The following is a 112758-nucleotide window of genomic DNA, read 5'->3' as shown; positions in this document are numbered from 1 at the left end:
CTGAACACTCTGCGCGCCATCCCCGCCGGCTGGACCGATCCGGCGCCGCTGGAGATGACCGGCGGTCTCTATCAGGGCGACCGGCTGGGCCGGCAGAGCGAGACGGTCTATGGCCGGGCGCTGCGCACGATCCTGCTGCCGCGCGTGTTCCTGCGGGTGGAGGAGCAGCTGCGCCGCGAGCGCGGCCGGCCCGAATACCTGTTCCAGGCGCTCAAGGTCTATCTGATGCTGGCCGGCAAGGGGCCGCTGGACAAGGCGCTGGTGTCGGAATGGATGGCGCTCGACTGGATGGCCTCGCTGCCCGGCCCCGCCTATGACGGGGTGCGGCGCGACCTGCGCGTCCATATCGACGCCATGTTGGAGGCCCCGCTTTCCGCCATGGAGCCGGACGAGGCGCTGGTGGAGGAGGCGCGGCAGAGCCTGACGCGCTATCCTCTGGCCGAACGCGGCTTCGCCATCCTGCGCGACCGGCCGGAGATCCAGGCGCTGGCCGACTGGCGGCTGGTCGATCATGCCGGGCCGCTGGCCGGCCGCGTGCTGATCCGCCCGTCGGGCAAGCCCCTGTCGGAGGGTGTGCCCGGCCTCTACAGCTATGACGGCTTCCACAAGGCGGTGCTGCCGGCGCTGCCCAAGGTCGCCAAGGCGCTGGTGGACGAGAACTGGGTGCTGGGCCAGCCGAGCAGCGGCCCGCAGGCGGTCGCCAGCGCGCAACGGCTCGAACAGGGCATCCTCGCCGTCTATCTCGACCGCTACGCCCGCCAGTGGGACGAGTTGCTGGGCGACGTGGTGGTCGTGCCGCTGCGCAGCCTGAATCAGGCCGCCGACGTGCTGAACACGCTGTCCGGCCCGCAATCGCCGCTGAAGCTGTGGCTGACCGCCATGGTGCGCGAGACCACGCTGGCACCCGGCCCGAATGACAAGCCCGCCGACGGCAAGGGTCCGGTTGCCGGCGGCCCGCTGGCCGGGGTGGCGCAGCAGGCCCAGGTTGCGGAGAAGGCGGCCGAATCCACCGGCACAAACGCGGCCTATCTGGCGCGGCTGGCCGGCGTCTCGCTGCAGCCGGCAGGCCCGCCGCCGGGCCAGCCGATCAACGACCATTTCAAGCCGCTGCGCGACCTCGTGCAGGGGGAAGGCGGCGCACCGCCCAAGCTGGACGACTCGTTGAAGCTGTTGGGCGAGCTGTACCAGCAGATCGCCCGCGCGGCGAACGCCCCCGACCAGAACGGCGCCCTGCTCGCCGGGCTGGCCGGTGGCGCCGACAAGGGGGCGGTGGCGGCGCAGCTGCGCACCCTCGCCCGCGACCTGCCCGACCCGGTCGGCGGCATGGTCGCCACCGTGGCGCAAAGTGCGGCGACCGTCAGCGCCGGGGGTGCCCGGACACAGATCAACAAGGCGTGGCAATCCACCGTCCTGCCCTTCTGCCGGGCGGCGCTGGACAACCGCTTCCCGATGGTGCCCAACAGCCCGGTGGACGTGACCGCGGCCGATTTCGCCAAGCTGTTCGCGCCCGGCGGCATGATCGACCAGTTCTTCAACACCAACCTGCGCCCCTTCGTCGACATGACGGTCAGCCCCTGGGCCTGGCAGAAGGTGGATCAGGTCGATCTCGGCATTCCGCCGGCGGTGCTGGACCAGTTCGAACGGGCGGCGCGCATCCGCGACAGCCTGTTCCCGGCCGGCGCCGCCACCGCCAAGGTGGTGTTCGAGATCACGCCGGTCGAACTGGACGCCAAGGCGACACAGGTGGCGCTGGATATCGACGGCCAGACGCTGATCTACCAGCACGGCCCGCCCCGCCCGCAGGTGATGAAGTGGCCGGGCGCGGAGGGCACCAGCAGCGTGCGCCTGGGCTTCGGCCCACCGCTGGCGGGTGAGCCGGCCGGCATCTCGCGCCAGGGGCCGTGGGCCCTGTTCCATTTCCTCGCCGACGGCAAGCTGGAATCCACGCCGCAGCCCGACCGCTTCACCTTCGCGGTGACGGTGGGCACCCGCAAGGCGGTCTTCGCCCTGCGGGCCGACAGCGTGAACAACCCCTTCGGCAAGAACCTGCTGGAGAGTTTCCGATGCCCGACGGCTCTGTAGGCGGCGTGCTTCCCGGTCCCATCGGCCCCTACCGGGTCGAGGGCGTGCTGGGCCAGGGCGCCATGAGCGTGGTCTACCGCGCGACCGATGGGCGGACCGGGCAGCCGGTGGCGCTGAAGCTTCTGCGCGGCGAATTGCTGGCGGCGGCGGAGCGCAACGCCGTGCTCGCCCGCTTCGGGCGCGAGGCGGAAATCGGGCTGAAGCTCGACCACCGCAACATCGTGCGGGTGCATGACTACGGCATGCTGGACGCCGCCCATGGCGGCGCGCCCTACCTCGCCATGGAACTGATCCAGGGCAAGGAGCTGAAGCACTACCTGGAGGCCGACACCCCGCTTTCGGTGCAGCAGGGCGGCGCCCTGATGGCGGCGGTGCTCGACGCGCTGGCCTTCGCCCATGCCCGCAACATCATCCACCGCGACATCAAGCCGGCCAACATCGTGGTGGAAGCCGACCTGACGCCGAAACTGGCCGATTTCGGCATCGCGCAAATCTCCTCCTCCGACCTGACCCAGGCCGGCGACCTGCTGGGCACCCCCGCCTACATGGCGCCGGAGGTGCTGCGCGGGGAGAAGGCCGACGCGCGCAGCGACCTGTTCTCCGCCGGGGTGGTGCTCTATTACCTGCTGGCGCAACGGCGGCCCTTCTCCGGCTCCGTCGCCACGGTGATGCAGCAGATCCTGTTCGTGGAACCGCCGCCGCCATCCCACGGCAACCCGGAACTGCCGCCGCCCTTCGACAGTGTGATCCTGCGGGCCCTGGCGAAGGCCCCGGCCGACCGCTATGCCGGCGCCGCGGAGTTCGCCGAGGCGTTGCGCCACGCGCTGGCCGTCGCCGGCACCATGGGTGCCTCGGCCCCCACCGCCGAAGTGACCCTGCTCAACGCCGAGCTTCCGGCGACCGCCGCCCCGGCACGCGACCGCGACGCCCTTGCCGCGGCGCTGGAAACGGCCTTGCGCGCCATTCCGGGCCAACCGATCGACGCCCGCAAGCTGACCGAGCTGCTCGACCTGCTGGCGGAGTGGCAGGCGGGATCCGGCGGCGACGCCCAGCGCTGGCAGTCGGTGCTGCTCGGCGCCGGGATCGAGCCGCTGACCGAGCTGATCGTGGCGGCCACCCCGGCGCCGCGCGCCGCGCCGGCAAGCCAGCGGCGCGACTGGATGCCGCTGGTCCGGCTGTTCGCCGCGATGAACCGCGCGCTGGCCGGAACGCCGGCCGCCGACCGGGCGAAGATGTCGGCGGCGCGCATCGCCTTCGACCTGTCCGGCCGTTTCTTCCTCTATTCCGGCGAGTTGAACCGCGTGCTGATGGACGGCGACAACCCGGACATCCAGATGCTGTCGCTCGACTTCCTGCGGCTGGAAATCCTTCAGCACGCCCTGGAGGAGCTGGGGGCCGAGGCCGAACTGGCGCAGAGCCGCAGCGCCATGCTGATGTTCGCCGTTCAGGTCATCCGCAAGGTGACGCAGATCCTGCGCGCCTGCACCGACGGCAATGACGGGCTGGCCCGTTTCGGCGTCGCCATCATCCTCGCCAACATCGAGGAACTGATCGTGATGGCCCAGCGCCTGTTCGAGACCGGCGGTCAGGCCACCGGCGGGCTGCCCCAGGACGCGGTGGCGGAGTTCATCGCCGCCGCCGGCCGATTCGCCACCCTGTCGGTGGAGGAACTGCGCGGCGAGGTCGCGACCGGAGCCGGCACGCCCGAGAGCTTCGGCGCCCGCCTGCGCGGCGTCGGACAGCTCTACCTGTTCGCCACCCGCCTGACGGCACCGGACTGCGCGCCGCTGATGCACAGCCTGTCGACCATGCTCTACGGCCTCGTCGCCGGGCTGACCGCCGATCTCGGCAATGCGCCGGTCGGTGACACCGGCGCCCGCACCCGGCTGGTGGCGCTGGCAGAGATGGCGAGCGGGCTGGGCTGGAGCGAGGTCGAGCGGATCGCCGTAACCGCGCTGCGCCGCTGGGCGGTCGCCGGCGCGGCGGTCTGACACGCTTCTTGTGATGCGGTGAACAGGCAACCGGACAAACGGGCCAAGGAATAGGGGGGGATCGGCGCATGGATGAGGGGACTGACGGTGCCGTGGCGAACCGCCTGGACATGCTCCTGCGCAACGACCTGTCCGAATTGGAACGGCTGGCCGAAGCGGTGGACGAATTCATCGAGCGCAACCAGCTGCCGCCCGACCTCGCCTTCAAGTTCAATCTCTGCTTCGACGAGTTGATCACCAACACCGTTTCCTACGGCTACGACGATGCCGGCCCGCACGAGATCCGGGTGCGGATGGAGGCGGATGCCGCGGAACTGCGGGCGGAGGTGGAGGACGACGCCGCCGCCTTCGATCCCTTCGCCGACGCCCCGCCACCCGACCTGACCAGCGAGGTCGATGACCGCCGCGTCGGCGGCCTTGGCGTGTTTCTGGTCAAGAAGACGATGGACCGCGCCAGCTACAGGCGCGAAGGCGGCCGCAATCTGGTCCTGCTCGCCAAGAGCTTCGGCTGACCGCAACCTTCGGCGGCGAATGGCGCGGCGGGACTCACTTACAAAAAGCGCCGCCCCAAAGTCCCCAAACGTCGAAAGGTCAAATCGATTGTCCCGCAAACTTTAGGTGCTTTTGCCGATTGTCCACCGCCTGTCCATTATGACAGTCCGGCAAAGCAGAGCGTTCCGCTTTGCAACAAACCGACACATGACAAGCTTGGCCATTTGCAGCATTATTATCGCTGACCATCGGTCCGAAACGGACAGCCGCTGTCCGGCAAGGGCCGGGACATGGAAGGCGGACGCTAACGTGTGGAGTCGACGCATCATGACCGGGACGCAGTGCCAAGAGGCACGCCTGCGCCTTGGCTGGTCGACACGGATGCTGGCGGACAAGGCCGGTGTGCCGTGGTACGCCGTGATGAATCTCGATTACGGGACGGGCGAGGTCGATCCGGCCATCGTCGATGCCCTCGCCCGTGCCTTCAAACAGGCCGGTGTCGACCTGCGCTGAGCGGTTCGCAAGCCCTTCCGCCTTTTACTTGTTCTTCCCAGCCTTGCCCTTCTCCGCCGGACGGTCGATGTGCTTGGCCGATTCGGTATCGGGGGTGATCGGCTTGCCGGTATCGGAGACCGCCTTCGCCGCTTCGAGCGGATCGGCGATGTCGCGGTCGGGCTCGTTGGACAGGACGTTGCCTTCCTTCGCTGTCTGGTCTGCCATGGGACGGCTCCTTCCATAGGGTTTCCGTACCACAACAGGCGGATGTGGGATTTCGTCCCCAATGGGGCCGGATACACTCTGTTACCGAATCGCCGGCGGGCGGACACAACCCCGCAACGAAGGCGCGCCATCCTGACCGCTATGGATGCCCCGGCACGACCGGCCGGCACCGGAAGCAAAAGGATGGACAGCATGAAGAAGAGCTTGCTCGCCATGGCCGCCGCGGTCCTCGCCCTCACAACCGCGACCGGCACTCCCGCCTTTGCCCAGGGATGGCAGCCCGGTCAGGACAACCGTCACGCCGCCCAACGTCAAGGCCCCGAACGGGGGCCGCACCAGGGCTGGGACCAGCGGGACCGGGGCCGCCGGATGGAACCGCCCGCCCATGTGGCGCCCCACCGTTTCGGCCCGCCGGACGGCCGCGGCTGGCGGGCCGGACAGCGGTTGCCGCCGGAATGGCGTGCGCCGCGCCACGTCATCGCCAAGCCCGCCGCCCACCATCTGCACCGTCCGCCGCCCGGCCACCGCTGGGTCCGCGTCGGCCCCGACGCCGTGCTGGTCGCCTCCACCAGCGGCATCATCGTGAGGATCATGCCCGGCCTCTTCCGCTGACCGGCGGCCCTATTCCCCGATCCCCTTCTGCGCCATCACCAGAAAGACCTTTTCCTCCAACTGGTCCGGGGTGAATGGCTTGGCGATGTAGCCGCTGACATGATGGGCCAGCGCCTTCTTTACCGCCTCCAGCGTGGCGAGCGCCGTGACCATCAGGAAGGGCAGGTCGCTGCGCGTCTCGCGCACATGCTTCAGCAGGTCCAGTCCGCTCAGCCGCGGCATCATCCAGTCGCAGACGATCAGGTCGTAGGCGGCTCCGTCCGCCTGGAAGCGGTCCAGCGCGTCCTGGCCGTCGACCGCGGTGTCGACCCGCCCGATGCCCAGTTCGCGAAGGACGGAGGTGACGAAGGCGCGCGGCCCGTCCTCGTCATCCACCACCAGCACCCGCTGGGTGGAGAGATCGAGGAAGGGCACGCCGACCATCGCCAGCGACTGGCGCAGCCAGCCGGCCCGCGCCGCCCGCTCCTTCGGCCCCGGCGCGTTCAGCAGCACATGGCGGACGAAGCGAGGCCGGTGGCAGTGGCGGTAGAGGACGCGGGCCACCGCCAACCGGCTCTTGCCGTTACAGAAGGCCCCCTCCCCCGCCAGACGGACGATGTCCAGCACGGTGTCGGCCGGCGGGTCGTCCTTAGCCTGGATCAGCGGCGCCAGCACGCGCTGGGTGCGCAGGAAGGCGTTCTGGATGTCGTCGATCTGGCCGGCCAGAAACTCGCGCTCCTCCTCCGGGAAGGCGCTGGACTGCACCATGCGCTGGACCTCCGCCACCCCCTTCAGCTTTTCATTGCGGTCCTTCCAGCAGTCCAGCAGCCGGCCGGCGAAGTCGCGGCTGTCGAAGAAGCTCTTCAGGTAATCGGTGACCGCCTTGGCCGCGGTGGGCGACAGCGGCATCTTCTGCAGAACGAACAGGATGCGCAGCTTCTGCATGAAGTTGCGGCCGCGCGTGATCTCCGGGACCGTGTCCTCGTTGACCAGCAGGGCGGTGCGCCGCTGCAACGCCGCCTCGGTCCGGGCGCCGCCGGCGTAGTTGCCCTCGCGGTCGCGCAGCCGGGCGGACAGGTCGCTCAGCGCCAGGATCTCGCGCTGCACCGCCTCGATGCCGAACATGTCGCCGGCACTGGCGATGGTGAAGCAGGCCGGCTTGGCCATCTCGCGGCGGAAGGCGGCGGTCAGCGATTCGCGCAGAACCGGCATCTGCACCCGCCGCATCAGCGCGTCCAGCCCGCGGAAGACCGGCGGCGCGTCCTCCGGCATCGGCCGGTCGGCGGCGATCAGGGTCACGATCAGGTCGATCAGCGTGACGAAGGGCGCATCGCGCGCGCAGGACGCGGTGCCGGAATCGCTCAGGACGATCTCGCCCAGCAACCGCTCCAGCGGAACCAGCGCGTCGGGATGCCCGGTGGTCGCGGCCAGTTCCAGCAGGGATTCCGCCTTCTCGGCAAAGCTGCGTCCGGCGGCGATGTGCTGGGTGATGGCGGCGTCGAGCAGGAATCGGCCGAGAAAGCCGCCATTGGACAGAAGCTCCGCCGCCGTGCCGGGATAGGCGTCCGGCAGGAAGTCGGGCGGCGGGTTCTCCTTCAGCCTTTCCCGCGTCAACCGGGCGATCTCGTTGACCAGCGGGGTCAACGCGCCCTTCTGACCGCCGGGCCGCTCCATCGCCCGCTCCGCCTGGGTCAGGATGGCGACGAAGGTGGCGGTGTTGGACAGCGATGTCTGGTGGCGCGGATGGTGCAGCAGTTCCGTCGCCGTCAGCGCATTCTCGTCGAGGAAGCGGCGGCAGAAGCGGCCGACGCTGTCGCGCCCGGCGGGCGCGTAGAAATCCGCCGGCTCCCGGCAGACGGCGGGAGCGGTACCCTCCGCATCCTCCGGCGCGGCGGATGGGATCGGTTCGGTGCGGTCGTCGTGGCGGGGCGGCTCCATCATCACCGACCTCACAAGGCCAGAAGGTCGCGCAGGGCCTGGAGCAGCCGCTCCGGCGCCACCGGCTTCATCACGATCTGCCGCCCCTCCTGCGCCGTCAGCCCCGCCGCCGTCTCCCGCGAGGCATAGCCGGTCAGGAACAGGATGGGCAGAAGCTGGTTGCGCGCCTCCAGGGCGCGGGCAAGCTCCAGCCCGTTCATCCGCGGCATCGAAACGTCGCTGACCACCGCGTCGAACAGGCCCCCGGCCTCCTCATAGCGCTCCAGCGCCTCCCGCCCGTCCGACGCCTCGACCACCGTGCAGCCGGCCTCCTCCAGCACGAGGCGGAGATAGCGGCGCACCGAGTCCTCGTCGTCAACCAGCAGGATGACGGCCCCTTCCCCTTCCGCCACATTCAGCGGATCCAATCCGGCGGGCGCGGCCGGCGGATCGACCGCGGGCAGGAACAGGGCGAAGGTGGCGCCGTGTCCCTCCTCCCCTTCGAGTTCGACGGCGCCGCCGGCCTGCTGCGCCGTGCCATAGACCATCCACAGCCCGAGCCCGGTGCCCTTCCCCGGCTCCTTGGTGGTGAAGAAGGGCTCCCAGATGCGGTCGCGGATCGCCGCCGGAACGCCGCCGCCCTGGTCGGACACGCGGATCGCCACATAGCGGCCGCGCTTCAGCCCGCGATGCCGGGCGAAGAAGGCGTCGTCGGGCGTCTCCACCGTCAGGGCGATGGTCAGGGTGCCGCCGTCCGGCATGGCGTCCCGCCCGTTCAGCGCAAGGTTCAGAAGCGCCTGGTTCAGCGTGACCGGATTGACCAGCGCATGAGCGTCCTGGTGGGTGTCTTGCGCGATGTCCCGCTGCGCCTCCTTGGCGCCGTCGCGGATCTCCACGTCGATGCCGGCGCTCAGCAACGGTTTCAGGAAGACGCGCAGGTCGCGCACCAGCGGGGCGATGGCCACCACCTCGCGCTCGTCCGTCACCCGGCGGTGGGAGAAGTCCAGCAGCTGGCCGGTCAGTGCCGCCGCCCGTTCGGACGCCTTGGCGATCTCCTGCACGCAGGTCAGCACGCGGTCGGGATCGGCTGGGTTGCGCTCCGCCAGCCGGGCGAAGCCGCCGATGGCGGTCAGCATGTTGTTGAATTCGTGGGCGATACCGCCGGCCATGCGGCCGACCGCCTCCATCTTCTGGGCGCGCTGAAGCTCGCCTTCCACCCGGCGGCGGTCGGTGATGTCGTTCAGCACCAGCAGGACCGCCGGTTCGCCGCCATGGATCGCGGCACTCGCCGCGACCTCCAGCCGGCGGCGCTCGCCGTCCGGGCGCAGGGCGTCGCATTCCAGCCGCCGCTCTTCCCCCTCAGCCGCAGCGGCGAAGGTCGCCTCCAGCGCGTTGCCATTCTCCAGGAATCCTGCCAGGGACAGGCCTTCCAGCGCATCGGCGGCGAGGCCCAGGATCGCGGCGGCGGCGCCGTTGGCGAAGCGGATGGCGCTGCGGTCCCAGATGACGATGCCGTAGGGCGCCAGTTCCACCAGCTGGCGGTAGCGCAGCTCGCTTTCCCGGAGCGCGGTGACGGTCTGCTTCAGCCGGGCGGTCTGGCCGGCCAACTCCTCCTCCCGCGTCTTCAGTTCGGTGATGTCCATCAGGATCTTCACGACGCCGCCGGTGCCGGTCGCATGCTCGCTGATGCGGTACCAGCGGCCATCGGACAGCCGGCCGTCCACCGGGGCGGAATGCTGGAGGTGACGGGTCAGCCGCTGTTCCACCCAGCTGCCGATGTCGCCCTCGCCCTCATAACCGCCGCGCTCCGCCGCCGCCCGCAGGATCTCGGCAAAGCTGCGGCCGGGGGTCAGCAGGTCGGCGATGGTGGGATAGGCGCGGCGGTACTGCTCGTTGCAGATCAGCAGCCGACCGTCGGCGCTGAACAGCACGAAGCCCTCCGACACGCTGTCGATGGCGTCATGCACCACCGCCTGCATGAAATGCGCCTCCACCAGCGCCAGCGTTTCGGCGGTGGCGTCGACTCCGCAGCCGCGATAGCCGCAAAAGCGCCCGTCGGCGTCGCGCACCGGCACGGCGCTGAGCCTAAGCACGAGGTCGCGGCCGTCCACCCCCTCGAAGCTCACCTCCAGGTCGCGGAAGGGCCGCCCGGCCTCGATGTCGGCGCGGTATTCCGCCCAGGTCGCCTCGTCATCGACCAGGGCCGCCAGATCGAGCAGCGATTCGCCGAACACGCTGCCGGGATCGCAGCGCAGCAGCGTCCCCAGCCGGTCGGACAGGGTGAGATAGCGGTGGTCGGCCCCGGTCTCCCAGAACCAGCCGGGGGAAGCGGCGGTGAAATCCCGCGCGCGGGCCTGCGTTTCGGCCAATTCGCCGCGCGCCTGTCGCAGGGCCGCTTCCGACCGTGCCAGCGCAGCCGCGTTGCCGCCGGCCCGCCGGGCGCTCCACAGCGCCAGTCCGCCGGCAAGGGTGAGGGCGCCGGCCACCGGCCACCCGGCCTGCCCGGTCGCGGCCAGACCTGCCAGGGTGCCGAAGCCGGCCAGCCCGGCGAGAAGCCCGGGAAGTGACGCGGGAAGACGGAAGCCGCCGGCGACCGGTTCGACGGTACCCGCAGTGCGGAGCGGATGGTCGGTGTCTGCAACGTCCACGGTGCCTCCGCCGGTCCGAAGGGTGGTTGTCCGATACCAGTGCATCGAACTACACCGTCTTAGTAGGTGAGGCGTTAACAGCAGGTTTCGAAGCCAAGCTTTCCCTGGGGTGCGACATCGGGAATCACTTTGGGCCAGCTGCGGACTACCGCTCCGCATCGCATGACGATGGCAAATTCAACTCGCCGGCCCACGCTTTTTCAGGCGGATATTTTTCCCGCCCGAAAGGAACCTGTCGAATTTCGTTCGCCCGACGAGAGATCCAGACGGCGCCGGCGCACGTATCAACCCGTTGTCATCATGAGGAAAGGAACCGGGCATGCCCACGGCAGACGTCGTCAGATGGTGCGATCTCCCGTCCCACTCCGCCGGCGGCGTGAAGCGGCACGAATTTCTCGGCGCGGGGGCATCGCTGAAGCATGTCGCCGTCAGCGCGGGAACCTCCGCCCCGCGCCACAGCCACGCCCATGAACAGTTCGTCATCGTTGTGGAGGGGCGCGTCCTGCTGACTTGCGAGGCCGGGCCGGTGGACCTGCGTCCGGGCATGGTCATCCGTTTCGATCCCGACGCCTGGCACAGCGCGGACTTCGTCGAGGATACCGTGCTGATCGAGGTGAATCTGCAGCCCGCGGGCTGAGTACGGCGGTATCCCCGCAACCTCAGACCCGCGATCTCAAACCCGCGATCTCAAACCCGCCGCCTCAACGCTGCCGTCTCAGCGCTGCCGCCTCAGACGTCGATCTCGATGCCGTCGTCGTCATCCTCCGGCTTACGGCCGAGCAGCAGATCGGCGGCGTCCAGGGTCAGCGCCTCCACCTCCTCCTGGCGGTCCTCGTCCGGCAGGCGCAGCGCATGCATCAGCTGGGTCGCCAGATGGATCAGCATGGCGCGGACGCAATCGTCCTCGGGATACTCCAGCGCCACCGTGTCCTTCAGGAAGGCGCCCAGCTGTTCCGGCGTGTTCCAGGGATGGGTGACGACGGTTTCGAAGCCGCTGGTGCCGAGGAAGACGGCGTTCAGCGCGGTCGCCTGCCGGTTGATGCCGTCCACCGCCTCGTCCAGGTCGAGCTTGCCCTGCAGCACCTGATTGAAGGCGTCGAGGCTGAGGTCGACGAACTGGCGGACCAGCAGCTGCACCACCGTCTCGTCGGCCAGATCGTTGCGGGCCTGCGGCTGGGTCAGGATCGGCAGCGGTTGCAGCAGCGCCGCGATGATCGGCTTTGCGGATTGGGATTCCATCGCGGGCACTCCTGTCGGATTCGGCCCCGGCGCTCGCGGGGCAAAAGGTCTACGGCCCCCGATACTGCCAGAGCCAGATGCAAAACGCAAAAAAGGCCGCCTCCTCGCGGAAGCGGCCCTTTTCTCAGCCGGCCGGGCTCGAGGCCCGGCCCGGCAGGATCAGCCCACCAGCTCGATGCCGGCGAAGAAGAAGGCGATCTCCTGGGCGGCCGTCTCCGGGGCGTCCGAACCGTGGACCGAGTTGGCCTCGATCGATTCGGCGAACTCCTTGCGGATGGTGCCCTCGGCGGCGTTGGCCGGGTTGGTGGCGCCCATGATCTCGCGGTTGCGGGCGATGGCGTTCTCGCCTTCCAGGACCTGCAGGACCACCGGGCCGGAGATCATGAAGGACACCAGGTCGTTGAAGAACGGGCGCTCGCGGTGCACGCCGTAGAACTGCTCGGCCTGGGCCTTCGACAGCTGGACGCGCTTCTGGGCGACGATGCGCAGGCCACCGTCCTCGAACTTGGCGTTGATCTTGCCGGTCAGGTTGCGGCGGGTGGCATCGGGCTTGATGATCGAGAGGGTCCGTTCGACGGCCATGGTGGTGACTCCTGCAGGTGGGGCTTTTCGCCAATTAAAAAGCATGCAGGCGCCACCGGTTGAACCGGGGCGCCGGATGGGCCGCTTTATAGAGGCGCTTTGGCGGCGCGGCAAGGCGTTCGTTGAGGAACGGGGCGGAACCAACGCGCGGATGACGGTTGATCATGGGCGCGGTTGATCGTGTGGACGGTTTGCCGCAGCCCATCCGCCAACGGACTTGCGTGGAACGCTTCCAAGTCTATGGTGGAACCGCCTTCGCTGCCCCGTGCAACGACATCAACGGCCGAGACGCCCGACCATGACCGAGACCGCCGCCCGCTCCGCAACGCCTGCAGCAGCGTCCCCCGACGATGCCCCGCCGGTCTTCACCCATCAGGAGATCCTGCGCGTGTTCAGCGGTGTGGCGCTGGCGATGCTCATGGCGGCGATGGACCAGACCATCGTCGCCACGGCGCTGCCGACGATGGCGAGCCAGTTCGGCGGGCTGGAGATGCTGCCCTGGGTGGTCACCGCCTATCTGCTGACCTCCACCACCACGACGCCGATCTACGGCAAGCTGTCGGACCTCTACGGCCGCAAGCGCGTGCTGCAGACGGCGATCCTGCTGTTCCTGGTCGGCTCCGTCCTGTGCGCGGTGGCGCAGAGCATGACCCAGCTGATCCTGTTCCGCGGCCTCCAGGGGTTGGGCGGCGGCGGGCTGATGTCGCTGGCCTTCACCATCATCGGCGACGTGGTGGCCCCGCGCGAGCGCGGTCGCTACCAGGGCATGATCGGCGGCGTCTTCGCCCTGGCCAGCGTCGCCGGGCCGCTGCTGGGCGGCATCTTCACCGAGACGATCGGCTGGCACTGGATCTTCCTGATCAACCTGCCGCTGGGGGTGGCGGCCTTCGCCATGACCCGCAGCACCCTGTCGCGCCTGCCCGCCGGCCGGGCCAAGCCGCGCATCGACGTGGCCGGCGCCGCGCTGCTGACCGGGGCCGTGACCTGCCTGCTGGTCTATGCCACCCGTGGCGAGGCGATGGGCTGGGGCAGTCCGGCGGGCCTCGCGCTGCTGGCGGCGGGCCTCGCAATGCTGGCGGTCTTCCTGTGGCACGAGCGCCGGATCGAGGAGCCGATCCTGCCGCTGCACCTGTTCCGCCGCCCGGTGGTCGCGGTGGCAACGCCGGTGGTCGCGGTTTCGGCGATGGTGCTGTTCGCCGGCATCGTCTATCTGCCGCTGCAACTGCAGCTGGTGCAGGGCGCCAGCGCCACCATGTCCGGCCTGCTGCTTCTGCCGCTGGTGCTGGGCATGACCTTCGGGTCGGTCGGCGGCGGCCGGCTGATCGCGCGGACCGGGCGCTACAAGGCCATTCCGCTGGTCGGGCTGGCGCTGTCGGGGGCGATGTACGCGCTGCTCGGCATCCTGCCGGAGCTGGCGGCCAGCGGGCTGTGGTCGACCCTGATCCTGGTGCCCCTCGGCATGGGGCTGGGGCTGGTGATGCCGGTGATGACGGTCGCCGTGCAGAACGCGGTGGAGCAGCGCGATCTGGGTGCGGCCACCGCTTCGGTCGGCTTCTTCCGCTCGCTCGGCGGTTCGATCGGCGTCGCGGTGTTCGGCGCCGTGTTCAACGCCGTGGTGTCGGAGCGGCTGGAAGGGAACGGCCTGTCCGGCCGCGCGGTGCTGGACCATGGCGCCGCGGCGCTGGCCGAGTTGCCCCCGGCCGTCCGCGGCGGAGTGATGGCGACGCTGGAACACGGCTTCGCCACCCTGTTCCTGCTGGCTGCCGCCCTGGCGGTCCTTTCCTTCGCCATGACCCTGTTCCTGAAGGAGCTGCCGCTGCGCTCCTCGCGCACGGACCGGCCGGCCGCCACCCCGGCGGCGAAGGGGTGAGGCGTCAGGATCCGTTGCTGGGGAAATGCCTGGGCTCGCCCAGCTTGTCCTCGATATAGAGCAGGTTGACCAGCACCAGCACGACCACGGCGATCGGCGTCGCCAGGAACATGCCGAGGATGCCGAAGAGGACGCCGCCAGCGGCGATGGCGCCGATGGTGACCACCGGCGGCAGATCGACCACCCGCTTCTGCAACAGAGGGGTGACGAGGTTTCCCTCCACCTGCTGGATGACCAGATAGAGCCCGGCGACCCACAGCGCATCCTGCGGCGACTGGGCGAATGCGATCAACAGCGCCGGAATCGCCGCCAGGAAGGGGCCGATCAGCGGGATGAACTCCAGAAGCCCGGCCACCATTCCCAGGCCCAAGGCCGACGGAATCCCCAGCAGCCAGAGCCCGGCCGCGGTCAGCGTACCCACCGCGGCCATCGCCACCATCTGGCCGATCAGCCATTTCCACAGGCTGTCGCCGACCACATTCATCACCTCCCAGGCCCGCTCCTGCCCCTGCGGCGGCACCAGCAGCACCACGCCGCGGCGATAGATGCCGGGCGAGGCCGCCAGATAAAGCGCGGCGAACATCACCACCACGGTGTCGCCGAGGACATAGACGAGACCGCTGGCGAAGCTGCTCAACTGGTTCATCCAAGGCCAGTCCTTGCTCTCGTCCATGATGCGCTGGCGCCACTCCTCCGGCAGATTGCCGACGGCCTTGGTCACCTGCTCCTGCAACTGGCCGAGTTGCGCCGCCATCGAGGTTCCCATCAGCCAGACGCCGCCGCCGACCAGCAGAATCAGCGCCACCAGCACGATGGCCAGCGCCCAGCCATGGGCCAGACCGGTCGCCTGCCGCACATAGCCCGCCAGCCGCTGCAGCAGGATGGCGAACAGCACCCCGGTGAAAATCAGCAGCAGCGTGTCCGACACCTTCCATAGGAACAACCCCAGCGCGGCGACGCCGGCGACGATCAGCACCTTCCAGGTGAAGACCGCCAGTTCGCCGCGCGCGGCCCGCGCCGGCGGATCCTGCTGCGTCGTTCCGCTGCCGGGCTGGCCGGGCGGAACGGCGCCCGACGGAGCGGTCTGGTGGCCGGTTGGGCGGCTGGGTATCGCCATCTCTCGGAACTCCCGCGCTTGCGGCCGCCTGATGGACCGCTCTGGGGAAGAACGTCCGAGCCGACCCGACGTTGCGGAAAGTCAGCAGGCTAGGCCGTCGGCGGTAGTCCGAAGATGAGTGTGGAAGCCGGTCGGCGTCGCCCCATATCAGGTGGGACGCCAAGGAGTCATTCTCGCTGATGTCACTTCGAAAGCCCGCCGCATGGCGGGCTTTTTTTTAGGCCGGCGCAGCCTCTAACGCCGCGCTTCAGGCGGGAAGATCAGGCTGACCCGCAGACCCGGCGCATTGTCGTCCAACTCCAGACGCGCGCCGTGCAGCGTCGCCACCGCATCGACGAGGCTCAGCCCCAGCCCGTTGCCGGGCGAGGCGCGGGCGGTGTCCAGCCGGACGAAGCGCTGCAGCACCTTGTCGCGCATCTCCGCCGGGATGCCCGGACCGCTGTCGGCCACCGAAATGCAGGCGGACCGGCCCGGCCCCGGCCCTTCCAGCACCAGCGAGATGGCGCCGCCTTCCGGGGTGTATTTGATGGCGTTGTCCAGCAGGTTGGACACCGCCTGCGCCAGAAGCTGGCCGTTGCCGTGGACCGTCGGCTTGCCCCGGACATCCACGCTCAGCCGCTGGCCGCGCTCCTCCGCCACCGGCTCGTACAGGTCGGCGGCGAGTTCGACCACCTCGGCCAGATCGACCGGCTGGAAGTCCTGCCGCTTGGCGCCCGATTCGGCCTCCGCGATCGACAGCAGGGCGCTGAAGGTGGCGAGCAGCCGATCGGCCTCGGTGATCGTGTCCTGAAGGACGGCGCGGTAGACCTCGGGATCCTCGGTCTCGTGCAGCAGGGCCAGCTCGATGCGGGAGCGCAGGCGCGTCAGCGGCGTGCGCAGGTCGTGGGCGACGCTTTCCGTGACCTGCTGCATCCCGGTCATCAGCCGCTCGATGCGGTCCAGCATGGCGTTGAGGTTGCCGGCCAGCCGGTCCATCTCGTCGCCGCCGCCGAAGCGCGGCACCCGGTCGCTCAGGTCGCCACTCATGATCTGGCGGGTGGTGCGGTTGATCGCCTCGATCCGGCGCATGGCGCCGCGGCTCATCAGCAGCCCGCCTCCCAGCCCCAGCAGGGCGGTGCAGCCCAGAATCCAGCCGAGCGAGCGGAACATGCGGGTGCGCAGCTGGTCGATCTCGCTCATGTCGCGGCCGACCAGCAGGCGGAACTGTCCCGGCAGGGTGAAGGTCACGGCCTGCGCGGTCGAAGGCCGGTTGTTGACGCCGCCATAATCGGCGACCTTGAAATGGGTCCAGCCGCTGGCGTTCGGCACCGCCGCCGGCCAGCCCGACAGGTTGCCGGCCAGGATCGCCCCGGCGGCGGTGGTCAACAGATAGATGGAGTTGTTGTTGGGAACCGCACTGCGCGTCCTCACCGCCTCCACCAGACCGGGCAGCCCGTGGTTGCGGTAGAGATCCTCCAGCCCGGCGACCTCCAGCGCGATGGTCTCGCCGATCTCCTGCTCCAGGAAGCCGGCGGTTGTGCGGTAGACCACGCCCAGGATCAGCCCGACCGACAGGACGAACATCGCCAGATAGAGCAGCGCCAGCCGGAACGCGGTGGTCCGCACCAGCCGCAGGCCCGCGCCGAGGAAGCCGTGCAGGCCGCCGGCGCCGTCCTGCCTCATGCGTCACGCATGGTCGTCAAGCCCCTTCACTCTTCCGGCGCGCGCAGGCTGTAGCCGGCGCCGCGCACGGTGTGGATCAGGGCGGTCGGGAAATCCTTGTCGATCTTCTGGCGCAGGCGGGCGATGTGAACGTCGATGACGTTGGTCTGGGGGTCGAAATGATAGTCCCAGACATTCTCCAGCATCATGGTGCGGGTCACCACGCTGCCGGCGTTGCGCATCAGGTACTCCAGCAGCGAGAACTCGCGCGGCAGCAGGTCGATGGTCTTGCCGGCGCGCTTCACGCTGCGCGACAGCAGGTCCAGCTCCAGGTCGCCCACCACCAGCCGGGTCTGCGGCTGGGCCGCGCCGCGCCGGCGCACCAGCACCTCGATGCGGGCGAGAAGCTCGGAAAAGGCGAAGGGCTTGGTCAGATAATCGTCGCCGCCGGCCTTCAACCCCTTCACCCGGTCGTCGACGCTGCCCAGCGCCGACAGGAACAGCACAGGCGTGTCGTTGCCGGCCGCCCGCAGCACCTGGACCAGCGACAGCCCGTCGCGGCCGGGCAGCATGCGGTCGACGATCATCACGTCGTAATGCTCGGCCCCGGCGAGATACATGCCCTCCTTCCCGTCGTTGGCGACGTCCACCACATGGCCGGCCTCCTTCAGCCCCTTGGCGAGGTAACTGGCGGCCTGGCGATCATCTTCAATGACGAGAATCTTCATGAGCACGAGTGTATCCTCCCAAAACAGCCCGGCCAAGCGCGAGCATGTCGCCCCTGCCAATCGCAGAAGCCCCTCTCCCGAATGGGGAGAGGGGCTTCGAACGACGCCGGGCCGGACCGTCGTCAGTCAGGCGGCGATGCGCCTCACGCCTTCAGCTTCAGCGCGACGAAGGACTCGTTGCCCTGACGGTTGATCAGCATCAGCACGGCCTTGCGCCCGGCCTTCTCGGCCTCGGTCACCTGGCGGCGGACGTCGGCTGGGCTCTTGACCTCGGCGTCGCCGACCCGCGCGATCACGTCGCCGGGGCGGATCGCCGCGTCGACGTTGCCGGCCAGCCCGGTCACCAGCACGCCCTGGACGTCGTCGCCGATGCCGAGGCGCTTGCGCGCCGCCTGGTCCAGCGGGGCCAGCTTCAGCCCCTTGACCGGAGCGGCCTCGGCCTGGGCGCCGGCACCGTCGCCGGTTTCGGCCGAAGCGACCTGCGTCTGGTCGCTCATAAGGTCGATGCTCACCTTCACAGCGGTTTCCTTGCCGCCGCGCATGACCTTCAACTCGACCGTTTCGCCGGGCTTGGTGTTGCCCACGCTGCGGGTCAGGTCGCGCAGGGTGTTGATCGGCTTGCCGTCATAGCTCAGCACCACGTCGCCCTGGCGCAGGCCGGCACGCTGGGCCGGGCTGTCGGCGGTCACCTCGGCCACCAGGGCGCCCTTGGCGGCGGACAGGCCGACGCTGTCGGCGATGTCGGGCGTCACCTCCTGGATCCGCACGCCGAGCCAGCCGCGATCGACCTTGCCGGATTCCTTCAACTGGGCCACCACGTCCTTGGCGAGGTTGGACGGGATGGCGAAGCCGATGCCGACCGAGCCGCCGTTGGGGGAGTAGATGGCGGTGTTGATGCCGATCACCCGGCCGGCGAGGTCGAAGGTCGGGCCGCCCGAATTGCCGCGGTTGATGGCGGCGTCGAGCTGGAAGTAGTCGTCATAGGGACCGCTGTGGATGTCGCGCCCGCGGGCCGACACGATGCCCTTGGTGACGGTCCCGCCCAGGCCGAACGGGTTGCCGACCGCCATCACCCAGTCGCCGACGCGGGTGGTGTCGCTGTCTGCCCACTCGACGAAGGGAAGCGGCGACTTCGGCTCCACCTTCAGCAGGGCGATGTCGGTCTTGGCGTCGCGGCCGATCACCTTGGCCGGCATGGCGGTGCCGTCCTGCAGGGTGATGGTGATCTCGCTGGCGCCGTCGATGACGTGGTTGTTGGTCACGACGAAGCCGGCCGGGTCGATGATGAAGCCGGAGCCGAGGGCGCCGCCCTTGCCCCGCGGCCCGGGGGCCTGCTCATTCTGATCGGGGCCGCCGTCACGGCCCATGGGGCCCTGGAACTGGCGGAAGAACTCCTCGAAGGGCGAGCCGGGCGGGAAGCCGGGGATGCCGGGGCCGCGCTGCGCCCGCGGTGCGGCCTTCGCCTCCTGCGTCGCGGCGATGTTGACGACTGCGGGGCTGACCTTGGCGGCGAGATCGGCGAAGGTGGAGGGCGACTCCTGCACCATCGCCACGGCGGGCGGCGTGGCCGTCAGCTGCGCTTGCGATGCCGCCCATCCGGCCAGCGCCGGCCCCGTCAGCACCGTGGAGCCCAGCAGCAGGGCTGCGACGGTGCGGCGCAGGCGGTTCTGGCGATTCGGTGTGGGGGAGGAATTGGGGGTCATTATGGCGGCTCTCCAGTGATTCGGTTCCGGCCTTCCGGTGTTGCCCGAAATCTAGGAAGGCGTTCTTGACCGCCGCCTTGCGACTGGATGAAAGAAATTTCAGGCGGATCGCCTGCCTATTCCCCCAGCAGGTGCAGGGCGATCTCGCGCCGGTGGGGGCGCGCGCGGTGCTCGAACAGGTAGATGCCCTGCCAGGTGCCCAGCACCGGCTCCCCCTCCATCACCGGGATCGACAGACTGACGCCGGTCAGCACCGAGCGGATATGCGCGGGCATGTCGTCCGGCCCTTCCGTGGTGTGGTCGTAGAGAGACGGGTCCTCCGCCACCAGCCGGCGGAAGAAGTGCAGCAGGTCGGCCTGCACATCGGGATCGGCGTTCTCCTGGATGGTGAGCGAGGCCGAGGTGTGCCGGCAGTAGACCGTCAGCAGCCCCGTGGCCATTCCCTGCTCCGACACCCAGCGCCGCACCGGCGCCGTCACCTCGACCATTCCGGCGCCGCGGGTGGGGATCGTCAGGATCGTGGCGGCTTGTCGCATGGGATCGTTCCTTGTCTTGAAATTCACCGGCTTGGCTCCGGCTCCCCGCATTACCAGATCTGTCTGCCCGGCCATCGCGTCGGGATCGCGTAGCAACGGATCTGCCAAAGAGGAAGACGGCGCATGGACATCACCGGCACCCACAGCGTCCCCGGTGCGCGCGACCGCGTGTTCGCGGCGCTCTGCGACCCGGCGGTGCTGATGCGCTGCATCCCCGTACTGGAAGAGATGGAGCGCCTGTCCCCCACCGACTACGCCGCGCGGGTGCGGACCACCGTCGGGCCGTTGAAGGCGCGCTTTTCCGGTCGGCTGACCCTCGCGCCGGAGGACGGCATCCACCGCTACCGGCTGATCGCCCAGGGCAACGGCGGGCTGGCCGGTGCCGTGAAGGGCGAGGCGCTGGTGGTGCTGGATGAGGATGGCGGCGGACGCACCCTGCTGACCTACAGCCTGACGGTCGCGCTGGGCGGCGCCGTCGGCCGGCTGGCGGTGAAGCTGGTGCAGGCCAAGACCGACCGGGTGCTTGCCGCCTTCTTCGAACGCTTCGCCGAGGAGATCGACGCCCGTCCGGGCTGACGCGGCAGGTTCATGCGGCGCAATGCCACAGGCAGGCGATCGGGAGAGCATCTTTCGCACATGCAGCATCCTGGGTCAGGATAGCAGGCGTCGCGGGTGCTTCCAGCCGGTGGAGATGGACATGTCCAAACTCTCAGCCCATTCGCCTGCCTGCGCTCCTGATTGCACGGACCCGGACGATCCCGCCGCCGACCGCATGATCTTCGGCCGCATCCTGGCATTTGCCGCCGCGGATGAGGCGCGGACGATGCCCCGGGCGCTCGCCCTGACCAAGGCCGAGCTTGCGGAGATGGCGGCCCGCCACGCCCCGCATTTCGCCGCTGCCGTCGCGGCCCTCCCCGATGAGGCGGAAGCCGGCGAGGACGCCATCGAGGAGGCCGACCTGCGCGCGTTCCTGGTCGATCATGGCGCGGGCAGGGGTACGGGCGCGGGCGGAACGGACGAGGTGCGCTGGCTGGCCGCCATCCTGGCCCGCCGGTCGCTGGAGCCGAACCATCTGTGGCAGGATATGGGGTTCCACGACCGGGGCGAACTCAACACGATGTTCCGCCGCCATTTCCCGACGCTGGTGGCGTTGAATGCCGGCGACATGAAGTGGAAGAAGTTCTTCTACCGGCAACTTTGCGAGCGCGAGGGGCTGATGCTGTGCAAATCGCCCAATTGCGAGGTGTGCGACGACGTGGAGGTCTGCTTCGGCGAGGAGACCGGCGATCCGCTGGCAACGCTGTCGCGCCTTGCCCGCAATGGCTGACGGAAGCGGCTGACGGGAAGGGCTAGCCGGAATGACTGGCGGGCATCAGCGCGGTTGGGCGCCCAGATCCTCGAAGGCCATTCCCTTGTCGGTGTGGCGGAAGCGCCCCTTGCCGTTGACGGTCAGCGGCTGCCGCCCCGGCTGCGGCACGAAGGTGGCGGCGTAATAGCAGTCATACTGCCCGCTGCCGTCCTGCCCATTCTTCAGCTTCGTCTCGACGCAGCCCTGCTTGCGGAAGTCGTCGAAGGCGCGGAAGGTGGAATTGCCCTGCCGTTCCAGCGCGCGGCGGGTGTGCGTCTCCACCAGCTTGCGCATGTCGCCCTCCGACGGCTCGCCGGAGCAGGCCGTCAGGATCAGCGCAAGGACCGGAATGCCCGTGCGGAGCCTCACCGTGCCCCCAGCAGTCTGTCCACCCGCTCCTTCAGCGCGGCAAAGGACGGTGGCTTGACCACGAAGCCGTTGACGCCCAGCGCCATCGCCTGCTTCACGATTTCGGATTCGGTGTGGTTGGTCAGGAACACCACCGGGGCGCGCGGGTTTGCGGCCTCGCTGCTGGCGCGCAGTTGGGCCAGGAACTGCAGGCCGGAAACCGGCTTCATGTCGATGTCGCAGACGATCAGGTCGGGATTGACGCGGATGTTCTCGTACATCGCCGACTCGCCATTGTCGGCCTCGGCGACATCGCGGAAGCCGATCTGACCCAGGATCTGGACGATGGTGCGGCGGACGAAGGGCTGGTCCTCCACGACCAGGATACGGTGCCGGGAGTAGTCGATCGCCTGTCTATCCATTCCCGATCCTCCAGCCAGTTCGGCGCCTTCCACTGATACCGTCCGAACCGGCGGCGGGCAACCGAAGGCCGGTTACCGTGAGGTGGAATATGATTTTAGAGCTGTAAGGTTTCCTGCAATTTGTGTCGGACCCGCACATGCCGTCAGCTCGCGATGGAGGCGGGAACGGATGCGCCGGAAAAGGCCGGGCCGGGAGAGGGCCGGATCGGGTTGCTTCGACCATGGTTGCGGCCGGGCCTCGCTTTCATTCACCTGGAAGACGTCGTGGACGACCGTTCTTTCCCTTGAAAAGAAGCCAATCACACTTCTTCAACCCGGAAGCAATCTCTTGAGAAATTGCCACAGGGCCTCGGTCCTCAACCAAGGGGAAAAAGAAGACGCTCGACCATCACCGATGCTGATTGCTGTCATTGCCTTTGACATTTCAGGCAGCCACATCGATGGGCGTACGGTCCTTGGTGGCGACTTCCACGGCCCGGCTGAAGTCCCGCGTCATGCCCTCCGCATCGAAGGCCAGATGGATGCGGTTGTGCTCCACCGCCTTGACCACGACCGCCGCCTCCGCCCTGTAGCGGTCGAGGCGCAGGTGGCCGGTGGAGCCGGCGAGCGAACGGCCGTCGGTCGCGGTCACCGGATCGATCATGGCGCCGCCGATGGACAGGTTGCGGACGGTCACCGCCAGACGGTCGCCGCCGATCAGAAGCATCCCGGTTTCCTCCACCTGATAGCGCGGCTTGCGCCGGCGGTCGGCATCGCCGGTGGAGGTGCGGACGATGCGCACCAGGACTTGGCGCAACGCCTCGATCGAGCGGGCGACGTCGCCGGACCCTTTCTTGACGTGGGTGGCCTGCTCGCCGGTGCGGTCGGCCTCCTCGGACACGGCGGCGATGCGGAACGACACCTCCTGCGCGGCGGTCGAGGTTTCCACCACGTTGCGGCTGATCTCCTGGGTGGCAGCCGTCTGCTGCTCCATCGCGGCGGCGATGGAGCTGGAGATGTGGTCGATCTCGGCGATGGTGTGGCCAATCTCCTCCACCGCCTTCACCGCCTCGTCGGTCACGGCCTGGATGGCGGTGATCTGGCGGGTGATCTCCTCGGTCGAGGTCGCCGTCTGGTTGGCGAGGTTCTTCACCTCCTGCGCCACGACGGCGAAGCCCTTGCCGGCCTCCCCCGCCCGCGCCGCTTCGATGGTGGCGTTCAACGCCAGCAGGTTGGTCTGGCCGGCGATCGACTGGATCAGGTTCACCACCTCGCCGACCTTCGTCACCGTCTCCGACAGGGAGCGGATGGTGGCCTGGGTGTTGTGGCCGCTCTCGACCGCGCGGCGGGTCACCGCGCTGGAATGGGCGACCTGGGACGAGATCTCGCGGATCGACGCGGCCAGCTGCTCGCTGGCGGCCGCCACCGTCTGGGCGTTGGCCAGCGCCTGACCGGCGGCCGAGGCCACCGTCTGCGCGTTGATGCTGACCCGCTCGGCCGAGCCGGACATGCCTTCGGCATCGTCGGCCATCGCGCCGGTGCGCTGGGCCACCTCCTCCACCGCGCGGCCGGCCTCGCGCTCCACGGTGGAGGCCATGGCCTCCAGCGCGCAGCGCCGCTCCTCGTCGGCGTGTCGGGCGCGCTCGACGCGCTCCTGCACGGCATAGCAGAGCCGGGCCTTCAGCCCGCGCAGCTGGCCGGCCACGGGGTGGAACTCGGACGCCGCCGGCAGGTCGATGATGTGGGTCTGGTCGTTGCGGGCGATGGCGTCGAAATCACCGGAGAAGCCGGCCAGCGGCCGGCGCACCGTGCGCAGAAGCAGAAACCCGCACAGCACCGCCGCCGCCAGCACGCCCAGACCGGCGGCCACGGCGAACACCAGATGCCACCGGAAATCCACCAGCGCGCCTTCGTATTCCGCGCTGGCGACGGTCAACTGCAGCTGCAGCAGGGCCTTGTTGGTCTGGAAGGCGGCGGCGAACAGCGGCTCGACCCGGTCGCGGACCAGCACCTCCAGCCGCAGCGAATCGCCCTGCCGCGCCAGTTCCATCGCCGGCTTCAGGCCTTCGTTCAGGAAGGCGGCGCGCTCCTTGGCGAAACGCTCCGTCAGCGCCTTCTCCTCCGGCGTCAGATAGGTGGTGATGTAACCGCTCCACAGCCGGTCGATGGCGGCGTCATTGCCGGTGATCCGCGTCTCGCGCCCCGCCATCACCTTGGCGTCGGTGCCGTCGCGGGTGTCGATGATCAGGCGCTGCAGCGTCTGCACATTGTCGCGCATGAGGTCCAGAATCTCGCCGATCTGCACCGCCGGCACCGTCCGGTCCTCGTACACCCTCTTCAGGGAGGCGTTGCTGTCGGACATGCCGCGCAACGTGACGCCGCCGACCACAAGCATCGCCAGGATCATGAAGGCGAAGATCAGGGTCAGCCGGCCGGTCACGCTGGCCGTCCAGCGCCGGAACGCCGCACCGGCGCCACGGCCCACCGCCTGCCCGTCGCGCACCGTCAGATGGCGCGACCGGCCCTCGCGGATGTCGGCATAGAGCCGCTCCGTCGCCGCCACCTGCTCGCGCGAGGGCTTGGTGCGGATGGAGATGAAGCCCGTCACCTTGCCGTCCTCGATCACCGGCGTGACGTTGGCACGCACCCAGTAGAAGTCGCCGGACTTGGTGCGGTTCTTCACCAGCCCTTCCCAAGGCCGCCCGTCCTTGATCGTCGCCCAAAGGTCGGCGAAGGCTTCCTTCGGCATGTGGGGGTGGCGGATCAGGTTGTGCGGCGCGCCGATCAGCTCGGCCTCCGTATAGCCGCTGATATCGACGAAAGCCTTGTTGACGAAGGTGATGCGCCCGCCGGTGTCGGTACGCGACACCAGGAGGACGCCGTCCTCCATCACGATTTCGCGGTCGGTGATCGGTTCGTTCACGCGCATGGACGGAGCCTCGTCAAACAAGGGGCATTAGACAGGGGGCACGAACAGGCCGGCACGACACAGCCGGCCCGGACGAATGCTGGTTACGGATTGCTGGCAGCCTGTTCATCTACTCTGAGTGGATGCCGGCCCGCACTGACCCAGATCAAAAGAGCAAACAGTGTGCCACGCACAACGGCTGGGCCTGAAATCGGCCTTCAGGGGAAACCCCTATAAACTTCAAGGGTCGTGCGGAAATTGGTCATGCACCGGCAATCGTCGGTAAATGCAACCGGCCTCGCAGTTTGCGAACAGGAACGCGAAAAAGCGGCCGAATTCCTAGAATGCAAAGTATAAACTCCACATCAAGGGTGGCAGCTCTTTTCCAAAAGAAAGATCTTGTAAAGAAAAAGCCCCTCTCTCGACTTGAGGGAGGGGCTTCAGGACCGCGGCGGATTGCCGCGGCAGCTATCGCTGTAAAGTCGGCTTCAGCAGCCGGTCAGGACTTCGCCATCAGCTGTTCCAGCCAATGGATGTCGTAATTGCCGTCGATGAAGGCCTGCTGGGCAATGATGCGGTCATGCAGCGGCAGCGTGGTCTGGATGCCGCCGATCACATATTCCTCGATCGAACGGCGCAGCCGCATCAGGCACTCGTTGCGTGTGGTGCCGTGGACGACCAGCTTGGCGATCAGGCTGTCGTAATGCGGCGGAACGCGGTAACCGTCATACAGCGCCGAATCGACGCGCACGCCCAGGCCGCCCGGCGCGTGGTAGCCGTCGATCTTGCCCGGCGACGGCATGAAGGTTTCCGGGTTCTCGGCGTTCACGCGGCATTCGATGGCATGGCCTTCGAAGCGGATGTCCGACTGGGCGTAGCCCAGCGGCGCACCGGCGGCGACGCGGATCTGCTCGCGGACCAGATCGATGCCGGTGATCATCTCGGTGATGGTGTGTTCCACCTGCAGGCGGGTGTTCATCTCGATGAAATAGAACTGCCCGTCCTCGAACAGGAACTCCATCGTGCCGACGCCGCGATAGCCGATGGCCGCCGCGGTCTTGGCCGCCAGGGCGCCGATATACTCGCGCTGTTCGGCGTTCAGGGCCGGGCTCGGCGCTTCCTCGATCACCTTCTGGTGCCGGCGCTGGACGGAGCAGTCGCGCTCGCCGAAATGCACGCAGGTGCCGTGGGTGTCGCCCAGGAGCTGGATCTCGATGTGCCGGGGCCGGCCGAGATACTTCTCCAGATAGACCTCGTCGTTGCCGAAGGCGGCGCGCGCCTCGCCACGGGCCAGCTGATAGGCTTCCTTCAACTGGTCGGGGTTGCGGGCGACCTTCATCCCCTTGCCGCCGCCGCCGGCCGCCGCCTTGATCAGCACCGGATAGCCGGTCTCGTGGGCGACCCTCTCGGCCTCCTCCAGCGTCGTCACCGGCCCGTCGGATCCGGGAACCACCGGCAGCCCCTGCTCCATCACCGTCTTCTTGGCGGTGACCTTGTCGCCCATGATCCGGATATGCTCCGGCGTCGGGCCGATGAAGGTGAAGCCGTGCTCCTCCACCATCTCCGCGAACTGGGCGTTTTCGGACAGGAAGCCGATGCCGGGATGGATGGCGTCGACATTGGTGATCGACGCCGCCGACAGGATGGCCGGGATGTTGAGGTAGCTCTCGCGCGCAGACGCCGGACCGATGCACACGCTCTCGTCGGCGAGGCGGACGTGCATGGCGTCGGCGTCGGCGGTGGAATGCACCGCCACGGTCTGGATCCCCATCTCGCGGCAGGCGCGGTGGATGCGCAGGGCGATCTCACCACGGTTCGCGATCAGGACCTTTTCGAACATCGCCAAGGGAATGCCCCGCTTACTCGATGATGAGGAGAACTTCGCCGAATTCGACCGGCTGGGCGTCGGACACCAGCACCTCGGCGACCGTGCCGCCGCGCGGGGCCTTGATCGGGTTCATGACCTTCATCGCCTCGATGATCATGATGGTCTGGCCGGCCTTGACCACGTCGCCCGCGCGGACGAAGGGGGTGCCGCCCGGCTCGGCCGCCAGATAGGCGGTGCCGACCATCGGCGAGGTCACCGCGCCCGGATGGCTCACCGGCTTGGCCGAGACCGAAGCGGCCACGGCGGCGGCCGGGGCGGCCGCCAGGACCGGGGCGGCCTGGACGGCGACCGTCTGGGAGGCGGTCGGGCGGGTGACGCGGATGCGCTTTTCGCCCTCGGCGAACTCGATCTCGCTCAAGCCCGTCTCACGCAGGAGGTCCGCCAGCTTGCGGACCAGATCGCCGTCGATGTCGAAGCTCGCCATGATGTCAGTCGTTCCCGTTTCCTTAATCGCGGTCGATGATGTTCGCGATGGCGTCCAGCGCCAGAAGATACCCGTGCGGCCCGAACCCGCAGATCATCCCACTCGCCACCGGCGAGATGTAGGAGTGATGGCGGACCGGCTCGCGCTTGAAGATGTTCGAAAGATGGACCTCGATCACCGGCAGTTCCGACAGGATCAGACTGTCCATGATCGCGACCGAGGTGTGGGTGTAGGCGCCGGCGTTGATGATGATGCCGTCACACTCCGTGCGGGCCTGCTGAATCCACGAGACCAGTTCGCCTTCGTGGTTGGATTGGCGGAAATCCACTGTCAGACCCAGCTGGTCGGCACGCTCGTGGCAGGCGGCCTCCAGATCGTCCAGGGTCATGGACCCGTAGATTTGCGGTTCCCGCACGCCCAGCATGTTGAGGTTCGGCCCGTTGAGGACCAGAATCGACGCGTCGATGGCCACGACCCGCGCCCCTTTTCCCATGTTCGAAACCGCGCGTTTATAGCACGATGCACCGTCCTGTCCATGGCAACGCGGGGTTTGGGCGCGGAAAAGCGTGGGATGGCCCCCCGGCGTCGCGCCCATCCCGTCCGTACCGGCTATCCCCCCGGTCACTCCGCGGCGGTGGCGGGGGTGGAGGCGGCCTCCCGCGCCCGGCGGCCGGCCGGGTCGGTGTAGAGGTCGTTGATGCGCTGGACATGCACCGCCGTCGCTTCGCGGATGGCGAAGATCGCCTTGCGCGCCCTGCCGCCCCAGCCCGCCGGCTGCTTGGCGAAGATCGAGCGGAAGAAGCGAGTGTTGGCGAGGAAGGCCTGCCGCAGGTTCAGATCGACGTCGCCGAAGCGGTCGCTCAGGCCGGCGGCGATGCGGCGGGCGAAGAACTGCCGGATCTTGAAATGGCCGGCCAGGAACAGCCCGCCCAGAATCACCGCCGCACCGACGACGCGCAGCGGCACGCCGCCGTCGGGATTGTCGAACAGCCAGCCAAGGAAGCCGGCGATCCCGCCGCCGATCGTCTGCAGGAAGGTCCCCAGCAGCACCAGAAGGAGCACGCCCCACACCGCGTCGCCGATCAGCACCCGCCGGCGCCATGCCGCCATCGCCTCGCGGAGCTTGGGGATGACCTCGCCTTCCAGTTCCTTGGTCAGGCTGTCGATGGAGCCGATGATGCGGTAGGCCCGCGCGACCTCCACCTCGTTGATGCGGGTGTGGAGTTCGGCAAGGTCGTGGTCGCGCCGCGCCTCGTAGCGGGCACGGCGTCCGTCATCCTCGATGGCGACGGCGGAACGCTGGTCGTAGATGGCATAGAAGCGGCCGGACACCAGCCCGGCCTGGGCGATCGCCCGCTGCCAGGCGCCGAACACCGCCTCCAGATTGTCTTCCTTGGCCGTGGTATCGACCTGGTTCAGGATGTAGCAGACCTTGCGGGCGTCGGCACGGTTCACCGTCTTGGCGACCAGATGGCGCAGCGTGTCCTGCATGGCGCCCGGTTCCGGATGGCGGGCGTCGAAGAAGACCAGCACGAGGTCCGACAGCTCGACGATGTGGTCCACCAGCCGCAGAACGGAGCGGCGCTGGTCGTCGGCGTCGAAGCCCGGCGAATCGATGAAGATCTTGCCCTTGGTCCGCGGCCCGGCCAGCGTCTTCAGCTGCAGGTAATTGTCGATCCGCTTGCCTTCGCCGGCCGCCACCTTCTCGATCTCGTCGGCGATGCGGTAGAAGGGAAAACGCGGGTCGGCGTTCAGCGCGGTGCCCGGCAGCGCTTCTTTCCGCGTCTCCGGCCCGTGGCAGATGACGGTGAACTTGTCGTCGACCGCCTGGTTGCCGGTGTTCTGCAGGGGCTCGCCGAGATAGCCGTTGAGGAAGGTCGACTTGCCGGCCGAGAAGGTGCCGAGCACCGCGACCATCGGCCACCAGGGAATGCGGGTGGTCAGCGATTCATGACGGTCGATCAGACCCAGCCCGGCCAGGATCCGGTCGAAGGCGCGGAAGGTCGGGAGGACCGGCAGCAGGTTGGGATTTTCCTCGCGCAGATGGGCATCCAGGGCCGCAAGGCGCTGCTGAAGGGCTTGCCGGGGGGTCATGGTCGGTCTGATTCCACAATGGCGCAGGACACGGGGGGCACGGGACCGGGGCCGGGTGCGGCGGAGCGCCGGCCCGGTTTAGTCCGGCCCTGTCTAGCACGGGCGGGCCCGTGCCCGGACATGAAATCTCCCGCCTACTCCATGCGGGCCCATTCCATGCGGGGACCATCCGTGGGACCGCATGGAAAGAGCGGCGCCGGTGGAACAGGAAGCGCAAGCGGAGCGTTGTCCCGGAATGGACAGCGACGGCGGCACCGACGATCCCCCTCCCGCCCCTCCCCTCCCCGCGCCGGAGGAGGAGCATCGGCTGACGGCGGAGGAGTTGGCCTTCCTGCTGCGCGATCCGGCGGCGAGAGAGCGCGAGGCCGAGCGCGCCGCACGCTCCAACCGCAACCGCACCGAACGCCGCGGCGCCGACCCCGCCTATGCCGAGCGGCTGCGCGCCGGCGACCGCGAGCGCCAGCGCCGGCGTCGCCTGCGCGAATCCATCGGCCGGCCGGAGCCGCCGCTCTCCCCGGCGGTTCCCCTGCCCGACCTGAGCGAGGACGAGGCCGTCCGGCTCCTGACCTGTCATCTGGAGCGGAGCACCGACGCGCAGGCCATACAACTGCGCCGCCGGCCGGAACGCATCCGGCTCTATGCCGAGGCCTTCGCCGTCTATCGCACCCTCTCGGCCGGCGGCGAGCGCCCGACACGCGGCGCGCTCGCCGCCCTGCTGAAGTCGCGCTTCGGCCGCAGCGTCACGCCCTCCCAGGTCCAGAAGCTGCGCGACCATGTGGAGGCGTTCGCCGCCCCCGGCGGGCCATGGGCTCCCGGCGTCACCGCCACGCCGGCGCCTGTCCGAACGAAGGACGCCGCCAAGGCCGATACGGATAGTCACGCATCACGGCGGGAAAGCCGGTGAACCCGGCCCCGGCCCCCGCTCCACGGGGTCGGTTGGCATGGTTAATTATCTATTAATGCTTCCCTGCCCAACGATTACGGCCCTTGCCGAACAGAAGCCGGTGCGTGACACTCTATATCGGCCTATCCCAAGTTAAGAATTGCTTTGCTTGCGCATGATTATTTGCCGCAACCAGAAGGTTTGCCATCACCATTTGTAGCAGATCTAATACCATCCGGTTTCGAACGGTTGATGACTGAAACCCGTAAGCTATCGATCTAACCATTGGGTGAGTCGGAAGACATGGAGATTTCCGCGAAGGGATGGGTGTAGAGTGTGTACAAAATGCCTGTGGAATTGACTCTGGCAACTTCGGTAATAATTCAATTCTGTAACAAAGCAACCCCCGCGAATGTTTCTCATTCACCAACACCTATCGGAATATGACCCGCGTATACCAATATTTAAAAGTTTTCTCTTGAAATCGGCAAAAGGACATGCAATCAATCTTTGCATTCTCGTAAAGAGTGACGATGGTAGACTGGCTATCGGAGACCGATGGACATGAGTGAACCGACGGCGCGCAAAAGAGGACGACGCGGATCGCCGGAGTCCTGGTCTGTGGATGCCCATGTAGGACAGCGCGTGCGAATGCGCCGGACCTTGCTGGGGATGAGCCAGGAAAAACTGGGCGAGGCCATCGGCCTGACCTTTCAGCAGGTCCAGAAATACGAACGCGGTTCCAACCGCATTTCAGCCGGAACCCTTTATCGCCTGGGCCAGGTTCTGGACGTTCCGGTCAGCTTCTTCTTCGACACCTACAACGATCCCGACGGATCACGGCGCCGCCGCGGCTTCGAGGAATCCAACGACAACGACACGCAGATCAGCCGGCGCGAGGCGCGGTTGCTGCGCCTTTGGCGCGCCGCTCCGTCACATGTTTCGGACGAAATGTTGTCGCTGCTCTCCGCCCTCTCCCCTGAAATCAGGGAACCAGCGGAGGGGCCGGGCGAGGACGACGAGGATGATGGCCAACCGCCGTCCTTCGAGGGCGCTCCGGCCGACGACAACGGCCAGGGCGGTGGCTGGAAGGGCGTGTCGGCAAGCGCGATGATCGAGGCGAACGGCACCCGCGCGACCAGCCGGGCGATCCGCAGCGACATGCCGCGGGTCAAGGCCGCCGGATCGGACGATGCATCGGGCAAGGACAAGGGGAAGCGTCGCCGCCACGGTGCCGTGTGGGATCCGACCGACATCCTGCGCGCGTCCAAGCCATCGCCCCGCGATTGACGGAAGAAGACAGTCGCCGGTTTCGCCTATGCGGCGGAACTTCGCGAATGTCCCATACGAAAAGCCCCGCATCACCTGATGCGGGGCATTTTTCAATACGAACGCTCGAAATCGGCCGGGCGCGAACGCCGGCACGCGGCCTTGTAACAGCGGCTTTTGATCCTGACCCATTCAGGAACAAAAGCTTCGGCGGCATGGGCCGCCGCCATGCCGGTCGGCACGGATAACAACGGCCATCATCAATGACCGCTGTTATTACCAGCTGCGCACGGGGCCGACGTCGAGATGAACGAAGCCGCTGCGCGGGTAGAAGCCGACGCCGCCGCCCTGCATCGCCTTCGCCGTCTCGGAAATGGCGCGCAGTTGCGTATCGGGAAGGCGGATGTCGATGGCCATGCCGCGGGTATGGTAGCTTTCCTTCGCCACCCCGCGCGACCGGCGGCGCGCCATCGCATTGGTACGGCGGGAACGGTAGCCGCAGATGACCTCGAAGGGATCGTCGGACCCGACGCTCTGGTGCACGCGGGCGAGCAGGTCGAACAGGCGCGGGTCGTAGCGGCAGACCTGCTTGGCGCGGTGGTCGCGCAGAAGCACGTCGAGCTTGCGCAGGGCATCGGCCTTGTAGTTGCCGTCGGCCCAATAGACACCGTCGAAGCGCTCGTTGGTGTTGATGTTGTGAAGGCTGAGGCGCCGGACACCGCCGGCCAGAGGCGCCGCCTCGGCCGAACCCGACCCCAGCAGGACCGGAGCCGCGGTCACGCCGGTTACCACGCCACCCGTCACGACCCTGGCCGCGACGCTCGTCACCATCCCCGATGCGGCCGGAACGGCCGCGGACACCGCCGCGGCGGCAAAACCCAGGAACCCGCGCCGCCCCATGGCCGGAGCGGCACGCTCGTCATCCCCCAAGAGCATCCCCGAACCTCGTCGTTTTGCGTTTGGCCGTTCTACGATGTGGCCGTTTGGCGTCTGGCGGGTCGCTTTGCGCCCACGTTAGGTGTAAACCTTGTAACCAACGCTGATCCGGAGCGCTCCGTTTCGCGGGAAACGTCTCCGAACGGATATTCGTATAGGGAAGGTCATCGGCCTAGGCAATCAAAAAATTTTGCACTGTGACCTTATTGCATAGGCATGGTCATAGGACGACGGCGGGAAAGCCACACTGGGCGAATGTTCGCGGAGTTTTCGCGCCGCACGCCTCGCCTTCCATTATTGCGTTGCCTAGATTGTTCATAAGGGCCGCGACGCATCCCTTCCGATGCGCAACAGCCCCGCCGCGACAGAGGGTTTCGACATGACCGTATCCGCCGACTTCCGCAAGCCCCGCAAACTGGCCGTCCTGGCCATGGCGGCCGCATCGGCGCTGGCGCTGTTCGGTCCGGCCTCGGCTGACGCCCTGCCCTACCGCGACATGCTGACCCAATGGGCCGACCGGCTCGACGGTGCCGCGATGGAGCTGGAAAGCGTTCCCGCCCAGGTTTCCACCCGAATCGGCGAAGGCGGGACGCTCAAGCTGGGAAGCCGGGGGGAGCGGGTCGCCCGCCTGTCCCAGCGGCTGCTGGAACTCGGCTTGCTGCCGGCCGACAAGCTGTCCGACACCTTCACGACGGACGTCGACCATGCGGTGAGGGCCTTCCAGCTCTCGCAGCGCCTGAAGCCGGACGGGCTGGTCGGGGCCGGCACCCGTGCCGCGCTGGACCGCACGCCGGCCGAGGCGGCAAGCCTGATGCGGCAGAGCGCGGTGGCCATGCGCAGTTTCCGCGACACCGCTCCAGACGATGTGCTTGTGGTGAACCTGACCGACCAGACCACCACGCTGGTCCGCGGCGGGGAGGAGGAGTTGACGATGCGCGCGATCGTCGGCCGGCCGTCGCGCGAGACGCCGCTGCTGACCGACCGAATCACCCACATCATCGTCAACCCGACCTGGACCGTGCCGCCTACCATCCTCAAGGAGGACAAACTGCCGATGCTGCGGGCCAAGGGGGTTCCCGGCATCCAGAACGCCACCGTCTATCTCGACGGGCAGGAGGTGATGCCGGAGACGGTCGACTGGTACGGCGTCACTCCCGGACGGGTCCGCATCGTCCAGAAGCCGGGCGACCACAATGCGCTGGGCCGCTTCCGCTTCAACCTGACCAATCCCTACGACATCTATCTGCACGGCACCAACGAGCCGCGCCTGTTCTCGCGGGAACTCCGCTCGATCAGTTCCGGCTGCGTCCGTCTGGAGGATCCGCGCCGTCTGGCGGAATTGCTGCTGCAGGGCACCACGGTGACGCCCGCGCGGATCGACCGCATGCTGGAACGGATGCAACCGCAATGGGTTAAGTTGGCGACGCCGATGCCGGTGCAATTCGTCTATTGGATCGCGACCGTCGAAGCCGACGGCGCCGTCCGCCTGCACCCGGACATCTACGACCGGCTGGACGATGCGCCGGCCACCGCATCCTTCCCCGCGCCCGCGCCGGATTCGCAAGCGCCTGCCCTTGCACCCGCGGCCACTCCGACGCCGGCATCCCAGCCGGGCGACACCGGCCGCGCCACCGCTCCGATGGAAAAGTCGGGCACTGCCGAAGGCGGGCCGGCCGCAACGGAGAAAGCCCCGGCCTGACGGCCGGGGCATCCAATCGAACGGTCAGGGCTGCTCGAACAGTAACGGTCACACCCGGCGGCGGGTCTTCTTGCTGCGGTTGGGCGGCACCGCGGTAGAGGCCGCTTCCTCCGGCGTGGGCCAGGCTTCACGGTCGCCGCGCATGGGCATGCCGAACTCGTCGCCCTGATCGGCCAGCCCCGGCGGTTCGCCCTGATTGGCCACGGCCAGCACCGGCTCCACCGGCTCCGTCCGCATCGCGGTCGCTTCCGGGCCGCCGGCCGGGTTGGGCTTCAGCGTGTCCAGGTAATTGTCCTCGATCGCGATCTCTTCTTTGGCCAATTCCCAATTGGCTTCGGCGCGCCCCTCAGGCCGGCCTTCGCGTTCCCAAATCTCATGCGCGCGCCGACGGATGCGGCTTTCCAAATCCTCGGCCATACGGGTCGTCTCCTTCACGGCTGGGGTTTCCCCTATTGAACCCCGCCACGGCCCCGCCGGTTCCGGTCCGGTCTTTGCCCAACGGTTGTGCAGCAAAGCCGCCCACGTGGCATTCCACCGTTTCCGATTGGCAACGCCTGCCCGAAATCCGCCGGAATTGCCCCAATTCCGCCGCTTGACGTTTGAATTAATACCTTTGGAATGATATTGCACCGCGATCAACCGGCGGTCCCGCAAATTGTGGCTGGGCCAAGTGACGGGACCGATATGTTGCGCATCTTCCGGCCGAGCACCGCCTCCACCGCCTCCAGCGTTATGATGTCCGGCGCCGTCCGCGGCCTTGACGCCGCTTCGGCCACCGGGCTCCGCACCGGCCGGTCCGGCAGCGGTCTGATGCGTGCCGCTCTGCTGGCCTGCGCTCTCTCCCTGCCTGCCCTACCCGCCGCCGCCGCACCCGATTCCGGTCCTGCGCGCCCGCCCGCCGCCAAAACGGCGCCAGAGAAATCCAACGCCACGCCCGTGAAGGCGGAAGACAAGCCGGCCAACGGGCCGGTTCTGCAACTGGGCATCTATTCCCGCGACGGCGACGCTTGGTGGAGTTGGAAGAGCCTGCAGCGGCGCCGGCCCGAACTGGCCGCGGGCCTGACCGCGTCCGTCACGCTGCTGGACGGCAAGAGCGAGGCCGGGGGCGTGGCGCTCTACGCCCAGGTTGCCAAAGGGACCGATCCGAAGGCGCTGTGCCGCCGCATCGTCGGCGCCGGCTTCGGCTGCCTCGTCGTCGACCGTCCGCCGGCCCCGGAAACCTCGGCCCCGGCAACGACCGCTCAAACAGCGCCCGCTCTGGCAACACCCACCCAGTCAACGCCCGCTCCGGCAGAGCCCGCTCCGGCCGTGACCGTGGCCGTCGCGCCGCCCGCCCCGGCAACCGCCGAGGCGACGCCGCGGCCTTCGGCCAAGCCGGAAGCGCCGTCCGGGACGACGACCTCGGTTCTGGCGCCGATCGGTTCCGCCGCCGCCGCGCCGCTGGCGCCGCTGGGACCGCCACCCCCGGCCGTCGCCGCCGCCATCCCGCCGGCCGAAGGGCTGATCATCTACAACGAGGAAGACGCCCGCACGATGGCGGACATCGAGCAGCACAGCCGCCGCAAGGGCCGGCTGCGCTCGGTGATGCCGGATTCGCGCTATGACGTGATGCCGGCGACGCTGAAGAGGGAAAACTGGAACCTCTGCGCCCTGACCTTCGATGATGGGCCGCACCGCACGGTGACCCGGCAGGTTCTGGACATCCTGAATCGGGAGGGCGTGCGCGCCACCTATTTCCCGGTCGGCCGCATCGCCGAGCGGCAGGGCGACCTGATCCGGGATTTCGTCGCCGGTGGGCACGAGATCGGCAACCACAGCCTGACCCATTCCGACCTGCGCAAGATGGACGCGGCCGCCGCGCGTTATGAAATCGCGGAGGCCAATCGCATCCTGCGGGAGTTCGGTGCCAATCCGGTGCTGTTCCGCCCGCCCTATGGCCGCTATTCGGAAGAACTTCTGACCGTCGTGCGCGAAGAGCGCATGGGATCGGTCCTGTGGTCGGTCGATACGCGCGACTGGCAGGTGCGCAACGCCGACAAGATCGTCAGCCAGATCAAGCTGGGCGGCATGCCGGGCAACGTCTTCCTGATGCACTCGACCTATCCCAGCACCGCACAGGCACTGCCGCAGGTGATCGCGGATCTGCGGGCCAAGGGCTGCGAGTTCGTCACCCTGTCGGAGTGGCTGGATCGCGCCCGCAATCTGGCCCTGCCGAAGATCGTCAACGCCGGCATGCCGGCGCCGGCCGGCAGCGCTCCGTCCGACCGCCAGTAAGGGACGGGAACTCTCTGGGCGCCGCTACCGGGCTCCTTTGACATCCTGCTGCTTGCGGTTCTGGGCATATTGCCGGATAGCCCCCTCCACCTCCGGCGGCAGGATCGTCCAGGTGGCGCCGAAGGTCGGTCCCTTCACCTCCACCACCGCGACGGTCGCGGCGAAGGTGAATTTGCCGGCCGGATCGTCGACGCGCACCGACACCCGGGCATTCTGTCCGACGATCAGCGATCCGTCGAAGCCGCGGGCGACGAAGCCCTTGGGCGTCAGTGACACGATGGGGAAGCTCTTGCCGTCGCACTCCACGACGCTGACCGGCATGCGTCCGGCCGGCTTGGCCGGCTTCTGATCCTTCACCGTCACCTTCAGGAAGTCGAAAAGCCCCATCCCGCGCCCCCAGAAATCCGCTTCGTACGGCAGGCAGGGAACAGGCGAGCGCCGCCCATTTGCCAGCACCTGCCGTCCCCCTGGCGTCCATGCCTGCGATTAGACGCGGGCACGATGCCAAGGGCAATCGTTTCCTGCCTTCGGGGTAGCCCGTTCAGGCAAAACCCTGAGCGGGTGCTTGAGTGGGTGCCTGAGTGCGTGGAGGATCAGCGGCGCAGCGCGGCCTGCATATCGGCCCAGGCGCGATGTGCCCGCCTGACCGACAACAGGGCGAAGGGAAGCAGGGTGACGAGGACCATCGCCATTCCGGCCATGACCGACAGCGCCCCCAACGCGTCGGAGGTGGGAAGCCTCGCCGCCAGTCCGGCCAGCAGATGCAGGATCAGCGCACCCAGCACCGACGTGGCCAGCAACGGACCGATCAGGGCGGTCAGCAGGGCAATGGCGCCCGCCTGCCGGGGTCGCCCGGCCTCCCTGCCGCCACTCTTCGGCCAACCGGACCGGGGCATCCCAGAGCGGATCGTCGAGTACGGTATGCCGGCGACGCCTCGCACAACGCTCCGCATGGGCACCTCCGTTCTGGCTGTTGTTCCGCATGTCCGTTAGGGCGGATCCGATCGACCCGATCCGATCAACCATCCAACCGGATTGGTTGGGGCACCGAAGGAATCCGTTCGGGAACTATAGGATGCTTTTTCCGGATTGGCTAAAATCCAAACCGATTACCTCCTTGTGCATGCCCCGTGCCGTTTGTCTGCCTAAAGTACAGGCATCGAAGGTACAGGTTCGGCATGCGGGCACGTCATAAGCTTTGGCCGCGGGCAGAACCCGCGGTCTCCACAGAGCTTGTGGATAACTGTGTGGGCAAGCCGTGGGCAGCACCGATTCGCACTAGGCGTTTCAACGCTCCCAATGTGTTTGCCCAAAATTTAGGCATTCTTGTTAAGTAATTGAATTTTAACAAGAAACGTCCATTCAGCGCCCTAGGGGCTTGGCCGGCGTGTCAACCGAAATCTGTCACATTCCGCCATGCCCTTGGATTTCACACCCGGTTGTGCCCTGTTGACAACTGCCTCCAAGGACATTGCACCATCGTTACGGGTGGAGCCGCCTCGGACCGCCGCTCTATGACCTTGGTGAGAGGCGGCTCCGCAACCCTTGTCCCGCTTAGCCGTCGGTCTTCACCCAGCACCGCAGCACCTCCGCCACGCTCCAGGCCTGGGATATGCAGCCCCGCGGCGTGAAGGGCGGTTCCGCATCGAAGATTTCGCTGACGGTCCCGATGCCGGCCTCGTCCAGATGCGGCAGGAAGCCCTCCAGCAGCCGGCGCGCCCCCTCATGGTCCTGCGGGTGCAGCTTCAGCCACGCATCGACATAGGGGCCGATCAGCCAGCCCCAGACGGTACCCTGGTGATAGGCGGCGTCGCGCGCCCGCAGGTCGCCGAAATACTTCGCCTTGTAGTCGCGGGAGCCGGGCGCCAGCGACCGCAGCCCGACCGGGGTCAGCAGATGCTTGCGCACCGTCTCCACCACCGGCTTCCACCGCTCCCGCTCCAGCACCGGGTGGTCGAGCGAGACGGCGAAGATCTGATTGGGACGGCAGGCGATGTCGTCGCCATGTTCGCCATCCACCACATCGAACAGGTGCCCTGCCGACTGACACCAGAACCGCGCGTTGAAGGAGGCGCGCGCCTGGTCGGCCAACTCCTCCAGCGGCAGGGCGGCGGCTTCGCCGTCCTCCTCGCGCAGCCAGTCCGTCATCAGGCGCAGGGCGTTGTACCACAGCGCGTTGATCTCCACCGCCTTTCCCCGTCGCGGCGTGACGACCCAATCGTCCACCTTGGCGTCCATCCAGGTCAGCTGGTAGCCCTCCTGCCCCTGGCGCAGCAGCCCATCCTTGGGATCGACGCCGATGCCGAAGCGGGTGCCGTGACGGTGGAAGTCGATCACCTCGTGCAGTTTGGGCAGCAGCAGGCGCAGCGTGTCGCGGTCGCCGGTGACGGCCAGATAGCGGTGCAGCGCGTGGAAGAACCACAGTGTGGCGTCGGCGGTGTGGTACAGCCCGCGGTCCTTGCCGTCGGGGAACATGTTGGGGATCAGGCCGTCGCGGATGTAATGGCCGAAGGTGTGCAGGATCCAGCCCGCCTCCATGTGGCGGCCGGTGGCCAGCGTCAGCCCCTCCAGCGCGATCATCGTATCGCGGCCCCAGTCAGTGAACCAGTGGTAGCCGGCGATCACCGTCCGCACCTCGTCCCCCTCGGCCCGTGCCCGCATCTGGTCGGCGACACGGCCGGCCGGCACGAACAGGAAGCTGTCGGCGGACAGCACGAGTTCCGCCATCGCGCCGTGCCGCAGGCTGGGATGGGCGTTCTGGATGATGCGGCGGCGGCGTCCGGTCTCGAACCGCAGCACGTCGGTCGGCGGCAGCGCCTCCAGCCGCCACCACTCCTCGGTCGCGGCGGCGAAGGTGATGCTCTGTCCCGCCCCGGCCACGCCGCTGAAATAGCCGGGCGTCCACAGCGAGCCGTGGGCCTGATAGCCGCGCTCGTCCTCGACACGGTAGTAGATTTCGCTGCGGACGCCGCCGTCGAGCGTCATCGGAAAGTCGCCGCCCTCGATCGCCATGCGCAGAATCGGCAGATCGGGACCGGCTGACACCTCGTAGCGCTGGCCTGCCGCGGTGATGCGGTAGGCCCTCGCCAGCGGTCGGTCCACCGCCGATTCCAGCGTTCGGAAGGCCAGCACGGGCCGCAGCCGCAGCCGTATGGGCTCCTTGGTTTCCAGAACGCGGTAGGTGACATGGACGATGTTCTGGCCATGCGGCAGGACGATCTGCTTCTCGATGACCGCACCGCCGGCCCGGAACCGCCAGACCGGAAGCCCCGCCTCCATGCGGAATTCCTGCAGGGCGGCGGTCTGCGCATCCTCCCTAGGGTGGCCGCTCGCCTCGGGGCTGCTCAGCCAGTATTCATGCCCGTCGGCGCCGACGACGACGTCGCTCAGATGGCTCAGCATCAGCACCCGGCCCAACGGAGCCGGCAGCGCCGCGATCAGAAGCCCGTGGTAGCGCCGGGTCACCGCCCCCGACACGGCGCCCGAGGCGTAGCCGCCGAGGCCGTTCGCCACGAGCCATTCCCGGGTTCCGGTACTGTCGGGATCGGTGGCCAGCAGGTCGTGCGACAGGGTACGAACGAAATCAGACATGGTGAGCCTGCGATCCGCTTTCGGTTTCCGACCCCTTGGAAACCACGATGACGGGGGTTGTGTTGCCCCCGGCGTCATCGCTTTTCGTAGGAAAATCGCGCGCCGGGCGCAAAACCAGGGCGGCATGCCCCGGCAGCCGCCATGCGCCGCCCGGCTGTTCCACCGGAGCGGTGCCGCAGCCGCCATAGAGCGGATCCTCGCTCGACCACAGAAGCGTCCAGGCGCCGTCCCGCGGCGGGGCGAGCAGCGGTTCCGCCAGAACCCTCAGGGTCAGGTCGCGCCCCAGATTGACCAGCAGCAGCCGGTCGTCGCCCTCCCTCTCCTCACCGAAGATGCGAAGGACGAAGGCTTCATCCCCCAGAACTGCCCCATCCAACCCGCCGACGCGCTGGGCGGCGAAGACCCGGTCCTCCCGGCGCAGGCGCAGAAGGTCGCGGTGCATCGCCCAGACATGGGCGTTCGCCTCCCGCTCCCCATGGTCCAGCTTGGAGCGGGTGAAGCTTTCCTCCGCATGCGGCTTGGGCAGGCGGGCGCGCAGCGGCGGGGAGGCGATGCTGGGAAACTGGGCCAGGAACTCCGCCCGTCCGTTCTCCACCAGACCGGCCAGCTCCGGCTTGTGGTCGGCGAAATAGAGGAAGGGGGCGCTGGCGGCGAATTCCTGCCCCTGGAACAGCATCGGCGTGCCGGGGCCGAGCAGGGTGAGCGCGGTCATCGCGCGCAGCCGGCCCGGCGAGGTCAGCGCATGCACGCGCAATCCACGGGCGGAGTTGGCGATCTGGTCGTGGTTCTGCAGGAAGGTGACGAAGGCCGGCCGCGGCAGGCCGAAGGCCGGCATGCCGCGCCGCTTGCCCTGCCAGCGATACCACTGCCCCTGATAGAGGAAGCCGTGCTTCATCGCCGACACGAATTCCTGCGGCGTGCCGCGGTAGTCGGTGTAGTAGGCCTCTGTCCGGCCAGCCAGCGCCACCATGGCGGAGTGGTGGAAGTCGTCGTTCCAGATGGCGCAGAGTCCGCAGCCGCCCTCCTCGGCCGGCTTCACCATGCTGGCGTGCTGCGGCTCGTTCTCCCCCACCAGGATGGCGGCGCGGTCGCCGGCGGCCTTGCGCACCGCGCGGGAGAGCTCGGTCAGGATATGCGGCTCGCCTCTGTCGAAGATCGACTGGGTGGCGTCCAGCCGCAGCCCGTCCAAATGATACTCTTCGATCCAGAAGGCGGCGTTGGTCAGGAAGAACTCCCGCACCGGAGCGGAATTGGCTCCGTCGAAGTTGATCGCCTCACCCCACTCGTTCTTGTAGCGGTCGGTGAAATAGTCGTCGGCGAAACACTTCAGGTAATTGCCGTCGGGTCCGAGATGGTTGTAGACGACATCGAGAATGACGGCGAGGCCGAGCCGGTGCGCCCCGTCGACGAAGCGGCGCATGGCGTCGGGATCGCCATAGAGCCGGGTCGGGGCGAACAGGTTCACCCCGTCATAGCCCCAGCCGAAGCGGCCGGGAAAATCCGACACCGGCATCAGTTCCAGCACCGTGACGCCCAGTTCGGCCAGCGCCGGCAGTTCCCGAAGCGCCGCGTCCCAGCCGCCTTCCGGCGTGAAGGTGCCGATGTGCATCTCGTAGATCACCTGGCCCTTGATCGACCGGCCGCGCCAATCCAGGTCGGTCCAGCCGAACCGGTGCGGATCGACCAGTTGCGAGGGACCATGCGGCCCGTCGGGCTGGAAGCGCGACATCGGGTCGGGATAGAGCGTCTCGCCGCCATCGAGCCGGAACCGATAGAGCCCGCCGGCCTCCAGCCCGGTCACGGAGCCGGAGAAGTAGCCGTTCCCCTCGCCCTCCAGCACCGTCGCGGTCCCGTCCGGCTCCAGCACCAGTTCGACCCGCTCCGCCTTGGGGGCCCAGACGCGGGCGTGGACGCCGCCGGGCAACAGTTCCACCCCGATGGGCCAGCGGCGTTTGACGGTGGCCTGCGCCTGCTCGACAGGCGGAACTGCGGCGGACATCTTCACGGCGACTGGCCCCCGGTGAGTGATGCGGACTTGCCTCGTGGGTATAGTCAACAGGAGCGGAGCCGCGTGGTCACGCGGAGCACGGGAAACTGTCCTAAAGGCCAGGGGGGTTCAGGGGGAGAACCGGCAGCCCCTCCTCCACCCGGTGCGGGAGGAAAGGTGGAGGAGCCTCGCAAGGGGGGCTCCCCCTCAAACCTCAGACCCGCTCGCCGAAGCTCTGCGCGGCGGCGTCGATCACCAGCGGGTGGGCGCGGAGCGCGGTCAGCGCCGCCTCCGCCTTTCCGTCGGCGACCTCCAGCGTCACCAGCACGTCCGAGCGGTTGCCGCGTTCGGCGTCGCGCTCCTCGCGTCCTGTCTGCACCACGTCGCCGAAGCGGTCGCGCAGGCTGCCGACGATCTCGGCCTCCACACCCCGGCCGCGTTCGGCGGGATAGGCGTAGACCAGTTCCATCTCGCTCTCCCTTCTCTGCTAACCTTGCGGGGCGAAGACGACGCGCATGCAGTCGTCGGTCTTATCCTTGAACATGCGGTAGCCCTGCGGCCCCTCGTCCAGCGGCATCCGGTGCGTCAGAAGGTAGGACGGGTCCAGTTCGCCCTTGCGGATGTGCTCGAACAGCCGCTCGGCATAGCGCTGGCCGTTCTGCTGTCCCATGCGGAAGGTCAGGCCCTTGTTCATCGCCGCCCCCATCGGGAACTTGTCGATCAGCCCGCCATAGACGCCGACGATCGACAGGGTGCCGCCCTTGCGGCAACTCTCGATCATCTGGCGCAGAACCGCCGGCCGGTCGGTCTGCAGCCCAACCGCCTGCTTGGCGCGGTCGTAGAGATCCTCCACCGGGTTGGACGCGCTGTCGGCCTCCATGCCGACGGCGTCGATGCACACGTCGGGACCGCGCCCGCCGGTCATCGCCTGAAGCGCGTCGAAGACGTCGACACGGCTGTAGTCCAGCGTCTCCGCCCCCGCCTTCATCTGCGCGGCGCGAAGCCGGTCGGGGAAGCGGTCGATGCCGATCACCCGCTCCGCCCCCAGCAGGGCGGCACTGCGGATCGCCATCTGGCCGACGCCGCCGCAGCCCCACACCGCCACCACGTCGCCCGGCTTGATGCCGGCCATGTCGGCGGCCATGTAGCCGGTCGGCACGGCGTCGGACACGAACAGCGCCTTCTCGTCGCTCACCCCTTCCGGCACGCGGACGGCGTTGAAGTCGGCATAGGGCACCCGGATGTATTCGGCATGGCTGCCGGCATAGCCGCCGAAGGCGTGGCTGTAACCGAAGATGCCGGCGCCGCAATGGCCGTAGGCGGTGCGGGCATAGTCCGGGTTGGGGTTGGAGTTGTCGCACAGCGAGCTTTCGCCATGCTGGCAATAGCCGCAATGGCCGCAGCCGATCACCGAGATGGTGATGACCCGGTCGCCCCGGTTCAGATAGCGGACCTCCGGCCCCATCTCGACGATCTCGCCCAGGAACTCGTGGCCGATGATGTCGCCGGGCCGCATGGTCGGGACATAACCGTCGATCAGATGCAGGTCGGACCCGCAGACCGACGACAGCGCCACCTTGACGATCACGTCATGCGGATTGATCAGCACCGGATCGGGCACGCGCTCCACCCGCAGGTCGTTGGTTCCGTTCCAGCAGAGCGCCTTCATTCCAGCGCCTCCCGGAACGAACCGTTGCCGGCTTCATTCCCGCTGCTTTCATTCCCGCTGCCGTTCCCACGAGGCTGGCGGTCGATGGTGGACAGCTCTCCCGTCTCCACCCGCTGCTTCAGCCGGCGCAGCGCCTCCTCCGCCTGCGCTTCCGGGGTCACGCCCAGGCGCGCCGCGACCTCGGTGGCCGGGACGCGATAGACCAGCGTCAGCCGCACTTCCGTCCCACGGTTGCCCGGCGCCGGGGCCAGCATCAGCGAGGCGCGGTGCGGCAGCGCCGTCTCGCCCACCGTATGCCAGGTCAGCAGCCGGTCCTCGTCAACGCGGTCGAGCACGCAGCGCCAGCTCAGCACTTCCCCGCCCGGCGTCCTGCCGTGCTTGGCGGCGCTCTTGGCAAGCCATCGGCTTTCGGTGGCCGACAGCACGTCGACCCGCTCCAGCTGCGGCATCAGCTTCGGCAGGTTGGCGAAGTTGCGCCAGAATCTGAACACGGTCCCCGGTTCCGATGCGATGGTCACGACCGCCTGGGTGCGTTCCGGCGTCAGAGAACGTCGGCGCGACGCCGGGACATGGCTGCGCCAGCCGCCGGCATCGGGCATCGGGCGCAAGGCGCGGTCACCGAAAGGCCGCAGGCCCAGGGCACCGGCGGCGAACAGTCCGGCGCCGCCCAGCGCCAGCATCGCCCCGCCCCAGCCCGAGCGCTGAAGCCCCAGCACGCCCAGCGCGGTGCCGCCCACCATGGCGAGCCAGCGGCCGCCGGTCGCGGCATCGCCCGCCCCGATCAGGCTCATGCCCGACCGTAGGGAGTCCGACTGTGGCCAACCGCCCCGTCCGGTCAAACTGTTCGACGCCATCGCCGCTCCTTTCCCGTCTGTACAATGCCTGTGGACAGAGAACAGCCGGGTTGCGGCTTCGTTGCCTTACGCATGTGTTGCCTTACGCCTGCCCCGATGCGCGGCAACCCTGCGGCGTTCCGCCTGTTACCATCGGCAGCAAAGATCGGAAGGGAGGATGGCTGTGCCACTTCTGGACGCCACCGTGGGCACCGCCGACGCCGAAGGGTTCCGGCCGGCATCGTTGGAAACCGACCGCGGCCCGGTGCAGGCCCGCTATTACCCGGTTGCGGGCGGGGCGTTGGCGGTGCTGTGGGTCGGCGGGGTGGGCGGCGGTTTCGACACGCCGGCGCGCGGGCTCTACCCACGGCTGGCCGCCGACCTGAACGCGGACGGCATCGCATCGCTGCGGCTGCGTTTCCGCGATCCGCGCGACCTGGAGGAGGCGGTGTACGACGTGCTGTGCGGGCTGAGCTTCCTCGGCCTCCAGGGCATCCACCATGTGGCGCTGGTCGGCCATTCCTTCGGCGGCGCCGTGGTCATCCAGGCCGCGGCCTCCAACCGGGGGGCCGTCTGCTCCGTGGTGACTCTGGCGACCCAGGGTTACGGCACCGCCCCGGTGACCGACCTCGCCTGCCCCATCCTGCTGGTGCACGGCGAAGCGGACGAGATCCTATCGCCCAGCTGCTCCCTGCACGTCTACCGCAAGGCGCGGGAACCGAAGAAGCTGGTCCTGGTTCCCGGCACCGGCCACGCGATGGACGAAGCCTCGGAGGCGGTCTGCCGCGAGGTGCGCGACTGGCTGAAGGCGCATTTGCTGGAGCGGTAGGAGGAGACCCCTCTCAGCTTTCCTTCGGCTTGTGCGTGTCGCTGATCGGCTGCACGCCCGCCGGCTGGTCCTGCTGCTGCTGGGGCTGCTGCTGTTGCTGCTCGTCGGGCGGCGGCTCGCGGCGCGGCGGGCCGGCCTTGACGTCCTGGTAGACGGCCTTGGCGATCTCCAGCAGCTCCTCCTTCGACAGGCGGCCGGCCAGCGCGTAGGCCAGCTGCCCTTCCACCCAGTAGAAGGTGGCGACGTCGCCGTTCTGGGTGAAGCTGAAGCTGGACTGGTTGCCGCTCTGGGGCGCGCCGACGAACAGGGTGATCCGCTTGTTGGCGTCGTTGGCGTACATGTACTGCGCGCCGGCGCCCATGTCGGTCGGCAGCGACCGGCCGCCGATCAGCCGGTAGCCGATGCGGCCCAGATCGGGACCGAACACGTCGCGGCCGACCCGCTTGGACAGCCAGCCGTTCAGTTCGTCCTGATTGTCGGCCCCCAACTCCACCTGGAAGCGTTCGTCCGAGGTGTAGAAGCGGTGCGCCTGGGTGGCTTCCTGGGCGAAGGTGGCCAGCGTCTGGCGCTGCTGGGCGACGGGGGCGGCGGCCTGCTGTTCGGCGCCGCGGCCCATCCAGCCGCCGGCCGCACCGGCGACCACCAGCATCACCGCGGCGGCGAAGCGGACCAGCGGGCGGGCATGCCAGGCCGGGCGGTTGTCGTTGAGGGCGATCCGGCCCTTCAGCTTGTCAGACAGTTCCTGAACGGCATCGCTCGGCGGCTCGCGCAGGACGGTGTCGAACATGTCGTGCAGAAGCATCGCATGGGCGCGGTAATCCTCGGCCCGGCGCGCCGCTTCGGGATCCTCGGCCAGCCATCGCTCCACCGCCAGACGGCGGCTGCCGTCCAGTTGTCCATCCACATAGGCGTGGAGTTCGTCCTCGGTGACCCGTCCCATTCCCTGATACGCGCTCATCACTTCACCCGCCGGAGGGTGACGCCACCCTCGTTCGCCAGTTTCGCCCGCACCGCCTCGCGCGCCCGTGACAGGCGCGACATGACGGTCCCGATCGGCACACCGAGCATGTCGGCGACCTCGTCGTATTTCAGGCCCTCCAGCGCCACCAGAAGCAGCACCTTCCGCTGTTCCTCCGGCAACTCGTCGACCGCGCGCATCATCTCGCGCAGTTCGACACGCTCTTCCTGACGGGCCGGGGTGACCAGCTTCGATTCGACGTCGTCGACGTCGACCTCCTGCGGCCGGGCGGCCTTGGAACGGACCTGATTGACGTGGACGTTGTGCAGGATGGTGAAAAGCCATGCCCGCAGGTTCGTCCCCGCCTGGAAGCTGTCGGCGCGCGCCACCGCGCGCGTCAGCGCCTCCTGCACCAGATCCTCCGCATCCGCACCGTTGCGCATCAGCGCACGGGCGTAACGCCGCAAGGACGCGATGTGGACCTCCAGATCGACCCCGAATTTGCTCAACCGCGCACCCGATCCTTACCGATCACGCCACGGCTCACGCCATGGCCTCACCTTCCGGCCAAGGCCGGACGGGACGACACGGCGTCGCATATCCAGGGCCGGGCCGGCCCGTTCGGCCTTTCAGCCAAAGCGGAGACCCGATGCATATGGGTGCGAACGCGCGCCGCGCATCCTTTATTCCAGACTTTCTCGGGCTTGCAGCAAAATTTATGGGGAACCGCCAGGCTTGTGCCGAAAAGGCTTCAGGCACTGCGCGTCGATGATCCCATGCGACATCGATGGCGCCGTCAACTGAACGGCTGCGCCCATCTTCAATGATGGCGGGGAGCTTTGACCGGAATGGAGGAGGTGGTGGGCCCGGCCGGATTCGAACCGACGACAACACCGTTATGAGCGGCGCGTTCTAACCGCTGAACTACAGGCCCTACCGCGGGGCGCACTTTGCGACAAAGCTTTGGGGAATTGCAACCCCTCGTTCATCGTTCCGGCGCATCGGCCCCAAAACGAAAACGGGGACCGAAAGGCCCCCGCTTCGTCTCATACGATACCGCCCCGGATCAGGTGTCCAGGAAGCTGCGCAGCTTGCGCGACCGCGACGGGTGCTTCAGCTTGCGCAGCGCCTTCGCCTCGATCTGGCGGATGCGCTCGCGGGTCACGTTGAACTGCTGTCCGACCTCTTCCAGCGTGTGGTCGGTGTTCATGCCGATGCCGAAACGCATGCGCAGCACACGCTCCTCGCGCGGGGTCAGCGAGGCAAGGACGCGGGTCGTCGTCTCGCGCAGGTTCGCCTGGATGGCGGCGTCCAGCGGCAGGACCGCGTTCTTGTCCTCGATGAAGTCGCCGAGATGCGAATCTTCCTCGTCGCCGATCGGCGTTTCGAGGGAGATCGGCTCCTTGGCGATCTTCAGGACCTTGCGCACCTTCTCCAGCGGCATCATCAGACGCTCGGCCAGCTCTTCCGGGGTCGGCTCGCGGCCGATCTCGTGCAGCATCTGGCGGCTGGTGCGGACCAGCTTGTTGATCGTCTCGATCATGTGGACCGGGATGCGGATGGTCCGCGCCTGGTCCGCGATGGATCGGGTGATGGCCTGACGGATCCACCAGGTGGCGTAGGTCGAGAACTTGTAGCCGCGCCGGTACTCGAACTTGTCCACCGCCTTCATCAGGCCGATGTTGCCCTCCTGGATCAGGTCCAGGAACTGCAGACCGCGGTTCGTGTACTTCTTGGCGATGGAGATCACGAGACGCAGGTTCGCCTCGACCATCTCCTTCTTGGCCCGGCTCGCCTCCTTCTCGCCCTTCTGGACGGTGGAGACGATGCGGCGGAACTCGTTGATCGGCAGGCGGGCCTCTTCGGCCACCTGGGCGATCGCATCGCGCGTCTTGCGGATGTCGCCGTCGTACTTCTCGGCGAACTTGCCCCAGGTCTTGGGGTTCAGGCCGCGGATGCGCTCCTGCCAGTTCGGGTCCAGCTCGTGGCCGAAATACTGGTTCAGGAAGTCCTCGCGCTTCACGCGGCAGTCGGTCGCCATGCGCAGCAGGCGGCCTTCGAAACCGGTCAGCTTGCGGTTCAGGCCATAGAGCTGCTCGACCAGCTGCTCGATGCGCTGGTTGTTCAGGCGGACGGTGTTCATCAGCTCGACCATTTCGGTCTTGAGCTTCTCGTACTTCTTGTCCGTCTGCTTGCCCATGTCCTCGCCGCGCTGCATCGCGGCCATGCGGGCCTCGTGCAGCTTGTGCAGCTTGTCGTAGGTCGCCTTGATGTTCTCGAAGGTCTCGATGACCTGCGGCTTCAGCGCGGCTTCCATGGCGGACAGCGACAGGCTGTTGTCGCCCTCTTCGCCTTCATCGCCCTCTTCGCCCTCGCCTTCGGCGCGCGGCGGACGCGGCTCGTCGCCGTCCTCGCCGGCCGGTGCATCGCCGGCGGGTGCGGCCGCGGCCCCGGTGCCGGCGCCTTCCACCACCTCGGCCAGGCCTTCGGGTATCTCCTCGCCGTCCGGTCCGCCGCCATAGGTGGCGTCCAGGTCGATGATGTCGCGCAGCAGCATCTTCCCTTCCATCAGGGAATCATGCCACTCCAGAATGGCGCGGATGGTCAGCGGGGATTCGCAGATCGCGCCGATCATCATCTCGCGGCCGGCTTCGATCCGCTTGGCGATGGCGATTTCGCCTTCGCGCGACAGCAGCTCCACCGATCCCATCTCGCGCAGGTACATGCGCACGGGGTCGTCGGTACGGCCGATGTCGTCGTCGTCGAGATTGCCCGACGAACGGCCTTCGCCCTCGCCTGCCCCCTCGCCGCTGTTCTCCGAATCCTGCTCTTCCGATTCGACGATGTTGATGCCCATTTCGGACAGCATCGCCATCGTGTCTTCGATCTGCTCGGACGAGGACGAATCCTGCGGCAGCGCTGCGTTCAGCTCGTCATAGGTGACATACCCGCGCTCTTTGCCACGGGCGATCATCTTCTTGACGGCCAATCCCATGCCGTCCATCAGAGGACCGTCTGCGGATTCCTCCCGCGTTTCGGAAACTTCCACGCTGTTCGCAGCTTTCGTGGCCATGCGATCGGTGCCCCCGCATTACCCCATTGAAAAAGACGAAAGGAGCGCCCGGTCCCGGTTGCCCGGCCCGTCCGCCCCACCCCCAACCATGTATCTACCCAGAACCCGCCATCACAGAAGCTGTCATGCGGCCCCGTCCTGTCAATTCCGTGCCCGTCAACCGACGTCCCGCGGGCAGACGGCCTAAGCCATCAACCGTCAGACATCGTCAAAGTCACCATCATCCGTCATACCCAGCCCGGACTTTATGACCTCCTGCTGAAGAGCCACGACCCTCGCGAAGTTCGCCTCGCTGTTGTCACGGGTCAAAGCCGCCTTCGCTTCCCTAAGATCGTCGAGCACCCGCTCGTGATGCAGATGCCGCCACGCAGGCCACCATCCCTTCCGGGCGTCCTCCGTAGAGGCCTCCGGACGGGCGAAGCCGGCATGGACATAGGTCGACTCGCCTAGCAAAGCACCGACCATCGTCTCATGGCCGGCGGATGACAAGTGGCGACAAAGCGCAGCGGCGTCAAGTGTCGAGTCGTGGTTACGTTCGTCCGAAAGGCATTCGATCACCGCCCAGCGCAGTTTTTCGAGCTCCGGGTCACCGAACGGCAACAGCCCCAACGGCTCGGCCAATTCGCCGAACAGATCGGGATGGTTGATGATCGTCGCCAGCAGGATCCGCTCCCGCATCGAGGCGAGGCGGGAGGCGCGGCCACGCCCCTCTCCCACCGGCTTGGAGGTCAGGCGGCCGGGCACGCCCGGCACATGGCGGCGCGGCGCTTCGCCGAAACGCCCCCGCCCCTGCCCTTGCCCCGGCACCCAGGGTCCGCGGTTGTAGGCCGGCCGCGCGGGCGCGAAGGCCTCGTCGACGCGGCGGCGCATCTCGGTCCGGTAGAAACCCTGCACGTCGCGGTCGGCGATGGTGGCGACGCGGGCCTCCAGCGCCGCCTTCACCGCCGCCTTGGCTTCGGGCGTGTCGGTCGGCCGGCCCTCGCTCTCCATCCGCCACAGGGCGTCGGACAGCGGAATGGCGGCCTCCAGCACCGCGCCCATCGCCTTGGGCCCCTGGGCCCGGATCAGGCTGTCGGGATCCTCGCCCTCCGGCAGGAAGGCGACGCGGGCCGACTGGCCGGGGGCGAGATGCGGCAGGATGCGCTCCACCGCCCGCCACGCCGCGCGCCGGCCGGCATTGTCGCCGTCGAAGCAGAGGAACGGCACCTTCTCCGCCGCCGGGATCAGCTTCCACAGTTCCTGCACCTGGGTTTCGGTCAGCGCTGTGCCCAGCGGCGCCACCGCCCCCTCAAAGCCGGCGCGCACCAGGGCGATCACGTCCATATAACCTTCGGCGACGATCACCGGCTTGCCGTCCGCCGCCGCCTGCCGCGCCCGCGACAGGCCGTAGAGCAGCGTGCCCTTATGAAAGAGCGGCGTGTCGGCGGTGTTGACGTATTTCGGCCCGTCGCCCTCCAGGATGCGCCCGCCGAAGGCCACCACCTGCCCGCGCCGGTCGGTGACCGGGAACATCACGCGGTTGCGGAAGAAGCTGTAGGGCGCCCGGCCGTCGTCCGGCCGCTTCAGCAGCCCGGCATTGACCATGTCCTCATCGGAAAAACCCTGCTTGCCCAGATATGTCCGCAGCGTGTTCGAGTCGCCGGGCGCATAGCCCAGCCGGAAGCGCGCGATGGTGTCGCCGTCCAGCCCGCGCCGCATGAGGTACTCCAGCCCCGGACGGCCGGCCGGCGTGTGAAGCTGCTGTTCGAACCAGCGCGCGGCCTGCTCCACGAGGTCGTGCAGGGTCTTGCGCCGCTCGTAGCGCTGCCGGTCCTCCTCCGTCGGGCGCGGCACCGGCAGTCCGGCCTCGCCGGCCAAGTGTTCGACCGCCTCGGGGAAGCCGAGATTGTCGTGGCGCATGACGAAACCGATGACGTCGCCATGGGCGCCGCAGCCGAAGCAATGGAAGAAGCCCTTCTGGTCGTTGACGTAGAAGGACGGCGACTTCTCATTGTGGAATGGGCAGGGCGCCTTGTACTCCCGCCCGGCGCGGATCAGGCGCAGGCGCTTGGAAACCACTTCCGACAAGGCAAGTCGGGTGCGCAGTTCTTCCAGGAATTGGGGCGGGAAGGCCATGGTCGAGCGGTCACCGGAGAACGAAGGAGGGGCGCGACGGGCGCCAGGCTATAGCAGAGGCATAGTATGGGAACCAGCGCCGCCGGCCCCAAGTGCGCGGATGGCACAGGTGGAATGCGTCAATCCGTCTGCCGCCGCAGAAGCTCGGCGCCGGCCCCCGCGGTCCGCAGCATCAGGATCTCACGGACCGACGGCAGCGTTGTGTAGGTCCAGACATTTTCCCAGGTTTCCGCCTCGTTGCCGGGCGACAGGATTTCGACCAGCAGGATCGGATCGGGCAGCGTGCGCAAACCTCCTTCATCGGCGGCGCAGGTCACGCCCAGATCGGGAATGCGCAGATTGCGGCTCGACCGGACGCGCGGCTGAACGCCGGGAGCGGTCACGACATGGCAGCCGGGCATCCTCTCGGCCAGATGGTTGCCGATCAGGCGGGCGACGGTGCCCGTCGCCGTTCCAGTCCAGGAATTGGGCGACGGTCATCCCGGAAGAGGTTGGCTTACGGATCGCGACCACTCCATCGTCCCCCTGACCCGTTCCACCCGCCGATCCGAGCAGCCTGGCCTGAGTCGTCCCGCTGCGTCCAGCGCCGCTTGCCTTGCTCCCCGGCCGCTTACTTCCCCGACAGCCGCGCCTTCACCAGGCCGCCGGCCTTGGAGAAATCCATCTGGCCGGCATGGCGGGCCTTCAGCTCGGCCATCACCTTGCCCATGTCCTTGATGCTGGAAGCGCCCAGCTCGGCCACGATGGCGTCGATGGCAGCGGCGGACTCCTCCTCGCTCATCTGCTTGGGCAGGAAGCGTTCGATCACCGCGATCTCCTCGCGCTCCTGCTGCGCCAGCTCGGGACGGCCGCCCTGCTCGTACATCCCGGCCGATTCGTTGCGCTGCTTCACCATCGTCTGCAGCATCGACAGAATGCCGGCCTCGTCGATGCCGTCGGTCACGCCGCGGCTGCGGGCATCGATGTCGCGGTTCTTCAGCTCGGTCAGGATCAAGCGCAGGGTGGACACCGCGCGCATGTCCTTCGCGCGCATCGCGTCCTTCAGGGAGTCGTTGAACTGCGTGCGCAGAGTCATGTCCTGTGTTCCTTGTTCATCGTGCCCGGCGTCCGGCCGGACAAGGCGACTATCCGGAAAGCGCCTGCCGATTTCCATACAAAAGCCCCGGAGGCCGCCCGGAGCCGCACCTGTCGCCGGATCAGGGCCGCATTGCAAAGCTATTGCTGGAAATCCGGCATCCAATCGTCATATAGGATGACCGGCCCACCCGATCAGCCCACTCGATCCCACGACGTCGCCCATGCAGGCGGAGGTGGGGTGCGAGCGGTTCCGTGTGCGCGCCCGGCGGGACGCTAGGCCGTCGCCGTTCCGCCGATCACCCGATCCGTCGCCGGCCGCGGTTTTTGGGAAGGTTCACAGGAATGACTCTCGCCACTCCCCCCTCCGACAATGCGGTTCACACCGGCGTGCTTGTACTGGCCGACGGCACGGTGTTCCGCGGCCGAGGCATCGGCGCCACGGGGGATTCGGTGGGCGAGGTGTGCTTCAACACCTCCATGACCGGCTATCAGGAGATCCTGACCGATCCCAGCTATGCCGGCCAGATCATCACCTTCACTTTCCCGCACATCGGCAACACCGGCGCCAACACCGAAGACATCGAGACGATCACCCCGGCCGCCCGCGGCCTGATCCTGCGCGCCGACATCACCGATCCGTCGAACTGGCGCGCCACCCGCCATCTCGACGACTGGCTGAAGAGCTACGGCCTCGTCGGTCTGGCCGGCGTCGACACCCGCCGCCTGACCCGCCGCATCCGCGACCTGGGCGCGCCCAACGGCGTCGTCGCCCATGCGCCGGACGGCAATTTCGACATCGAGGCGCTGGTCGCCAAGGCCAAGGGCTGGCCGGGGCTGGAGGGCATGGACCTGTCCAAGGACGTGTCCTGCCGCCAGACCTATGACTGGACCGAGGCCGGCTGGACCATCGGCGGCGGCTACGCCACCCAGGACAAGCCGCAGTACCATGTCGTCGCCATCGACTATGGCGCCAAGCGCAACATCCTGCGCTGCCTCGCCGCTGCCGGCTGCAAGGTGACGGTGGTGCCGTCCACCGCCACGGTCGAGGACGTGATGCGGCACCAGCCGGACGGCGTCTTCCTGTCCAACGGCCCCGGCGACCCCGCCGCCACCGGCGAATACGCCGTGCCGACCATCAAGGGCCTGCTCGACACCGGCGTGCCGATGTTCGGCATCTGCCTGGGCCACCAGATGCTGTCTCTGGCGCTCGGCGCCAAGACCACCAAGATGCAGCAGGGCCACCGCGGCGCCAACCATCCGGTCAAGGATCTCGCCAGCGGCCGGGTGGAGATCACCAGCCAGAACCACGGCTTCGTCGTGGTGCCGGAAACCCTGCCGGCCGACGCCGAGGTCACCCATGTCAGCCTGTTCGACGGCACCAACGAGGGCATCCGCCTGAAGGGCAAGCCGGTCTTCTCGGTGCAGTACCACCCGGAAGCCTCGCCCGGCCCGCAGGACAGCCACTATCTGTTCGACCGCTTCGTCCAGCTGATCGCCGAGAAGAAGGCGGCCTGACGGTCGAGCGCAGCGTTTCCGCTGAAAAGGGCGTCCCGGTGGGGCGCCCTTTTCGTTGACGCCCCGCTTCAAGGGAACGCCGGATCATGGCCCGGTCCACCGACCTGCTGCTGACCGCCATCGCCCCGGCGATCTGGGGCAGCACCTACATCGTCACAACCGAATTGCTGCCGCAGGGCTACCCGATGACGGTCGCGCTGCTGCGCGCCCTGCCGGCCGGGCTCCTGCTATTGCTGCTGGTCCGCCGGCTGCCCTGGGGGTGCTGGTGGGGCCGTTCGCTGGTGCTGGGGGCGCTGAACTTCTCCTTCTTCTGGGCGATGCTGTTCGTGTCGGCCTACCGCCTGCCCGGCGGCGTCGCCGCCACGGTTGGAGCGGTCCAGCCGCTGATCGTCATCGCCCTGTCGCGTCCGCTGCTGGGCACGCCGATCCGTCCGCTGGCGGTTGCCGCCGCGCTGGCCGGCATCGGCGGGGTAGCCCTGCTGGTGCTGAAGCCGAGCGCGGCGCTTGACGGCATCGGCGTGATCGCCGCGCTGGCCGGCGCCGGTTCGATGGCCGCCGGCACGGTGCTGAGCCGGCGCTGGCGTCCGCCGGTGTCGCCGCTGACCTTCACGGCATGGCAACTGACGGCGGGCGGGCTGCTGCTGGTGCCGGTGGCGCTGCTTCTGGAACCGGCGCTGCCGATGCCGACGGCGGCCAACCTGATGGGCTTCGTCTATCTCGGCCTGATCGGCGCGGCGCTGACCTACATCCTGTGGTTCCGCGGCCTGTCACGGCTGGAGCCGTCCGCAGTGGCGCCGCTGGGCTTCCTCAGCCCGGTCACGGCGGTGGTGCTGGGCTGGGCGCTGCTCGGCCAATCGCTGACCGGCTTTCAGATCGCCGGGATCGTTCTGGCGCTCGGCAGCGTCTGGGTCGGCCAGCGGGCGCAGGCGGCACCCGTCGCCCCAAAGGCCGCGACGGCAGACGCGCGGAATTGAAGGCGGGCTTTTCCGGCGTCGCTACTGCGCCATATCATCCAGGCCCCCGGCATGCCCCGCCCCTGCCCCGGACCTCATGCGCAGCCTGCCTCCACCGCCGATCACCGTCCCCGCCGCCCCACAGGAAGACCATCCGGCCTGCCCGCTCTGCGGCCGGCCGATGGTGCCGGGCGCCAGCCTGAACGAACACCATCTGGTTCCGCGAACCTATGGCGGACGCGACACGGTGACGATGCACCGCATCTGCCACGCCAAGATCCACGCGGTGCTGACCGAGCAGCAGCTTCGCGACCACTACCACGAGATCGAGGCTCTGCGCGGTCATCCCGACATCGCCGCCTTCATCCGCTGGGTCCGCCGCAAGCCGCCGGAGTTCACCGGCGGACACGCCGCCGACCGGCGGCGGCGCAAGCGCTGAGGGGCGGATCGGCCCCCCGCCTCACCCCCGGCGCACGGTCTGCTTCTGGCCGGACTTCGGCAGGTAGTTGCGGGCCTCGCCGTTGCAGATGCGGCTGACCCGCTCATACTCCTCGACCGTATCGACCTGCGCCTGCCGGCGGTCACGCTCGCGCCCGAATTCCCGCATGATCCGCCGCATCGCCGATTCGAGCGGCCGGCGGATCGCCGCCATCGCCTGGGCCTGGCTGCGCGAGCGCACCGGCGCCATGCCGTCGACCACCTGTTCCAGACTGCTGCGGATCTGCGGCATCATCTCGCGCAACAGAGCCTCGTCCACCGCGACATGGCGCATCTCGTGGGCCAGCACCTCGCCATGCAGGCAGGAGTTGGCGGGAATCTCGCTGGCGACATGGACGATGCGCTGCTGGAAGCCGAAGCTGATGGTCACCGTGCTGGCCGCCGCGCAATAGGTGCCGTCGCCCATCTGCTTGAACAGGGCGGAGATCTGCGACTGTTCGCCGTAGCGCGCCTGGGTCAGCCCCAGCACATGGCCCCCGGCGCTCCCGGCCGGCCCCGGCGTGCGGCCCGGCAGCCGGGTGAGCTGCGCGATCGTCGGCGCATCGTCACGCTGGATCGGCGCCAGCACGCTGTCGAGCACGAGTTTCGTCGTCGGAAACCCGCTGCAGCCATTGGACTGCGCCGCGGCGGGCGACGCGGTCGGCAGGGCGGCGAGCAGCACGGCCGGAAGGAGGAACAGGAAGCGAACGGTCATCCCGATAGAGTTATCAGGAAACCGCCGGCGGACAAGAGACATGGAGGGGCAAGGCGGGTGCCGACGGAAGCCTTCCGCCGACACCCCTACCCGCTCAGGGATGCGCCGGGAACAGGAAGCGCGCCTTCAACGTGCCTTCGATGGCGCGCAGGTCGTTGACGACCTCCAACTCCTCCACGTCTCCGTTGACGTCGACCACTACATAGCCCAGTTCTGGATCGGTCTGGAGATACTGGGCGGCGATGTTCAGGTCGCGGGCGGAGAACACCTCGTTCACCTTGCGCAGGATGCCCGGCCGGTTCTCGTGGACGTGCAGGAAGCGGGTGCAGCCGGCCTGAACCGGCAGCGCCACCTGCGGGAAGTTGACCGCGCCGACGGTGGAGCCGTTGTCCGAATATTCGAGAAGCTTCTGCGCCACCTCGGTGCCGATGTTGGCCTGCGCCTCCATCGTCGAGCCGCCGATATGGGGGGTCAGGATGGCGTTCCTGATGCCGCGGAGCGCGCTCTGGAACTCTTCCTTGTCCGAGCCGGGCTCGACCGGGAAGACGTCGATGGCGGCGCCCAGGATGTGGCGGCTGTTCAGCGCGGCGGCCAGCGCCTCGATGTCCACCACCTGGCCGCGGGCGGCGTTGATCAGATGGCTGCCCTTCTTCATCGTCGCCAGTTCACGCGCGCCGATCATGTTGCGGGTCTGCGCGGTGTCCGGCACATGCAGGGTCACCACGTCGGACACCGACAGCAGCTCCTCCAGCGAATCGCAGGCCCGCGCGTTGCCGAGCGCCAGCTTGCGCACGACGTCGTAGAACCGGACCTGCATGCCCATCGCCTCGGCCAGGATCGACACCTGGGTGCCGATATGGCCGTAACCGACGATGCCCAGGGTCTTGCCGCGGATCTCGTAGGAGTCCTTCGCCGACTTCATCCAGCCGCCGCCGTGAACCAGCTGCGACTTCTCGAAGATGCCGCGCATCAGCATGATGATCTCGCCGATCACCAGCTCCGCCACCGACCGGGTGTTGGAATAGGGGGCGTTGAACACGGGGATGCCGGTGCGCCGCGCCGCCTTCAGATCGACCTGGTTCGTGCCGATGCAGAAGCAGCCGACGGTGATCAGCTTGCTCGCCGCCTCGAACACCTTGGCGGTCAGATGGGTGCGCGACCGGATGCCCAGGATATGGACCGAACCGATTCGCTCCAGCAGCTCGTCCTCGTCCAGGGCGCCAGGCAGCCGCTCGACCGAGGCGTAGCCGCCACGGGCCAGCTCGTCGATGGCGTTGTCGTGGACACCTTCAAGAAGAAGGATGTTGATCTTGTCCTTGGAGAGCGAGAGCTTGGTCACGGCCGGCATCCGTATCTGGGCATCGGGACTGATCGGCAGCCCGCCTGCCGGAAACGGCGCGATGGGCCACGGAAAAACGAGCGCGCAAAATAATACCAAAGTCAGCCCTTGTCACCTGACGGATGTTGCGCCGCCACATCGCTTTCCGCATGCCGGATTGGCGCGGGACGCGGGTTGGGTGTATCAGTCGGATCGACCTTCCATTTTGGAAATCCCGCCATGAGCGACGTGACGATCTATCACAATCCGCGCTGCAGCAAATCGCGCGAGACGCTGGAACTCCTGCGCTCCCGCGGCGTCGAGCCGGCGGTGATCGAGTATCTGAAGACCCCGCCCTCCCCGGCGGAGCTGACCGCCATCCTCGCCAAGCTGGGCAAGGGTCCGCGCGACATCACCCGCGCCAAGGCGGCGGCGGAGGCCGGCATCGCCAAGGACCTCGACGGCGAGGCGCTGATCGCCGCCCTGTCCGCCAACCCGTCCGCCATCGAACGCCCGATCGTGGTGAAGGGCGACCGCGCCCGCGTCGGCCGTCCGCCGGACTCGGTTCTGGACCTCCTCTGACCCCCTTCCCGTTCCCGACCGGAGCCTGCCGCCCGTGACCGCCAAGCACACCGCCGCCACAGCCGCCGCCGAGCTGTCGACCATCCGCGATTTCCTGCGCTACGGCGTCAGCCGCTTCAACGAGGCCGATCTCGATTACGGCCACGGCACCACCACGGCCTTCGACGAGGCGGTGTTCCTGGTGCTGGAGACGCTGCACCTGCCGGTCGACCAGCTCGATCCCTATCTCGACTCCCGCCTGACCGCGGCGGAGCGCGAGGCGGTGGCCGGCATCCTCCATGCCCGCATCGACACCCGCAAGCCGGCGCCCTACCTGCTGAACAAGGCCTATATCCAGGGCATCCCCTTCTATGTGGACGAGCGGGTGATCGTCCCGCGCTCCTACATCGGGGAGCTGCTGTTCTCCGACCTGTTCGGCGGCGACGAATTCACGCTGGTGGAGGATCCGACCTCGGTGGAGCGGGTGCTGGATCTGTGCACCGGTTCCGGCTGCCTCGCCATCCTCGCCGCCCGCATCTTCCCGGAAGCCCAGGTGGACGCGGTGGACCTGTCGCCCGACGCGCTTGAGGTGGCAAAGCGCAACGTCGCCGACAGCGGGTTCGAGGACCGCATCACCCTGCACCAGGGCGACCTGTTCGCGCCGCTGAAGACGCGGAAATACGACGTCATCATCACCAACCCGCCCTATGTCGACGCCGAGGCGATGGACGCCCTGCCGCCCGAATTCCGGGCCGAGCCGGAAATGGCGCTGGCCGGCGGCCATGACGGGCTGGACATCGTCCGCCGCATCCTGAAGGAAGCTCCCAAGCACCTGACCCCGGAGGGCGGCCTGCTCTGCGAGTTCGGCACCGGCCGCGAGATCCTGGAGGCGGAATATCCCCATCTGGACTTCCTGTGGCTGCAGACCGCCAACAGCTTCGGCGAGGTGTTCTGGCTGACGCGGGAGCAGTTGAAGGCGGGGAAGTGATCGGGTGATCGTCGGCTGACGATACCCCCGGGAACCCTTCCCCCCTCCCCCGGTTGTCCTCTCGACGATGCTGCATCGCAGCAACCGCTTGAGAGGACAACCGCCATGACCGACCGCCAATCCACCATCCTCAAGACCCTGGGCATCACCGCGCTGGCCTTGGGCGGGCTGGCCGTCGCCAACACGCTGGCGGCCCGCGCGGCGGAGCGGCGCTACCCACCCGAAGGCCGCTTCGTGACCGTCGACGGGGTCCGCCTGCATTACACGGAAGCCGGCGAGGGACCGCCGGTCGTGCTGCTGCACGGCAACGTCTCCGCGCTCGGCGATTCGCTGGCGAGCGGGCTTTTCGACCGGCTGGCGAAGAACCATCGGGTCATCGCCTTCGACCGCCCCGGCATGGGCCACAGCGACCGTCCCCGCGACCGCGCCTGGACGCCGGAGGAACAGGCGGACCTGCTGGCCGAGGCCTTCGCCGTGCTGGGGATCGAGAACGCGGTGGTCGCCGGCCATTCCTATGCGACGCTGGTGGCGCTGGCCCTGGCGCTGGACCATCCGCGCACGGTCAAGGGGCTGGCGCTGATCGCCGGCTATTACTTCCCGACCAAGCGGGTGGACGCCGTGATGGTGGCGCCGGTCGCGGCGCCAGTGCTGGGCGATCTGCTGCGCTACACCGTGACTCCGCCCTTCTCCAAGGCGGTGATGCCGGCGATGCTGAAGACCCTGTTCTCGCCGCGGCCGGTGCCGGACCATCTGACCGAAACCTTCCCCGTCGCCCTGACCACCCGGCCGAGCCAGCTGCGCGCCAACGCCGAGGACGGCGTCACCCTGGCGCCAGGCGCGGAGCGGCTGCAGCACCGCTATGCCGACGTGACCGTCCCGGTGGCGATCTTCGCCGGCCATGAGGACCGCATCGTTTCACAGGAGGAGCAGAGCGGCCGCCTGCATCACGTGCTGCCGAACAGCACCCTGCATTGGGTGCCGGACTGCGGGCATATGGTGCATTACGCCGCCCCCGATCTGGTGGTGCGCCGCATCGACGAACTGTCGGCCGAAAGCCCGCCGTTGCGGGAGGCCGCTCATACTGCCGGGCGCAAGTCCTGACTTGCGGCCGGCGGTAAGGGCCGCGACCGCGGCCCCGCAGGCCCGTGCCTGCGAAGGCAAGCGGCCGGACGGCCGCGCCCGCCGCTTGAGGGCGAGCATGAAGCTTCAGCTCGATGGCATCAGAGATAGCGCCGCATCAGGATGCTGCCGCCCTGGTGCGGCAGGCGGGGGTGCCAGGGGATGTCGGCGTGGCCGATCTCCTCGAACCCTTCGCCGGCATAAAGGCGGCGGGCCGGGTCGTTGTCGGCCCAGACATGCAGGGTGACGCGGTCGAACCCGCCGGTCCGCGCCCGTTCATAGAACCAGCCCAGCAGCCGTCCGGCGATGCCGTGGCGCCGCTGCGCCGGATCGACCGCCAGGGCCGACAGGAAATAGCTGCCCCCGTCCAGCGTTTCGGAGAATGCGGCCATATGGGCGACGCGGTCGGGCGGCAGACCGCTGTAATCCTCCGTCCGGATCCAGTCGGTGGGATAGCCGTGGGCGATGCCGACGACCCGCCCGTCCAGTTCGGCGACCCCGCTCTGCCGATGGGACAGCGAACCGCTGCGCCCGGCAAGGCCCGGCATCAGCATTTCCGCCGCCGTCAGCCCCGGCACCAGCCCGTCCAGCAGAAAGCCGTAGACCCCGCCGCCGGCAATGTCGATCAGCCGGGCGAGGTCCGGCGCGTCGTCGGCATCGGCCGCGCGGATGCGGAGACGGTCGTCGATGAAATTGGGCGTCACGGCAGGCACCTTGCTTCCGGGGGCGGCAGGACAGGAAAGGCCGTCCGGCCGCCGATTTCCAGCCCTTTCAACAGCGCCGGTCCGGTCCGGTTCGGTCCGGTTCGGTTCAGCCCCGATCGGCGGCGCGGTTCAGGTCGTCGCGCAGCTTCAGCAGCGCGTCGCGCAGGGATGCCAACTCCTCCACCGAGCAGCCGGCGGCAGCGGCGATGTGGGTCGGCAGGCATTCGGCCTTGTCGCGCAACGCGGCGCCTTCGGGTGTCAGGCGGATGCGGACCAGCCGTTCATCCTGCGGGTCGCGGGCGCGGCTGACCAGCCCCTGCCCTTCCAACCGCTTCAGCAGCGGGGTCAGCGTGCCGCTGTCCAGCCCCAGCCTTTCGCCCAGCGCCTTCATCGACCGTCCGTCCTCCTCCCACAGCAGCAGCATCGCCAGATATTGCGGGTAGGTCAGGCCGAGCGCCTCCAGCAGCGGACGATAGATGCGGGTCATCGCCAGATTCGCCGAATACAGGGCGAAGCAGGCCTGGTTGGAGAGCAGAAGCGGATCGTTCCTGTCGGCAGTCATGGCTATGCGGAACCTTCGAAACGGCGCGCGCCGCCGGGCGGTGGCGCGCCGGACGATCATGCGTTCGGCACAATCGCGCGCAACAGCCCGGCGGCGCAATCCTGAAGGCGGTCCGCCTCAGGCAATCACCCTATCAAAGAACCTTGCACGCGCCTCAGGCAAGCGTCGTGGTGACCGGGATGTTGCCCTTGGTGGCATGGCTGTAGGGGCAGACCTTGTGGGCGCGGGCCAGCAGATCCTCGGCGGCGGCCTTGTCCATGCCCGGCAGCGACACGACGAAATCCACCGTCAGGCCGAAACCCTCGCCGTCGTCGCGGGCGCCGATGCCGACCGTGGCGGTCACCGACAGATCGGCCGGAACGGCGATCTTGTCGCGGTTTCCGACGAACTTGATGGCGCCGATGAAGCAGGCCGAATAGCCGGCGGCGAACAGCTGCTCGGGATTGGTGGCCCCGCCCTGCCCGCCCAATTCCTTCGGCGCGGCCAGCGCGACCGACAGCAGTCCGTCCTCGCTGACGGCCTTGCCGTCGCGGCCACCGGTGGCGGAAACCTTCGTCGAATACAGGGTCTTCATGGTGCGTTCTCCTTACATTGGATGTCGGGACATTGGATGTCGGGGCTTGGTTGGCCGTCGGCGGGAGGAACCCCGCCGCTGATCTCGTGGGAAGAACATCGCACGCAATTTGATTGTGCGCAATGATTTTTGTTATGCGCGATCGAATTGCGCGCAATGCATCTGCCCAATGGCACTCCATACCGCCTCCACTGGTCGGCTGAACCGCCCCGGTTTTCCTGAAGGCGGGGTCGCCGTGCAGGGCGTCACAGCCGTCGGCATCGGCATGACCGGCGGCGAACAGCAGGCAATGAAAGCGGATCATCTCCGCCAGCAGCGGAACACCGGGGTCGGAGAAGAGGCGGCCGCCCGAGCTTCAGCTCTGGTGAATTATCCGGTTTGGGATTGGACAATCGCGAGGAGGTATCTGCGATCGCCACATCACGTCGGGCGGCAAATCGTGGATCGTGAACCGACGATTGAACGACATGCGCTATCGTCTGCCGGCAGCCACGGAAATATGGAGAAATCAGAAGTGGGGAGAAACGCGTTAGAGCGGATTTAACTGCTAAATCAACGCTCTAACGCAAATCAATGGCGGACCCGACGAGATTCGAACTCATGACCTCTGCCTTCGGAGGGCAGCGCTCTATCCAGCTGAGCTACGGGTCCATCGCTGGTGGAGGCGCAACATAGCCCAAGGCATTCGGAGACGCAAACACAAAAATCACTGTTTCCAATGCTTCTTTCAGCCCCCCTGCCCCGCCGCTACAATGTGGCGCGGTCCGCCGTTGGCGTCGCTCGACGCCATGTGGCGAAGAAGCTCCTCTGGCCTGGACAACACACGAGAAGCTGAAGTTGAGATGGACCCCGATCCCCCAGCGGCTACAATACCCGACGCCCGCACCTTGAGCACCACGGTGTTGCGGCTGGACCCCGATCCCCCAGCGGCTACAATGGGGCCATCACGAGACCGGACGTGGTGGACGTTGCGGCTGGACCCCGATCCCCCAGCGGCTACAATCTGCACGGCGCGTACCTGCTTCTCATCATGGTTGCGGCTGGACCCCGATCCCCCAGCGGCTACAATTAAGCGCCGGTCCAAGTCGATCAAGCCAGAGTTGCGGCTGGACCCCGATCCCCCAGCGGCTACAATCCCGGTCCACAACGGCAATGACTTCCATGAGTTGCGGCTGGACCCCGATCCCCCAGCGGCTACAATTCGCCCATGACGCGGGCCGCTCGGCCGGCGGTTGCGGCTGGACCCCGATCCCCCAGCGGCTACAATTGGTTTTGTTCATGATTTGCCATGCGTGAGGTTGCGGCTGGACCCCGATCCCCCAGCGGCTACAATGCCGAACGCATCGACACCATGCCCGTCCAGTTGCGGCTGGACCCCGATCCCCCAGCGGCTACAATGCAAGTTCGTTCAGCGTGTCGAGCGTCGTCGTTGCGGCTGGACCCCGATCCCCCAGCGGCTACAATGAAATCTTGTCGGTCATCTGTCTGTCTCCAGTTGCGGCTGGACCCCGATCCCCCAGCGGCTACAATTGTCCAGCGGCACCACCATCGCATGGATGTGTTGCGGCTGGACCCCGATCCCCCAGCGGCTACAATCCGGAACACAACGTGTGGAACTGGTGGACCGTTGCGGCTGGACCCCGATCCCCCAGCGGCTACAATGCCCTTCGGTGCGGCCCAGCGCATTGTAGTGTTGCGGCTGGACCCCGATCCCCCAGCGGCTACAATAGGATCCCAGGTAACTCACTGAAACAAAAAGGTTATCTGGGTTTCTTTTCTGAAAACCCTCCACGGAACGCCCGTCAAAACAGCTTGAACTGTTCATATTTTGCGGCAGGTTCTTGTTTCGTGCGCGTGTCGAAGCACACCATCGTCTGATACTGACGGTCGGTGAAGGTCAGGATCTGCACCTTTCCCCGCTTCGGCAGGTTGGACCTGATCCGTCCGATTCGCGCCTCGACCTGCGGAGCGCCGGCGCAGAAGCGCATGTAGACGCTGAATTGCGACATCTCGAAGCCCTCATCCAACAGAAAATTACGGAACCGAGTCGCCGCTTTCTGATCGGCTTTGGTGACGGTCGGCAGGTCAAACATCACCATCATCCACATGAGCCGATACGCGCTGAGTGACATGCGCGCCCTCCTTGGCTGACGGACCACGAATTATTTCGAGGGGAAGCGGCGACAGCGGAAGGTCGAGAACCTGGCGTTCGCCGGAAAGAACCTGTGCGAGCGATGTCGCCAGCCGAAACAGGCAGGTGGAAAGCGGCGTCACCCCGGCATCCGTCCGCAAGTCCTGCACCAGCAGCCCGGCCAGGATCCGCTTCGTCTCGCGATCGACCTCCAGAAGCCCATCCGAGACCATACGGTGGACGGCGATATCCACCATGGGCCGGAACGGCTCCAGCAGATCGTCGACCAGACACATGGGGTTGGAGCGGTTGGAATGCTTCAGCCCAAGGCTCGGATGCAGTCCGGCGGCAGCAGTCGCCCGCGCTGTACCGCCGCGCAGCACGGCATAGCCATAGTTCAACAGCCCATTGATACCCGGTTCCTCGGCATCGCGCCGAAAATCCGGCCCGAACAGCAGGGGCCAGTAGCGCCGCGCCGCCTGCGCCTCGATGTTCTCCGGGTCGCCGGTCCGCATCTTTCGGGCCAGTTCCTCGAACGCGCCGGCGGAATGGCCGAGCGCCTGGAGGATCGCCCCCTGATTGCGGACCTTCGCACGGGCGATGGCCTGCCACAGCCGGCGCTTGAAGGCATCGGTGATGTCCGCCTGCGCCCGCATGCGCTGGGCCTGGATGTGATGGCCGTCCAGCGGCCAAAGGATGGCTGCCGGGGTGAAATTCCGCCCGCACAGGATGACCGAACAATCCCGTTCCAGCAGGGCCAGCAGCAGATTGTTGGAATAGGTCAACCCATGGGCGGTGGCGATCAGCACCGCCATGTCGTCGAGAGGGACGCGGCCAAGCTCGCGCCCCTTTTCCGACACCACCATGAAACCACGGTCGAGCGACAGATGCCGTCCGTCCTCGGCCACCTCCACCACGATTCCGGCGGCGCTCGCCATGACCTACTCCAACGGCCCGCGGTCATGGACGAAGCCGGCGGGGTCCACCCCCACCGGCCGCGCCTGCGCCTTGCGCAAGGCCTCGGGCGAACAGTAGCGGTACTTGAACGGATCCTCCTTGTCGGCATCCCGCGCCTTGAGGTTTCCAGCCTCCCGATGGCCGGCGAAGGTGATTTGCCCGTCCGTGAACTTGACCACCCGCAGGATTTCCCGATTCGGCGCGGTTCCGAAGGCCAGCATGTCGCCCTTGAACAGGCGGAACAGCGGCGTGCCGATGCCGGCGCACAGCCGGCCCGCCGCCCAGTCCGGGAAAGCGGCATCGTCCCGCCCACGGTCGGTCCTCTCGGCCAGCCATTCGGCGTGAAGCCGGTAGGCCTCATAGGTGCTGACGACCCGTCCCGTCCAACGCCCGCGCCCGTCGCGCAGGATCTCGTACCAGGCGTTGCTGTCGCCCTTGTAGAACTTGAAGGTCCGCCCACCCTCGTCCCGGACCGCGACGGGGCTGCCCAGCTTGTCCAGCATGCGGACGCGGCGCACCTCTCCGCCCGTCCAGGTGAAGCAGGACAGCGCCTCGCCCAGGCCGCGCCCCTGCGCCGCCTGTTCGGCGACATGGCGTTCCAGCGCCGCGGCGAGGGCACGGTCGCGGATGTTCCCGAAGTCCTTTTCGACGAGCGACCCCAGCGGCTTGCGCGTCACCACCCGATGGGTTCCGTCGGGCAGCCGCTCGACCGGGCCATAGGCGGTGTCGTTGTGCATCCGCCCTTGCCAGCCATGTTCGGGCTTGTGGGACACGATGATCCCCTGCACCCTGTCCTGGACCTGTTCCCGGAAGGACGGGCCGGGCAAGCCGTCGAACGGGTCGGGCAGACCGTCGAACAGCTTTTCCAGTTCCCTCTCTTCCGCCCGCTTGGCGGCGTCGGCCACCCTCTGCACCAGCCGCTGGTCGATCACCCCCAGCACGGCGGCATCGACGGCATGGTGGCGATGATCCGACCGGTTTTTCAGATTGGCGTCGGACAGGATGGCGTTCAGCCCCCATCGGCCGCGCAGCATCGCCGTCAGCCGGCCGGGGGCGGCCCTCACCTTCTCCAGCGGCACGATGCAGCCGAGATACTCGCGGGCAACCCTGGACAGGTGCCGGGTTTCGACAAGTTGCCGGTCGATGAATCCCCGGTCCTTCTCGAATCGCTCCATCGCATTGGGCAGGAAGCGCCAGCGCTTGTTCTGGGGAAGCGACTCGGCGCGTTCGGCGATGGCGGACCAATCATAGCCGTCGGCGGGGACGACGCCGAACGCCTCCCACGGCGTCCGGTTGCGCTTGATGCGGTTGGCGCGGCGGTGGCAGACGATCTTGTTGTCGGCGCCGTTGGCCAGCGTCCGGCTGAAGGGCAGGATGTGATCGACGTCCACATCGCCTTGCAGCAGCTGCGTCATGCTGATCGGCTGGCCGGTATAGACGCAGACATGGGCGCTGCCGATTCGCGGCAGTTCCTCCCACAGCCGCAGCCGCAGCAGCGCCTCGCCGGTCGGCTCAATGCCCAATTCGCGAAGCTGCTCGACCCGCGTCCGGTTCTTCTTCTGGTTCAGCGCCTGCTCGCGCTGTTCCTTGTCACGGTCGGCGCGGCTCTGCTTGAGATCGCGGGCCAGCTCCACCACGATCTCCTCCGGCTTGCCCCAGCGCCGGATGATCCGGTTCACCACCCGCCGCAACTCGTTCAACGCGACATGGACGGTAGGGTTGGGAAAGCGGCCGATCCGCAGTTCCGGCGGGTCATCCGCCTCGCCGGTGCCGAAGGCGATGAAGCGCTCCAGCGGGACGCCGTAATAAGGCAGCTCGTCGAGCAGATCGTCCGGGCGATGGTCGGAATGATGCAGGCCGAGCGCGCGGACCGCCTCGTCATAGGGCAGATGCTCCTCGTGCATCAGCGGCACCACCTGCTCCAGCGCCTTTTCACTGAGCCGGCAATAGCCGTCCGGCAGGCCCGGCCGCTCGGCCGTCAGGATCGCCACCTCCCACGGCAGCCCCAGTTCCTCCACCAGCCAGCCGGCCAGTTCCCCCTCATCCTCGGCATCGATCAGGCGGCCGACGATCCCGCGCTGCCGGTCGGCCGGGAAGCCATGCCAGGCGGCGCCGATCCGCCGGCGCTTGCCCTTTTCGGCCGACAGCGCGTCGGCGGTGGCGTCGCCCTTCAGCCGGTCACGCTTGTCATCCTCCAGGTTGATGCGGGCGTCGGGGGGAAGCTTCAGCTCCTTGGCCAGCGTCTTGAAGGTCAGGTCGCCCTTGCGGCACAGCCGGTCATAGAAGCGGTCGAAGTCAACCGGCGACAGCCCCTCCTCCCCCTGCCCCGGCCGGACGATGCGGAGATTGTGCAGTTCATGCAGGATGCGGAAGCGCTGTGCGATCGGCAGCGCCCATGGCGCCCGCTCCTCCGCAGGATAAAGGGTGCATTTGCCCGGCTTCACCGGCTTCAGCGGACGCTGGTGGAAGATGACGCTCTCGATCCGGTCCCACTGTTCGGCGGTGACGCAGGGATGATGCGGCGCCTGGGCGGCGCGGATCGCCTGGAATTCCTCATGGACCAGCGCGCGGTCCGGATAGAAGCTGTAGGCCGCCTTGGCCCCGGTGCCGGTCAGCCTCGCCCGCACCGGCTGGCGGGAGGCATGACGGGCCGCGAGCCATTGGCCGAGCGTGCCGGCACCGCTGGCCGCCAATTCGGCCTTCAGGGCGGAGATGCCGCTCTTGACCTTGCCCGCCTCATTCTCATCCCCGGCGGCCTTGCGGTTGCTCTTGAAGCCGCGACGCTGATTCAGATGGAACAGGGCGCGGCCGAGTTGGTGTGCCGGCAGCGGACCGGCGACCGCCGCGGCGCGCAGCTCATAGGGATCCAGCGCTTCCAACGCCTTGCGCGCCTGCCGGGTCTCCGGCATCAGGGCGGCGGCGACCAAGGCGTTCATCAGGGCCTTGCGCCGACGAAGGTAACGATCGCGGCGCCGGCGCATAGACCGCGCCAAACGCCGATCCGCCGCCAGCGACTGCTGCGATTTCGGATCCCGGCCATCGGGAAAGATGCGAACGCCCATGCGGCGCACTCCGCAGGGCCTGCCATCCCCGTTCAGATCGAGCAGACAGAACCCGATGCTGTTTGTGCCGAGATCCAGGGCAAGGCGATAGCGGAGACGCTTGGACACGACAGACTTCCTCCCGCAATTGATGCAGCCGAAAAGCATGGGCTCGCATTTCAAGAGCGGAATTGTCCAAACGCACCGCTGGTATGTCCATATCAAAGAGTTTTACAACCTGATTGACGGAGACAATCCCTCATGAGATGTTTGCCGCGGAAAGACAATCACCTTGCTTAGCCGCTGGGGGATCGGGGTCCTTCCGTTAACACGTCGCGGGGGTTTTCCCTTTGCGGCACAAGATGTGCGGCGGGCTTCGGCCCGCCGCGTTCTTTTTGGTCGGAGCTTGGCGGACAGATAGGCCAGAAGGCCGCGGAACGGCGGGCCGTTGCGGCTGCCGGCGCGCACAAGGCTGCGCTCCCTTTGGGAATTGGTTCGACTTCCACCCAAGGGTTTCACACGGCGCCGATAGATGCCGCATCGTCACCCAATGATGCGGGCAAAGAAAAAGCCCTGGAACCTTTGGGTTCCAAGGCTTTTCCGATCCTTCCGGAACTGGTCGGAGCGACAGGATTCGAACCTGCGACCCCCAGACCCCCAGTCTGATGCGCTACCAGGCTGCGCTACGCTCCGTCAACTTCACCGCAGTGCTTGCGGCTTGGCTCCGGAAGGGAACGGGACTATAGCCGCGGACTTTTGCCGATGCAACATCTCCCGTGATGATTTTTCAGCTTTTTTTGTCCCCGATTTCGGAGAGGCGCGACAGCACCGAACGCAGCGATTTCAGTTCGTCCACCACCATGGTGATCTCGTGCCGCAGGGCGGCGGACAAAGGGGGCTGCGTACCGTAATGCGGTCCGTCATCCGGGCCGTCCTCGACGCCGTCGTCGAATGCGCCTTGCTCTCCCGCTCCGGCACCGGAATCGCCGGGCTCATCGGCATCCTCGGGCAAGGGCGGCGTCGGATCGGACATGCGCCCTTCCTTCAGCAGGCGCTGCACGCCCTTGATGGTGTAGCGGTCCTCATACAGCAGCGCCTGGATCCGGCGCAGAAGCTCGACATCCTCCGGCCGGTAATAGCGCCGGCCTCCGCCGCGCTTCAGCGGGCGAATCTGGGGGAATTTGGTTTCCCAGAAACGCAGCACATGCTGGGGCACGTTCAGGTCGGTCGAGACCTCGCTGATGGTGCGATAGGCGGTGGCGGATTTCATGGCAGGATCAGGCCGCCACCCGGCAGCGACCGGATGCGACGATCCGCAGACGGGCACGGAACGGCATTGGGCTGGGAGCCCATCTCCCTGGAAGCGGCGTCATAACTGACGGCCGGCCTCAGGAGAGAGCCCGCGCGGGCGTCGGCGCCCCACCCTCCTGGACATCGTTGATGCGGTTCTTCAGCACATGACTGGCACGGAAGACCAGCACCCGCCGCGGCAGGATGGGCACTTCCTCCCCGGTCTTGGGGTTCCGGCCGACCCGCTCGCCCTTCTGGCGAACCTGGAAGCTGCCGAATGAGGAAATCTTCACCATCTCCCCCCGGGCGAGCGCGTCGGAAATCTCGTCCAGGACGGTTTCGACCAGATCGGCCGATTCGTTGCGCGACAGACCGACTTCCTGGTAGACGGCCTCGCTCAACTGGGCCCGCGTGACGGTGTTCTGAGACATGGTTCGACCTCCCCCGCAACCATTGCGAAGACGGTAATCCGGGGAAAGAAGGTCCGTCAATTCAAAAGCTTGGCAGCCGCATACAGCCCGGCCGAAGGCGGGCTGCGCGTGCGGTGCAGCATCGAAGAGAGTATGGAAAAAGCAGGGGCCGCTTACCAGCGGATCAGCGCCGAGCCCCAGGTCAGGCCGCCGCCGATGGCTTCCATCAGGATCAGGTCGCCGCGCTTGACCCGGCCGTCGGCCACCGCCTCGCCCAGCGCCAGCGGGATCGACGCCGCCGACGTGTTGCCGTGGCGGTCCACCGTCAGCACCACCTTTTCCGGCGACAGCTTCATCTTGCGGGCCAGTCCGTCGATGATGCGCCTGTTGGCCTGGTGCGGAACCATCCAGTCGATGTCGGTGGATTCCAGGCCGTTGGCGAGCAAAGCCTCATCCACCACCGCCGACAGCTTGGAGATGGCATGGCGGAAGATTTCCTGCCCGTGCATGCGGACATGGCCGATGGTGCCGGTCGAGGACGCGCCGCCGTCGACATAGAGCAGGTCGTATTGGCTGCCGTCGGAATGCAGATGAGTGGACAGCACGCCGCGATCGGACGAATCGCCCTTGGCCTCATAGGCCTCCAGCACGATGGCGCCGGCACCGTCGCCGAACAGCACGCAGGTGGTGCGGTCGTTCCAGTCCAGCAGTCGGGAGAAGGTTTCCGCCCCGATCACCAGGGCCCGGCGCGCCTGGCCGCTGCGCAGGAAATTGTCGGCGACAGCCATGGCATAGACGAATCCGGCGCAGACCGCCTGGATGTCCATGGCGAATCCGACGGTGCCGAGCGCGGCCTGAACCCTGGTGGCCGTGGCCGGGAAGGTGTTGTCGGGCGTGGTGGTCGCCAGCACGATGCAGTCGATGCTGGCGGCCGGAATGCCGGCATGCTCCAGCGCGCGGGTCGCCGCCGCGATGGCGAGGTCGGAGGTCTTCTCCCCCTCAGCCGCGATGTGGCGCGACTTGATGCCGGTGCGCTGGACGATCCACTCGTCCGACGTGTCGACCCGCTGTTCCAGATCCTGGTTGGTGACGACGTTGGCCGGCAGGAAGATACCGCAACCAAGAACTCGGGAACGCATGACCATGGTTCAGCCCGCCGCCGCCTTCGTGTCGGGAAGAGGGTTCGCGTCGGCTATGCGCCCCATCTCTTCCTTGATGCGCTCGTTGAAACCGTGAGTCGCCAGATTGATCGCGACCGCGACGGCATTGGCGAATCCGACCGGGTCGGTGCCGCCATGGCTCTTCACGCAGACGCCGCGCAGGCCCAGGAACATCGCGCCGTTGTAGCGCCGCGGGTCGATCCGCTCGCGGAAGCGCTTGAAGGCGCCCCTTGCCAGCAGATAGCCGATCCGTGCCAGGAAGGATGTCGCAAAGGTGCGGCGCAGGAACTCGGAGAACAGCTTGGCCGTCCCCTCCGCCGTCTTCAGCGCGACATTGCCGGTGAAGCCGTCGGTGACGATGACGTCGACCGTCCCCAGCCCGATGTCGGTGCCTTCGACGAAGCCATGGAAGCGGCCGGGCAGCGGCATGTCGCGCAGGCTGGCCGCCGCGGCACGCACCACCTCGTTGCCCTTCATGTCTTCCGAACCGATGTTCAGCACACCGATCGTCGGCTCCGGCAGCCCCAGGATGGCACGCGCGAAGACGGCCCCCATCACGGCGAACTGGACGAGATTTTCCGACTGGCATTCGGCATTGGCGCCGAGGTCCAGCATCACGCTCTCGCCCCGTTGCGTCGGGAAGAAGGAAGCCATCGCCGGCCGGTCGATGCCCGGCAGCGTCTTCAGCACGAACTTCGCCATCGCCATCAGGGCGCCGGTGTTGCCGGCCGAGACCACGCAGGCGGCCTCGCCCGACGCCACGGCGTCGATGGCAAGCCTCATGCTGGACTGGCGCCCGGCACGCAGGGCGACTGCGGGCTTGGCGTCCCCCGCCACGAAGTCGGCGGTATGGCGGATCTCCGCCACCGCCTTCAACGCGGGGCGTTGGCTCAGCAGCGGTTCGATCCGCTCCCGGTCGCCATACAGCAGAAAGCGCACATCGGGATGGCGCTCCCGCGCGATCTCCGCCCCGGCAATGACCATGTCGGGACCGAGATCGCCACCCATGGCATCCAGGGCGATGGTCAGACGCTGGCTCACCGCGAGCAGGCTCCCCGGCTACGACCCCGGCAGGGGCGAGATACGCCCCTGATCATCGGGACCTCAGACAACGCGATCGGGATCAAGCGGCCGCGGTGCCGCTCTGAACCACTTCGCGCTGGTCGTACTGGCCGCAAGACCCGCAGACGTGGTGCGGACGCTTCAGCTCGCCGCAGCTCGGGCACTCGTTGTAGGCCGAGGTCGGCAGAGCATGGTGCGAACGCCGCATGTTGCGCCGCGACTTGGAGGTCTTCTTCTTCGGAACAGCCATGACCGTAAACTCTCTTCATTGGAAAGGGCGGCCCGAACAGGGGCCGCCCAGCGCGAGCGGCATTCAATAAGGCAAATGCTCCCGAAGGGCAAGCCCGAACAACCCCCATTTCGCAACCCCGCGCCGCTCATTGGAGGGGGTGGAAATGCCGGCCCTTATACAAGGAACAGCGGGGGACGCAAGTCCGCAGTCACTTCGGCTGCTTCAACTGCTGCAGAACGGCGAAGGGGTTCGGCTTTTCCGCCTCTTCCGCCGCCTCGTCTTCGGTCGCCCCGCCTTCGTCACCCTCGTCATAGCCCTCGAATTCCACACCCTCGGCATGCGGATAGGGATCGAGACCCAGCGACAGGTGCTGCGCGGTCAGTTCGCCGATGTCGATTCGATTGTTCTCCATCGGCTCGGGGATGTCCTCGTCCGACAGGGAGGGGTCGAAATCGATCTCCAGCCCCTGGTCCTCGACCATCGAGGGCGGGGCGAACAGCGCCTCGAAGCTCTCGCTGACATGGGCCGGCACCGGCTCCAGCGTGACGACGCAGGTCTGGACCACGTCGGCCTCCAGCTTGCCGGACACCCGGATCATCTGGCCGCCGCGCACCGCGTGCAGCTTCACCGTGGCGGTCAGGCTGCCGATCGCCTCCAGTTCCAGCCGCTCGGCGAGCGCGCGGCGCTCCTTCTCCGTCGCCTCGATGGTCTCGGTCACGTCGGTGCGGCGCACCGCGTCGGCATTGACGATGCGCGAGAATTCCGGGGCCGGCAGGCCGCCGTTGACAGGACTCATGGCGAAGGACTCTCTGATGAAACCAAGGCGGCGGTCTAAACGAACGGGCGGGAGCAATCGCCCCCTCGATTCACATGCAGCCGCCGGCCGCGAAAGGCAAGCCCTCTGCGGTGCCGGCGGCCCCACAGGCGCAGTATATTCAAAAGCGATATATATAGTGTGCCGTCAGGCCGGCGCGGGAGCGAAGCGCAGTTCGCCGCGCATCAGCGCCTCCAGCGGCTGGGCGTCGAGCGCCGCGACGCAGGCGCGCACATAGCCGGCCATGGCGGGAAGCGCTCCGTCCGGCACCGGATCCACCGTCCCATAGAGGTTGTTGTCCAGCGCCACTTCGAGCCGGCTATCGCCGGATTCGGCCAGCGCCTCGTCATAGGCGCGGATTCGCCCGGCCATGCCGCGCGCCATCGTCTTCACCCGCCGGGCGATGCCGCTGTCGCCGGCCCCCAGCTCCATGATCGACTTCTCGAAGTCGTCGACCATCGTCTCGTAGAGGCGCTGCGACAGCTTGGCCGCCAAGGCCCCCTGCCCCTTCAGCCGGCGCATCACCAGGAACAGGTGCAGCGCCACCATCTCGAACCGGCCGTCCAGCGTGTCCGGCACGCCCAGTGCGGCGTAGAAGCCCGGCTGGCGGGCCTGGGCGACGATGCCGGTGAACAGCCCGCCCACCGCCTCGGCATTCCGGGCGCGCGCGCCGCCGCCGACACGGTCAAGCAAACGGCCGATAAAACTTCCTGACACGAACGGCAGCCCTTCCCCGACTCGGAGTCTCGTTGACAGGGCGAAGCAGCCGGTGCGATTGTCCCGATCGATGAGGACATTCACTTTGGTGAAAGGCCTCCCTGCCCCGCCGGCTCCATCATAGCCCGAGCACCATGACCAGATCGAACTTTTCCGCTCCGCGCGTCGTCATTCGCACTGTCCTTCTGGGAAGCGTCCTGTTCGCCGGCCTCGCCGCGACCGGCTGCTCCCCCGTCGTCGCCACCCGCGGCAACCTGACGGACCCGCAGCAGGTGGCGGAGCTGCAGCCGGGCCAGAGCCGGCGCGACGACGTCGCCGCGGTTCTCGGCACGCCGACCTCGGTGGGCACCTTCGATCCGAATGTCTGGTACTACATCGGCCAGAAGACCGAGAAGACCGCCTTCTTCGAGCCGGAGGTGACGGAGCGCCGCGTCGTCATCGCCCGCTTCGACGATGCCGGCGTCCTGCGCGAGATCAGGACGCTGGACAAGTCGAACGGCCAGGACATCGATCTGGTGGAGCGCACGACGCCCACCGCCGGCCGCGAGATGGGCTTCCTGGAACAGATGATGGGCAACGTCGGCCGCTTCTCCGCCAAGGACACCAAGGGCAAGGGCCCCGGCAGCTGACCTGAGGCCGGCTTCGGTGCCCGTCCTCCCCGATCCCGACACCGACCTGCACCATATGCAGGCCGCCCTGTCGCTCGCCGCGCGGGGGCTGGGGCGGACCTGGCCGAATCCGGCGGTCGGCTGCGTGCTGGTCCGCGACGGCGCCGTGATCGGCCGCGGCTGGACCCAACCCGGCGGCCGTCCCCATGCCGAGACGGAGGCGCTGGCCCGCGTCCGTGACCTGCCGGGCCGGGCCGAGGGGGCGACCGCCTACGTCACGCTCGAACCCTGCAACCACTACGGCAAGACGCCGCCCTGCGCCCTGGCGCTGGTGGAGGCGAAGGTGGCGCGCGTCGTCGTCGCCTGCCAGGATCCCGACCCGCGGGTTGCCGGCGGCGGGCTGGCCCGCCTGCGCGACGCCGGGATCGAGGTCGTCACCGGCGTCCGCGAGGCCGAGGCGCTGGCCCTCAACGAAGGGTTCTTCAACCGCATCACGCTGGGCCGCCCGCTGGTCACGCTGAAGGTCGCCAGCACGCTGGACGGCCGCATCGCCACCCGGACCGGCGAGTCGCAATGGATCACCGGCCCGACCGCCCGCGCCTGGGGCCACCGTCTGCGCGCCGGCCATGACGCGATCCTGGTGGGCATCGGCACCGCGCTGGCCGACGACCCCGAACTGACCTGCCGCCTGCCCGGCCTCGGCGACCGCAGCCCGGTGCGCGTGGTGGTGGACAGCAGCCTGCGCCTGTCCCCGGCGGCGAAGCTGGCCGCCGGCGCTGGCCGCATCCCGACCTGGGTCGTCACCGGCCCCAGCCCCGACGCCGCGCGTGCCGAAGCCCTCACCGCGCTTGGCGTGGAGGTGATCGCGGTCGCCGCCGGTGCGGATGGCCGGGTCGATCCCGCCGCCGCCCTTTCCGCCCTGTCTTCCCGCGGCATCACCCGCGTCCTGGTGGAAGGAGGCGCCGCGATGGCCGGCGCCCTGCTCGGCGCCGGTCTGGTCGACCGGCTGGAGTGGTTCCGCGCCGCGTCGCTGATCGGGGGAGACGGGCTGCCGGCGGTTGCCGGCTTCGGAGTCGATGCGCTGTCGGCGATGGCCCGCTTCGAACGCACCGCCGTCCGCCGTGCCGGCGCCGATCTGGCCGAAAGCTATCGCCGCATCGCCTCCTGAGGACCGGATATGCCGTCGGTTCAGGCCACGCAACAGACCGTTGCGTCCGCTGCGGTGTCGCGCGCGCTTCCCCTGGCCGCGAAACCTGCTAAATTCGCCGCCATGTTCACCGGAATCATCACCGATGTCGGGCGCGTCCGGGCCGTGGAGCGGCAGGGCGACACCCGGTTCACCATCGAGACCGCCTTCGACACGGAGACGATCGCGATCGGGGCGTCCATCGCCCATAACGGCGTCTGTCTGACGGTCATCGAAAAGGGGCCGGGGACCTACGTCATCCAGGCGTCGCGGGAAACCCTGTCGAAGACGACGCTCGGCGGGTGGGAAGCCGGCACGCGCATCAACCTGGAACGCGCGCTGAAGGTCGGCGACGAGCTGGGCGGGCACATCGTGTCCGGCCATGTCGACGGCGTCGGCCGGCTCCTGTCGATCCGTCCTGAAGGCGAGTCGCTGCGCCTGACCTTCGAGGCGCCGGCCACCCTCGCCAAATACATCGCGCCGAAGGGCTCGGTCGCCATCGACGGCGTGTCGCTGACCGTCAACGAGGTCGACGGCAGCCGCTTCGGCGTCAACATCATCCCCCACACCCAGACCGCCACCACCTTCGGCGGGCTGAAGGAGGGCGATGCGGTCAATCTCGAAATCGATATGCTGGCGCGCTATGTCGCCCGGCTCGCGGGGCAGGAATGACGTCCGAGTTTCACCAATACCTGTCGACGGCCGAAGAAATCATCGAAGAGGCGCGTCAAGGCAGGATGTTCATCCTCGTCGACGACGAGGACCGGGAGAATGAGGGCGATCTGGTGATCCCCGCCTCCTGCGCCACGCCGGAAGCGGTGAACTTCATGGCCAAGCATGGCCGCGGCCTGATCTGCCTCACCATGGACCGGCCGAACATCGAGCGGCTGCGCCTGCCGCTGATGGCGCAGCAGAACGCGTCGCGCCACCAGACCGCCTTCACCGTCTCGATCGAGGCGCGCGAGGGGGTCACCACCGGCATCTCCGCCGCCGACCGCGCCCGCACCATCGCGGTCGCCATCGACCCGGCGTCCGGCCCGCAGGATCTCGCCACCCCCGGCCACATCTTCCCGCTGCTGGCGCGTGACGGCGGCGTGCTGGTCCGCGCCGGCCATACCGAGGCGTCGGTCGACATCGCCCGGCTGTCCGGCCATTCCTCGTCGGCGGTGATCTGCGAGATCATGAACGACGACGGCACCATGGCCCGCCTGCCGGATCTGGTGCAGTTCGCCCAGTTCCACGGGCTGAAGGTGGGCACCATCGCCGACCTGATCGCCTACCGCCGCCGCACCGAGACCATCGTCGAACAGGTGCTGGCCGGCACGCTGGACAGCCGCTTCGGCGGCCGTTTCCAGTCCTACGTCTACATCAACAAGATCCAGTACGCGGAGCACATCGCGCTGGTGCGCGGCGACATCTCCGGCGACGAGCCGGTGCTGGTGCGCATGCATGCCCAGTCGGTGCTGGACGACGTGCTGGGCGACCGCAACTCCGGCCGCGAAAACGACCTCCATGCCTCGATGGAGCTGATCGCCAAGGAAGGACGCGGCGTCGTCGTGCTGCTGCGCGAGCCGAACCCCAACGGACTGTCCACCGTCCTGAAGGCCCGGCTGGAGGGGCAGTCCGGCAGCGCGCCGGAACTGCGCGACTACGGCATCGGCGCGCAGATTCTGCTGGATCTCGGCGTGCGCAGGATGATCCTGCTGTCGAACCGCAAGAAGCCGATCATCGGGCTTGAGGGCTACGGCCTGACCGTGGTCGGCCACCGCGCCATCAATCCGGGTGCAGCCGACTTCGGCGACGACTGAAGCGGATTGCAATCCGCTATGGACCGCGACGGCGGCCCCGGTCGCCCATGCGGCCGAAGCCCGACCGGCGGATGAGGTCAGATGAAGCCAAAGCGAACGCAAATTCGCTTTAAGGAACAGAACGCCGCCGGATGACCGACACGCCCCATATCATGGTCGTGGATGCCCGCCTCCACGAGGACATCGCCGATGAGTTGGCGCGTGGCGCCGTCGCGGAACTGGACCGCGCCGGCGCCACGCACATCCGGTACGGCGTGCCCGGCTGTCTGGAACTTCCGGCGGCGATCATGTACGCCATCCGCTCGATGGATTTCTTCACCGCCCGCAAGCGCTTCGACGGCTATGTGGCGCTGGGCTGCGTGATCCGGGGCGAAACGACGCGGTACGAAACGATCTGTGCCGAAAGCGCCCGCGGCCTTCAGGATCTTGCCCTGCGCTACAGTCTGGCGATCGGAAACGGCATCCTGACGGTGGAAAACCGCGAACAGGCCTGGGGGCGCGCCAATGTCGGATCGGTCAATATGGGGGGCCGCGCCGCGCGGGCCTGCCTTGACATGATTGACCTGAAGCGCAAATTCCGCCTCTATCCGCGCTGACCCCGACATCTCCTCTCTTTTAGCGACAGCAGATCATGAGCAACGACGACGCGGGCAGCCCCGTGACACCCGATCACACCCCCAAGGGCGGCGACTCCAAGGGCAAATCGAAGTCCCGCAAGAACAAGACCGGCGGCGGCTCCGCCAAGGCGCGCCGCAAGGCCGCCCGTCTGGCCGCGGCCCAGGCGCTGTATCAGATCGATCTGGCCCAGGCCCCGGTCGAGAATGTCGTCGGCGAGTTCGTCGCCCACCGGCTGGGCGAGGAGATCGACGGCGACAAGTTCGTCGCCGGCGACCCGCAGCTGTTCGCCGACATCGTCCGCGGCGTCGTCCACCGCCGGGCCGAGGTGGACGGGGTGCTGGGCGCGGCGCTCGACCCGCGCTTCCCGCTCGACCGGCTGGAGTTGCTGCTGCGGGCCATCCTGCGCGCCGGCGCCTATGAGATCGCGGTCCATATGGACACCCACCCGCGCATCCTCATCAGCGAGTATGTCGACGTCGCCCGCGCCTTCTTCTCCGGCCGCGAGCCGGCGATGGTGAACGGCGTGCTCGACCACGTCGCCCGCGCGCTGCGCGCCGACGACCTCGCCAAGCCCGACCCCGGCCGCGGCTCGGGCGAGGAGTGATAGAACCGCTCTCTCCCGGGGCGGGAGAGGGTGAGTGCGTGAAGGCACCCATGACCATTCCCCCCCTCGGTGAGTTCGGCCGCATCACGCGTTTCTTCAAGCCGCTGGCCGCCGGGTTTCCCGGCGCCCGCGGCCTTCGGGACGATGCCGCCGTATTCGGGGTGCCGGAGGGGCGGGAACTGGTGGTCACCACCGACGCAATCGTGGCCGGGGTGCATTTCTTCCCCGACGATGCGCCGGCCGACATCGCGGCCAAGCTGATGCGCAGCAACCTGTCCGACCTCGCCGCCATGGGGGCGGAGCCGCTGGCCTACACGCTGGTCACCGCCCTGCCCCGTGGGCTGGACGAATCCTGGCTGGAAGGCTTCGCCGCCGGGTTGGGCGAGGAGCAGCGGCAGTTCGGCATCGCACTGGCCGGCGGCGATTCGGTCTCCACCACCGGCCCGATCACCCTGTCGGTCACCGCCTTCGGCCTGGTCCCCACCGGCCGCGCCCTGCCGCGCTGGGGCGGGCGGCCGGGAGATCGCGTCTTCGTCACCGGCTGCATCGGCGACGCCGCCCTGGGGCTGGAGATCGCCTATGGCCGGCTCGACATCCCGGATGAGGAAACCGGCGCCCAACTGCTGCGCCGCCTGCGCCGGCCCGACCCGCGCATGACGGTGGGGCCGCGCCTGATCGGGCTCGCCAGCGGCGCGATGGACGTGTCGGACGGGCTGGTGGCCGACCTTGGGCATCTCTGTGAGGAGTCGGGCTGCGCCGCCCTGCTGCGGACCGGCATGGTGCCGCTGTCGGATGCGGCGCGTGACGCCATCGACGGCGACCCCGCCCGGCTGGCGCTGGCCATCACCGGCGGCGACGATTACGAGCTGCTGTTCACCGCCCCGCCCTCGGCGCGGGATGCGCTCGCCGCACTGGCCGCACACAGCGGGGTCGCAATCACCGAGATCGGCGAACTGACGCCCGGCCTGCCCGGCGAGGTCACGGTACTGGACGGCGCCGGAGCCAGCCTGCCGCTGACCCGCCGCGGCTGGGACCATTTCTGACCGCCTGCTCCCCTCCCCCGCTCCTTTAAAGCGCATTGCAATCCGATTTGGATCGCGACGGCGGTCCCGGCCGCCCATGCGGCCGAAGCCCGACCGGCGAATGAGGCCATCTGAATCCAAAGCGAATGCAAATTCGCTTTAAGACAATCGAAAGCATGACCGGCGCAGGGTTCGGCAATTCCGTGTCTGCAAAGGTGTTCCGAGGTGGTCAAGGCCCTGATCGTGCTCGTCCTGGGCATCGTGCTGCTGGGCGGCGCAGGCTTCGGCGGCTGGTTCGTCTACCAAAAGTATTTTACCGAACAGGCGGACGCGCCGCCGAAGAAGGTGGAGCCGCCGCCGAAGCCCCCCACCGCCTTCGTCCGTCTGCCGCCGCTGGTGGTGCCGATGATCGGCCCGTCCCGAGTCGAGCAGTTCGTGACCGTCGTCGTGGCGGTCGAGGTGCGTTTGGACAAGCAGCCGATGGCCCAGGCCAACCAGCCGCGCCTGACCGACGCCTTCCTTACCGCTCTCTATGGGGGCATCGCCGACCAATCGATCCTCAGCGGTGCATTGGTCAATATTCCTGCCGTAAAGGCCAAATTGATCGAGGCCGCCGGCAAAGTCATCGGCAAGGACGCCGTGCAGGACGTTCTGGTTCAGGCGGTTACGCAGCGCAATCTCTGATCCCGCGCCTGTTTTCCTGAAACCCACGCCTGTTGTGCGGCGCAGAATATCGCCACTACCCATAAAGGACAGGTCCGCCTGCCGCCGATTCGTCGCGCCGCCCTGGACCGGGCGACGGTTGCAAAGCGGCGGCACCGAGAGCATGCTTTTTCCGGGAATACTTGCGCCCGACTTCTCCCCCATTTGATTACGGTTGGGAGACAGCCTTTCCTGGGCGCGACCTTGAAATCAATCGGGGGATGCGATGGCTTTAGCGTTCATCGTCATCATCGCCGCCGGCCTGCTCGCGCTGGCCTACGGTTATCGCACCGGAAAAGAAGTCATGGCCGCATCGCCGGGATCGGAGCGGATGCAGGCCATCGCCGCAGCGGTGCAGGAAGGGGCGCGTGCCTATCTGAACCGCCAATACACGACCATCGCCATCGCCGGCGTGGCCCTCCTGGTCATCCTGTGGGTGACGCTGGGCTTTCCGGTGGCCCTGGGCTTCCTGATCGGCGCCGTGCTGTCGGGCAGCGCCGGCTATGTCGGCATGAACGTGTCGGTCCGCGCCAACGTCCGCACGGCGGAAGCGGCGACCAACGGGCTGGCGCCGGCGCTGGACATCGCCTTCAAATCGGGGGCGATCACCGGCATGCTGGTGGTCGGGTTGGGGCTGCTGGGAGTCGGCGGCTATTTCGGCATCCTGACCCTGGTCTACCGCGTCAACGACCCGGTGGAGGTCCGCACGATCCTGGAGGCGCTGGTGGCGCTCAGCTTCGGCGCGTCGCTGATCTCCATCTTCGCCCGGCTGGGCGGTGGCATCTTCACCAAGGGGGCCGACGTCGGCGCCGACCTCGTCGGCAAGGTGGAGGCCGGCATCCCGGAGGACGACCCACGCAACCCGGCGGTCATCGCCGACAATGTCGGCGACAATGTCGGCGACTGTGCCGGTATGGCCGCCGACCTGTTCGAAACCTACGCCGTCACCATCGTCGCCACCATGCTGTTGGCGGCGATTTTCTTTTCTGGCGGCGTGTTGCGGCTGATGCTGGTCTATCCGCTGCTGATCGGCGCGGTGTGCATCCTGGCCTCGGTCGCCGGCACCTTCGCGGTGAAGCTGGGCGCCGACAACGCCATCATGAAGGCGCTGTACAAGGGGCTGATCGTCGCGGCCGGGCTGTCGCTGGTGCTGATCCTGATCGTCACCGCGATCATGTTCGGCTTCACCCGCGCCATCCCGATGGCGGACGGAACCTCGATCAACGGCGTCAACCTGTTCGTCTCGGCCCTGGTGGGCCTGGGCGTCACCGGGCTGCTGGTCTGGATCACGGAGTTCTACACCTCCACCGTCTTCCGCCCGGTGCGCAGCGTCGCCAAGGCGTCGGAGACCGGGCACGGCACCAACGTCATCCAGGGCCTTGCGGTGTCGATGGAATCGACCGCCCTGCCGGTGATCGTCATCTGCGCCGGCATCCTGATCGCCCATGGCCAGGCCGGCGTCTTCGGCATCGGCATCGCCGCGACGACGATGCTGGCGCTGGCCGGCATGGTGGTGGCGCTCGACGCCTATGGGCCGGTCACCGACAATGCCGGCGGCATCGCCGAGATGTCGGACATGCCCGCCAGCATCCGCGTCACCACCGACGCTCTCGACGCCGTCGGCAACACCACCAAGGCGGTGACCAAGGGTTATGCCATCGGCTCCGCCGGTCTGGCTGCGCTGGTCCTGTTCGCCGCCTATGTCCAGGATCTGAGCCATTACTTCCCGAACGTGCCGGTGGAGTTCCGGCTGAACGACCCCTATGTCGTCGTCGGCCTGCTGGTGGGCGGCCTGCTGCCCTATCTGTTCGGCGCCATGGGCATGACCGCCGTCGGCCGCGCCGCCGGTTCGGTGGTGGTGGAGGTGCGCCGCCAGTTCCGCGAGATCCCCGGCATCATGGAGGGCACCGCCAAGCCCGACTACGGCCGGGCGGTGGACATGCTGACCCGTGCCGCCATCAAGGAGATGGTCATCCCCTCGCTGCTGCCGGTGCTGGCTCCGGTGGTTCTGTACATCGTCATCGCCGCCATCGGCGGTCAGGCGGCGGGCTTCGCCGCGCTGGGCGCGATGCTGCTGGGCACCATCGTCACCGGCATCTTCGTCGCCATCTCGATGACGTCGGGCGGCGGCGCCTGGGACAACGCCAAGAAATACATCGAAGAGGGCAACCACGGCGGCAAGGGATCCGACGCCCACAAGGCGGCGGTGACCGGCGATACCGTCGGCGACCCCTACAAGGACACCGCCGGCCCGGCGGTGAACCCGATGATCAAGATCACCAACATCGTGGCGATCCTGCTGCTGGCGATCCTGGCGCAGTTCGGGTGAGGGATCGAGCGGGGGCGGGGCATCGTCATGTGCCCCCCTCCCCCAAAATGCGCTCATACCGGCGGGCCAATGAATTGACCTGCCGTATCGCGTTCAAACGCCACGCAGGCTTTACCGCGCCCATGGGGGCGCGCCGCCGCCGTCGCGGCGCCGGCGAACGCTTGAAAGGTCGGTTCAAGCGTTCGCCGGTATCACATTCCCGGCGAGGCTTCCGGCGCCAGCTGTTCGACGAACTCGTTGAAGTCTGACGCCTCGCGGAAGTCCTTGTAGACGGAGGCGTAGCGGATGTAGGCGACCTGATCCATCGTCTGCAGCGCCTCCATGATCTTCTCGCCGATCTGCTTCGACGGAATCTCGCTTTCGCCGGAGGACTCCAGCTGACGGACCATGCTGTTCACCACCCGGTCGATGCGGTCGGCATCGATCGGGCGCTTGCGCAGCGCGATCCTCATCGACCGCAACAGCTTCTCGCGGTCGAAGGGCTCGCGCTGGCCGTTGCTCTTCACCACCGTCAATTCGCGCAGCTGGACGCGTTCGAAGGTGGTGAAGCGGGCGCTGCAACTGGGACAGAAGCGCCGCCGGCGGATTGCCGAGTTGTCTTCGGTCGGGCGCGAGTCCTTGACCTGGGTATCCTCGTTTCCGCAGAACGGGCAGCGCATCTGTCGATCACCTTGTCGCGTCAGAGGGTGGGATAGATCGGGAACTGGCGGCACAGTCCGCGCACGCGCTCACGCATCGCCGCTTCCACCGCCGTGTTGTCGCCGGAGTTGCTGGCGGCCAGCCCGTCCAGGGTCTCGACGATCATCTCGCCGACCTGGCGGAACTCGGCGGTGCCGAAACCGCGGGTGGTCGCCGCCGGGCTGCCCAGGCGGACGCCGGAGGTGATCATCGGCTTCTGCGGGTCGAACGGCACGCCGTTCTTGTTGCAGGTCATGCCGGCATGCTCCAGGCTGGCTTCCGCCGCCTTGCCGGTCAGGTTCTTCGGACGCAGGTCGACCAGCACGATGTGGCTGTCGGTGCCGCCCGACACGATGTCCAGCCCGCCGTCGATCAGCGTCTTGGCCAGGATCTGGGCGTTGTCGACCACCGCCTGGGCGTAGGTCTTGAACTCCGGACGCAGCGCCTCGGCGAAGGCCACCGCCTTGGCGGCGATGACATGCATCAGCGGACCGCCCTGCAGGCCGGGGAACACCGCCGAGTTGATCTTCTTGGCGATGTCCTCCTTGTTGGTCAGCACCATGCCGCCGCGCGGGCCGCGCAGCGTCTTGTGGGTGGTGGTGGTGACCACGTCGGCGTAGGGGAACGGGTTCGGATAGACGCCGCCGGCGATCAGGCCGGCATAGTGGGCGATGTCCACCATGAAGATGGCTCCCACCTCGTCCGCGATGGCGCGGAAACGCTCATAGTCGAGAACGCGCGGATAGGCGGAGCCGCCAGCGATGATCAGCTTCGGCTTGTGCTCGCGGGCCAGCGCCTCGACCTGGTCGAAGTCGATCAGGTGGTCGTCCTTGCGCACGCCGTACTGCACGGCCTTGAACCACTTGCCCGACATGTTCGGCGCGGCGCCGTGGGTCAGGTGGCCGCCGGCGGCCAGCGACATGCCCAGGACGCAGTCGCCCGGCTGCAGCAGGGCCAGCAGAACCGCCTGGTTCGCCTGGGAGCCGGAGTTGGGCTGCACGTTGGCGAAGTCGCAGCCGAACAGCTTGCAGGCGCGCTCGATGGCCAGGTTTTCCGCCACGTCGACGAATTCGCAACCGCCATAGTAACGCTTGCCCGGATAACCCTCGGCATACTTGTTGGTCAGGACCGAGCCCTGCGCCTCCAGCACCGCCTGCGAGACGATGTTCTCGGAGGCGATCAGCTCGATCTGCTCCTGCTGGCGGACCAACTCGTCGCGAACCGCGCGGGCCAGTTCGGGATCGGTCTCGGCGAGCGAGGCGGCGAAGAAGCGGCCGATCTCGGCGGTGTTGCTGCTGGTCATGGCGGAAGATTCCTCATCGAAGGACATGAAGCGGTCCGGGCGGCCCGGACGGGCGGCTTCCATACTGGTCGGTCCGGGTTCTGTCGCGCCCCGGTTGCGGGCCTCTGCGGCCGAATGCTGGGCCAGGAAAGGGCGGCGCCGGCGGCGCTCAGCCCATCTTGGCGATGCGGCGGCTGTGGCGCTCGCCGCCTTCGAATTCGGCCTTGAGAAAGGCGTCCACGCAATCCTTGGCGATTTCCGGCCCGATGATGCGCGCGCCCAGTGCGATCACGTTGGCGTCGTTGTGCTCGCGCGACAGGCGCGCGGTGGTGACGTCATGGACCAGGGCGGCGCGGATGCCGGGATGGCGGTTGGCGGCGATGCTGATGCCGATGCCGCTGCCGCAGATCAGCACGCCCCGCTGCGCCCGGCCGTCGGTGACGGCGGCGGCCAGCGCCGCGGCGAAATCCGGGTAATCGACCGAAGCCGGACCGTCGGTGCCGAGATCGAGGACGGTGTAGCCGGCGGCCTCCAGTTGCCGGGCGATCTGAGCCTTCAGCTCGTAGCCGGCGTGATCGGAGGCGAGTGCCACAGTGCTGACGGTCATGACGACGGAAACTCCGGTGCGTGCGGTAGCGGATGCGGTGATGGGCGAAGCGGCGAAAAGACGCCCGTACCCTACCAGATGTCGGTGCAAACCGCCACAGCCACACCATGACATGGATGCATGGCTAGGATCGGGCCGGGGGCGTCCCGCTTGCCCAGGCGTGCCGCCCCGCCCCGCCCCGCCCCGCCGGCCTCGATCGGCCCCGTGCGGCGCGGCAATCGACTCCCGCAAAAGTTGTTGCCCTGTTTTCACCCCTTCGTCGCCGAATCGTGGAAGCAAGGGAAATAGCCGATTCGTTATAGGATTGCGAAATCAGTCAATTGCCGCATCCCTGTCTTCGGAAAATCGCAAGCCGGTCCTTACTAGACGCGCCTTAAAGCCGCGACACAGCCACGACGCGACGACGGTTTTCAGCGAAAGCTGATTTACGCCTTGCTCCTTTGTTCTGAATCGCAAGAGCAACTGATTTGACGCTTGCCGGAATTATATTGACACTCAAATCACGGTATGCAACTTGGTTCGTACGGACAAATGAAAATGCCAGGACACAGTGCAATGAGCGACCAGCTTCGCGCCGATGTACCGGACAATGCGCTGCTGCGGATGACCGCCGACATCGTATCGGCGTATGTCAGCAAGAACGTGTTGCCTGCTCAGCAAATCCCCGACGTGATCAATACGGTCTACTCGTCGCTGACCGGACTGAATGGTCAGCCCCGCGAGGTCGCGGCGGAACCGCTGAAGCCGGCCGTTCCGATCCGCAAGTCGGTGACGCCCGAATACATCGTCTGCCTGGAAGACGGGAAGAAGTTGAAGATGCTGAAGCGGCATCTTCGTTCGACCTACAACATGTCGCCGGACGAATACCGCGCCCGCTGGGGACTTCCGGCGGACTATCCGATGGTCGCGCCGAACTATGCGGCGCAGCGTTCGGAATTTGCCAAGCGCATCGGCCTGGGCCGCAGTTCCGGCCGCCAGACCCGCCGCAAGGCCGGTTGAACGAGAGTGAGTCCGTATGCAACGCGGACCGGTCCCCGCCGGGATCAGGTCCGTGTGCGTGTTCGGCCGGTACAGGCCATATCGGATTGATTGAAGACGCGTCCGGCCCTCACGGTCGCCGAAGGCCGGCGTCAAAAGCCGGCCCGGTGTTCGGGCCGGCCCGGGCGGTGGACGGTACGCCTCAGTCGGCGCAGCCCTTCCGGCCCGACAGGCGGCAGTTGAAGCGGTCGACATTACGGCTCAACTCGCGCCCCGTGGCGATATTCTCGTCATTCAGGCAGTTCAGGTAGGCCATCGTCTTGTCGACATACTCCTTCACTTCGCCCTGACAGGACGACATCCTGTCGGCGCTGACGAAGGTGTCGCGATCGTCCATGCACAGCGGAACTCCCGGCTTCAGGCAGCCGGCGGCGGGCGTCGTCGGCTGGGGAGCCGTGGCCGGGCCGGCCTGCTTGTCGCCGGACCGCGTTCCCGCCTGCCCGCCATGACCTTGACCACCATGTCCCTGTGCGATCTGGGCGCCGGCATTCGGCCCTCCGCCCGGCTGCGCCGGCCCGGCGGCGGTCGCCGCCTGGGAAGCCAGCAGGGTTGCCGCCAGCGCCGTCGACAAGAGTGACACGCGCAGGAAAGCCGTCACACGAACCATTGCCTCGATCCTCTGGTGTTTCGGTCCTTTGCTCCGGAGGCCAGCCGGCCCCGCAAGGCCGGTCCGGAAGCGATCCGCCCAAATCCGCCGATCACGAGCCGAAGGAACGGCCCGAACGGACGGCGCGGAAGAACGTTCTTCTTATGCGCCATTCGTTCAGCGATGCGCGGTTCTACAAGCGTTACACCCCCTGCGCCAGTGCCAACGGGCAGGCATAGGTCTACTGTCGGGGTCGAGCGGTTCGCTCTACGACCGGCAGTCCGGCGTAACAGCTTGGACCGTCGGCGGGGGTATGCCGGCGCTCACCATCAGCAAAGCCAGACTTCGATCCGCGCCGCCCGGTTCCGACCGGCGGCGCGTTTTCTTTTCCCGATCCCGGATCCGGCTCTCCGGCCCCCCTTGACGGTCAGTAGAGCCCGCCCGGCCGCGTCTTGGTGCCCGGCTTCTGGCCCGGCGCCGGCTTGCTCTCCTTGCTCTGGGCCTCCTTGTTCTGGACAAAGCGCAGTTTGTTGATCGCCGTCCGCTTCAGCAGTTCCTGGCTGCCGGTCGCCGGACCGGCCACCGTCACCTCCACGCCGGTCTGGGCATCGATGGCGGTGACCCGCAGATAGCTGCCGACCCGCTGGAACTCGAACAGGACCTCGCCGTCCCCATTTCCCGCCGTCATATCAATTCTCCTTCGGCGCCCATTCGCCTGCCCTTCCGTCGGTCCCTTCGCCCGATGGGCAGTCTCCGTTGGAAACTGCAACACCCGGCTGTCGCCGCTGTTCTCCACGCTGCCGATCCGGCGCGCAGGAGTTCCCCGCTCCGCAAAGACCCGCCGGACGGACATTCATAGCGAGGAAGGACCGTCACCATGGCTGCCAAGACGATGCAGGATCTGCTGATCGAGGATCTCCGCGACATTTACCACGCCGAGAAGCAGATCACGAAGGCCCTCCCCAAGATGATCAAGGCCGCCCATTCCGAACAGCTCCGCAAGGCCTTCGAAGCCCATCTCGAACAGACCCACGGCCAGGTCGAGCGGCTGCAGCAGGTCTTCGAGGAACTGGACACCCGCCCCCGCGGCAAGCATTGCGACGCGATGGAGGGGCTGATCAGCGAAGCCCAGGAAATCCTCGAAATGGGCCTCGCCCCGGAGGTGCAGGACGCCGCCCTGATCGCCGCCGCCCAGAAGGTGGAGCATTACGAGATCGCCAGCTACGGCACGCTGCACGCCTATGCCACCGCCTGCGGCCTGGACAAGGTCGCGCAACTGCTGGACGAGACACTTCAGGAAGAGAAGGACACCGACTCCCTGCTGAACAAGCTTGCCATCGGCGACGTGAACAAGAAGGCCATCGCCGCCAGCGGCAAGAAGGCCGCCTGACGAAAGCAGCCTGACGAAAGCAGCCTGACGAACGCCGGCAGGCCGTGACCAATCGCACCCGGGCCGCCCGCCGGCCCGGGCCGCGGTTGCAACGCCCGTGCGGGACCGGTAGCATCCAGGGCTGTCCGGTTCTTCGCGGTGTCTTGCCATGCGTGGCCTTCTGCCTGCCTGCCCCTCCCCCCACCCCCATCTTTCAGCGGCGCGCTTCGCCCTGTACCTGTTTTTGACGCTGGCTGGCATCCTGACGGCCATTTTGCCGGCATCCGCGGCCGAAGGAGCGCCGGGCGCCCTGCCTCCGTCGGTACGGATCAAGCCGCTGCTGGTTCCGGTGGTGAACGGGGGCCGGATCGAGAAATACACCCAGGTGGAGGTGAACCTGGAGATCGGCGACGCTCTGCGGCTGGGCGAGGTGCAGTTGAGCATCCCCCGCCTGCACGACGCCGTGCTGACCGCCATCTACAAGGGCATCGACGAGGGCTGGATCGTCCGCGGCAACATCGCCAACGTCCCGGCCCTGCGCCGCCGCATCGACGAATCGATGGTCGCCATGTTCGGCAAGGACGTGGTCACCCGCATCCTGATCACGCCGATCGCACGCCAGTCTTCGCTGCAGTAACCTGCTTGCAACGTTTTTCCTTCAAGAAAGAGGATCGAGTCGTCATGGCCGTCGTCTTCGTCGCGCGCAGCGCCGCCCTGACCAAATGGGCGTCCGACGTCGGACAGGGAAAGCACATCTTCAAGCTGGGCGTCGCGGAGGACGAGGCGGCGGTCAAAACCGCCGTCGCCGCCGGCTGGGGCGGCGAGACCGACTGGAAGCTGATCGCCTCCCAGGAGATCGACGGGCTGGACGAGGAAACCGCGCTGACCCGGCTCGGGCGGCGCGAGAAGGTGATCGACCCCACCTATTATCCGCGGCTGAAGGGTGCCGCCGGCGTCTTCCGCATCGCCCTGACCAATGTGCAGAACAGCCTGCTGGTCGCCAGGGCGATGACCGCCGACGAGCCGCTGACCGAAATCAAGGTCAAGCCCAAGGACATCGCCGACTACATGATCCGCAACGCGATCGCCTGACCCGCAGCCGTCCCGATGTCCAATCCGCACATCCGCCGCGTCGCCTTCGACGCGCTCGGCCTTCGCGAACTCCATGACCTGTTGGCCCTGCGCAGCCGGGTGTTCGTGGTCGAGCAGGCCTGCCCCTACCCCGACATCGACGGCCGCGATCCCGGCGCCCTGCACCTGATCGCCAGCGATGCGTCCGGCGCCATCGTCGGCTGTGCCCGTTGCCTCGATCCTGAAGAGCCTGATGACGGGGGCCGGGATGCCCCGGTCTCCTTCGGACGGCTGGCGGTCGATCCGTCACAGCGCTCCACCGGGCTGGGGCGGGCGCTGGTCGCCGAAGCCTTGGCGGTGCTGGCGGAGCGCTGGCCGAAGCGCGACGTGGTCATCGGAGCCCAGGAGCATCTGGAGCGCTTCTACGGCGGTTTCGGCTTCGTCCGCATCACCGAGCCCTACGACGACTTCGGAATTCTCCACATCGACATGCGGCTGCGCCGCTGATCCATCGCTGTCGCCAAATCGATGCGACACTATGACCTACCCATACCACTGTACCGCAAGTAACGGCTCCTGACGCATCGGGACGGCGCCGGGCCGTTGCCGCCGCTTCACTTGGAAAACTGGTATAGCCTCTAAGGTATAGTCCGAAGATTTCGGCATACGCGGAATTTTCGATGATCGGAACGTAAGCCGCCGACGTATCAGACGGAACATTCGATCGGGCTACCCATTAACCCGATCGGATGGAATTCCTCGGGCGGGGCGATTGACCGCGCACGCAAGCAGCCCAACCGGTCACATGAGGCGGAACACGATGTCCTGGTTCACCAACCTTCGTATCGGCGGCAAGCTCCTGGCCGCCTTTGCTGCCCTGATCGCCATCACCGGCATCATCAGCGTCGCCAATTACGCCACCCTTTCCTCGATCCAGGCGTCCATCGGCTGGACGCTGCACACCTACCGGGTCCTTCAGACGACCGACGCGGCGCTGATGGCGATGATCGATCAGGAAACCGGCCTGCGCGGCTATCTGGTCAGCGGCGACGAGGCGTTCCTGGACCCCTACCGCAAGGGCGCCCAGGCCTTCGACCGTTACCTGGCGGAGGTGAAGTCCATGACCGCCGACAATCCGCAGCAGCAGGCCCGGTTGGAGGAACTGCGCAAGCACGCCGAAACCTGGCGTCTGACCGTGGCCGAGAAGGAGATCGCTCTGATGTCCAAGGCCGAAACGCGCGAGGAAGCCCGCGCGATGGAAGCCAAGGCGATGGGCAAGTCGTCGATGGACGGCATCCGCGCGCTGGTGGTGCAGATCGAGGATGCCGAACGCGCGCTGCTGGAGGAGCGCTACGCCGAGCAGCGGTCCGCCTTCTCCACCGGCTACACCACCGCCATCGTCGGCGCGCTCGCCTCCATTCTGGTCGCCGCCGCTTCCGGGATGCTTCTGCGTGGCGCCATCGCCAGCCCGATCGTCGCCATGACCGCCGTGATGAGCCGGCTGGCCAACGGCGACCGGTCGGTCGAGGTTCCCGGCATCGGCCGCCGCGACGAGGTCGGCGCCATGGCCGACGCCGTCGACGTGTTCAAGCGCAACGCCATCGAGGCCGACCGCCTCGCCACCATCCAGCGCGCCGAGGAGGAGGCCAAGGCCCGCCGCGCCGCCCGCCTGGAGGAACTGACGCGGGCATTCGAAAACAATGTGACCGCGGTGGTCCAGAGCCTGTCGGGCGCCGCCACCCAGATGCAGCAGTCGGCCGGCACGCTGACCACCACCGCGGACGAGACCAACCGCCAGAGCACCACGGTGGCCTCGGCGGCAGAGCAGGCCTCCGCCAATGTCCAGACCGTCGCCGCGGCGGCGGAGGAGCTGTCCTCCTCCATCGCCGAGATCGGCCGTCAGGTTTCGCAATCGACCCGCGTCGCCGAACAGGCGGTCAGCGGCGCCGGACACGCCAACACCGTCGTCTCCAGCCTTGCCGAAGGCGCGCAGAAGATCGGCGAGGTGGTCGATCTCATCAACAACATCGCGGCGCAGACCAATCTGCTGGCGCTGAACGCGACCATCGAGGCCGCGCGCGCCGGTGAAGCGGGCAAGGGCTTCGCCGTGGTGGCGAGCGAGGTGAAGAGCCTCGCCAACCAGACGGCGAAGGCCACCGAGGACATCACCGGCCAGATCGCCACCATTCAGGGCGCCACCCGCGAGGCCGTCGCCGCCATCGACGGAATCGGCCGCATCATCACGGAGATCAGCCAGATCTCCGCGACCATCGCCTCGGCGGTGGAGCAACAGAGCGCCGCGACCCAGGAGATCAGCCGCAACGTCCAGGAAGCGGCCCAGGGCACCCAGCAGGTGACCAGCAACATCGTCGGCGTCACCCGCGCCGCCGGCAACACCGGCCGCGCCGCCGGCGAGGTCCGCAGCGTCGCCGACCATCTGAGCAGCGAATCCGCCCGGCTGCGCCAGGAGGTGGAGAGCTTCCTGGGCGGGGTGAAGGCGGCGTGAAGCATCGGGGGAGCGGGTGCTTTTGCCCCCTCCCCATCCCTCCCCCGCCCTCGGCCGGCCGGCGGCCGGTCGGATGGAGCGGGAGAGTTAAGGGGGTGAATTTCGTCCCCCTACCGGCTCAATGCGACAGCAGCAGCGGCACCGGGCAGGTGCGCAGGACGTGGCGGGTGCCGCTGCCGCGATGCAGGAACGGGAAGCCATAATGGCCGTGGGCGCCCATCACCAGCAGGTCGGCGCCGGTGTCCATGGCACGGGCCAGCAGCGCGTCCATCGCGCCGATGTCGGTGACGGTGAAATGGGTCTGCTCCGCCGTCACGCCGTGGAAGGCGAGATGGTCGAGCAGCCCGACCCGCGGCGCCTCCGGCGCGGAGCTGGATGCGTGGGTCAGAACCGTGATCACCGTCACCTCGTCGGCCTTCTCCAGCATCGGCATGGCGTCGGACAGGGCGCGGGCGGCCTCACGCTCGGCGTTCCAGGCGACGGCGATGCGCTTGCCGATCACCGGGAAGCGGCCGGCATAGGGAACGACCAGAACCGGACGGCCGGAATTCAGCACCACCTGCTCGTTCAGCTCCTCGGGCGCCGCCTGCGATCCAGCCTCGCGGTCGTACTGGCCCAGCACCGTCAGGTCGGCGAAGCGCGACCAGATGATGACCTCGCGGATGACGTGGTTGTATTCGCCATGGGTCAGGCCGTGCCACTGGCCCTGAAGACCGGCCGCCGCCAGCTTCTCCCGGAACAGCGCCTCGCTGCGCGATGCCGTCTCGGCCAGATGGTCGCTGGACCGGCGGGCGATCACGCTGGTGGCGTTGCGGTCGCCCTGCGCGAACAGCCCGCGCAGGAAAGCGCCGTGGCGTTGCGCCAGCGCGACGGCGGCGTCGAGGCGGGTCTCGACATGCGGGCCGCCGTCGAGGTGGACGAGGATGTGCTTGTAGGTCATGCGGGCCCTCCCGGAAGGAAATGCGATGTCTTTCGACGTCTGCCGTTCTCCGCCGGACCGATGAGGGGCCAGGCGGATTGTTTCACATGCATCATGTTTAACCGGGCGGCCCCCGTCCAGCCTGCGGTGAGCGGCCTGCGGTGAAAAGCCGCATGTGGACCGCCGATGCGGCCGCCGCCCGGTCAGGCGTCGCGGAACCGTCCGTAGGTGTAGTGCGCGGCGCAGGCCCCCTCGGCCGAAACCATGCAGGAGCCCATCGGGTTCTCCGGCGTGCAGACCGTGTCGAACAGCTTGCAGTCGACCGGCCGCTTCACGCCGCGCAGAATGGCGCCGCAATCGCAGCCCTTGTGGTCGGGAACGCTCGCCCCGGCGATGGGGAAGCGCCGTTCGGCATCGAAGGCGGCATAGGCGTCGCGCAGCTTCAACCCGCTGTGCGGGATGCTGCCCAGGCCGCGCCATTCGAAGGACGGGCGCGTCTCGAAGATTTCGGCCACCAGCGCCTGCGCCTTGCGGTTGCCGTCGGCGGTGACGGCGCGGGTGAACTGGTTCTCCACCTCCGCCCGCCCGTCGTTGATCTGGCGAACCAGCATCAGGATAGACTGAAGGACGTCCAGCGGCTCGAATCCGGAGATCACCACCGGCTTGCCATGCACCGCCGCGGCCGGAGCATAGGCTTCCGAGCCGATGACGACCGACACATGGGCCGGCCCGACGAAGCCGTCCAGCGACAGCCCTTCCTCCGTGCCCGAAAGGATGCCCTGGATGGCCGAAGGGGTCAGCACATGGTTGCAGAAGACGGAGAAGTTGGTCAGCCCCTGCGCCGCCGCGGCCCGCACCGCCAGCGCGGTGGGCGGGGTCGTCGTCTCGAAACCGATGGCGAGGAACACGACCTGCCGGCCCGGATTCTCCGCGGCGATGCGCAGCGCGGCGTCGGCCGACACCACCATGCGGACGTCGGCGCCCTGCGCCTTGGCCTTCAGCAGGCTGAGCCGCCCCGAACCGGGCACGCGCATGACGTCGCCATAGGTGCACAGCGTCACCTCCGGCCGGCGGGCCAGCGCGATGGCGTCGTCGATCCGCCCCACCGGCAGAACGCAGACCGGGCAGCCCGGCCCATGGATCATGCGGACATTGCCCGGCAGCAGGTCGGGGATGCCGTAGCGGGAGATGGCGTGGGTGTGCCCGCCGCAGAACTCCATCAGATGATAGGAGCGGTCGGTCCGCACCTCCCGCGCGATTGCGGCGGCGACGTTGCGGGCAAGGACCGGATCACGGAACTCATCGACATACTTCATGGGCGCTCCCTCTGCCCGGCCATTTCACCCGCAACACTGACCATCCGCGTTGATACGGATCAAGGGTGGTGCGCGCGGCTTGCGGGGGGAGCCTTCTGGAAATGCGGCCGTCCTCAGGCCTCGACCGGCTCCCGGTCCTTCAACGCCTCCCAGATCGCGTCGAACTCCGCATGGCGGGCGGCGAACAGGGAGAGCAGGCGGGGGTCGAAATGCACCTTGGGATCCAGCCGGTCGTCGCCGTTCAAGAGGATGTCCACCGTCTTCTCATGGCTGAAGGACGGCTTGTAGGGGCGGGCGCTGCGCAGCGCGTCGTAGCAGTCGGCGATGGCGACGATGCGGGCGGCGAGCGGGATCTCCTCCCCCTTCAGCCCGCGGGGATAGCCGGTGCCGGCCCACTGCTCGTGATGGCACAGCGCGATTTCCGCGGCCATCTTCAGCCGGTCGGACGCGATCAGGATGTCGTGGCCGTAAATGGGGTGGCGCTTCATCTCCGCCAGTTCGCGTTCGTCCAGCCGGCCCTTCTTGTGCAGGACCGCCTGATCGACGCTCATCTTCCCGACATCGTGCAGGGCGGCGGAAAAGCGGATTTCCTTGCAGAAGGCGCGGCTGCAGCCGGCCCAGCCGGCCAGAGCATAGGAGTATTCGTTGACGCGCAGGATGTGGTTGCCGGTCTCCTCGTCATGCACCTCGGCGGCGCGGGCCAACAGGTTGACCGACACCATGAATGCGCGCTCCGTCTCCGCCTGGAGTTCGGCGACGCGGCGGCGCTCCTTGGTGAGGGCGCGGTTGCGTTCGGTCAGCCGTTCCAGGGTCGCGGCGCGCTCCAGGACACGGCCGACGATATGGTTGACCGGTGCGATCATCTGCTCGTGCTCCGGCAGGAAGATCGGTTCCCCCTCTTCCCCCGGCACGGGCCGCCGGTTGATCAACTGCACCACCCCGATGGGGCGGTCGTGAGCTCCCTTCAACGCAAAGGTCATGATCGAGCGGGTGCGGAAGCCGGTGCGCTGGTCGTAGGCGGGATTGAAGCGGTAGGGCCGCTCCTCCGGGATCGCGTAGGCGTCGTCCAGCAGCAGGGTCTCGCCGGTGGACGCGACATAGCCGACGATGGAGGTCTGGTCCACCGGGACCGTGAACAGCGCGGATTTGGCTCTGATCACGTCATTCTGGGCGCTGACCGCCTCCAGATGCCGGTGCCGCCCCTGCCCGCGCAGCATGAAGACCGTTCCGGCCTCCGCCCCCGTCACCTCGCGGCATTTGCGCAGCACGCGGTCGCTCAGCGCGCGGAGCGACTGGTCCGGCGCGCTTTCGATGAATTCCATGAACTGGACGACCAAACTCACTGCGCGCCCTCCCTCCGCTACGCGAACAGATTACTCCATTTGCCGCGCGCCGCAGAAGAGGCTTGAATTTTAGATAATCGCGATATGATCACAGGAAGACGACCGGGGACCGCCGTTCAGAGCGGCATCCAGCCGCCGGCCCACAGCCAGACCGCCGCCACCGCCATCGACAGCAGCGCCATCGGCACGCCGCAGCGGGCATGTTCGACGAAGCCCAGCCGGACGCCCGCTGCCGCCGCCCGCTCCGCCACGATGATGTTGGCGAGGCTCCCCGGCAGCAGCAGGTTGCCGGCCAGCGTCGACAGCAGCGCCAGCCCGTAGAGTGCCCCTTCCGGCGGGCTTGGCCAGGCGGCCAGCAGCAGGATCACCGCCGGCACGTTGCCGATGCTGTTGCTGCCGGCGAGCGCCAGCGGCACCATCACCGCCAGCCGGTCGGGCAGCCACCCCGCCGCCTGGAGGTCGCCGACCAGCGCCGCCGGGATGCCGGTCAGGCCCAGCGCATGGTTGATGGCGAACAGCGCCGCGAACAGGATCAGCAGGTGCCAGTCCACCATGCCCAGCATGTCGCGGCTGGCCATGCGCCGGCTGACCATCATCACGCCGGCCACCAGCAGAACCGCGTGTTCCTGCGGGATGTCGCGGGTGAACAGCACCAGCAGCACCAGCGTCGCCGCCACCGCCTTGCCCAGTTGCCAGCGGTCGAGGGGAACCGGCGCCACCGGCACCGTCCCGCCCGTTCCCGCGTCCTCGGGCTCGCCGAAGCGGCCGCGCCAGACCAGCCAGACCGTGACGTAGACGATCAGCATGGCGGCCAGAGCCGGCACGCCGCAGACGGCCAGGAAATGCCAGAAATCGAGATGCCCGACCTGCCCGATCAGGATGTTCTGCGGGTTGCCGATCACCGTCGCCGCCGATCCGGCATTGGCCGCCCCGGCCAGCGCGATCAGATAGGGCCGCGGGTCCAGCTTGCGCGCCAGCAGGCCCACGCACAGCATCGGCGTCATGGCGAAGACCACCACGTCGTTCGCCAGCACCGCCGACAGCCCGCCGGCGACCAGCACGATCACCGCCAGCAGCCGCGCCGGCGACCGCGCCGCCTGCGCCACCTTCAGCGCGCACCAGTCGTAGAAGCCGCTGCCGGCATATTGCGCCGACAGGATCATCAGCCCCAGCAGGATGAAGATGGTCGGAAAATCGACCGCCTCCACCAGTTGCTCGGTGTCGAGCGCCCCGGTCGCCAGCAGCAGGATGGCGGCGACCAGCGCGATGCCGGTGCGGTCGATGCTGAGACCGGGAAAGCGGCCCAGCGCCATGCCCAGATAGGTGGCGCCGAACAGGATCAGGATCGTGGCGGTCATTCTGGCGGGGGCATTCAGTCCAGGGAGATCGTCGTGCCCTCGCGCGCGGCGAAGCAGTTGGGGAACTCCGCCTTCGCAGCGGCTTCGATCCGTTCCATGGTGGCGTCGTCATGGTCGGGATCGTGGTGGAACAGGCCCAGCGTCTTCACATGGGCGGCGCGGGCGATGCGCACCGCCTCCATCCAGGTGGAATGGCCCCAGCCGACGCGCTGCGCCCACTCGTCGTCGGTGTAGGTCGAATCGTAGAGCAGCAGGTCGACCCCATCCACCAGGTTCAGGATGTTGCGGTCGGGATGGTCCGGCACATGCTCGGTGTCGGTGACATAGGCGAGCGAGCGGCCCTGATACTCGATGCGGTAGCCGGTGGCGCCGTCCGGGTGGTTCAGCGCCGCCGTGTGGATGCGCACCCCGCCCTCCAGCTTGAAGCTGTGGCCGGGCGGCACTTCCAGGAAGCTGAGGTCGCCGCCCATGGTGCGCAGCGGCACCGGGAACAGCGGCCGTTCCATCTGGCGGGCCATCACCGATTCGATGTCCGGGCCGCCGGCGAGATGGCCGGAGATCACCCGCAGGCCGAAGCCCTTGGTGTAGGCCGGCGCGAAGAACGGAAAGCCGCTGATATGGTCCAGATGCGTGTGGCTCAGCAGCAGTGTGGCGCCGGTCACTCCCTCGGCCAGCAGCTTGCGCCCCAGCGCGCGCAGCCCGGTTCCCGCGTCGATGATGATGCATTGGCTGCCGGCCCGCACCTCGACGCAGGAGGTGTTGCCGCCGAAGCCCAGATGCGAGGCCATCGGGCAGGGAATCGTGCCGCGCACGCCCCAGAAGGTAACCGTGAAGCCCATTCCCCCCGCCTCCAGAGCGCCGGTCCGCGCCGTCTCGACCCCTTTTACCGGCGAAGTTTACCGCGATTCAATGCCATGTACACGATGGTGCATGTTCGGCAAGTGGAGACGCGGGGGAAATGGTCCTTGACCTCACACCTTGTAGGCCAGCCGCAGCCCGCCCCAATGACGGCCTCGCACCGTGACGGGCGCGGAAACGTCCTTCATCAGGACATATTTCCCGCCGCCCATGTCGCGGCGGTAGGTCTGCAGCAGGAAAGGCTTGCTGTTGCGGCCGGCGGCCAGACCGACCCGGTCGTTGAAGATCCGCCGGTTGCGGCAGTTGGCGGCGTTCCACACCGGATCGCGCCCCTGCGGCTGGCTGAATTGCCGGTTGTGGGTGGGCAGATAGCCGTTGTCGTCCACCGCCACGCAGAAGACGATCCGGCCGTTGGAGGACAGCACCGGCTCCTGGATGCCGGGCAGCAGGCGGTCGCACAGCTGGGTGTAGCGGGTCGTCACCTGCTGGGGATTCGAGCCGGGGACCGGCTGGTAATTGCGGTCGAACAGGTCGGCCTCGCTGATGTCGCCGCGGGCAAGCGCCTCCTCGAAGGCGGTGGACACCTTGGCGGCGGCGTCCTTCACCGCGGCGATGAAGGGGGTATCGACCGTCTCGATGTTCAGTTCGGCGGTGATGCCGATCAGCCGCTCGCTCATGCCGACCAGATTGTTCACCCGGTCGCGGGCCTGGGCGAGGTTGTCGCTGGACAGCTTCACCCCGGCGGCCAGATCGGTGATCTCGTGTTCCAGCTCGCCACAATTGGCGCCGATCTCGGCAGAGGCGGCGTCGATCTTGTCGGTTTCGCCGTTCAGCTCGCGCATGGCGCGGCCCACCGTCTCGATCACCGTGCCGATGGCCGTCGTGCCCTCGCTGACCGCGCGGGCCTTGGCTGCGCTGGCGGCACTCTCCGCCATCAGGCGCTGTGCCTGCTCGTTGAGGTATTTCAGCGTCGCGTCGATCTCGGTCGTCGCTTCGCTGGTCTTGGTGGACAGCGACTTCACCTCGTTGGCGACCACGGCGAAGCCGCGCCCGGCGTCACCGGCGCGTGCCGCCTCGATGGTGGCGTTCAACGCCAGCAGGTTGGTCTGCTTGGCGATGGTGAAGATCTCCTTGGCGACCTTGCCGACGCGCTCCAGCGCATCGCGCAGCCCGGCGATCTGCCCCTCGATCCCCGTCACCGAGGACACCAGCGCATGGATGTCGGACAGTGACCGCTGCACCCTGTCGTGCGAGCTGTCCACCTCCTGGCGGGCCTGCTCCGTGACCGACCGCGCGACCGCCGACGCTTCGGAGATGCGCTGCGTGCTGCGGGTCATCTTGGCGCCGGTTTCCCGCAACTGCGAGAAGACCTCCGACTGGTGGGTGACGCGGGCGTTCACATCCTCGATGTGGCCGGCGATGTCCGCGATCTCGATGCCGAGATTGCCGGCTTCCGTCGCGATGTCCGCGATCAGATGCGGCCGAAGCGTAAAGCTTCCATCCATTTTGCCCACCATTCTTTCTGTTTTGTAACCGAGCGCTTTCTCCCGAGCACTATTATTGCGCATTTGAGACATATTTGCAACGGAGCGGAGGTTCGAAGCGGACTCAGGCACCCCTGTCCTTTGGTAGGATAGCTTTAGGGAAAATCGCGCACTTCGATTGTGACAAACGGAGGATTATCACGAAATGCGGGATGTACCGCAACGCAGCCTCCCATCGCGGGAAAAAGCCAGAAAAAACCTCCCGGAAACCCCGAAGGCTCGCGGTCAGCCGGCGATCCTGTTGTCCAGCCGGTCGTCGGCCAGTCCGGCGGGCTCCTGATGGACGATCACCTCGGCGTGGTCGAAAGCCTCCCGCAGCCGCCGCTCCACCCGGTCGGCGATCTCGTGCGCCGCGGTCAGGGTCAGGCTGCCGTCCAGCTCCAGATGCAGCTCGATGAAGCAGCCGATACCGGCGTTGCGGGTGCGCAGGTCGTGCAGGCCGCGCACCCCCGGCTCGGCCCGCGCCAGCGCCACGATGCGGTCGCGCTCCTCCTGCCCCAACTCGCGGTCCATCAGGACGTCCAGCGCGTCGCGCGCCACGCCGCGGGCGCCGTTCAGCAGGAACAGGGCGATGCCGAAGCCGAACAGCGGATCGACGATGGTGAGCCCCGTCGCCTGGGTCAGCAGGATGGCGACGATGACGGCGCTGTTCATCAGCAGGTCGCCGGCATAATGCAGCCGGTCGGCCCCGATGGCGACGGAGCCGGTGGCCACATGCACCCGGCGCTGGAAGGTGATGAGAGCGCCCGTCAGCACGATCGACAGCAGCATGACGGCGACGCCGACCGTTCCCTCGGCGATCGGCTCCGGCCGCAGGATGCGCCGCACCGCCTCCACGCTCAGCAGCACGGCCGAGCCGGCGATGAAGGCGGCCTGGGCCAGCGCCGCCAGCGCCTCCGCCTTGCCATGGCCATAGCGGTGATCGGCATCGGCGGGCCGCAAGGCCTGACGCACCGCCAGCAGCGTCACCAGCGACGCCATCAGGTCGGTGCTCGAATCGATCAGCGACGACAGGATGCTGACGGAATCGGTCAGCAGATACGCCGCCAGCTTCGCCGCGATCAGGGTGGCGGCCACCGTCACGCTGGCATAGGTGGCCCGGCGGCGCAGGCGGTCCGCCCGAGCGGCGCTGTCCAGGTTTTCGCTCACGACCTGCCTCTGTTGAGGGCCGGTTTCAGGGCCACTTTCAGGGATAAAGCCGCTCGGTCGTCCAGCCCGGCGGGGTCGCGTCCGTCGCCTCGGCGGCCCGGCGGTAGACCAGCCGGTCGTGCAGACGGAAGGGCCGGTCGCGCCAGAACTCGATGCGCGACGGCAGGACGCGGAAACCGGTCCAGTACGGCGGGCGCGGCACGGTGCCGATGGCGTATTTGGCGGCGAACTGGGCCACGCGCTTCTCCAGCTCCCACCGGCCCTCCAGCGGGCGCGACTGCTGCGAGGCCCAGGCGCCGATGCGGCTTTCGCGCGGGCGGCTTTCGAAATAGGCGTCGGCCTCGGCGTCGCTCACGACCTCCACCGGCCCTTCGACCCGCACCTGCCGGCGCAGGGACTTCCAGTGGAAGCACAGGGCGGCGTTCCGATTCGCGAGCAGTTGCTCGCCCTTCCGGCTTTCGGTGTTGGTGTAGAAGACGAAACCGCGCGGATCGACGCCCTTCAGCAGCACCATGCGCACCGACGGGATGCCGGCGGCATCGGCGGTCGCCAGCGCCATGGCGTTGGGGTCGTTGGGCTCGCTCTGCTCGGCCTCCTTCATCCATTCGGCGAAGAGTTCGTAAGGGTCGCGCTCGCTGCTCTCGGTCATGCCCGTGGGTCCTGTTTCGATTGGTCCCGCACCGCCCGCCGGCGGCGACGGGAGCTGTCCTAATGTGCGAAAGCGAAAGGGTCACAGCCTCATCACAATTCACAGCAAGGATAGGGTCGCTTATATCACTGTCCACCGCGAAGCCACCGATAAGGTGCCGCGGCAACCAACCTTTTCGAGGCGCAAGGATGTTCGTGAAGAAAGTCGTTCCGGCCGTGATCGTCGCCAGCCTGCTGGCAGGCTGCCAGCTGGGTGGCCAGAAGGAAACGATCGGCACGGCCGGCGGCGCGATCGCCGGCGGTCTGATCGGATCGCAGATCGGCGGCGGCACCGGCAAGCTGGTGGCGACCGGCGTCGGCACTCTGCTGGGCGCCTTCATCGGCCGCGAGGTCGGCAGCTCTCTCGACAGGGCCGATGCCAGCTATGCCGAGACCGCGGCCCGTCAGGCCTATGCCGCCCCGGTCGGCGAGCGCATCAACTGGAACAACCCGCAGTCGGGCAATTCCGGCACCATCGTCACCACCCGCGACGGTTACAGCAGCACCGGCACATACTGCCGCGAGTTCCAGCAGACCATCGTGGTCAAGGGGCGAACGGAGCAGGCCTACGGAACCGCTTGCAAACAGGCCGACGGTACGTGGAAGATCATCGGCAATTCGTGACGCGTCCGACCTGCAACCCTTGAGCCCCCCTGGGGCGGGAATTTTCTGCCCGTGGCTACGCGCGATCCCTACAGCGTTCTCGGCGTCAGCCGGTCCGCCAGTGCCGATGACATCAAGAAGGCGTACCGCAAGCTCGCCAAGCAGCATCACCCGGACCTGAAGCCGGGCGATGCCGCCAACGAGGAGCGGTTCAAGGAAATCTCGGCCGCCTACACGCTGCTGTCGGATACCGAGAAGCGCGCCCGCTACGACCGGGGCGAGATCGATCCCTCCGGCCAGGAACGGCACGCGGGCTTCGGCACCCGCGGCCGGACCAGCCGGGGCAAGGCCTACAGCAGCACCGCCGACGACAGCTTCTTCGGCGGCGGTGACGACTGGTTCTCCGACCTGTTCGGCGGCGGCCGGCGCCGTCCCGGCGGCGCCGGGGCCGGCATGGGCAGCGGCTCCGCCGGGCCGCGGGTGCGCGGCAGCGACATCTCCTATTCCGTCACCGTCCCCTTCGTGGAGGCGGCGAACGGATCGAAGCGGCGCATCAACCTGTCCAACGGCAAGAGCATCGACGTCACCATCCCGCCCGGGACGGAGAACGAGACGAAGCTTCGCCTGAAGGGCCAGGGACTGCCCGGCATCGGCGGCATGCCCAACGGCGACGCCATCGTCGAGGTGCATGTCGAATCCCACCCCTACTTCACCCGGCAGGACAGCGACATCCACGTCGAGGTGCCGATCACCCTGAACGAGGCGGTTCTGGGCGCCACCGTCAACGTCCCGACCATCAGCGGCAAGGTGGCGGTTAAGGTGCCGCCCGGCGCCAACACCGGCTCCGTCCTGCGGCTGCGCGGCAAGGGCGTGGTCAGCCAGGCCACCAAGCAGCCGGGCGACCAGTATGTGAAGCTGAAGGTCGTCCTCCCCGACCCGCCAGACGCCGAGCTGGTCAAGTTCGTGGAGCAGTGGTCCAAGACCCGCAGCTACGACGTCCGCAAGAAGGCCGGGCTGGAGTAATACCGGCGGCTTCCGATCCTGACCTGTCAGGATCGGAAGCCGATGGCAAGTACGGCGCCCTTCGTCCGGCGACAGCCGCCCTCCCCCGCCCCGGGAGAGGGCGCTACTTCTTCACGGACCGCAGCGGCACCAGAGCCGTCGTCCCCTGCCTGTCCCCTTGCCGCTCACCTTGCCGCTCCCCCTGCCCCGCCGGCTGTCCCTCCGGCGGCGGGTCGTCGGTCAGCAGCGTCTTCAGCGGCACGCTCAGCAGATCGCTCTGGCTGGCCTCCGCGGCGTCCAGCAGCCGGGCGGTGCGCTCCTGCCAGGGCAGTTCCAGCCCGCCCAGACCATGGACGGAGCCGCGCATGCCGATGCCCAGCGCCTTCATCAATTCCAGCAGCGTCGCCTCGCCCATGTCGCGGGTCACCACCCAGGCGTCGCGCGTGGTGTGGGCGACCCAATGGGCGTCGCGCAGCTGTTCCAGGATGCCGTCGATCAGCAGCGTGCCCACCGGAACGCGGCCGACCAGCGTGCGGCGGCGCAGGCCCACGCCCAGGCGGCTCGCCTCCATCAGCTCGTGCAGGACGGCGAGCGCCAGCGCCAGCCGTTGGGCCGGCAGCAGCCCCTCCATGCCGCCGCGGGTGACCTTGCCCGCCCGCCATTCCGGCAGGGATGCGGCGACCACCGCGCCGAAAAGCACCGTCGACCACGCGATGTAGAGCCAGAACAGGAAGATCGGCACCACGGAGAGGGCGCCGTAGATGGTCTGGTAGGCCGGATACTCGCGCATGTACCAGCCGAAGATCGCCTTGGAGACCTCCAGCAGGACCGACCCGATGGCCCCGCCGCACAGGGCGTCCAGCCAGAAGACGTCGCGGTTGGGGATTATCAGGTACAGCAGCGAGCAGCCGATCACCTGCAGAAGGAAGGGCAGCACCATGCCGATGCCGGCCAGCGGATGGACCACGCCCTCCAGATGCGCCAGTTCCAGCGCAGTCCACAGCGTGCTGGACAGCGACAGGCTCGCCCCGGCGAGCAGCGGCGTCAGCGACACCACCGCCCAGAAGGACAGGATGCGGGTGACGTAGGAACGCGGCTCCCGCACGCGCCAGACGGTGGCGAAGGACCCCTCTATGGTCCAGATCAGCAGCACCGCCGAAATCGCCAGCCCGATCACGCCGAAGATCGGCATCTGGCCGGCATTCGCCATGAAGCGGCTGAGATATTCCAGGATCGCGTCGCCGATCTCCGGCACCAGATTCTTGATGACGGCGGTCTGGATCCGCATCTGCAGCGCACTGAAGGCCGGAAAGGCCGAGAAGATGGCGAAGCCGATCGTCATGATCGGCACGATCGCCAGCAGAGAAGTGTAGGTCAGCGCCGCCGCGGTCTGGAAGCAGTTGTCGTTGTAGAAGCGCATCATCGAATGGCCGAAGAAGCCTCCAAGCTCCCTCAGGCCACGGAATATGCGGCCGTGCTCCTCCTCCTCCGGGTGCGGTTTGTCCTCATGAAGAGACATGCGGCGCCTCCTGCGGCAATACAGCCCGCGTCGGTTTGACCGCTGGGCGCTTTCGTGTAGGATGCGCCCCACTTTTCGCGGCTGTTGCCGCAGCAATTCCGTCGTTCACGAGGTTCCGATGTCCAATCCGATGCCGCTCATGGCCGGCAAGCGTGGCCTGATCATGGGCGTGGCCAACGATCGTTCGATCGCCTGGGGGATCGCCTCCACCCTGGCCCAGCACGGGGCGGAGCTTGCCTTCACATACCAGGGCGACGCTCTGCTGAAGCGGGTGAAGCCGCTGGCCGAGCAGGTCGGCGCCAAGCTGGTCCTGCCCTGCGACGTGACGGACGAGGGCAGCATCGATGCGACCTTCGACGCCATCGAGAAGGAATGGGGCGGGCTGGACTTCGTGGTTCATGCCATCGCCTTTTCCGACAAGAACGAACTGGACGGGCTGTATCTGGACACGACTCGGGCCAACTTCCTGCGCACGATGGACATCTCCTGCTATTCCTTCACCGCGGTGGCGCAACGCGCCGTGCCGTTGATGAAGGATGGCGGCAGCCTGCTCACTCTATCCTATTACGGCGCCGAGCGCGTCATGCCCCATTATAATGTGATGGGTGTGGCCAAGGCGGCGCTGGAGGCGAGCGTGCGCTATCTTGCCGTCGATCTGGGTGGCCGCAACATCCGTGTCAACGCCATCTCCGCCGGCCCGATCAAGACTCTGGCCGCCAGCGGCATCGGCGACTTCCGCTACATCCTGAAATGGAACGAGCTGAACGCCCCGCTGAAGCGCAACGTCACCATCCAGGAGGTCGGCGGCGCCGGCCTGTTCCTGATGTCCGATCTCGGCAGCGGCGTCACCGGCGAGGTGATGCATGTCGACAGCGGCTATCACACCGTCGGCATGGTCGCCGTGGACGAGGCCGCCGAGGTCGCCAGCCTGCTGGGCTCGCTGGGCGGCACGCCGAAGGCCGGCTGAGGCCAGCCCGGTTGAGCGGCGGCAGCGCGCCTGCAATCGTATGATGAAGAGAGGGATCGGTCAGCCGATCCCTCTTTGCGTTTGCGGAGGCGGCGTTTATGATTTGCGCAATATTCGCGGATTTGGATAATATTCATGCGCGCTCGCAAGAAAATGGATTCGGTTTCTCCGATCCTTGAGCAGATCCTTTACGGCGGGTCCAGCGTGTCGATGAATCTCATCGCCATCACGCGCGAGATCCCCGAAGAGCAGCGCATGTTCAAGGCCCAGGGCCTGAACAACTGCATCCTCTTCAAGTATCCGAACTTCGACGACCGCGACGACGACGGCGGCGATCCGATGGCGGAGGACGAGGAGCTGGAGGGCGGCAGCCGGCCGGTCGAAACCGGCATCTACGTGCCGCACAACGCCAAGGCTCCCGAATCCGGCGGCGTCGCCGTCTATCTGCGCGGCCGCAACAGCGAGACGCTGCTGGAGGAGCAGTTCGGCATCAAGCACGGGCCGCAGGAAAACGGCATCATCGGCGACATGAAGTTGCTGCAGATGATCGACGAGGTCCCGTCGCTCGACGCCTTCCTGCTGAAGACCTGCTTCGAGGGGGAGAAGGTCAACGTCGATCCGCGCCACTGGCTGATCAGCAACGAGGAGGACCACCAGCTCCGCCGCCTGATCCGCGCCCGGATCGAGCCGATCGTCCGCAAGGCGCTCTCCGGCGGCCAGGGCAACGCCCAGAGCATCGAGCGCTTCCTGGAAGCGATCTGGAATCCCAACCTCGAGGAAGCCGGCCTGTTCGTCTCCGCCTTCGGCATCGAGCGGGCGGAGGCCGACACCATCTTCAGCGCCTGGAAGGGCACCACCTTCTACGAATACCAGCTGCGCCGGATCGCCCCGCGCGCCCGTATCATCCTGACCTGGCTGAAGTCGCGGGAATGCATTCCGGTCGATATCCGCATGCACAAGCCCTACGAGACCCAGCTGCTGATGCACATCGAGAAGGTGGGCAAGCTGCTGGAGACGACGCTGATGGACATCCGCACCATCCTGTCGGACTACGAGACAGCCTTCAGCAGCTTCATGAACGGCCAGCCGGAACCTTTCCGCGACTATCTGCGCAGCATCCGCTCGCGCTACTGGCTGCTCGGCTACTGCGTCTCGGCGCTGACCAGCGTCGCCCATCTGGACGCCCGCTGCATGAAGAACACCCCGTCCCGCAAGCTCTACTTCGAGGGCATGCAGAAGCTGCTCCGCCAGTTCGACGTCGCGCTCGACCGCCGCCGCGAACAGAAGGGCGCTTTCTGAGGATTATCTCGGGGGGTGCCCAACCGCTCTCTCTCAGGAAACCACCAAAGAAAAAGGCGGCGCCTTGCAGCGCCGCCTTTTCCATGTCCACGTTCCGAAGCCTTACGTACCCTGCGGCTCCGGACCCATGCCGCCGCTTTCCTGTCCGCTGCTGGGCGGAACGGAGGAGCGGCGTCCGCCGGCGGTCGGGCGCGGCGGCGGGGCGGCGACCGTCTCGCGGTCGTCGTCGCGCAGGATCGGCTCGCCGCGCAGCAGACGGTTGATCTCGTCGCCGCTCAGCGTCTCGTACTCCAGCAGGCCCTTGGCCAGGGTGTGCAGCTGGTCGATGTTCTCGGTCAGGATGGTCCGGGCGCGCTCGTAGCTCTCGTCCACGATGCGGCGGATTTCCTCGTCGACCAGCTGGGCGGTGCGGTCGGACATGTTCTTGTGCTGGGTCACGGAATGGCCCAGGAACACCTCCTGCGTCGGCTCGCCGTACAGCAGCGGGCCGAGCTTGTCGCTCATGCCCCACTCCGTCACCATGCGGCGCGACATCTCGGTCGCCATCTTGATGTCGCCCGAGGCGCCGGTGGTCACCCGCTCCTTGCCGAAGATCAGCTCCTCGGCGATGCGGCCGCCCATGGCGACGCACAGGTCGGCCAGCAGCTTGGCCTGCGACAGGCTGATGCGGTCGCCTTCCGGCAGACGCATCACCATGCCCAGCGCACGGCCGCGCGGGATGATGGTGGCCTTGTGGACCGGGTCGCTGTCGGCGCAGTGGATGGCGCAGATGGCGTGGCCGGCCTCGTGGTAGGCGGTCAGCTTCTTCTCGTCCTCGGTCATCACCATGGAGCGGCGTTCCGCACCCATCATGACCTTGTCCTTGGCCGCCTCGAACTCGGCCATGCCGACGACGCGCTTGCCGATGCGGGCCGCGAGCAGCGCCGCCTCGTTGACCAGGTTGGCCAGATCGGCGCCGGAGAAGCCGGGGGTGCCGCGGGCGATGACCTTGGCGTCGACGTCCGGCGACAGCGGCACCTTGCGCATGTGGACCTTGAGGATCTTCTCGCGGCCCAGCACGTCGGGGTTCGGCACCACGACCTGACGGTCGAAGCGGCCCGGACGCAGCAGTGCGGGGTCGAGAACGTCCGGACGGTTGGTCGCGGCGATCAGGATGACGCCCTCGTTCGCCTCGAAGCCGTCCATCTCGACCAGCAGCTGGTTGAGGGTCTGCTCGCGCTCGTCGTTGCCGCCGCCCAGGCCGGCGCCGCGATGGCGGCCAACCGCGTCGATCTCGTCGATGAAGATGATGCAGGGGGCGTTCTTCTTGCCCTGTTCGAACATATCGCGGACGCGGGACGCACCCACGCCGACGAACATCTCGACGAAGTCCGAACCGGAAATGGTGAAGAACGGCACATTGGCTTCGCCGGCCACCGCGCGGGCGGTCAGCGTCTTACCGGTACCCGGCGGGCCGACCAGAAGGCAGCCCTTCGGGATCTTGCCGCCCAGCCGCTGGAACTTCTGAGGATCCTTCAGGAACTCGACGATTTCCGTCAGTTCCTGCTTGGCCTCGTCGATGCCTGCGACGTCGTCGAAGGTCACGCGCCCGACCTTCTCGGTCAGCAGGCGGGCCCGCGACTTGCCGAAGCCCATCGCCTTGCCGCCGCCGGACTGCATCTGGCGCATGAAGAAGATCCACACGCCGATCAGCAGCAGCATCGGGAACCAGGACAGCAGCACCGAGAACAGCGACGGGACGTTGCTGTCGTCGGGGACCGCGTTGATCCGGACGTTCTTGTTGGTCAGGCGCTCGACCAGCCCCGCTTCGGGCGGGACATAGGTGCTGAAGGAGCGGCCGTCCGAGAAATGGCCCGAAACCTGGTTGCCCTTGATCGTCACGTCGGCGACCTGGCCCCGGTCCACTTCGGCGAGAAGCTCGCTGAACGGAACGGTCGTTTGCGGGCTGCGGGTGGAGGAACTCTGGAATAGGTTGAACAGGGCCACCAGCAGTAGCCCTATGATGATCCAGAGCGCGAGGTTCTTGCCGAAATTGTTCACGTCACACGCCTTTCTGCGAACCCATCGCCATGCGGTGCGCCGACAAGGCCGCACCCCGGACTCCTACGGGCACGTTCCCAGATTAAATAATGCCGCGCCGGTCCGAAACAACCGTAAAAGCTGGTCTTCCCAACGGGGAAATCGGGCGGAAGTTCGCGCGATCTCCCGGGTCCTTTCCATCCACGCCGAACCCGTATGCCCCACCGATGGTCGGAATGGCAAGCATTTCCGTGCCTAACCAAAGGCTTGGCAGCGTTTCGCGCACCGGAACCGGCAGATCGGGCAACCCCGAATGCCCGCCTCTCCCCGCCCGTTCGCGCCAGCCCGCGCCCCCAAGCGCCGCGACCTCGACAGGCCTCGTCCACCGGCCCGACACCCGCAGGTCGAAACGCCCATCCCACAGCACGCGACCGCCGGGCGGAACTGTCAGCCGCTCCATGACAGCCGCCGGCTCGCGCGCGACCATGACGGAGCCGCGGCGCAGCCGCACCACGCATCCGCCCAAGGTTCCACCCTGCCCGTCGGCCAGCGAGCCGAGCAGACGCTCCAGCGCCTCGTCCCGCACCGGTCCGGCCCCGCCGACCGTCGCCAGCGCCTGGGCCAGCGCCCGCAGCGCGATCTCTTCCGGTGCAGCCGACAGCGAGGCCGGATCCAACGTGACCCAGCCTTCGGGGTGGATGGTCGCGGCCTGCGCCAGCAAATCGGCGGTCGCCCGTTCAAGCGCGGCGCGGGCACGACCGGCCCGGCGGGCGACCTCGCACAGCCGGTCGCCGTCCAGCCCCTCCCCGCCCAGCAGATCGCACGCGGCGCGCAGGCGGGCGCGGGCGAAGCGCGGGTTGCGGTTGGACGGATCCTCGACCCACTCCAATCCGGCGGCGCGGCAGGTCGCCAGCAGCCGGCCATGGGAGAAGCCGAGCAGCGGACGGATCACCCGGACGGCGCCATCGGCGCGCACCGCCGCCATTCCGGCCAGCCCGTCGGTGCCGGAGCCGCGGGCCAGCCGCAGCAGCACCGTCTCCGCCTGATCGTCGCGGTGGTGGGCCAGCGCCAGATGCAGGATGCCGGCCTCGACGCAGGCGTCGGCCAGCAGCCGATGGCGCGCCGTCCGTGCCGCCGCCTGCAGCCCGGCCGCCGGCTTCGCCCCCTCCCAGCGCAGCACGCGGTGGGGAATATTCAGGCGGGCCATGACCTGCCCGACCGCCGCCGCCTCCTCGGCGGATTCGGCACGCAAACCATGATCGACGGTGAGAGCCAGCAGGCTGCCGCCCCGCTCTGCGACCCAATGCCGCAGCAGCAGGACCAGCGCCAGGCTGTCGCCGCCGCCGGACAGGCCGACCGCCACGGCGGGCGCCGGCTCGATGCCGTCCAGCGCCGCCATCGCGCGGGCGAACTCCCCCGGCGTCACCGGGGCGTCGTCGCCCGGTCCGGTGTCGGCGACGGCCATCAGGCCGGGCAGTTGATGCGCTTGCGCTCCGTGTCGGCGCGGCGCTTCACGCTGGCCGAGGCTTCCGGGAACTTGGTCAGCAACTGGCTGAAGGCGGTGCAGGCATCCGACTTCTTGTTCAGCTGCTGCAGAGTCATGCCAAGCTTCAGCAGGCTGTCCGCCGCCTTCGGGTTGTTGCGGTACTTGGACAGCACTTCCGCGAAGGCCTGGGCCGCTTCCGGATACCTGTTGCGGACGTAATAGCTCTCGCCCAGCCAGTATTGCGCATTGCCGGCATAGGCATGGCTCTTGTTCTTGACGATGAACTCCTGCAGCGCCTTCTCCGCCCGGTCGTAGTCGGAGTTCCGCAGCAGTTCGAACGCCTGCTCATACTGCTTTTCCGGCGACAGCCCGGCGCTGGACGGCGGGTTGGCGGCAGCGGTCTGGGCCGGCTTGTCGGCGGTCTTCCTGTCGTCCGCCTTCGCGGCGGCCTTGGGCGGAGCGGCGTCGGACATCGCGCCCCCCATGGCGCCCCCCATGGCGCCGCCGCCCTTCTCCAGCTCCCTCAGGCGGAAGTCGATGTCGCCGTTGACCTTCTCCAGACGCTCGCGCAGCTGGGTGATCTGATGGGTCGACTCCTCGTACCTGCCGGTCAGCTGCTGCATCGACCGCTCCAGATTCTGCAGCCGGATCTCGAAATCCGCCGCGACGGAGGGCGACAGCTGCGCCACCTCCACCGGCCCGCCCAGCGCCGCGACCTGCGTTTCCAGCGATTGCAGCCGCTCGATCTGCCCGTTCGACTGGGCCAGTGCGGGGCTTGCCGCGAGCATGCCACCCAGCAGCAGGGCGGCGACGGGACGGATGTGGGTCATGCGCGTGGGATCCTGAGGAGATCTGAGGCCGGGACGTAAGCGCCCGCGGTGACCATGGCAAACGAAAAAGGCATCGCGATGGCCGCTGTTTAGCAGAAGTTTCGCAGCGGCGCAAAGAACCGCCATCGTCATTTTCCCCCGGCGGAAATCCCTGCCGCCAAAAGAAAAGGCGCCGCACCGGTTTCCCGGCGGCGGCGCCTTCTCCCAATTCCCCGTCAGGCGGGGACCGGCGTCATCAGTTGACGACGGTCACGCCACGGCGGTTCTGCGACCAGGCGGCCTCACCCGAGCCAACCACCGCCGGACGCTCCTTGCCGTAGGACACGACATTGACGCGGTTCGGGGTGATGCCCTTGGCGGCCAGGTAGTTCTTCACCGAGTTGGCGCGGCGCTCGCCGAGCGCCAGGTTGTACTCGCGGGTGCCGCGCTCGTCGGCATGGCCTTCGATGGTGACGGTCACCGAGCCGTAGGTCTCCAGCCACTTGGCCTGACGGTCCAGGGTGGCGCGGGCCTCCGGCGACAGGTCGAAGCGATCCAGGCCGAAGAAGACGCGGTCGCCGACGTTGACGACGAAATCTTCCGCCGAACCCGGACGGACCGACGACTGCTGGGCACCGGTGTTCGCGCCGTTGGCGGCGTCGTTCGGCGTGGATTCGCAAGCGGCGAGCAGAGCGACCGCGGCGATAGCGAGGAACTTCATACGCATGTTCAGGGACCCCTTGAACGAAACTTGTTGAGCGGTCGGACAATTGTCAGCGCGAGAGCCGCTTCTTTCCGCCAAGCCCCGACGAAAAGACGACGTCCAACCTAAGTCTTGAGCATTGCTCCCGCGTGGCCGCAAAATAGGGCTACTCCACTAGGGAATCAAGGGCGACCACGCGGGATCCGAGGCGTCGACCGGGCTGCTGACGCGGCGCTCGTTGGCACCGGTGATGTCGATGCTGTACAGCTTGGCGTTGCGGCCACGACCGTCACCCGACGGCAAGTCCTTGAAGAACATGAGAACACGCCCGTTCGGCGCCCAGGTCGGCCCCTCGACGTGGAACGCCTCGGTCAGGATTCGTTCCCCCGTACCATCCGGACGGATTACGCCGATTGCGAAGCTGCTGCCCCGCTGGCGCGTGAATGCGATCAGGTCGCCGCGCGGCGACCACACCGGCGTACCGTAACGGCCCTCGCCGAAGGTCAGCCGCTTCACGCCCGACCCGTCGGCGTTCATGGTGTAGAGCTGCTGCGTGCCGCCGCGGTCCGACTCGAACACGATCCGCTGGCCGTCCGGCGAATAGCTGGGGCTGGTGTCGATGCCCGGCGCGTCGGTCAGCTGGGTCTGGCGGCGGGTGCGCAGGTCCAGCGTGTAGATGTCGGTGTTGCCGTTCTGGGCCATCGACATGATGACCTTGTTGCCGTCCGGCGAGAAGCGCGGAGCGAAGGTCATGCCGGGGAAGTCGCCCAGGACCTCCTGGCGGCCGGTGTCGATGTTGAACAGGTACACGCGCGGCTTCTTGTTGAAGTACGACATGTACGTGATTTCCTGCGACGTCGGCGAGAAGCGCGGCGTCAGGACGAGCGTCTGCCCGTCGGTCAGGAACTGATGGTTGGCGCTGTCCTGGTCCATGATGGCCAGTTGCTTCTTGCGCGCGTTCGCCGGGCCGGATTCGGCGACATAGACGATGCGCGTGTCGAAATAGCCGTCCTCGCCGGTCAGCCGCTTGTAGATGGCGTCGGCCACGATGTGGGCGATGCGGCGCCATTCCTGCGGCGAGGCGCTGTAGCTCAGCCCCTGCATGTACTGGCCGGCGGCGACGTCCCACAGGCGGAAATCGACCTTCATGCGGCCGTCGGGGCCGGTGGTGGTGTTGCCGGCGACCAGTGCCTGGGCGCCCAGCGCCTTCCAGTCCTGATAGCGCGGCTCGCCGGTGCGCAGCTGATCCGGGGTCTGCAGGAAGCCGCGCGGGTCGAGCGGCTTGAACAGGCCGGAGCGCTCCAGGTCGTCGGAGATGACCTTGGAGATGTCGGCGCCCATCTGCGCGTCACGCCCGCCGGAGCCGGCGAAGCTGGTGATCGCGATCGGCAGCGGTTCGGAT

General features: G+C 67.7%; 105 protein-coding genes, 3 tRNA genes, 1 pseudogene and 1 CRISPR repeat array (2 of these 110 cut by a window edge). Of the genes and pseudogenes, 40 read left to right on the top strand and 69 right to left on the bottom strand.

Annotation, left to right across the window (positions count from 1 at the left end):
* The 4 genes from tssM to DM194_RS27990 all read left to right on the top strand — a co-directional run.
* Positions 1–2082: the 3' portion of a type VI secretion system membrane subunit TssM gene (gene tssM, locus DM194_RS03620; RefSeq protein ID WP_111065959.1), read on the top strand. The gene continues 1560 nt to the left of window position 1, outside the view; 2082 of the gene's 3642 nt are visible here — the last part of the coding sequence; its start codon lies off the left edge, out of view; it ends in the stop codon at positions 2080–2082.
* Complete coding sequence (locus DM194_RS03615) at positions 2064–4073, top strand: serine/threonine-protein kinase (RefSeq protein WP_111065958.1); 2010 nt, start codon at positions 2064–2066, stop codon at positions 4071–4073. The genes tssM and DM194_RS03615 overlap by 19 nt, the downstream gene beginning before the upstream one ends.
* Positions 4074–4141: 68 nt before the next feature.
* Entirely contained in the window at positions 4142–4585 is a 444-nt protein-coding gene (locus DM194_RS03610) for an ATP-binding protein (RefSeq protein ID WP_111065957.1), read from the top strand.
* A gap of 307 nt (positions 4586–4892) precedes the next feature.
* Positions 4893–5078 (top strand): helix-turn-helix domain-containing protein, encoded by a 186-nt coding sequence (locus DM194_RS27990; protein ID WP_162629955.1) that lies wholly within the window; start codon positions 4893–4895, stop codon positions 5076–5078.
* A 24-nt stretch (positions 5079–5102) separates the two neighbouring features.
* Here DM194_RS27990 and DM194_RS03605 read toward each other — a convergent pair whose 3' ends face one another.
* A complete protein-coding gene (locus DM194_RS03605; protein WP_111065956.1) occupies positions 5103–5285 on the bottom strand; it encodes a hypothetical protein in 183 nt (60 codons plus the stop codon).
* Between the two features lie 192 nt (positions 5286–5477).
* Here DM194_RS03605 and DM194_RS03600 point away from each other — a divergent pair, with 192 nt between their 5' ends.
* Positions 5478–5897, top strand: a complete 420-nt coding sequence (locus DM194_RS03600) for an RcnB family protein (RefSeq protein ID WP_111067729.1) — start codon at positions 5478–5480, stop codon at positions 5895–5897.
* A gap of 9 nt (positions 5898–5906) precedes the next feature.
* Here the strand turns inward: DM194_RS03600 and DM194_RS03595 are convergent, their stop codons facing one another.
* On the bottom strand, positions 5907–7817 hold the full coding sequence (locus tag DM194_RS03595; RefSeq protein ID WP_246024272.1) for a response regulator: 1911 nt from the start codon (positions 7815–7817) through the stop codon (positions 5907–5909).
* Positions 7818–7825: 8 nt separating this feature from the next.
* Complete coding sequence (locus tag DM194_RS03590; RefSeq protein ID WP_111065955.1) at positions 7826–10441, bottom strand: response regulator; 2616 nt, start codon at positions 10439–10441, stop codon at positions 7826–7828.
* 319 nt (positions 10442–10760) lie between these two features.
* On the opposite strand from DM194_RS03590, the gene DM194_RS03585 reads away from it, so the two are divergent.
* A complete protein-coding gene (locus DM194_RS03585; RefSeq protein WP_111065954.1) occupies positions 10761–11078 on the top strand; it encodes a cupin domain-containing protein in 318 nt (105 codons plus the stop codon).
* A 92-nt stretch (positions 11079–11170) separates the two neighbouring features.
* Here DM194_RS03585 and DM194_RS03580 read toward each other — a convergent pair whose 3' ends face one another.
* Positions 11171–11680: a hypothetical protein gene (locus DM194_RS03580; RefSeq protein ID WP_111065953.1), complete on the bottom strand. Its 510-nt coding sequence runs from the start codon at positions 11678–11680 to the stop codon at positions 11171–11173.
* A 159-nt stretch (positions 11681–11839) separates the two neighbouring features.
* A complete protein-coding gene (gene ndk / locus DM194_RS03575) occupies positions 11840–12262 on the bottom strand; it encodes a nucleoside-diphosphate kinase (protein ID WP_014197473.1) in 423 nt (140 codons plus the stop codon).
* Positions 12263–12560: 298 nt separating this feature from the next.
* Here ndk and DM194_RS03570 point away from each other — a divergent pair, with 298 nt between their 5' ends.
* A complete protein-coding gene (locus DM194_RS03570) occupies positions 12561–14132 on the top strand; it encodes an MDR family MFS transporter (RefSeq protein ID WP_111065952.1) in 1572 nt (523 codons plus the stop codon).
* Between the two features lie 4 nt (positions 14133–14136).
* Here the strand turns inward: DM194_RS03570 and DM194_RS03565 are convergent, their stop codons facing one another.
* The 5 genes from DM194_RS03565 to DM194_RS03545 all read right to left on the bottom strand — a co-directional run bounded on the left by DM194_RS03565 (position 14137) and on the right by DM194_RS03545 (position 19857).
* Positions 14137–15249 carry an AI-2E family transporter gene (locus DM194_RS03565; RefSeq protein ID WP_111065951.1) on the bottom strand — a complete coding sequence of 371 codons (1113 nt, stop codon included), beginning with the start codon at positions 15247–15249 and terminating at the stop codon, positions 14137–14139.
* 234 nt (positions 15250–15483) lie between these two features.
* Entirely contained in the window at positions 15484–16911 is a 1428-nt protein-coding gene (locus DM194_RS03560; RefSeq protein WP_111065950.1) for a sensor histidine kinase, read from the bottom strand.
* A gap of 26 nt (positions 16912–16937) precedes the next feature.
* Entirely contained in the window at positions 16938–17618 is a 681-nt protein-coding gene (locus tag DM194_RS03555; protein WP_111065949.1) for a winged helix-turn-helix domain-containing protein, read from the bottom strand.
* A gap of 143 nt (positions 17619–17761) precedes the next feature.
* On the bottom strand, positions 17762–19321 hold the full coding sequence (locus DM194_RS03550) for a DegQ family serine endoprotease (protein ID WP_111065948.1): 1560 nt from the start codon (positions 19319–19321) through the stop codon (positions 17762–17764).
* A gap of 116 nt (positions 19322–19437) precedes the next feature.
* A complete protein-coding gene (locus DM194_RS03545) occupies positions 19438–19857 on the bottom strand; it encodes a secondary thiamine-phosphate synthase enzyme YjbQ (RefSeq protein ID WP_111065947.1) in 420 nt (139 codons plus the stop codon).
* Positions 19858–19980: 123 nt separating this feature from the next.
* Between DM194_RS03545 and DM194_RS03540 the strand changes: the two genes are divergently transcribed.
* Positions 19981–20433, top strand: coding sequence for an SRPBCC family protein (locus tag DM194_RS03540; RefSeq protein WP_111065946.1), 453 nt, complete (start codon positions 19981–19983; stop codon positions 20431–20433).
* A gap of 121 nt (positions 20434–20554) precedes the next feature.
* Complete coding sequence (locus DM194_RS03535) at positions 20555–21184, top strand: nitrogen fixation protein NifQ (protein WP_111067725.1); 630 nt, start codon at positions 20555–20557, stop codon at positions 21182–21184.
* A 45-nt stretch (positions 21185–21229) separates the two neighbouring features.
* Here DM194_RS03535 and DM194_RS03530 read toward each other — a convergent pair whose 3' ends face one another.
* The 7 genes from DM194_RS03530 to DM194_RS03500 form a co-directional block, all read right to left on the bottom strand.
* The gene (locus DM194_RS03530) at positions 21230–21574 is read right to left on the bottom strand and encodes a hypothetical protein (protein ID WP_111065945.1); all 345 of its coding nucleotides are present in this window, start codon (positions 21572–21574) and stop codon (positions 21230–21232) included.
* A complete protein-coding gene (locus tag DM194_RS03525; RefSeq protein ID WP_111065944.1) occupies positions 21571–21975 on the bottom strand; it encodes a response regulator in 405 nt (134 codons plus the stop codon). Before DM194_RS03525 ends, DM194_RS03530 begins: the two co-directional genes overlap by 4 nt.
* Before the next feature lie 424 nt (positions 21976–22399).
* Positions 22400–24883 carry a methyl-accepting chemotaxis protein gene (locus DM194_RS03520; RefSeq protein WP_111065943.1) on the bottom strand — a complete coding sequence of 828 codons (2484 nt, stop codon included), beginning with the start codon at positions 24881–24883 and terminating at the stop codon, positions 22400–22402.
* Positions 24884–25361: 478 nt separating this feature from the next.
* On the bottom strand, positions 25362–26702 hold the full coding sequence (gene accC / locus DM194_RS03515; protein ID WP_111065942.1) for an acetyl-CoA carboxylase biotin carboxylase subunit: 1341 nt from the start codon (positions 26700–26702) through the stop codon (positions 25362–25364).
* A gap of 19 nt (positions 26703–26721) precedes the next feature.
* Positions 26722–27174: an acetyl-CoA carboxylase biotin carboxyl carrier protein gene (gene accB / locus DM194_RS03510; RefSeq protein ID WP_111065941.1), complete on the bottom strand. Its 453-nt coding sequence runs from the start codon at positions 27172–27174 to the stop codon at positions 26722–26724.
* 22 nt (positions 27175–27196) lie between these two features.
* A complete protein-coding gene (aroQ, locus tag DM194_RS03505) occupies positions 27197–27646 on the bottom strand; it encodes a type II 3-dehydroquinate dehydratase (RefSeq protein WP_111065940.1) in 450 nt (149 codons plus the stop codon).
* Between the two features lie 149 nt (positions 27647–27795).
* Entirely contained in the window at positions 27796–29268 is a 1473-nt protein-coding gene (locus DM194_RS03500) for a dynamin family protein (protein WP_111065939.1), read from the bottom strand.
* Between the two features lie 235 nt (positions 29269–29503).
* On the opposite strand from DM194_RS03500, the gene DM194_RS03495 reads away from it, so the two are divergent.
* Together DM194_RS03495 and DM194_RS03490 are read left to right on the top strand one after the other, a co-directional pair.
* Entirely contained in the window at positions 29504–30172 is a 669-nt protein-coding gene (locus DM194_RS03495) for a hypothetical protein (protein ID WP_111065938.1), read from the top strand.
* Positions 30173–30715: 543 nt separating this feature from the next.
* A pseudogene (locus DM194_RS03490) lies at positions 30716–30977 on the top strand (helix-turn-helix domain-containing protein); the annotation flags it as partial.
* A gap of 719 nt (positions 30978–31696) precedes the next feature.
* On the opposite strand, the gene mepK reads toward DM194_RS03490, so the two are convergent.
* A complete protein-coding gene (mepK, locus tag DM194_RS03485) occupies positions 31697–32356 on the bottom strand; it encodes a peptidoglycan L,D-endopeptidase MepK (RefSeq protein WP_111065937.1) in 660 nt (219 codons plus the stop codon).
* A 379-nt stretch (positions 32357–32735) separates the two neighbouring features.
* On the opposite strand from mepK, the gene DM194_RS03480 reads away from it, so the two are divergent.
* Complete coding sequence (locus DM194_RS03480; protein ID WP_111067723.1) at positions 32736–34055, top strand: L,D-transpeptidase family protein; 1320 nt, start codon at positions 32736–32738, stop codon at positions 34053–34055.
* Between the two features lie 48 nt (positions 34056–34103).
* Here DM194_RS03480 and DM194_RS03475 read toward each other — a convergent pair whose 3' ends face one another.
* Positions 34104–34472 (bottom strand): DUF2934 domain-containing protein, encoded by a 369-nt coding sequence (locus tag DM194_RS03475; RefSeq protein ID WP_111065936.1) that lies wholly within the window; start codon positions 34470–34472, stop codon positions 34104–34106.
* Positions 34473–34739: 267 nt separating this feature from the next.
* Here DM194_RS03475 and DM194_RS03470 point away from each other — a divergent pair, with 267 nt between their 5' ends.
* Positions 34740–36329: a polysaccharide deacetylase family protein gene (locus DM194_RS03470; protein ID WP_111065935.1), complete on the top strand. Its 1590-nt coding sequence runs from the start codon at positions 34740–34742 to the stop codon at positions 36327–36329.
* A 24-nt stretch (positions 36330–36353) separates the two neighbouring features.
* Here DM194_RS03470 and DM194_RS03465 read toward each other — a convergent pair whose 3' ends face one another.
* The 7 genes from DM194_RS03465 to DM194_RS03435 all read right to left on the bottom strand — a co-directional run bounded on the left by DM194_RS03465 (position 36354) and on the right by DM194_RS03435 (position 44430).
* Entirely contained in the window at positions 36354–36716 is a 363-nt protein-coding gene (locus tag DM194_RS03465) for a hypothetical protein (RefSeq protein ID WP_111065934.1), read from the bottom strand.
* A gap of 206 nt (positions 36717–36922) precedes the next feature.
* Complete coding sequence (locus DM194_RS03460; protein ID WP_162629954.1) at positions 36923–37225, bottom strand: hypothetical protein; 303 nt, start codon at positions 37223–37225, stop codon at positions 36923–36925.
* A 658-nt stretch (positions 37226–37883) separates the two neighbouring features.
* Positions 37884–39920 carry an amylo-alpha-1,6-glucosidase gene (locus DM194_RS03455; protein ID WP_111065932.1) on the bottom strand — a complete coding sequence of 679 codons (2037 nt, stop codon included), beginning with the start codon at positions 39918–39920 and terminating at the stop codon, positions 37884–37886.
* The gene (gene treZ, locus DM194_RS03450; protein WP_246024316.1) at positions 39913–41919 is read right to left on the bottom strand and encodes a malto-oligosyltrehalose trehalohydrolase; all 2007 of its coding nucleotides are present in this window, start codon (positions 41917–41919) and stop codon (positions 39913–39915) included. Before treZ ends, DM194_RS03455 begins: the two co-directional genes overlap by 8 nt.
* A gap of 202 nt (positions 41920–42121) precedes the next feature.
* Complete coding sequence (locus DM194_RS03445) at positions 42122–42376, bottom strand: hypothetical protein (protein ID WP_111065931.1); 255 nt, start codon at positions 42374–42376, stop codon at positions 42122–42124.
* 18 nt (positions 42377–42394) lie between these two features.
* On the bottom strand, positions 42395–43576 hold the full coding sequence (locus DM194_RS03440; RefSeq protein WP_111065930.1) for a zinc-dependent alcohol dehydrogenase: 1182 nt from the start codon (positions 43574–43576) through the stop codon (positions 42395–42397).
* A complete protein-coding gene (locus tag DM194_RS03435) occupies positions 43573–44430 on the bottom strand; it encodes an SRPBCC family protein (RefSeq protein ID WP_111065929.1) in 858 nt (285 codons plus the stop codon). Before DM194_RS03435 ends, DM194_RS03440 begins: the two co-directional genes overlap by 4 nt.
* Before the next feature lie 157 nt (positions 44431–44587).
* On the opposite strand from DM194_RS03435, the gene DM194_RS03430 reads away from it, so the two are divergent.
* Positions 44588–45238: an alpha/beta hydrolase gene (locus DM194_RS03430; RefSeq protein WP_246024271.1), complete on the top strand. Its 651-nt coding sequence runs from the start codon at positions 44588–44590 to the stop codon at positions 45236–45238.
* A 13-nt stretch (positions 45239–45251) separates the two neighbouring features.
* On the opposite strand, the gene DM194_RS03425 is transcribed toward DM194_RS03430, so the two are convergent.
* From DM194_RS03425 to DM194_RS03395, 7 genes are all read right to left on the bottom strand, one after another.
* Complete coding sequence (locus tag DM194_RS03425; RefSeq protein WP_111065928.1) at positions 45252–46196, bottom strand: anti-sigma factor family protein; 945 nt, start codon at positions 46194–46196, stop codon at positions 45252–45254.
* Entirely contained in the window at positions 46196–46705 is a 510-nt protein-coding gene (locus DM194_RS03420; protein ID WP_111065927.1) for a sigma-70 family RNA polymerase sigma factor, read from the bottom strand. Before DM194_RS03420 ends, DM194_RS03425 begins: the two co-directional genes overlap by 1 nt.
* Positions 46706–47054: 349 nt before the next feature.
* A tRNA-Ile gene (locus DM194_RS03415) sits at positions 47055–47130 on the bottom strand.
* Between the two features lie 132 nt (positions 47131–47262).
* On the bottom strand, positions 47263–49269 hold the full coding sequence (gene rpoD, locus DM194_RS03410) for an RNA polymerase sigma factor RpoD (protein ID WP_111065926.1): 2007 nt from the start codon (positions 49267–49269) through the stop codon (positions 47263–47265).
* 198 nt (positions 49270–49467) lie between these two features.
* On the bottom strand, positions 49468–51384 hold the full coding sequence (dnaG, locus tag DM194_RS03405; protein WP_111065925.1) for a DNA primase: 1917 nt from the start codon (positions 51382–51384) through the stop codon (positions 49468–49470).
* Positions 51385–51503: 119 nt separating this feature from the next.
* The gene (locus tag DM194_RS03400) at positions 51504–51797 is read right to left on the bottom strand and encodes a Uma2 family endonuclease (protein WP_342792448.1); all 294 of its coding nucleotides are present in this window, start codon (positions 51795–51797) and stop codon (positions 51504–51506) included.
* A gap of 197 nt (positions 51798–51994) precedes the next feature.
* On the bottom strand, positions 51995–52459 hold the full coding sequence (locus tag DM194_RS03395) for a GatB/YqeY domain-containing protein (RefSeq protein ID WP_111065924.1): 465 nt from the start codon (positions 52457–52459) through the stop codon (positions 51995–51997).
* Between the two features lie 344 nt (positions 52460–52803).
* Here DM194_RS03395 and carA point away from each other — a divergent pair, with 344 nt between their 5' ends.
* From carA to DM194_RS03380, 3 genes are all read left to right on the top strand, one after another.
* Positions 52804–53976 (top strand): glutamine-hydrolyzing carbamoyl-phosphate synthase small subunit, encoded by a 1173-nt coding sequence (gene carA / locus DM194_RS03390; protein WP_111065923.1) that lies wholly within the window; start codon positions 52804–52806, stop codon positions 53974–53976.
* A gap of 86 nt (positions 53977–54062) precedes the next feature.
* Complete coding sequence (locus tag DM194_RS03385) at positions 54063–54950, top strand: EamA family transporter (RefSeq protein ID WP_111065922.1); 888 nt, start codon at positions 54063–54065, stop codon at positions 54948–54950.
* Between the two features lie 76 nt (positions 54951–55026).
* Positions 55027–55368, top strand: a complete 342-nt coding sequence (locus tag DM194_RS03380) for an HNH endonuclease (RefSeq protein ID WP_111065921.1) — start codon at positions 55027–55029, stop codon at positions 55366–55368.
* Between the two features lie 21 nt (positions 55369–55389).
* Here DM194_RS03380 and DM194_RS03375 read toward each other — a convergent pair whose 3' ends face one another.
* On the bottom strand, positions 55390–56121 hold the full coding sequence (locus DM194_RS03375) for a hypothetical protein (protein ID WP_111065920.1): 732 nt from the start codon (positions 56119–56121) through the stop codon (positions 55390–55392).
* 94 nt (positions 56122–56215) lie between these two features.
* Positions 56216–57460 carry a phosphoglycerate dehydrogenase gene (gene serA, locus DM194_RS03370; RefSeq protein ID WP_111067717.1) on the bottom strand — a complete coding sequence of 415 codons (1245 nt, stop codon included), beginning with the start codon at positions 57458–57460 and terminating at the stop codon, positions 56216–56218.
* A 219-nt stretch (positions 57461–57679) separates the two neighbouring features.
* Between serA and arsC the strand changes: the two genes are divergently transcribed.
* From arsC to DM194_RS03355, 3 genes are all read left to right on the top strand, one after another.
* Positions 57680–58021, top strand: coding sequence for an arsenate reductase (glutaredoxin) (arsC, locus tag DM194_RS03365; protein ID WP_111065919.1), 342 nt, complete (start codon positions 57680–57682; stop codon positions 58019–58021).
* A 34-nt stretch (positions 58022–58055) separates the two neighbouring features.
* Entirely contained in the window at positions 58056–58988 is a 933-nt protein-coding gene (gene prmB / locus DM194_RS03360; RefSeq protein ID WP_111065918.1) for a 50S ribosomal protein L3 N(5)-glutamine methyltransferase, read from the top strand.
* Between the two features lie 105 nt (positions 58989–59093).
* Positions 59094–60089 carry an alpha/beta fold hydrolase gene (locus tag DM194_RS03355; protein WP_111065917.1) on the top strand — a complete coding sequence of 332 codons (996 nt, stop codon included), beginning with the start codon at positions 59094–59096 and terminating at the stop codon, positions 60087–60089.
* A 119-nt stretch (positions 60090–60208) separates the two neighbouring features.
* On the opposite strand, the gene DM194_RS03350 is transcribed toward DM194_RS03355, so the two are convergent.
* From DM194_RS03350 to DM194_RS03340, 3 genes are all read right to left on the bottom strand, one after another.
* Complete coding sequence (locus tag DM194_RS03350) at positions 60209–60811, bottom strand: GNAT family N-acetyltransferase (RefSeq protein ID WP_111065916.1); 603 nt, start codon at positions 60809–60811, stop codon at positions 60209–60211.
* A 106-nt stretch (positions 60812–60917) separates the two neighbouring features.
* A complete protein-coding gene (locus DM194_RS03345; RefSeq protein ID WP_111065915.1) occupies positions 60918–61373 on the bottom strand; it encodes a MarR family winged helix-turn-helix transcriptional regulator in 456 nt (151 codons plus the stop codon).
* Between the two features lie 154 nt (positions 61374–61527).
* The gene (locus DM194_RS03340; protein ID WP_111065914.1) at positions 61528–61947 is read right to left on the bottom strand and encodes an organic hydroperoxide resistance protein; all 420 of its coding nucleotides are present in this window, start codon (positions 61945–61947) and stop codon (positions 61528–61530) included.
* A 169-nt stretch (positions 61948–62116) separates the two neighbouring features.
* On the opposite strand from DM194_RS03340, the gene DM194_RS27985 reads away from it, so the two are divergent.
* A complete protein-coding gene (locus DM194_RS27985; protein WP_162629953.1) occupies positions 62117–62491 on the top strand; it encodes a hypothetical protein in 375 nt (124 codons plus the stop codon).
* Between the two features lie 30 nt (positions 62492–62521).
* Here the strand turns inward: DM194_RS27985 and DM194_RS03335 are convergent.
* From DM194_RS03335 to DM194_RS03280, 12 genes are all read right to left on the bottom strand, one after another.
* Positions 62522–62598 (bottom strand) — tRNA-Arg (locus DM194_RS03335).
* Between the two features lie 184 nt (positions 62599–62782).
* Positions 62783–63675: direct repeats of the CRISPR family, unit length 36 nt; unit sequence GTTGCGGCTGGACCCCGATCCCCCAGCGGCTACAAT.
* Positions 63676–63749: 74 nt separating this feature from the next.
* Positions 63750–64040 carry a CRISPR-associated endonuclease Cas2 gene (cas2, locus tag DM194_RS03330; RefSeq protein ID WP_246024269.1) on the bottom strand — a complete coding sequence of 97 codons (291 nt, stop codon included), beginning with the start codon at positions 64038–64040 and terminating at the stop codon, positions 63750–63752.
* A complete protein-coding gene (cas1, locus tag DM194_RS03325; protein ID WP_246024268.1) occupies positions 64033–64992 on the bottom strand; it encodes a type II CRISPR-associated endonuclease Cas1 in 960 nt (319 codons plus the stop codon). The genes cas2 and cas1 overlap by 8 nt, the downstream gene beginning before the upstream one ends.
* Positions 64993–65019: 27 nt before the next feature.
* Positions 65020–68205: a type II CRISPR RNA-guided endonuclease Cas9 gene (gene cas9 / locus DM194_RS03320; protein ID WP_162629952.1), complete on the bottom strand. Its 3186-nt coding sequence runs from the start codon at positions 68203–68205 to the stop codon at positions 65020–65022.
* 487 nt (positions 68206–68692) lie between these two features.
* Positions 68693–68769: transfer RNA gene (locus DM194_RS03315), tRNA-Pro, on the bottom strand.
* A 94-nt stretch (positions 68770–68863) separates the two neighbouring features.
* A complete protein-coding gene (locus tag DM194_RS03310; RefSeq protein WP_111065911.1) occupies positions 68864–69346 on the bottom strand; it encodes a MerR family transcriptional regulator in 483 nt (160 codons plus the stop codon).
* Positions 69347–69464: 118 nt separating this feature from the next.
* Positions 69465–69797: an integration host factor subunit alpha gene (locus DM194_RS03305; protein ID WP_111065910.1), complete on the bottom strand. Its 333-nt coding sequence runs from the start codon at positions 69795–69797 to the stop codon at positions 69465–69467.
* Between the two features lie 152 nt (positions 69798–69949).
* Positions 69950–70921 carry a beta-ketoacyl-ACP synthase III gene (locus DM194_RS03300; protein ID WP_111065909.1) on the bottom strand — a complete coding sequence of 324 codons (972 nt, stop codon included), beginning with the start codon at positions 70919–70921 and terminating at the stop codon, positions 69950–69952.
* A 3-nt stretch (positions 70922–70924) separates the two neighbouring features.
* Positions 70925–71977, bottom strand: coding sequence for a phosphate acyltransferase PlsX (plsX, locus tag DM194_RS03295; protein ID WP_111065908.1), 1053 nt, complete (start codon positions 71975–71977; stop codon positions 70925–70927).
* An 82-nt stretch (positions 71978–72059) separates the two neighbouring features.
* A complete protein-coding gene (gene rpmF / locus DM194_RS03290; RefSeq protein ID WP_111065907.1) occupies positions 72060–72248 on the bottom strand; it encodes a 50S ribosomal protein L32 in 189 nt (62 codons plus the stop codon).
* A gap of 190 nt (positions 72249–72438) precedes the next feature.
* Complete coding sequence (locus DM194_RS03285) at positions 72439–73026, bottom strand: YceD family protein (protein WP_111065906.1); 588 nt, start codon at positions 73024–73026, stop codon at positions 72439–72441.
* Between the two features lie 165 nt (positions 73027–73191).
* A complete protein-coding gene (locus DM194_RS03280; RefSeq protein WP_246024267.1) occupies positions 73192–73737 on the bottom strand; it encodes a ubiquinol-cytochrome C chaperone family protein in 546 nt (181 codons plus the stop codon).
* Positions 73738–73895: 158 nt separating this feature from the next.
* On the opposite strand from DM194_RS03280, the gene DM194_RS03275 reads away from it, so the two are divergent.
* From DM194_RS03275 to DM194_RS03235, 9 genes are all read left to right on the top strand, one after another.
* Positions 73896–74390, top strand: a complete 495-nt coding sequence (locus DM194_RS03275) for an outer membrane protein assembly factor BamE (protein WP_111065904.1) — start codon at positions 73896–73898, stop codon at positions 74388–74390.
* A 16-nt stretch (positions 74391–74406) separates the two neighbouring features.
* Positions 74407–75537, top strand: coding sequence for a bifunctional diaminohydroxyphosphoribosylaminopyrimidine deaminase/5-amino-6-(5-phosphoribosylamino)uracil reductase RibD (gene ribD, locus DM194_RS03270; RefSeq protein WP_342792445.1), 1131 nt, complete (start codon positions 74407–74409; stop codon positions 75535–75537).
* Positions 75538–75639: 102 nt separating this feature from the next.
* A complete protein-coding gene (locus DM194_RS03265) occupies positions 75640–76227 on the top strand; it encodes a riboflavin synthase (RefSeq protein ID WP_111065903.1) in 588 nt (195 codons plus the stop codon).
* The gene (gene ribB, locus DM194_RS03260; RefSeq protein ID WP_111065902.1) at positions 76224–77363 is read left to right on the top strand and encodes a 3,4-dihydroxy-2-butanone-4-phosphate synthase; all 1140 of its coding nucleotides are present in this window, start codon (positions 76224–76226) and stop codon (positions 77361–77363) included. Before DM194_RS03265 ends, ribB begins: the two co-directional genes overlap by 4 nt.
* Before the next feature lie 131 nt (positions 77364–77494).
* A complete protein-coding gene (locus DM194_RS03255) occupies positions 77495–77959 on the top strand; it encodes a 6,7-dimethyl-8-ribityllumazine synthase (protein ID WP_111065901.1) in 465 nt (154 codons plus the stop codon).
* A gap of 35 nt (positions 77960–77994) precedes the next feature.
* A complete protein-coding gene (gene nusB / locus DM194_RS03250) occupies positions 77995–78585 on the top strand; it encodes a transcription antitermination factor NusB (RefSeq protein WP_111065900.1) in 591 nt (196 codons plus the stop codon).
* Positions 78586–78635: 50 nt separating this feature from the next.
* A complete protein-coding gene (thiL, locus tag DM194_RS03245) occupies positions 78636–79628 on the top strand; it encodes a thiamine-phosphate kinase (protein WP_111065899.1) in 993 nt (330 codons plus the stop codon).
* A 204-nt stretch (positions 79629–79832) separates the two neighbouring features.
* Complete coding sequence (locus DM194_RS03240; protein WP_111065898.1) at positions 79833–80291, top strand: hypothetical protein; 459 nt, start codon at positions 79833–79835, stop codon at positions 80289–80291.
* Positions 80292–80535: 244 nt separating this feature from the next.
* Complete coding sequence (locus DM194_RS03235; protein ID WP_111065897.1) at positions 80536–82638, top strand: sodium-translocating pyrophosphatase; 2103 nt, start codon at positions 80536–80538, stop codon at positions 82636–82638.
* Between the two features lie 191 nt (positions 82639–82829).
* Here DM194_RS03235 and nrdR read toward each other — a convergent pair whose 3' ends face one another.
* The 3 genes from nrdR to rpiB all read right to left on the bottom strand — a co-directional run bounded on the left by nrdR (position 82830) and on the right by rpiB (position 85205).
* Positions 82830–83297, bottom strand: a complete 468-nt coding sequence (gene nrdR, locus DM194_RS03230) for a transcriptional regulator NrdR (protein ID WP_111065896.1) — start codon at positions 83295–83297, stop codon at positions 82830–82832.
* A 20-nt stretch (positions 83298–83317) separates the two neighbouring features.
* Positions 83318–84619 (bottom strand): serine hydroxymethyltransferase, encoded by a 1302-nt coding sequence (gene glyA / locus DM194_RS03225; protein WP_111067711.1) that lies wholly within the window; start codon positions 84617–84619, stop codon positions 83318–83320.
* A gap of 148 nt (positions 84620–84767) precedes the next feature.
* On the bottom strand, positions 84768–85205 hold the full coding sequence (rpiB, locus tag DM194_RS03220) for a ribose 5-phosphate isomerase B (protein WP_111065895.1): 438 nt from the start codon (positions 85203–85205) through the stop codon (positions 84768–84770).
* A gap of 555 nt (positions 85206–85760) precedes the next feature.
* Here rpiB and DM194_RS03215 point away from each other — a divergent pair.
* Positions 85761–86204, top strand: coding sequence for a Ros/MucR family transcriptional regulator (locus DM194_RS03215; RefSeq protein WP_111065894.1), 444 nt, complete (start codon positions 85761–85763; stop codon positions 86202–86204).
* Positions 86205–86385: 181 nt separating this feature from the next.
* Here the strand turns inward: DM194_RS03215 and DM194_RS03210 are convergent, their stop codons facing one another.
* Both DM194_RS03210 and DM194_RS03205 read right to left on the bottom strand, forming a co-directional pair.
* On the bottom strand, positions 86386–86850 hold the full coding sequence (locus tag DM194_RS03210; protein WP_111065893.1) for a hypothetical protein: 465 nt from the start codon (positions 86848–86850) through the stop codon (positions 86386–86388).
* A gap of 406 nt (positions 86851–87256) precedes the next feature.
* Positions 87257–87517, bottom strand: coding sequence for a DUF6898 family protein (locus tag DM194_RS03205; RefSeq protein WP_111065892.1), 261 nt, complete (start codon positions 87515–87517; stop codon positions 87257–87259).
* A gap of 189 nt (positions 87518–87706) precedes the next feature.
* On the opposite strand from DM194_RS03205, the gene DM194_RS03200 reads away from it, so the two are divergent.
* From DM194_RS03200 to DM194_RS03180, 5 genes are all read left to right on the top strand, one after another.
* The gene (locus DM194_RS03200; protein ID WP_111065891.1) at positions 87707–88219 is read left to right on the top strand and encodes a YciE/YciF ferroxidase family protein; all 513 of its coding nucleotides are present in this window, start codon (positions 87707–87709) and stop codon (positions 88217–88219) included.
* 148 nt (positions 88220–88367) lie between these two features.
* Positions 88368–88835: a hypothetical protein gene (locus DM194_RS03195; protein WP_246024266.1), complete on the top strand. Its 468-nt coding sequence runs from the start codon at positions 88368–88370 to the stop codon at positions 88833–88835.
* A gap of 44 nt (positions 88836–88879) precedes the next feature.
* The gene (locus DM194_RS03190) at positions 88880–89290 is read left to right on the top strand and encodes a hypothetical protein (protein WP_111065890.1); all 411 of its coding nucleotides are present in this window, start codon (positions 88880–88882) and stop codon (positions 89288–89290) included.
* A 15-nt stretch (positions 89291–89305) separates the two neighbouring features.
* Entirely contained in the window at positions 89306–89776 is a 471-nt protein-coding gene (locus DM194_RS03185) for a GNAT family N-acetyltransferase (protein ID WP_111065889.1), read from the top strand.
* A gap of 313 nt (positions 89777–90089) precedes the next feature.
* Positions 90090–91775 (top strand): methyl-accepting chemotaxis protein, encoded by a 1686-nt coding sequence (locus tag DM194_RS03180; protein WP_246024265.1) that lies wholly within the window; start codon positions 90090–90092, stop codon positions 91773–91775.
* A 118-nt stretch (positions 91776–91893) separates the two neighbouring features.
* On the opposite strand, the gene DM194_RS03175 is transcribed toward DM194_RS03180, so the two are convergent.
* From DM194_RS03175 to pdxH, 8 genes are all read right to left on the bottom strand, one after another.
* A complete protein-coding gene (locus tag DM194_RS03175; RefSeq protein WP_111065887.1) occupies positions 91894–92715 on the bottom strand; it encodes a universal stress protein in 822 nt (273 codons plus the stop codon).
* A gap of 182 nt (positions 92716–92897) precedes the next feature.
* Positions 92898–94010, bottom strand: a complete 1113-nt coding sequence (gene hypD / locus DM194_RS03170; protein WP_111065886.1) for a hydrogenase formation protein HypD — start codon at positions 94008–94010, stop codon at positions 92898–92900.
* A 113-nt stretch (positions 94011–94123) separates the two neighbouring features.
* Positions 94124–95353, bottom strand: coding sequence for an HD domain-containing phosphohydrolase (locus DM194_RS03165; RefSeq protein ID WP_246024264.1), 1230 nt, complete (start codon positions 95351–95353; stop codon positions 94124–94126).
* A 116-nt stretch (positions 95354–95469) separates the two neighbouring features.
* Positions 95470–96711 (bottom strand): SLC13 family permease, encoded by a 1242-nt coding sequence (locus tag DM194_RS03160; RefSeq protein ID WP_111065884.1) that lies wholly within the window; start codon positions 96709–96711, stop codon positions 95470–95472.
* A gap of 14 nt (positions 96712–96725) precedes the next feature.
* Positions 96726–97550 (bottom strand): MBL fold metallo-hydrolase, encoded by an 825-nt coding sequence (locus tag DM194_RS03155; RefSeq protein WP_111065883.1) that lies wholly within the window; start codon positions 97548–97550, stop codon positions 96726–96728.
* A gap of 132 nt (positions 97551–97682) precedes the next feature.
* Positions 97683–99074, bottom strand: a complete 1392-nt coding sequence (locus DM194_RS03150; protein WP_111067707.1) for a methyl-accepting chemotaxis protein — start codon at positions 99072–99074, stop codon at positions 97683–97685.
* 264 nt (positions 99075–99338) lie between these two features.
* Complete coding sequence (locus DM194_RS03145) at positions 99339–100262, bottom strand: cation diffusion facilitator family transporter (protein WP_111065882.1); 924 nt, start codon at positions 100260–100262, stop codon at positions 99339–99341.
* A 37-nt stretch (positions 100263–100299) separates the two neighbouring features.
* Positions 100300–100911 (bottom strand): pyridoxamine 5'-phosphate oxidase, encoded by a 612-nt coding sequence (gene pdxH, locus DM194_RS03140; protein ID WP_111065881.1) that lies wholly within the window; start codon positions 100909–100911, stop codon positions 100300–100302.
* Between the two features lie 188 nt (positions 100912–101099).
* Between pdxH and DM194_RS03135 the strand changes: the two genes are divergently transcribed.
* Together DM194_RS03135 and DM194_RS03130 are read left to right on the top strand one after the other, a co-directional pair.
* Positions 101100–101573, top strand: coding sequence for an RT0821/Lpp0805 family surface protein (locus tag DM194_RS03135; protein ID WP_111065880.1), 474 nt, complete (start codon positions 101100–101102; stop codon positions 101571–101573).
* Positions 101574–101624: 51 nt separating this feature from the next.
* Positions 101625–102575 carry a DnaJ C-terminal domain-containing protein gene (locus DM194_RS03130; protein WP_111065879.1) on the top strand — a complete coding sequence of 317 codons (951 nt, stop codon included), beginning with the start codon at positions 101625–101627 and terminating at the stop codon, positions 102573–102575.
* A 103-nt stretch (positions 102576–102678) separates the two neighbouring features.
* Here the strand turns inward: DM194_RS03130 and DM194_RS03125 are convergent, their stop codons facing one another.
* The gene (locus tag DM194_RS03125; protein WP_246024263.1) at positions 102679–104073 is read right to left on the bottom strand and encodes a YihY family inner membrane protein; all 1395 of its coding nucleotides are present in this window, start codon (positions 104071–104073) and stop codon (positions 102679–102681) included.
* A gap of 118 nt (positions 104074–104191) precedes the next feature.
* Between DM194_RS03125 and fabI the strand changes: the two genes are divergently transcribed.
* Both fabI and DM194_RS03115 read left to right on the top strand, forming a co-directional pair.
* A complete protein-coding gene (gene fabI, locus DM194_RS03120) occupies positions 104192–105040 on the top strand; it encodes an enoyl-ACP reductase FabI (RefSeq protein WP_111065878.1) in 849 nt (282 codons plus the stop codon).
* Positions 105041–105250: 210 nt separating this feature from the next.
* On the top strand, positions 105251–106339 hold the full coding sequence (locus DM194_RS03115) for a hypothetical protein (RefSeq protein ID WP_246024315.1): 1089 nt from the start codon (positions 105251–105253) through the stop codon (positions 106337–106339).
* Positions 106340–106441: 102 nt separating this feature from the next.
* Here the strand turns inward: DM194_RS03115 and ftsH are convergent, their stop codons facing one another.
* From ftsH to tolB, 5 genes are all read right to left on the bottom strand, one after another.
* A complete protein-coding gene (gene ftsH / locus DM194_RS03110) occupies positions 106442–108379 on the bottom strand; it encodes an ATP-dependent zinc metalloprotease FtsH (protein ID WP_111065876.1) in 1938 nt (645 codons plus the stop codon).
* An 82-nt stretch (positions 108380–108461) separates the two neighbouring features.
* The gene (gene tilS / locus DM194_RS03105; RefSeq protein WP_111065875.1) at positions 108462–109823 is read right to left on the bottom strand and encodes a tRNA lysidine(34) synthetase TilS; all 1362 of its coding nucleotides are present in this window, start codon (positions 109821–109823) and stop codon (positions 108462–108464) included.
* Positions 109823–110674: a tol-pal system protein YbgF gene (gene ybgF, locus DM194_RS03100; protein ID WP_111065874.1), complete on the bottom strand. Its 852-nt coding sequence runs from the start codon at positions 110672–110674 to the stop codon at positions 109823–109825. The genes tilS and ybgF overlap by 1 nt, the downstream gene beginning before the upstream one ends.
* 235 nt (positions 110675–110909) lie before the next feature.
* A complete protein-coding gene (gene pal / locus DM194_RS03095; RefSeq protein ID WP_111065873.1) occupies positions 110910–111380 on the bottom strand; it encodes a peptidoglycan-associated lipoprotein Pal in 471 nt (156 codons plus the stop codon).
* Between the two features lie 150 nt (positions 111381–111530).
* Positions 111531–112758 carry the 3' portion of a Tol-Pal system beta propeller repeat protein TolB gene (gene tolB / locus DM194_RS03090; RefSeq protein ID WP_111065872.1) on the bottom strand. Its footprint extends 125 nt past the window's final position, so the window shows 1228 of its 1353 coding nt (coding positions 126–1353); the start codon falls outside the window, past its right edge; it ends in the stop codon at positions 111531–111533.

The organism is Azospirillum ramasamyi (assembly GCF_003233655.1).
Classification (GTDB): Bacteria; Pseudomonadota; Alphaproteobacteria; order Azospirillales; family Azospirillaceae; genus Azospirillum; species Azospirillum ramasamyi.
Note: the sequence above shows the minus strand (reverse complement) of the source record. Positions and strands in the feature narration are given on the sequence as shown.

What these genes read in the sequence shown, in the direction of transcription:
- DM194_RS03615 (WP_111065958.1), top strand. Translation starts at nt 2,064, where the DNA reads ATGCCCGACGGCTCTGTAGGCGGCGTGCTTCCCGGTCCCATCGGCCCC.
- DM194_RS03610 (WP_111065957.1), top strand. Translation starts at nt 4,142, where the DNA reads ATGGATGAGGGGACTGACGGTGCCGTGGCGAACCGCCTGGACATGCTC.
- DM194_RS27990 (WP_162629955.1), top strand. Translation starts at nt 4,893, where the DNA reads ATGACCGGGACGCAGTGCCAAGAGGCACGCCTGCGCCTTGGCTGGTCG.
- DM194_RS03605 (WP_111065956.1), bottom strand. Translation starts at nt 5,285, where the DNA reads ATGGCAGACCAGACAGCGAAGGAAGGCAACGTCCTGTCCAACGAGCCC.
- DM194_RS03600 (WP_111067729.1), top strand. Translation starts at nt 5,478, where the DNA reads ATGAAGAAGAGCTTGCTCGCCATGGCCGCCGCGGTCCTCGCCCTCACA.
- DM194_RS03595 (WP_246024272.1), bottom strand. Translation starts at nt 7,817, where the DNA reads ATGATGGAGCCGCCCCGCCACGACGACCGCACCGAACCGATCCCATCC.
- DM194_RS03585 (WP_111065954.1), top strand. Translation starts at nt 10,761, where the DNA reads ATGCCCACGGCAGACGTCGTCAGATGGTGCGATCTCCCGTCCCACTCC.
- DM194_RS03580 (WP_111065953.1), bottom strand. Translation starts at nt 11,680, where the DNA reads ATGGAATCCCAATCCGCAAAGCCGATCATCGCGGCGCTGCTGCAACCG.
- ndk (WP_014197473.1), bottom strand. Translation starts at nt 12,262, where the DNA reads ATGGCCGTCGAACGGACCCTCTCGATCATCAAGCCCGATGCCACCCGC.
- DM194_RS03570 (WP_111065952.1), top strand. Translation starts at nt 12,561, where the DNA reads ATGACCGAGACCGCCGCCCGCTCCGCAACGCCTGCAGCAGCGTCCCCC.
- DM194_RS03565 (WP_111065951.1), bottom strand. Translation starts at nt 15,249, where the DNA reads ATGGCGATACCCAGCCGCCCAACCGGCCACCAGACCGCTCCGTCGGGC.
- DM194_RS03560 (WP_111065950.1), bottom strand. Translation starts at nt 16,911, where the DNA reads ATGAGGCAGGACGGCGCCGGCGGCCTGCACGGCTTCCTCGGCGCGGGC.
- DM194_RS03555 (WP_111065949.1), bottom strand. Translation starts at nt 17,618, where the DNA reads ATGAAGATTCTCGTCATTGAAGATGATCGCCAGGCCGCCAGTTACCTC.
- DM194_RS03550 (WP_111065948.1), bottom strand. Translation starts at nt 19,321, where the DNA reads ATGACCCCCAATTCCTCCCCCACACCGAATCGCCAGAACCGCCTGCGC.
- DM194_RS03545 (WP_111065947.1), bottom strand. Translation starts at nt 19,857, where the DNA reads ATGCGACAAGCCGCCACGATCCTGACGATCCCCACCCGCGGCGCCGGA.
- DM194_RS03540 (WP_111065946.1), top strand. Translation starts at nt 19,981, where the DNA reads ATGGACATCACCGGCACCCACAGCGTCCCCGGTGCGCGCGACCGCGTG.
- DM194_RS03535 (WP_111067725.1), top strand. Translation starts at nt 20,555, where the DNA reads ATGTCCAAACTCTCAGCCCATTCGCCTGCCTGCGCTCCTGATTGCACG.
- DM194_RS03525 (WP_111065944.1), bottom strand. Translation starts at nt 21,975, where the DNA reads ATGGATAGACAGGCGATCGACTACTCCCGGCACCGTATCCTGGTCGTG.
- DM194_RS03520 (WP_111065943.1), bottom strand. Translation starts at nt 24,883, where the DNA reads ATGCGCGTGAACGAACCGATCACCGACCGCGAAATCGTGATGGAGGAC.
- accC (WP_111065942.1), bottom strand. Translation starts at nt 26,702, where the DNA reads ATGTTCGAAAAGGTCCTGATCGCGAACCGTGGTGAGATCGCCCTGCGC.
- accB (WP_111065941.1), bottom strand. Translation starts at nt 27,174, where the DNA reads ATGGCGAGCTTCGACATCGACGGCGATCTGGTCCGCAAGCTGGCGGAC.
- DM194_RS03500 (WP_111065939.1), bottom strand. Translation starts at nt 29,268, where the DNA reads ATGACCCCCCGGCAAGCCCTTCAGCAGCGCCTTGCGGCCCTGGATGCC.
- DM194_RS03495 (WP_111065938.1), top strand. Translation starts at nt 29,504, where the DNA reads ATGGACAGCGACGGCGGCACCGACGATCCCCCTCCCGCCCCTCCCCTC.
- mepK (WP_111065937.1), bottom strand. Translation starts at nt 32,356, where the DNA reads ATGCTCTTGGGGGATGACGAGCGTGCCGCTCCGGCCATGGGGCGGCGC.
- DM194_RS03480 (WP_111067723.1), top strand. Translation starts at nt 32,736, where the DNA reads ATGACCGTATCCGCCGACTTCCGCAAGCCCCGCAAACTGGCCGTCCTG.
- DM194_RS03475 (WP_111065936.1), bottom strand. Translation starts at nt 34,472, where the DNA reads ATGGCCGAGGATTTGGAAAGCCGCATCCGTCGGCGCGCGCATGAGATT.
- DM194_RS03470 (WP_111065935.1), top strand. Translation starts at nt 34,740, where the DNA reads ATGTTGCGCATCTTCCGGCCGAGCACCGCCTCCACCGCCTCCAGCGTT.
- DM194_RS03465 (WP_111065934.1), bottom strand. Translation starts at nt 36,716, where the DNA reads ATGGGGCTTTTCGACTTCCTGAAGGTGACGGTGAAGGATCAGAAGCCG.
- DM194_RS03460 (WP_162629954.1), bottom strand. Translation starts at nt 37,225, where the DNA reads ATGCCCCGGTCCGGTTGGCCGAAGAGTGGCGGCAGGGAGGCCGGGCGA.
- DM194_RS03455 (WP_111065932.1), bottom strand. Translation starts at nt 39,920, where the DNA reads ATGTCTGATTTCGTTCGTACCCTGTCGCACGACCTGCTGGCCACCGAT.
- treZ (WP_246024316.1), bottom strand. Translation starts at nt 41,919, where the DNA reads ATGTCCGCCGCAGTTCCGCCTGTCGAGCAGGCGCAGGCCACCGTCAAA.
- DM194_RS03445 (WP_111065931.1), bottom strand. Translation starts at nt 42,376, where the DNA reads ATGGAACTGGTCTACGCCTATCCCGCCGAACGCGGCCGGGGTGTGGAG.
- DM194_RS03440 (WP_111065930.1), bottom strand. Translation starts at nt 43,576, where the DNA reads ATGAAGGCGCTCTGCTGGAACGGAACCAACGACCTGCGGGTGGAGCGC.
- DM194_RS03435 (WP_111065929.1), bottom strand. Translation starts at nt 44,430, where the DNA reads ATGGCGTCGAACAGTTTGACCGGACGGGGCGGTTGGCCACAGTCGGAC.
- DM194_RS03430 (WP_246024271.1), top strand. Translation starts at nt 44,588, where the DNA reads ATGGCTGTGCCACTTCTGGACGCCACCGTGGGCACCGCCGACGCCGAA.
- DM194_RS03425 (WP_111065928.1), bottom strand. Translation starts at nt 46,196, where the DNA reads ATGAGCGCGTATCAGGGAATGGGACGGGTCACCGAGGACGAACTCCAC.
- rpoD (WP_111065926.1), bottom strand. Translation starts at nt 49,269, where the DNA reads ATGGCCACGAAAGCTGCGAACAGCGTGGAAGTTTCCGAAACGCGGGAG.
- dnaG (WP_111065925.1), bottom strand. Translation starts at nt 51,384, where the DNA reads ATGGCCTTCCCGCCCCAATTCCTGGAAGAACTGCGCACCCGACTTGCC.
- DM194_RS03395 (WP_111065924.1), bottom strand. Translation starts at nt 52,459, where the DNA reads ATGACTCTGCGCACGCAGTTCAACGACTCCCTGAAGGACGCGATGCGC.
- carA (WP_111065923.1), top strand. Translation starts at nt 52,804, where the DNA reads ATGACTCTCGCCACTCCCCCCTCCGACAATGCGGTTCACACCGGCGTG.
- DM194_RS03385 (WP_111065922.1), top strand. Translation starts at nt 54,063, where the DNA reads ATGGCCCGGTCCACCGACCTGCTGCTGACCGCCATCGCCCCGGCGATC.
- DM194_RS03380 (WP_111065921.1), top strand. Translation starts at nt 55,027, where the DNA reads ATGCGCAGCCTGCCTCCACCGCCGATCACCGTCCCCGCCGCCCCACAG.
- DM194_RS03375 (WP_111065920.1), bottom strand. Translation starts at nt 56,121, where the DNA reads ATGACCGTTCGCTTCCTGTTCCTCCTTCCGGCCGTGCTGCTCGCCGCC.
- arsC (WP_111065919.1), top strand. Translation starts at nt 57,680, where the DNA reads ATGAGCGACGTGACGATCTATCACAATCCGCGCTGCAGCAAATCGCGC.
- DM194_RS03355 (WP_111065917.1), top strand. Translation starts at nt 59,094, where the DNA reads ATGACCGACCGCCAATCCACCATCCTCAAGACCCTGGGCATCACCGCG.
- DM194_RS03345 (WP_111065915.1), bottom strand. Translation starts at nt 61,373, where the DNA reads ATGACTGCCGACAGGAACGATCCGCTTCTGCTCTCCAACCAGGCCTGC.
- DM194_RS03340 (WP_111065914.1), bottom strand. Translation starts at nt 61,947, where the DNA reads ATGAAGACCCTGTATTCGACGAAGGTTTCCGCCACCGGTGGCCGCGAC.
- DM194_RS27985 (WP_162629953.1), top strand. Translation starts at nt 62,117, where the DNA reads ATGGCACTCCATACCGCCTCCACTGGTCGGCTGAACCGCCCCGGTTTT.
- cas2 (WP_246024269.1), bottom strand. Translation starts at nt 64,040, where the DNA reads ATGTTTGACCTGCCGACCGTCACCAAAGCCGATCAGAAAGCGGCGACT.
- DM194_RS03310 (WP_111065911.1), bottom strand. Translation starts at nt 69,346, where the DNA reads ATGAAATCCGCCACCGCCTATCGCACCATCAGCGAGGTCTCGACCGAC.
- DM194_RS03305 (WP_111065910.1), bottom strand. Translation starts at nt 69,797, where the DNA reads ATGTCTCAGAACACCGTCACGCGGGCCCAGTTGAGCGAGGCCGTCTAC.
- DM194_RS03300 (WP_111065909.1), bottom strand. Translation starts at nt 70,921, where the DNA reads ATGGTCATGCGTTCCCGAGTTCTTGGTTGCGGTATCTTCCTGCCGGCC.
- rpmF (WP_111065907.1), bottom strand. Translation starts at nt 72,248, where the DNA reads ATGGCTGTTCCGAAGAAGAAGACCTCCAAGTCGCGGCGCAACATGCGG.
- DM194_RS03285 (WP_111065906.1), bottom strand. Translation starts at nt 73,026, where the DNA reads ATGAGTCCTGTCAACGGCGGCCTGCCGGCCCCGGAATTCTCGCGCATC.
- DM194_RS03275 (WP_111065904.1), top strand. Translation starts at nt 73,896, where the DNA reads ATGACCAGATCGAACTTTTCCGCTCCGCGCGTCGTCATTCGCACTGTC.
- DM194_RS03265 (WP_111065903.1), top strand. Translation starts at nt 75,640, where the DNA reads ATGTTCACCGGAATCATCACCGATGTCGGGCGCGTCCGGGCCGTGGAG.
- ribB (WP_111065902.1), top strand. Translation starts at nt 76,224, where the DNA reads ATGACGTCCGAGTTTCACCAATACCTGTCGACGGCCGAAGAAATCATC.
- DM194_RS03255 (WP_111065901.1), top strand. Translation starts at nt 77,495, where the DNA reads ATGACCGACACGCCCCATATCATGGTCGTGGATGCCCGCCTCCACGAG.
- nusB (WP_111065900.1), top strand. Translation starts at nt 77,995, where the DNA reads ATGAGCAACGACGACGCGGGCAGCCCCGTGACACCCGATCACACCCCC.
- thiL (WP_111065899.1), top strand. Translation starts at nt 78,636, where the DNA reads ATGACCATTCCCCCCCTCGGTGAGTTCGGCCGCATCACGCGTTTCTTC.
- DM194_RS03235 (WP_111065897.1), top strand. Translation starts at nt 80,536, where the DNA reads ATGGCTTTAGCGTTCATCGTCATCATCGCCGCCGGCCTGCTCGCGCTG.
- nrdR (WP_111065896.1), bottom strand. Translation starts at nt 83,297, where the DNA reads ATGCGCTGCCCGTTCTGCGGAAACGAGGATACCCAGGTCAAGGACTCG.
- glyA (WP_111067711.1), bottom strand. Translation starts at nt 84,619, where the DNA reads ATGACCAGCAGCAACACCGCCGAGATCGGCCGCTTCTTCGCCGCCTCG.
- rpiB (WP_111065895.1), bottom strand. Translation starts at nt 85,205, where the DNA reads ATGACCGTCAGCACTGTGGCACTCGCCTCCGATCACGCCGGCTACGAG.
- DM194_RS03215 (WP_111065894.1), top strand. Translation starts at nt 85,761, where the DNA reads ATGAGCGACCAGCTTCGCGCCGATGTACCGGACAATGCGCTGCTGCGG.
- DM194_RS03210 (WP_111065893.1), bottom strand. Translation starts at nt 86,850, where the DNA reads ATGGTTCGTGTGACGGCTTTCCTGCGCGTGTCACTCTTGTCGACGGCG.
- DM194_RS03205 (WP_111065892.1), bottom strand. Translation starts at nt 87,517, where the DNA reads ATGACGGCGGGAAATGGGGACGGCGAGGTCCTGTTCGAGTTCCAGCGG.
- DM194_RS03200 (WP_111065891.1), top strand. Translation starts at nt 87,707, where the DNA reads ATGGCTGCCAAGACGATGCAGGATCTGCTGATCGAGGATCTCCGCGAC.
- DM194_RS03195 (WP_246024266.1), top strand. Translation starts at nt 88,368, where the DNA reads ATGCGTGGCCTTCTGCCTGCCTGCCCCTCCCCCCACCCCCATCTTTCA.
- DM194_RS03190 (WP_111065890.1), top strand. Translation starts at nt 88,880, where the DNA reads ATGGCCGTCGTCTTCGTCGCGCGCAGCGCCGCCCTGACCAAATGGGCG.
- DM194_RS03185 (WP_111065889.1), top strand. Translation starts at nt 89,306, where the DNA reads ATGTCCAATCCGCACATCCGCCGCGTCGCCTTCGACGCGCTCGGCCTT.
- DM194_RS03180 (WP_246024265.1), top strand. Translation starts at nt 90,090, where the DNA reads ATGTCCTGGTTCACCAACCTTCGTATCGGCGGCAAGCTCCTGGCCGCC.
- DM194_RS03175 (WP_111065887.1), bottom strand. Translation starts at nt 92,715, where the DNA reads ATGACCTACAAGCACATCCTCGTCCACCTCGACGGCGGCCCGCATGTC.
- hypD (WP_111065886.1), bottom strand. Translation starts at nt 94,010, where the DNA reads ATGAAGTATGTCGATGAGTTCCGTGATCCGGTCCTTGCCCGCAACGTC.
- DM194_RS03160 (WP_111065884.1), bottom strand. Translation starts at nt 96,711, where the DNA reads ATGACCGCCACGATCCTGATCCTGTTCGGCGCCACCTATCTGGGCATG.
- DM194_RS03155 (WP_111065883.1), bottom strand. Translation starts at nt 97,550, where the DNA reads ATGGGCTTCACGGTTACCTTCTGGGGCGTGCGCGGCACGATTCCCTGC.
- DM194_RS03150 (WP_111067707.1), bottom strand. Translation starts at nt 99,074, where the DNA reads ATGGATGGAAGCTTTACGCTTCGGCCGCATCTGATCGCGGACATCGCG.
- pdxH (WP_111065881.1), bottom strand. Translation starts at nt 100,911, where the DNA reads ATGACCGAGAGCAGCGAGCGCGACCCTTACGAACTCTTCGCCGAATGG.
- DM194_RS03135 (WP_111065880.1), top strand. Translation starts at nt 101,100, where the DNA reads ATGTTCGTGAAGAAAGTCGTTCCGGCCGTGATCGTCGCCAGCCTGCTG.
- DM194_RS03125 (WP_246024263.1), bottom strand. Translation starts at nt 104,073, where the DNA reads ATGTCTCTTCATGAGGACAAACCGCACCCGGAGGAGGAGGAGCACGGC.
- fabI (WP_111065878.1), top strand. Translation starts at nt 104,192, where the DNA reads ATGTCCAATCCGATGCCGCTCATGGCCGGCAAGCGTGGCCTGATCATG.
- DM194_RS03115 (WP_246024315.1), top strand. Translation starts at nt 105,251, where the DNA reads ATGAATCTCATCGCCATCACGCGCGAGATCCCCGAAGAGCAGCGCATG.
- tilS (WP_111065875.1), bottom strand. Translation starts at nt 109,823, where the DNA reads ATGGCCGTCGCCGACACCGGACCGGGCGACGACGCCCCGGTGACGCCG.
- ybgF (WP_111065874.1), bottom strand. Translation starts at nt 110,674, where the DNA reads ATGACCCACATCCGTCCCGTCGCCGCCCTGCTGCTGGGTGGCATGCTC.
- pal (WP_111065873.1), bottom strand. Translation starts at nt 111,380, where the DNA reads ATGCGTATGAAGTTCCTCGCTATCGCCGCGGTCGCTCTGCTCGCCGCT.